At 60.3% G+C, this 114,181-nt stretch carries 104 protein-coding genes and 1 pseudogene (2 of these 105 only partly in view); 62 read left to right on the top strand and 43 right to left on the bottom strand.

Features of this window, described 5'->3' with window-relative positions; all coding sequences use genetic code 11:
* The 8 genes from lysS to JFU58_RS15800 form a co-directional block, all read left to right on the top strand.
* A protein-coding gene (gene lysS / locus JFU58_RS15765) for a lysine--tRNA ligase (protein ID WP_063032942.1) crosses the window boundary here: on the top strand, nt 1-931 show its 3' portion. It extends 572 nt beyond the left edge of the window; only the last 931 of its 1,503 coding nucleotides appear in the window; its start codon lies beyond the left edge, outside the window; it ends in the stop codon at nt 929-931.
* Nucleotides 932-1,082: 151 nt separating this feature from the next.
* A complete protein-coding gene (locus JFU58_RS15770) occupies nt 1,083-1,799 on the top strand; it encodes a TetR/AcrR family transcriptional regulator (RefSeq protein ID WP_023659125.1) in 717 nt (238 codons plus the stop codon).
* Between the two features lie 16 nt (nt 1,800-1,815).
* A complete protein-coding gene (locus JFU58_RS15775) occupies nt 1,816-2,364 on the top strand; it encodes a hypothetical protein (RefSeq protein WP_177071004.1) in 549 nt (182 codons plus the stop codon).
* A gap of 21 nt (nt 2,365-2,385) precedes the next feature.
* Nucleotides 2,386-3,663 (top strand): flavohemoglobin expression-modulating QEGLA motif protein, encoded by a 1,278-nt coding sequence (locus JFU58_RS15780; protein ID WP_017479451.1) that lies wholly within the window; start codon nt 2,386-2,388, stop codon nt 3,661-3,663.
* Nucleotides 3,664-3,956: 293 nt separating this feature from the next.
* Nucleotides 3,957-4,919 carry an IS110 family transposase gene (locus JFU58_RS15785; RefSeq protein WP_201141107.1) on the top strand — a complete coding sequence of 321 codons (963 nt, stop codon included), beginning with the start codon at nt 3,957-3,959 and terminating at the stop codon, nt 4,917-4,919.
* A 67-nt stretch (nt 4,920-4,986) separates the two neighbouring features.
* Nucleotides 4,987-5,892: an alpha/beta hydrolase gene (locus tag JFU58_RS15790; RefSeq protein ID WP_201141108.1), complete on the top strand. Its 906-nt coding sequence runs from the start codon at nt 4,987-4,989 to the stop codon at nt 5,890-5,892.
* Complete coding sequence (locus tag JFU58_RS15795) at nt 5,889-6,215, top strand: hypothetical protein (protein ID WP_003219233.1); 327 nt, start codon at nt 5,889-5,891, stop codon at nt 6,213-6,215. Before JFU58_RS15790 ends, JFU58_RS15795 begins: the two co-directional genes overlap by 4 nt.
* A 102-nt stretch (nt 6,216-6,317) precedes the next feature.
* A complete protein-coding gene (locus JFU58_RS15800; RefSeq protein WP_201141109.1) occupies nt 6,318-6,566 on the top strand; it encodes a hypothetical protein in 249 nt (82 codons plus the stop codon).
* Nucleotides 6,567-6,662: 96 nt separating this feature from the next.
* Here the strand turns inward: JFU58_RS15800 and JFU58_RS15805 are convergent, their stop codons facing one another.
* The 3 genes from JFU58_RS15805 to JFU58_RS15815 form a co-directional block, all read right to left on the bottom strand.
* Nucleotides 6,663-7,448 (bottom strand): OmpA family protein, encoded by a 786-nt coding sequence (locus tag JFU58_RS15805; RefSeq protein ID WP_063032938.1) that lies wholly within the window; start codon nt 7,446-7,448, stop codon nt 6,663-6,665.
* Nucleotides 7,449-7,503: 55 nt separating this feature from the next.
* A complete protein-coding gene (locus tag JFU58_RS15810) occupies nt 7,504-7,932 on the bottom strand; it encodes a DUF4398 domain-containing protein (protein ID WP_003219226.1) in 429 nt (142 codons plus the stop codon).
* Nucleotides 7,933-8,216: 284 nt separating this feature from the next.
* The gene (locus JFU58_RS15815) at nt 8,217-8,561 is read right to left on the bottom strand and encodes a hypothetical protein (protein ID WP_010176787.1); all 345 of its coding nucleotides are present in this window, start codon (nt 8,559-8,561) and stop codon (nt 8,217-8,219) included.
* Nucleotides 8,562-8,748: 187 nt separating this feature from the next.
* On the opposite strand from JFU58_RS15815, the gene ppc reads away from it, so the two are divergent.
* The 7 genes from ppc to JFU58_RS15850 all read left to right on the top strand — a co-directional run bounded on the left by ppc (nt 8,749) and on the right by JFU58_RS15850 (nt 15,910).
* Nucleotides 8,749-11,394: a phosphoenolpyruvate carboxylase gene (ppc, locus tag JFU58_RS15820; RefSeq protein WP_201141110.1), complete on the top strand. Its 2,646-nt coding sequence runs from the start codon at nt 8,749-8,751 to the stop codon at nt 11,392-11,394.
* 268 nt (nt 11,395-11,662) lie between these two features.
* Entirely contained in the window at nt 11,663-12,310 is a 648-nt protein-coding gene (gene adk / locus JFU58_RS15825; RefSeq protein ID WP_017479444.1) for an adenylate kinase, read from the top strand.
* A gap of 90 nt (nt 12,311-12,400) precedes the next feature.
* The gene (tsaB, locus tag JFU58_RS15830; RefSeq protein WP_063032936.1) at nt 12,401-13,087 is read left to right on the top strand and encodes a tRNA (adenosine(37)-N6)-threonylcarbamoyltransferase complex dimerization subunit type 1 TsaB; all 687 of its coding nucleotides are present in this window, start codon (nt 12,401-12,403) and stop codon (nt 13,085-13,087) included.
* A gap of 160 nt (nt 13,088-13,247) precedes the next feature.
* The gene (locus JFU58_RS15835) at nt 13,248-13,559 is read left to right on the top strand and encodes a hypothetical protein (RefSeq protein WP_201141111.1); all 312 of its coding nucleotides are present in this window, start codon (nt 13,248-13,250) and stop codon (nt 13,557-13,559) included.
* Complete coding sequence (locus JFU58_RS15840) at nt 13,559-14,419, top strand: DUF72 domain-containing protein (RefSeq protein ID WP_201141112.1); 861 nt, start codon at nt 13,559-13,561, stop codon at nt 14,417-14,419. The genes JFU58_RS15835 and JFU58_RS15840 overlap by 1 nt, the downstream gene beginning before the upstream one ends.
* A gap of 27 nt (nt 14,420-14,446) precedes the next feature.
* Complete coding sequence (locus JFU58_RS15845; RefSeq protein ID WP_093201192.1) at nt 14,447-15,274, top strand: isocitrate lyase/PEP mutase family protein; 828 nt, start codon at nt 14,447-14,449, stop codon at nt 15,272-15,274.
* Between the two features lie 6 nt (nt 15,275-15,280).
* Nucleotides 15,281-15,910 (top strand): extensin family protein, encoded by a 630-nt coding sequence (locus JFU58_RS15850; protein WP_201141113.1) that lies wholly within the window; start codon nt 15,281-15,283, stop codon nt 15,908-15,910.
* A gap of 3 nt (nt 15,911-15,913) precedes the next feature.
* On the opposite strand, the gene JFU58_RS15855 is transcribed toward JFU58_RS15850, so the two are convergent.
* A complete protein-coding gene (locus JFU58_RS15855; RefSeq protein ID WP_201141114.1) occupies nt 15,914-16,534 on the bottom strand; it encodes an energy transducer TonB in 621 nt (206 codons plus the stop codon).
* A 95-nt stretch (nt 16,535-16,629) separates the two neighbouring features.
* On the opposite strand from JFU58_RS15855, the gene JFU58_RS15860 reads away from it, so the two are divergent.
* The gene (locus JFU58_RS15860) at nt 16,630-17,412 is read left to right on the top strand and encodes a class I SAM-dependent methyltransferase (protein WP_201141115.1); all 783 of its coding nucleotides are present in this window, start codon (nt 16,630-16,632) and stop codon (nt 17,410-17,412) included.
* Nucleotides 17,413-18,131: 719 nt separating this feature from the next.
* Here JFU58_RS15860 and JFU58_RS15865 read toward each other — a convergent pair.
* Nucleotides 18,132-18,770 (bottom strand): TetR/AcrR family transcriptional regulator, encoded by a 639-nt coding sequence (locus tag JFU58_RS15865; protein WP_093201173.1) that lies wholly within the window; start codon nt 18,768-18,770, stop codon nt 18,132-18,134.
* 92 nt (nt 18,771-18,862) lie between these two features.
* On the opposite strand from JFU58_RS15865, the gene JFU58_RS15870 reads away from it, so the two are divergent.
* Both JFU58_RS15870 and JFU58_RS15875 read left to right on the top strand, forming a co-directional pair.
* A complete protein-coding gene (locus JFU58_RS15870) occupies nt 18,863-19,963 on the top strand; it encodes an efflux RND transporter periplasmic adaptor subunit (protein ID WP_063032931.1) in 1,101 nt (366 codons plus the stop codon).
* Between the two features lie 6 nt (nt 19,964-19,969).
* Nucleotides 19,970-23,035 (top strand): efflux RND transporter permease subunit, encoded by a 3,066-nt coding sequence (locus tag JFU58_RS15875; RefSeq protein WP_201141116.1) that lies wholly within the window; start codon nt 19,970-19,972, stop codon nt 23,033-23,035.
* Between the two features lie 411 nt (nt 23,036-23,446).
* Here JFU58_RS15875 and JFU58_RS15880 read toward each other — a convergent pair whose 3' ends face one another.
* From JFU58_RS15880 to plsB, 3 genes are read right to left on the bottom strand one after another with little or no spacing between them, the layout of a single operon-like run.
* Nucleotides 23,447-24,136, bottom strand: coding sequence for a DUF4197 domain-containing protein (locus tag JFU58_RS15880; protein ID WP_093201165.1), 690 nt, complete (start codon nt 24,134-24,136; stop codon nt 23,447-23,449).
* 28 nt (nt 24,137-24,164) lie between these two features.
* Nucleotides 24,165-24,566, bottom strand: coding sequence for a YbaY family lipoprotein (locus JFU58_RS15885; protein WP_017479432.1), 402 nt, complete (start codon nt 24,564-24,566; stop codon nt 24,165-24,167).
* A gap of 51 nt (nt 24,567-24,617) precedes the next feature.
* Nucleotides 24,618-27,122 carry a glycerol-3-phosphate 1-O-acyltransferase PlsB gene (gene plsB / locus JFU58_RS15890; RefSeq protein ID WP_201141117.1) on the bottom strand — a complete coding sequence of 835 codons (2,505 nt, stop codon included), beginning with the start codon at nt 27,120-27,122 and terminating at the stop codon, nt 24,618-24,620.
* A 193-nt stretch (nt 27,123-27,315) separates the two neighbouring features.
* Between plsB and JFU58_RS15895 the strand changes: the two genes are divergently transcribed.
* Entirely contained in the window at nt 27,316-27,525 is a 210-nt protein-coding gene (locus JFU58_RS15895; protein WP_017479430.1) for a cold-shock protein, read from the top strand.
* A gap of 172 nt (nt 27,526-27,697) precedes the next feature.
* Here the strand turns inward: JFU58_RS15895 and JFU58_RS15900 are convergent, their stop codons facing one another.
* The 4 genes from JFU58_RS15900 to JFU58_RS15915 all read right to left on the bottom strand — a co-directional run bounded on the left by JFU58_RS15900 (nt 27,698) and on the right by JFU58_RS15915 (nt 32,941).
* Nucleotides 27,698-28,075: a hypothetical protein gene (locus JFU58_RS15900; RefSeq protein ID WP_177026217.1), complete on the bottom strand. Its 378-nt coding sequence runs from the start codon at nt 28,073-28,075 to the stop codon at nt 27,698-27,700.
* A gap of 77 nt (nt 28,076-28,152) precedes the next feature.
* Entirely contained in the window at nt 28,153-28,962 is an 810-nt protein-coding gene (locus tag JFU58_RS15905; protein ID WP_063032925.1) for a putative RNA methyltransferase, read from the bottom strand.
* Nucleotides 28,962-30,113, bottom strand: a complete 1,152-nt coding sequence (dapE, locus tag JFU58_RS15910; RefSeq protein ID WP_063032923.1) for a succinyl-diaminopimelate desuccinylase — start codon at nt 30,111-30,113, stop codon at nt 28,962-28,964. The genes JFU58_RS15905 and dapE overlap by 1 nt, the downstream gene beginning before the upstream one ends.
* Before the next feature lie 236 nt (nt 30,114-30,349).
* Entirely contained in the window at nt 30,350-32,941 is a 2,592-nt protein-coding gene (locus JFU58_RS15915; RefSeq protein ID WP_093201156.1) for a glycosyltransferase, read from the bottom strand.
* Between the two features lie 219 nt (nt 32,942-33,160).
* On the opposite strand from JFU58_RS15915, the gene tcdA reads away from it, so the two are divergent.
* Complete coding sequence (gene tcdA, locus JFU58_RS15920) at nt 33,161-33,985, top strand: tRNA cyclic N6-threonylcarbamoyladenosine(37) synthase TcdA (RefSeq protein WP_167410168.1); 825 nt, start codon at nt 33,161-33,163, stop codon at nt 33,983-33,985.
* Between the two features lie 102 nt (nt 33,986-34,087).
* Here the strand turns inward: tcdA and JFU58_RS15925 are convergent, their stop codons facing one another.
* The 4 genes and pseudogenes from JFU58_RS15925 to JFU58_RS15940 all read right to left on the bottom strand — a co-directional run bounded on the left by JFU58_RS15925 (nt 34,088) and on the right by JFU58_RS15940 (nt 37,202).
* Nucleotides 34,088-34,501 (bottom strand): SufE family protein, encoded by a 414-nt coding sequence (locus JFU58_RS15925; RefSeq protein WP_201141119.1) that lies wholly within the window; start codon nt 34,499-34,501, stop codon nt 34,088-34,090.
* Nucleotides 34,498-35,702, bottom strand: a pseudogene (locus JFU58_RS15930) (aminotransferase class V-fold PLP-dependent enzyme). Before JFU58_RS15930 ends, JFU58_RS15925 begins: the two are co-directional and overlap by 4 nt.
* Before the next feature lie 69 nt (nt 35,703-35,771).
* Nucleotides 35,772-36,806, bottom strand: coding sequence for a 2,3,4,5-tetrahydropyridine-2,6-dicarboxylate N-succinyltransferase (gene dapD / locus JFU58_RS15935; protein WP_017479423.1), 1,035 nt, complete (start codon nt 36,804-36,806; stop codon nt 35,772-35,774).
* 33 nt (nt 36,807-36,839) lie between these two features.
* Nucleotides 36,840-37,202, bottom strand: a complete 363-nt coding sequence (locus tag JFU58_RS15940) for an ArsC family reductase (protein WP_003219341.1) — start codon at nt 37,200-37,202, stop codon at nt 36,840-36,842.
* Nucleotides 37,203-37,415: 213 nt separating this feature from the next.
* Here JFU58_RS15940 and JFU58_RS15945 point away from each other — a divergent pair, with 213 nt between their 5' ends.
* Entirely contained in the window at nt 37,416-39,059 is a 1,644-nt protein-coding gene (locus tag JFU58_RS15945; protein WP_063032914.1) for a Na+/H+ antiporter, read from the top strand.
* A gap of 158 nt (nt 39,060-39,217) precedes the next feature.
* On the opposite strand, the gene dapC is transcribed toward JFU58_RS15945, so the two are convergent.
* The 3 genes from dapC to map all read right to left on the bottom strand — a co-directional run bounded on the left by dapC (nt 39,218) and on the right by map (nt 44,010).
* On the bottom strand, nt 39,218-40,417 hold the full coding sequence (gene dapC / locus JFU58_RS15950) for a succinyldiaminopimelate transaminase (protein WP_063032912.1): 1,200 nt from the start codon (nt 40,415-40,417) through the stop codon (nt 39,218-39,220).
* 46 nt (nt 40,418-40,463) lie between these two features.
* Nucleotides 40,464-43,166, bottom strand: coding sequence for a [protein-PII] uridylyltransferase (locus tag JFU58_RS15955; RefSeq protein WP_093201131.1), 2,703 nt, complete (start codon nt 43,164-43,166; stop codon nt 40,464-40,466).
* 61 nt (nt 43,167-43,227) lie between these two features.
* Nucleotides 43,228-44,010: a type I methionyl aminopeptidase gene (map, locus tag JFU58_RS15960; RefSeq protein WP_003219332.1), complete on the bottom strand. Its 783-nt coding sequence runs from the start codon at nt 44,008-44,010 to the stop codon at nt 43,228-43,230.
* Between the two features lie 385 nt (nt 44,011-44,395).
* Here map and rpsB point away from each other — a divergent pair, with 385 nt between their 5' ends.
* From rpsB to ispD, 23 genes are all read left to right on the top strand, one after another.
* Nucleotides 44,396-45,133: a 30S ribosomal protein S2 gene (gene rpsB / locus JFU58_RS15965; protein WP_003219330.1), complete on the top strand. Its 738-nt coding sequence runs from the start codon at nt 44,396-44,398 to the stop codon at nt 45,131-45,133.
* Nucleotides 45,134-45,325: 192 nt separating this feature from the next.
* On the top strand, nt 45,326-46,189 hold the full coding sequence (gene tsf / locus JFU58_RS15970; protein WP_008432237.1) for a translation elongation factor Ts: 864 nt from the start codon (nt 45,326-45,328) through the stop codon (nt 46,187-46,189).
* A gap of 210 nt (nt 46,190-46,399) precedes the next feature.
* Nucleotides 46,400-47,143: a UMP kinase gene (gene pyrH / locus JFU58_RS15975; RefSeq protein WP_003219327.1), complete on the top strand. Its 744-nt coding sequence runs from the start codon at nt 46,400-46,402 to the stop codon at nt 47,141-47,143.
* Complete coding sequence (frr, locus tag JFU58_RS15980; protein ID WP_003219325.1) at nt 47,140-47,697, top strand: ribosome recycling factor; 558 nt, start codon at nt 47,140-47,142, stop codon at nt 47,695-47,697. Before pyrH ends, frr begins: the two co-directional genes overlap by 4 nt.
* Before the next feature lie 17 nt (nt 47,698-47,714).
* Nucleotides 47,715-48,470: a polyprenyl diphosphate synthase gene (gene uppS, locus JFU58_RS15985; RefSeq protein ID WP_003219323.1), complete on the top strand. Its 756-nt coding sequence runs from the start codon at nt 47,715-47,717 to the stop codon at nt 48,468-48,470.
* The gene (locus tag JFU58_RS15990) at nt 48,470-49,276 is read left to right on the top strand and encodes a phosphatidate cytidylyltransferase (protein WP_063032908.1); all 807 of its coding nucleotides are present in this window, start codon (nt 48,470-48,472) and stop codon (nt 49,274-49,276) included. Before uppS ends, JFU58_RS15990 begins: the two co-directional genes overlap by 1 nt.
* Nucleotides 49,273-50,463 carry a 1-deoxy-D-xylulose-5-phosphate reductoisomerase gene (gene ispC, locus JFU58_RS15995; protein ID WP_017479412.1) on the top strand — a complete coding sequence of 397 codons (1,191 nt, stop codon included), beginning with the start codon at nt 49,273-49,275 and terminating at the stop codon, nt 50,461-50,463. The genes JFU58_RS15990 and ispC overlap by 4 nt, the downstream gene beginning before the upstream one ends.
* Before the next feature lie 53 nt (nt 50,464-50,516).
* A complete protein-coding gene (gene rseP, locus JFU58_RS16000) occupies nt 50,517-51,869 on the top strand; it encodes a sigma E protease regulator RseP (protein WP_063032906.1) in 1,353 nt (450 codons plus the stop codon).
* 74 nt (nt 51,870-51,943) lie between these two features.
* Nucleotides 51,944-54,331, top strand: coding sequence for an outer membrane protein assembly factor BamA (gene bamA, locus JFU58_RS16005; protein WP_063032904.1), 2,388 nt, complete (start codon nt 51,944-51,946; stop codon nt 54,329-54,331).
* A gap of 45 nt (nt 54,332-54,376) precedes the next feature.
* The gene (locus JFU58_RS16010; RefSeq protein WP_003219314.1) at nt 54,377-54,880 is read left to right on the top strand and encodes an OmpH family outer membrane protein; all 504 of its coding nucleotides are present in this window, start codon (nt 54,377-54,379) and stop codon (nt 54,878-54,880) included.
* A gap of 3 nt (nt 54,881-54,883) precedes the next feature.
* Nucleotides 54,884-55,939: a UDP-3-O-(3-hydroxymyristoyl)glucosamine N-acyltransferase gene (lpxD, locus tag JFU58_RS16015; RefSeq protein WP_063032902.1), complete on the top strand. Its 1,056-nt coding sequence runs from the start codon at nt 54,884-54,886 to the stop codon at nt 55,937-55,939.
* A 109-nt stretch (nt 55,940-56,048) separates the two neighbouring features.
* Nucleotides 56,049-56,489, top strand: a complete 441-nt coding sequence (fabZ, locus tag JFU58_RS16020) for a 3-hydroxyacyl-ACP dehydratase FabZ (RefSeq protein WP_003219309.1) — start codon at nt 56,049-56,051, stop codon at nt 56,487-56,489.
* Complete coding sequence (gene lpxA, locus JFU58_RS16025; RefSeq protein ID WP_063032900.1) at nt 56,486-57,262, top strand: acyl-ACP--UDP-N-acetylglucosamine O-acyltransferase; 777 nt, start codon at nt 56,486-56,488, stop codon at nt 57,260-57,262. Before fabZ ends, lpxA begins: the two co-directional genes overlap by 4 nt.
* Nucleotides 57,263-57,264: 2 nt before the next feature.
* A complete protein-coding gene (lpxB, locus tag JFU58_RS16030) occupies nt 57,265-58,404 on the top strand; it encodes a lipid-A-disaccharide synthase (RefSeq protein ID WP_177026222.1) in 1,140 nt (379 codons plus the stop codon).
* Nucleotides 58,401-59,033 carry a ribonuclease HII gene (rnhB, locus tag JFU58_RS16035; RefSeq protein ID WP_088423009.1) on the top strand — a complete coding sequence of 211 codons (633 nt, stop codon included), beginning with the start codon at nt 58,401-58,403 and terminating at the stop codon, nt 59,031-59,033. The genes lpxB and rnhB overlap by 4 nt, the downstream gene beginning before the upstream one ends.
* Nucleotides 59,034-59,109: 76 nt before the next feature.
* Nucleotides 59,110-62,631 (top strand): DNA polymerase III subunit alpha, encoded by a 3,522-nt coding sequence (dnaE, locus tag JFU58_RS16040; protein WP_201141121.1) that lies wholly within the window; start codon nt 59,110-59,112, stop codon nt 62,629-62,631.
* Between the two features lie 139 nt (nt 62,632-62,770).
* Complete coding sequence (locus JFU58_RS16045) at nt 62,771-63,718, top strand: acetyl-CoA carboxylase carboxyltransferase subunit alpha (RefSeq protein ID WP_010176746.1); 948 nt, start codon at nt 62,771-62,773, stop codon at nt 63,716-63,718.
* A 173-nt stretch (nt 63,719-63,891) separates the two neighbouring features.
* Nucleotides 63,892-65,211, top strand: a complete 1,320-nt coding sequence (gene tilS / locus JFU58_RS16050) for a tRNA lysidine(34) synthetase TilS (protein ID WP_201141123.1) — start codon at nt 63,892-63,894, stop codon at nt 65,209-65,211.
* A gap of 273 nt (nt 65,212-65,484) precedes the next feature.
* The gene (locus tag JFU58_RS16055; protein ID WP_201141125.1) at nt 65,485-67,116 is read left to right on the top strand and encodes a CTP synthase; all 1,632 of its coding nucleotides are present in this window, start codon (nt 65,485-65,487) and stop codon (nt 67,114-67,116) included.
* Between the two features lie 5 nt (nt 67,117-67,121).
* Nucleotides 67,122-67,967 (top strand): 3-deoxy-8-phosphooctulonate synthase, encoded by an 846-nt coding sequence (gene kdsA, locus JFU58_RS16060; RefSeq protein WP_003219295.1) that lies wholly within the window; start codon nt 67,122-67,124, stop codon nt 67,965-67,967.
* A gap of 157 nt (nt 67,968-68,124) precedes the next feature.
* Nucleotides 68,125-69,414 (top strand): phosphopyruvate hydratase, encoded by a 1,290-nt coding sequence (gene eno / locus JFU58_RS16065; RefSeq protein WP_003219294.1) that lies wholly within the window; start codon nt 68,125-68,127, stop codon nt 69,412-69,414.
* A gap of 171 nt (nt 69,415-69,585) precedes the next feature.
* A complete protein-coding gene (ftsB, locus tag JFU58_RS16070) occupies nt 69,586-69,864 on the top strand; it encodes a cell division protein FtsB (RefSeq protein WP_003219292.1) in 279 nt (92 codons plus the stop codon).
* Nucleotides 69,861-70,571 carry a 2-C-methyl-D-erythritol 4-phosphate cytidylyltransferase gene (gene ispD, locus JFU58_RS16075; RefSeq protein WP_177069710.1) on the top strand — a complete coding sequence of 237 codons (711 nt, stop codon included), beginning with the start codon at nt 69,861-69,863 and terminating at the stop codon, nt 70,569-70,571. The genes ftsB and ispD overlap by 4 nt, the downstream gene beginning before the upstream one ends.
* A gap of 3 nt (nt 70,572-70,574) precedes the next feature.
* On the opposite strand, the gene JFU58_RS16080 is transcribed toward ispD, so the two are convergent.
* Nucleotides 70,575-73,613 (bottom strand): dermonecrotic toxin domain-containing protein, encoded by a 3,039-nt coding sequence (locus tag JFU58_RS16080; protein WP_201141127.1) that lies wholly within the window; start codon nt 73,611-73,613, stop codon nt 70,575-70,577.
* Nucleotides 73,614-73,682: 69 nt separating this feature from the next.
* Nucleotides 73,683-74,579: a LysR substrate-binding domain-containing protein gene (locus tag JFU58_RS16085; protein ID WP_063032886.1), complete on the bottom strand. Its 897-nt coding sequence runs from the start codon at nt 74,577-74,579 to the stop codon at nt 73,683-73,685.
* A 109-nt stretch (nt 74,580-74,688) separates the two neighbouring features.
* Between JFU58_RS16085 and JFU58_RS16090 the strand changes: the two genes are divergently transcribed.
* From JFU58_RS16090 to rpoS, 8 genes are all read left to right on the top strand, one after another.
* Nucleotides 74,689-75,801: an S-(hydroxymethyl)glutathione dehydrogenase/class III alcohol dehydrogenase gene (locus JFU58_RS16090; protein WP_010176741.1), complete on the top strand. Its 1,113-nt coding sequence runs from the start codon at nt 74,689-74,691 to the stop codon at nt 75,799-75,801.
* Nucleotides 75,802-75,809: 8 nt separating this feature from the next.
* Nucleotides 75,810-76,655, top strand: a complete 846-nt coding sequence (fghA, locus tag JFU58_RS16095; protein ID WP_201141129.1) for an S-formylglutathione hydrolase — start codon at nt 75,810-75,812, stop codon at nt 76,653-76,655.
* 54 nt (nt 76,656-76,709) lie between these two features.
* Nucleotides 76,710-77,183: a 2-C-methyl-D-erythritol 2,4-cyclodiphosphate synthase gene (ispF, locus tag JFU58_RS16100; protein ID WP_010176739.1), complete on the top strand. Its 474-nt coding sequence runs from the start codon at nt 76,710-76,712 to the stop codon at nt 77,181-77,183.
* A complete protein-coding gene (gene truD / locus JFU58_RS16105; RefSeq protein ID WP_201141130.1) occupies nt 77,180-78,238 on the top strand; it encodes a tRNA pseudouridine(13) synthase TruD in 1,059 nt (352 codons plus the stop codon). The genes ispF and truD overlap by 4 nt, the downstream gene beginning before the upstream one ends.
* Nucleotides 78,226-78,975, top strand: a complete 750-nt coding sequence (gene surE / locus JFU58_RS16110) for a 5'/3'-nucleotidase SurE (RefSeq protein ID WP_017479399.1) — start codon at nt 78,226-78,228, stop codon at nt 78,973-78,975. The genes truD and surE overlap by 13 nt, the downstream gene beginning before the upstream one ends.
* A 41-nt stretch (nt 78,976-79,016) precedes the next feature.
* A complete protein-coding gene (locus JFU58_RS16115) occupies nt 79,017-79,652 on the top strand; it encodes a protein-L-isoaspartate(D-aspartate) O-methyltransferase (protein WP_010176736.1) in 636 nt (211 codons plus the stop codon).
* Between the two features lie 210 nt (nt 79,653-79,862).
* Nucleotides 79,863-80,699 carry a peptidoglycan DD-metalloendopeptidase family protein gene (locus JFU58_RS16120; RefSeq protein WP_063032882.1) on the top strand — a complete coding sequence of 279 codons (837 nt, stop codon included), beginning with the start codon at nt 79,863-79,865 and terminating at the stop codon, nt 80,697-80,699.
* 106 nt (nt 80,700-80,805) lie between these two features.
* Nucleotides 80,806-81,810, top strand: coding sequence for an RNA polymerase sigma factor RpoS (gene rpoS, locus JFU58_RS16125; protein WP_063032880.1), 1,005 nt, complete (start codon nt 80,806-80,808; stop codon nt 81,808-81,810).
* Nucleotides 81,811-82,141: 331 nt separating this feature from the next.
* Here rpoS and JFU58_RS16130 read toward each other — a convergent pair whose 3' ends face one another.
* The gene (locus JFU58_RS16130) at nt 82,142-82,351 is read right to left on the bottom strand and encodes a cold-shock protein (RefSeq protein WP_002554837.1); all 210 of its coding nucleotides are present in this window, start codon (nt 82,349-82,351) and stop codon (nt 82,142-82,144) included.
* A 378-nt stretch (nt 82,352-82,729) separates the two neighbouring features.
* Between JFU58_RS16130 and dcd the strand changes: the two genes are divergently transcribed.
* Nucleotides 82,730-83,296 carry a dCTP deaminase gene (gene dcd / locus JFU58_RS16135; protein WP_003219273.1) on the top strand — a complete coding sequence of 189 codons (567 nt, stop codon included), beginning with the start codon at nt 82,730-82,732 and terminating at the stop codon, nt 83,294-83,296.
* A gap of 107 nt (nt 83,297-83,403) precedes the next feature.
* Nucleotides 83,404-83,607: a hypothetical protein gene (locus JFU58_RS16140; RefSeq protein WP_003219272.1), complete on the top strand. Its 204-nt coding sequence runs from the start codon at nt 83,404-83,406 to the stop codon at nt 83,605-83,607.
* 31 nt (nt 83,608-83,638) lie between these two features.
* Here JFU58_RS16140 and pdeM read toward each other — a convergent pair whose 3' ends face one another.
* Nucleotides 83,639-84,295, bottom strand: a complete 657-nt coding sequence (gene pdeM / locus JFU58_RS16145) for a ligase-associated DNA damage response endonuclease PdeM (protein WP_201141132.1) — start codon at nt 84,293-84,295, stop codon at nt 83,639-83,641.
* The gene (locus tag JFU58_RS16150) at nt 84,295-86,772 is read right to left on the bottom strand and encodes a ligase-associated DNA damage response DEXH box helicase (RefSeq protein WP_201141134.1); all 2,478 of its coding nucleotides are present in this window, start codon (nt 86,770-86,772) and stop codon (nt 84,295-84,297) included. Before JFU58_RS16150 ends, pdeM begins: the two co-directional genes overlap by 1 nt.
* 964 nt (nt 86,773-87,736) lie before the next feature.
* Here JFU58_RS16150 and JFU58_RS16155 point away from each other — a divergent pair.
* Nucleotides 87,737-89,044 (top strand): IS4 family transposase, encoded by a 1,308-nt coding sequence (locus JFU58_RS16155; RefSeq protein WP_201141244.1) that lies wholly within the window; start codon nt 87,737-87,739, stop codon nt 89,042-89,044.
* A gap of 115 nt (nt 89,045-89,159) precedes the next feature.
* Here JFU58_RS16155 and JFU58_RS16160 read toward each other — a convergent pair whose 3' ends face one another.
* From JFU58_RS16160 to JFU58_RS16200, 9 genes are all read right to left on the bottom strand, one after another.
* Nucleotides 89,160-89,924, bottom strand: a complete 765-nt coding sequence (locus JFU58_RS16160; RefSeq protein ID WP_063032874.1) for an ABC transporter ATP-binding protein — start codon at nt 89,922-89,924, stop codon at nt 89,160-89,162.
* Between the two features lie 13 nt (nt 89,925-89,937).
* Entirely contained in the window at nt 89,938-91,056 is a 1,119-nt protein-coding gene (locus JFU58_RS16165) for a succinylglutamate desuccinylase/aspartoacylase family protein (RefSeq protein WP_201141136.1), read from the bottom strand.
* Between the two features lie 9 nt (nt 91,057-91,065).
* Entirely contained in the window at nt 91,066-91,776 is a 711-nt protein-coding gene (locus JFU58_RS16170) for an ABC transporter permease (RefSeq protein WP_003209532.1), read from the bottom strand.
* A complete protein-coding gene (locus tag JFU58_RS16175; RefSeq protein WP_063032870.1) occupies nt 91,773-92,501 on the bottom strand; it encodes an ABC transporter permease in 729 nt (242 codons plus the stop codon). The genes JFU58_RS16170 and JFU58_RS16175 overlap by 4 nt, the downstream gene beginning before the upstream one ends.
* 57 nt (nt 92,502-92,558) lie before the next feature.
* Nucleotides 92,559-93,338 (bottom strand): transporter substrate-binding domain-containing protein, encoded by a 780-nt coding sequence (locus tag JFU58_RS16180; RefSeq protein ID WP_003213667.1) that lies wholly within the window; start codon nt 93,336-93,338, stop codon nt 92,559-92,561.
* Nucleotides 93,339-93,571: 233 nt separating this feature from the next.
* Complete coding sequence (locus tag JFU58_RS16185; RefSeq protein WP_201141138.1) at nt 93,572-95,206, bottom strand: ATP-dependent DNA ligase; 1,635 nt, start codon at nt 95,204-95,206, stop codon at nt 93,572-93,574.
* A complete protein-coding gene (locus JFU58_RS16190) occupies nt 95,203-96,207 on the bottom strand; it encodes a ligase-associated DNA damage response exonuclease (protein ID WP_177071827.1) in 1,005 nt (334 codons plus the stop codon). The genes JFU58_RS16185 and JFU58_RS16190 overlap by 4 nt, the downstream gene beginning before the upstream one ends.
* Before the next feature lie 195 nt (nt 96,208-96,402).
* Complete coding sequence (locus JFU58_RS16195) at nt 96,403-98,844, bottom strand: penicillin acylase family protein (protein ID WP_201141140.1); 2,442 nt, start codon at nt 98,842-98,844, stop codon at nt 96,403-96,405.
* Nucleotides 98,845-99,077: 233 nt separating this feature from the next.
* On the bottom strand, nt 99,078-99,722 hold the full coding sequence (locus tag JFU58_RS16200) for a glutathione binding-like protein (RefSeq protein ID WP_017479389.1): 645 nt from the start codon (nt 99,720-99,722) through the stop codon (nt 99,078-99,080).
* A gap of 96 nt (nt 99,723-99,818) precedes the next feature.
* Between JFU58_RS16200 and JFU58_RS16205 the strand changes: the two genes are divergently transcribed.
* Nucleotides 99,819-100,370: a cysteine hydrolase family protein gene (locus JFU58_RS16205; protein ID WP_063032862.1), complete on the top strand. Its 552-nt coding sequence runs from the start codon at nt 99,819-99,821 to the stop codon at nt 100,368-100,370.
* 5 nt (nt 100,371-100,375) lie between these two features.
* Here JFU58_RS16205 and JFU58_RS16210 read toward each other — a convergent pair whose 3' ends face one another.
* From JFU58_RS16210 to JFU58_RS16230, 5 genes are all read right to left on the bottom strand, one after another.
* Entirely contained in the window at nt 100,376-101,164 is a 789-nt protein-coding gene (locus tag JFU58_RS16210) for an ABC transporter ATP-binding protein (protein ID WP_063032860.1), read from the bottom strand.
* Nucleotides 101,161-102,219, bottom strand: coding sequence for a FecCD family ABC transporter permease (locus tag JFU58_RS16215; RefSeq protein WP_063032858.1), 1,059 nt, complete (start codon nt 102,217-102,219; stop codon nt 101,161-101,163). Before JFU58_RS16215 ends, JFU58_RS16210 begins: the two co-directional genes overlap by 4 nt.
* A gap of 161 nt (nt 102,220-102,380) precedes the next feature.
* Nucleotides 102,381-103,496 carry an ABC transporter substrate-binding protein gene (locus JFU58_RS16220; protein ID WP_201141142.1) on the bottom strand — a complete coding sequence of 372 codons (1,116 nt, stop codon included), beginning with the start codon at nt 103,494-103,496 and terminating at the stop codon, nt 102,381-102,383.
* Nucleotides 103,497-103,524: 28 nt separating this feature from the next.
* Nucleotides 103,525-104,205, bottom strand: coding sequence for a Fe2+-dependent dioxygenase (locus tag JFU58_RS16225; protein ID WP_177027541.1), 681 nt, complete (start codon nt 104,203-104,205; stop codon nt 103,525-103,527).
* Between the two features lie 3 nt (nt 104,206-104,208).
* Nucleotides 104,209-106,590 carry a TonB-dependent receptor gene (locus tag JFU58_RS16230; protein ID WP_201141144.1) on the bottom strand — a complete coding sequence of 794 codons (2,382 nt, stop codon included), beginning with the start codon at nt 106,588-106,590 and terminating at the stop codon, nt 104,209-104,211.
* 196 nt (nt 106,591-106,786) lie between these two features.
* Here JFU58_RS16230 and JFU58_RS16235 point away from each other — a divergent pair, with 196 nt between their 5' ends.
* Both JFU58_RS16235 and JFU58_RS16240 read left to right on the top strand, forming a co-directional pair.
* Nucleotides 106,787-107,497: a response regulator gene (locus JFU58_RS16235; protein ID WP_003213692.1), complete on the top strand. Its 711-nt coding sequence runs from the start codon at nt 106,787-106,789 to the stop codon at nt 107,495-107,497.
* Nucleotides 107,494-108,885, top strand: coding sequence for an ATP-binding protein (locus tag JFU58_RS16240; protein ID WP_201141146.1), 1,392 nt, complete (start codon nt 107,494-107,496; stop codon nt 108,883-108,885). Before JFU58_RS16235 ends, JFU58_RS16240 begins: the two co-directional genes overlap by 4 nt.
* Before the next feature lie 140 nt (nt 108,886-109,025).
* On the opposite strand, the gene JFU58_RS16245 is transcribed toward JFU58_RS16240, so the two are convergent.
* The 4 genes from JFU58_RS16245 to JFU58_RS16260 all read right to left on the bottom strand — a co-directional run bounded on the left by JFU58_RS16245 (nt 109,026) and on the right by JFU58_RS16260 (nt 110,757).
* Nucleotides 109,026-109,226, bottom strand: a complete 201-nt coding sequence (locus JFU58_RS16245) for an SEC-C metal-binding domain-containing protein (protein ID WP_003213695.1) — start codon at nt 109,224-109,226, stop codon at nt 109,026-109,028.
* Entirely contained in the window at nt 109,223-109,723 is a 501-nt protein-coding gene (locus tag JFU58_RS16250; protein WP_026078214.1) for an LEA type 2 family protein, read from the bottom strand. The genes JFU58_RS16245 and JFU58_RS16250 overlap by 4 nt, the downstream gene beginning before the upstream one ends.
* Before the next feature lie 61 nt (nt 109,724-109,784).
* Entirely contained in the window at nt 109,785-110,255 is a 471-nt protein-coding gene (locus JFU58_RS16255) for a YchJ family protein (RefSeq protein WP_017479381.1), read from the bottom strand.
* 4 nt (nt 110,256-110,259) lie between these two features.
* Nucleotides 110,260-110,757 carry a DUF6231 family protein gene (locus JFU58_RS16260; RefSeq protein WP_177027538.1) on the bottom strand — a complete coding sequence of 166 codons (498 nt, stop codon included), beginning with the start codon at nt 110,755-110,757 and terminating at the stop codon, nt 110,260-110,262.
* Between the two features lie 180 nt (nt 110,758-110,937).
* Between JFU58_RS16260 and JFU58_RS16265 the strand changes: the two genes are divergently transcribed.
* The 3 genes from JFU58_RS16265 to JFU58_RS16275 all read left to right on the top strand — a co-directional run bounded on the left by JFU58_RS16265 (nt 110,938) and on the right by JFU58_RS16275 (nt 112,806).
* Complete coding sequence (locus JFU58_RS16265) at nt 110,938-111,633, top strand: OmpA family protein (protein ID WP_008432103.1); 696 nt, start codon at nt 110,938-110,940, stop codon at nt 111,631-111,633.
* 128 nt (nt 111,634-111,761) lie between these two features.
* On the top strand, nt 111,762-112,055 hold the full coding sequence (locus JFU58_RS16270; protein ID WP_201141148.1) for a DUF1145 domain-containing protein: 294 nt from the start codon (nt 111,762-111,764) through the stop codon (nt 112,053-112,055).
* Nucleotides 112,048-112,806, top strand: a complete 759-nt coding sequence (locus JFU58_RS16275; RefSeq protein ID WP_063032842.1) for a hypothetical protein — start codon at nt 112,048-112,050, stop codon at nt 112,804-112,806. Before JFU58_RS16270 ends, JFU58_RS16275 begins: the two co-directional genes overlap by 8 nt.
* Nucleotides 112,807-112,908: 102 nt before the next feature.
* Here JFU58_RS16275 and JFU58_RS16280 read toward each other — a convergent pair whose 3' ends face one another.
* On the bottom strand, nt 112,909-113,373 hold the full coding sequence (locus JFU58_RS16280; RefSeq protein WP_063032839.1) for a CopD family protein: 465 nt from the start codon (nt 113,371-113,373) through the stop codon (nt 112,909-112,911).
* A gap of 99 nt (nt 113,374-113,472) precedes the next feature.
* Between JFU58_RS16280 and dinG the strand changes: the two genes are divergently transcribed.
* On the top strand, nt 113,473-114,181 hold the beginning of the coding sequence (dinG, locus tag JFU58_RS16285; RefSeq protein WP_008432096.1) for an ATP-dependent DNA helicase DinG. It continues 1,436 nt past the right edge of the window; the window shows 709 of its 2,145 coding nt (coding positions 1-709); its start codon is at nt 113,473-113,475; the stop codon falls past the right edge of the window.

Here is a 114,181-nt window from a genome sequence, read left to right on the forward strand (position 1 = left end):
CTTCCTGATGAAGCGTGACTTCCTGGAAGTGGAAACGCCGATGCTGCAAACCATCCCCGGTGGTGCCGCAGCCAAGCCTTTCGAAACCCACCACAATGCGCTGGACCTGGAAATGTTCCTGCGTATCGCGCCGGAGCTGTACCTCAAGCGCCTGGTGGTTGGCGGCTTCGAGAAGGTGTTCGAGATCAACCGCAACTTCCGTAACGAAGGCGTTTCGACCCGTCACAACCCTGAATTCACCATGTTGGAGTTCTACCAGGCTTACGCCGACTATGAAGACAACATGGACCTGACCGAAGAACTGTTCCGCGAACTGGCGCAGTTGGTCCTGGGTTCCACCGATGTGCCGTACGGCGACAAGGTGTTCCACTTCGGCGAGCCGTTCGTGCGCCTGTCGGTGTTCGATTCGATCCTCAAGTACAACCCTGAGTTGACCGCTGACGACCTGACCGACATCGACAAGGCCCGCGCCATCGCCAAGAAAGCCGGCGCCAAGGTGCTGGGCTTCGAAGGCCTGGGCAAATTGCAGGTGATGATTTTCGAAGAGCTGGTCGAGCACAAGCTGGAACAGCCGCACTTCATTACCCAGTACCCGTTCGAAGTGTCGCCGCTGGCCCGTCGCAATGATGACAACCCGAACGTCACCGACCGTTTCGAGCTGTTCATCGGCGGCCGTGAAATCGCCAACGCCTACTCCGAGCTGAACGATGCAGAAGACCAGGCCGAGCGCTTCATGGCCCAGGTGGCAGACAAGGACGCGGGCGACGACGAGGCGATGCACTACGACGCCGACTTCGTTCGCGCCCTGGAATACGGCATGCCGCCTACCGCCGGTGAAGGGATCGGCATCGACCGGTTGGTGATGTTGTTGACCAACTCGCCGTCGATCCGTGACGTGATCTTGTTCCCGCACATGCGGCCACAAGCGTAACCGTAGCGAAATCCGAAGCCGCCTTTTATAAGGCGGCTTTTTTATGTGGCGTATTTAAGCGTCAAGCTAACAGCGCCAGATGATCGTCCCCACGCTCTGCGGGGGAACGCAGCCCGTGACGCTCCGCGTCACCCTGAAAGGAAGATCCGTCGTGAACCGCGTAATGGCTCAAAAGGGTGCCGCCGGCATTGCCGCTGCCGTGGCTGAAAGTGTTCAGTACCAGGGCCGCAAGGCCAGTCGCCGGGGCAGTGAGCAACGTCGGCAGGACATTCTCGATGCGGCGATGCGCATCGTGGTACGTGAAGGCGTGCGCGCCGTGCGTCATCGTGCGGTGGCGGCAGAGGCGGGGGTGCCATTGTCGGCCACCACCTATTACTTCAAGGACATCGATGACCTGCTCACCGACACCTTCGCCCAATACGTGGAGCGCAGTGCGGCGTTCATGGGCAAGTTGTGGGTGCGTAACGAAGGGCTGCTGCGGGAGATGGTCGCCTATGGCGACGGCAGCCCGCAGTCTCGTTCGCAACTGGCCGATGACATCGCACGCCTTACCGCCGATTACGTACAGCGCCAATTGCTCAACCGTCGCGAGCACCTGATGGCCGAGCAGGCGTTTCGCCAGGAGGCGCTGCTGAACCCGCGCCTGGCCGAGCTGGTACGTTCTCACCAACAAATCCTGCTGCAGGGCACTTGCCAGTTTTTCCAGGTATTGGGTTCGCGGGAACCGCAACAAGATGCCAAAGTGTTGACGGCGATTATCGGTCGGATGGAATATCAGGGCCTGCTGGGCGGTGCAGAGCCTCTGACCAGCGAAGAAATGCTTGAGATCCTCAAGCGTTACATGCATTTGGTGTTGGCTTCGGTCTGACACTGGGGAGTGTCCAATGAAAGCCTGGCGTGTCGTTGTGATCGCCTTGTCGTTCCTGTTGCTCAGCGGTTGCCTGGTGACTTTCAAGGACCCGTTGCCGGCCAGCGAGGCGGCGCCTGATGGTCTGCTTGGCAGATGGGCCAGCAAAAATGCCTGGGGCGAGCCGCTCAACTTGCAAATCAGCCGTGTGGGCGAACATCGCTACAAAGCCGTGAGCTACCCTAAAGCCAAGCCGGGCCAGCGGGATGAATACCTGTTTACGGTTTCCCGCCATGGCAGCCGCTGGTATTTGTCGGCGCCGTTGCCGGCCAAGTTTGGCGGGCATTTCATCCTGGCAGGCTTCGAGCTCAACGATGAACACGAATTGGTGGTCTACAACCTCGACCTGGACCAGATCCACCAAGCTGTCGGCCAGAAAGTCCTTGGCGGCAGCACTGTCGAAACCGTCGAAGGCGACGGCGTATTGATCAACAGCCCCATGGCCCAGGTGTTTGCCTACCTGGATGACCCGGCCAATGCTGACGTGTTCGTCGAAGCCGTGCGCTACCAGCGCGCGAGCAAATAACGTTTAAAGAGGAAGTACCGGGTGGACGATTACCAGCAGACGATACGCACCTTGTCTGATCGCATTGTGCTGGCGCAAACACCGATTCGCGTCCTCGACGCCGTGAAGTGGGACGAGAATATTCGCCAGGGATTCCTCAAGGCCAAAGGCAAGGAAATGCCGGCGGTGGACCGCGATTACTACCTGAATCGACCGCTGTCGTTCGATTCCAGCGCGGTGAAGCTGGAGTTCCAGAACATCGAGCGTGACATCACCCGCCAACTGGGTCAGTTCAACCCGGTCGGGCAGATCATGCGGCGCATGTGCAAGGAATACCGCATGGTGGTGCGCATGCTCGAAGCCCGTGGCACCGAGGATTTCGGCCTGATCTCCCAGGAGCTGTACGGCGCGGCCTCCGATGCGTTCCATGCCGGTGACCCGACCCTGGCCGACCTGGGCCTGATGATGTCGGACTACCTGAACAATATTGATGGCCGTGGCGACCTCAAGGACGAAGCCAAGACCCTGACCGCCAAGGACGCCGTCAACCTGCTGCAAAGCCGCCTGAACAAGGTGTTCGGCGAGGCCGAGGAAACCATTCGGGTGTTCGAGTCCGACGGCATCGTGGCGGACGCAGCGGCAGGTGCCGACTACATCAAGATCCGCGCCGACGCGATGTTCAACGACCGCGACGTGCGTGCCCTGGAGGTCCATGAAGGTCTGGTGCATGTAGGCACCACCCTCAATGGCCAGAACCAGCCGATCTGCACCTTCCTGTCCAAGGGCCCGCCCTCGTCGACGGTGACCCAGGAAGGCCTGGCGATCCTGATGGAAATCATCACCTTCGCCTCCTACCCCAGCCGCCTGCGCAAGCTGACCAACCGCACCCGCGCCATCCATATGGTGGAGCAGGGTGCCGATTTCCTGCAGGTGTTCGAATTCTTCCGCGAGCAGGGCTTTGAGATGGCGGAAAGCTACGGCAACGCCAGCCGGGTTTTCCGTGGGTCGACGCCTACGGGTCTGCCGTTTACCAAGGATTTGTCCTACCTCAAGGGCTTTATCATGGTTTACAACTACATTCAGCTGGCCGTACGCAAAGGCAAGCTGGAGCAAGTGCCGCTGCTGTTCTGCGGCAAGACCACCCTGGAAGACATGCGCACCCTGCGCCAACTGGTGGACGAAGGCCTGGTGGTACCCCCCAAATACCTGCCGGATCAGTTCCGCGACATGAATGCGTTGGCGGCGTGGATGTGTTTCTCCAACTTCCTCAACCATTTGAGCCTGGACCGGATCGAGGCGGATTACTCCAATATCCTTTAAGGGATTTCCCTGAAGGAACCGGGTCAAAATGTGGGAGCTGGCTTGCCTGCGATGGCGATGGTGAATCCAACACCGTTATCGCAGGCAAGCCAGCTTGTATGGTTAGACTTGTAGGGGTGGTGGGACTAAAAGCCAGCATCTGACTCTAGCCAGTACAGACCGTGGGAGACTTCGCCCCACCCCTTCACCAAAGCGCCGATAAGGAATGCATCGGCCATGACCGACGATAGAAGCAAGCCAGCGCAACGGTGAAGCCCCAACAAGCCCATAAACCCTAACCCGGAGCGTTTTTCATGGCAATGACTGTCTTGCAATCAATCATCGGCGTGGATGTTGCTAAGGCTGAAGTCGTGGTCTGTCACATTGAAACAGACGAATTGAAGATTGTGCCCAACAACAAAACCGAGCTGAGGGCGTGGCTCAAATCTCTACCGGTGGACAGTGCCATCGCGATTGAGGCGACCAATATCTATCACCTGGATACGGTCAATTTGGCTCACGGGATGGGCCATAAAGTTTATGTGATTGATGGCTACCGCCTTAATCACTACCGCAAAAGCACGGGTGGGCGGGCGAAGACAGGCGCCAGCGATGCGCGTTTACTGGCCCGTTATTTGAAAAATGAACAGGCTGATTTACGGGCCTGGAACCCGCCGCCGAAGGTCTATACCAAGCTTCAAAGCTTGCTTCGCCGACGGGCAGCGTTGGTGAAAATGCGGGTTGGCCTTAACCAAAGCTGGGCAGGTGAGCCACTCCTTAAGGCCTCATCAAAAAGTGTCTCAGCCTGCCTTGCGAGGCATGAAGGGCTTATTGAAAAACGGATATTAGATGCCGTCACTGAGGCGGGCCTCTTACATCAGATCAAACGCTGCCAAGCCGTTGAGGGGATTGGGTTTCTCACTGCGGTAGCGCTCACGATGGCGTTTCAACGAGGCGAGTTTGAAAGTGCCGATGCCTATATCGCGTTCCTGGGAATGGACTTGAGGGTATCTGACTCGGGGCAAATGGGCGGACGTCGCTCACTGAGTAAAAAAGGAGACTCGGAGATCCGTCGATTGCTGCATAACGCGGCGTCAGCAGGTATCAAGTCAAACGCTTGGAAACCGCTCTATGAAGGCTATCTGGGCAGAGGCCTGAAAACGACTCAGGCCTTGGTTATCATCGCTCGCAAGCTGGCGCGTATCGCGTTCTCCCTCATGAAAAACCTAAGCGAATACCAGTCGAAAGCGGTTTTGGGGGCTTCCCCCCAACCATAGAATCTCCCACAGTTGATCTCCATTAGCCATGGGACGCTATTCCAACCCATTCACGAGGCTTCAACGGATGAGAATCCTCGGCATTCTTTGCCTGCTATTGACCCTGAACGGCTGCAGCTCCCTGCTGTTTTACCCGGAGCGCGGCTTGCCGTTCACCCCGGAAAAGGCCCACCTGCAATACCGGGACGTCACATTGAACACCGCCGATGGCCTCAAGCTGCACGCCTGGTGGCTGCCGGCCAAGGCCGGTGTGCCGCTCAAGGGCACGGTGCTGCACCTGCACGGCAACGGCGGCAACCTCGCCTGGCACCTCGGTGGCAGTTGGTGGCTGCCGGAGCAGGGCTATCAAGTGCTGTTGGTGGACTATCGCGGTTACGGCCTGTCCGAAGGTGAACCCTCGCTGCCGGCGGTTTACCAGGACATCGACGCCGCCTTCAAGTGGATCGACAACGCCCCCGAGACCCAGGGCCAACCACTGATCGTGCTGGGCCAAAGCCTGGGCGGTGCGCTGGTGGTGCACTATCTGGCAGAGCATCCCGAACGTCAGCCACAACTCAAGGCGCTGGTGCTGGACGGTGTGCCGGCCAGTTATCGTGACGTAGGACAATTCGCCCTCAGCACCTCCTGGCTAACATGGCCGTTTCAGGTACCGTTGTCGTGGCTGGTGCCGGATGCCGACAGTGCGATCAACGCCATGCCCCGCCTGACCGGGGTGCCGAAGTTGTTGTTCCACAGCCTCGATGATCCGATCGTGCCGCTGTCCAACGGCATCCGCCTGTATCAAGCTGCGCCGCCACCGAGGGTGCTGCAACTGACCCGGGGTGGTCACGTGCAGACCTTTGCCGACAAGACCTGGCAAACCGTGATGCTGCGCTACCTTGACGACCCACAGCACTTCAACGGGCTGCGGCGCCTGGGGGAAATCCCCAATTACCCGGTGGCCCCGACTTCCAACGCAGAGAACCCGCAATGAGCGAAGAACGCAACATGATCCCCCTGATCCTCACTGGCATCGGCACCATCATCGGCACCGTCGGCTGCCTGTGGTACTACGGCTATTTGCACTTCGCCAAGCCCGAGGACGCGTTGCTGCTCAGCGACTTCACCATGCTCAAGACCGTGCCGGGCGAGGACTACAAGATCTCCCTGACCCCGGCTGCCCAAGTGGCGCAGTGCGTCGATGGCGTGCTGGTGCTATTTGATACTGAACAGAAAGGCCTGACCGGCGTACTGGTCAACAGCAAGAAACAGGCGGTGCGCTGCATGGGCCAGGAAACGCCGCAACTGGAGCAGTAAGGCCGGTCGCCGGAGCGTCGCTGGAACTATTCTGGATTGATTACCACAGATTTCGGACCGATCAGCGTCGCTGATTCGGTTACCTAATGTGGAGTTATCTATATGCAAGTTAATGATTCATCTTCTGCGCAAAGCTTTGGCAATTTTGGCAGCAAGGGTATCGAAGATTCCGGATCTCCCAAGGCTGAAGCTGGCCAAAGCGCCGGTGTCTCCAAGGGGATAGGGGGGGACGATCTTTTGGAGGTACTCAAGAAGTTGCTGATGCAAGCTGAGCAACAAAGCAGTCAAGGCCAGGGTGGTGAAGGCCAAGGCCAACAGGCTGGCAACGCCGGACAGATTCAATTTGGTTGAGTGTGTGCAGGTGGTGAGAATATCGGTCTGATCCGCCTGTGCCCATAAGCAAAGAACCCCGCCAATTGGCGGGGTTCTTTATGGAGCATCAATCGATCAGTTGGCCATCGAAGAACGTGGCTTGACCGGCTGGTTGTCGTTGGAGATGGTCACTTCCACGCGACGGTTCATGGCGCGGCCCGAAACGCTGCTGTTATCGGCAACCGGGTATTCCTTGCCATAGCCTTGGGTCACGATGCGCGAGATATCCACACCCTGATTAGCCAGTGCGCGCTGTACAGAAGCGGCGCGGCGCTCGGACAGGCTCTGGTTGTACGAGTCGGAACCGGTGCTGTCGGTGTAGCCTTCGACAATCACTTTACGGTCCGGGTTGTCGCGCAGGAACTGCGCCAGCTTGGTGATGTTCACCAGGCCGCTGGACTTCAGGTCGGACTTGTTGGTGGCGAACAGCACGTCACCAAAGGTCACCAGCGTACCGCGATCAGTCTGCTTGGCGTTCAAGCTGTCTTGCAGTTGCTTGATCTGCGCGTCACGGGCTTGCAGCAGGGCACGGGCACGTTCGTCGCCGGCGTTTTTCAGCTTGGCTTCGGACTCACGCAGGACGATGGTGTCCTTGGCCACTTCAACACGCTGGTTGGTCAGGTAGGCCAGCTGGTCGACCTTCTTCTGGTCTTCCTTGTCGCGGTAGGCCTTGTCGGCCTTGTCCAGCCAGTCGCTGGCGTCTTTTGTTTCCAGCGCCGCTACTTTGGTGGCTTGCGGGTTGGCTTGCAGGGCCGAGAAGTTGGTTCGAGCGTTTTCCAGGTTCTGGTTCGGCGGGGTGGAGCAAGCCGCCAGAGCAACGCTCATCGCCAGCAGGGCAGGGATCATCAATTGTTTACGCATAGTCGTGTCGTCCTTTCAATTCGGTTTCGGGTGCAATGCAATCAGAAGCAGCGGCTTATTGTTGCGGCTGGATCACAGCCGGGCGCATGCCTTCCTGACGCAGCTCCTGAACAGCTTTCTGGGAATCCTTCACAGCCTGTTCGGCCTTGGCAGCCTGGGCTTTACGCTCTGCTACGCGAGCGTCCCACTCGGATTGCTCGGCCAGGCGACGGGCCTCGTCATAGTTCTTGTCGTGCATGGCGATTTCAGCTTGCTTCAGTTTGTCCTGGGCAGACTTCATCTCCACAGCTGCGAACTCGGTACCGCCGGCGCTGACAGCGCTGTTCACCGCAGATTGGGTGACAGCGTACTGCTCGGTCGGCGGGTTGCCGGCGCAGCCAGCCAGTACGAAGCTGGTGCCGATTGCCAGCGCGGCCAATTTAAGCCCGCGCAGGTGGTTAAACGAGGTTTTGGCAGTGCTGGTCTTCATCGTCTTCAACTCCATTAGGTAACTCCTGAAAAACATCAAATCCATCTCCGGCTTGCAGTGTCTGCGGGGCCCGGCGGTAAGCTCAGGACGCCTATTCAAACGGCTGTTCCAAGTGATGGCTTACTGGCTGTGACCGGAGGCTTTTTTGAATAGTTCAGCGAAGATGGCGATTTGCCTAAAAAAAAATTTGACTGATTGGTCAGCGTTTAAAAGTTGGAACTTTTGCACTGCGCAGTGGTATCCAGAGCCTCTTGGAGGCCCTGAATACAGGGGGAAGCGATTTTTGTAGCGGAGGTTGACTAGTGTTTCTGCTTGTCGGACTGAGCTGACAGATCGTGCAGATAACGCCGTGACAGCGTGAGAAACCGTGGGGTTGGGCCGACGTCTTCGTACAGCGGATCGCCTTCCTCATCGGTGGCAATCACCTGCTTGCCCTTGATGTAGGGAAAGCTCGCTTCCAGCTCTTCGAGCGCTGCGCCGATCAACTCGCCGAGCAGTTCTTCGGTATGGCGCTTGGGGTACATCTCGGATATCGCCGCCAGTCTGGCAGCGGCCTCCACGTCCAGATGGATGGCGTATTCGGTTTTGGTCAGGCGACCCTTGGCGTTTTCTTCCCAATGCTGGGCCAATTCTCGGATTTTCATGGCAACCTCAATGGAGCCCACGGTACGTGGGCGATGATGAGTGACCAGCCGGCCAGCGCGGATAACGCTGCGGCTTACTGTTGAGACTAGCTGCAACTCACAAGGTTTAAAGTTCCTTGTAAGACGTCGCCGTGGGCGGCACTCTTGAAGATCAAAGCGTCCCGGATTTTCTGCTGGAGATTGGCTGATGAGCGATATCGATGCACGTTTGCGTGAGGATGTTCACCTGCTGGGTGAGCTGTTGGGCAACACGATTCGAGAGCAGTACGGCGATGAATTCCTCGACAAGATCGAGCAGATCCGTAAAGGCGCCAAGGCCGACCGCCGTGGCGCGGCCTCGGAGCAGGTGGCCGGCGAAGAGCTGAGCGCCAGCCTCAATCAACTGAAAGAAGATGAACTGCTGCCGGTGGCGCGGGCCTTCAACCAGTTTCTCAACCTGGCCAACATCGCCGAGCAGTACCAGTTGATCCACCGCCGTGATGAATCAACGCCTGCACCCTTTGAGTCGCGGGTGCTGCCGGAACTGCTGGCGCGCCTGCAGAGCGAAGGGCACAGCAGCGAATCCCTGGCGCGCCAGTTGGGTCGGTTGGAAATCGAACTGGTGCTCACTGCTCACCCCACCGAAGTCGCCCGCCGCACCCTGATCCAGAAATACGACGCCATCGCCGCACAACTGGCCCTGCAGGATCACCGCGACCTCACCACCGCCGAGCGCGAGCAAATCCGCAATCGCCTGCAACGCCTGATCGCCGAAGCCTGGCACACCGAAGAAATCCGCCGCACCCGGCCCACGCCTGTAGACGAAGCCAAGTGGGGCTTTGCGGTGATCGAGCATTCGCTGTGGTACGCCATCCCGAATTATCTGCGCAAGGCCGATCACGCCTTGCATGCCGCGACTGGCCTGCGCCTGCCCCTGGAAGCCGCGCCGATTCGCTTCGCTTCCTGGATGGGCGGCGACCGCGACGGCAACCCCAACGTCACCGCCCCGGTCACCCGCGAAGTGTTGCTGCTCGCGCGCTGGATGGCCGCTGACCTGTACTTGCGCGATATCGATCACCTGGCCTCCGAGCTGTCGATGCAACAAGCCAGCCCGGCGTTGCAGGCCAAGGTGGGTGACAGCGTTGAACCTTATCGGGCGTTGCTCAAGCAATTGCGTGAGCGTCTGCGCGCCACACGCCAATGGGCCCACACCTCGTTGACGACCACCACGCCGGCGCCTGCCGACGTGCTGCAAAACAACCGCGAGCTGCTCGAGCCGCTGGAGCTGTGCTACGAGTCGTTGCACACCTGCGGCATGGGTGTGATTGCCGACGGCCCGCTGCTGGATTGCCTGCGTCGGGCTGTGACGTTTGGCTTGTTCCTAGTGCGCCTCGACGTACGTCAGGATTCCACCCGTCACTGCGCGGCCATGACCGAAATCACTGATTACTTGGGCCTCGGCCGTTACGAGGATTGGGACGAAGAGGCGCGCATCAGTTTCCTGATGAAGGAACTGGCCAACCGTCGCCCCCTGTTGCCGGGTTACTTCAAGCCGTCGGCAGACACCGCCGAAGTGCTGAACACCTGCAAGGAAATCGCCGCCGCACCTGCTGCGTCCCTGGGTTCCTACGTCATCTCCATGGCCGGCGCCGCGTCGGATGTATTGGCCGTGCAACTGCTGCTCAAGGAGTCCGGCGTACAGCGGCCGATGCGGGTGGTGCCGTTGTTCGAGACCCTGGCTGACCTGGACAACGCAGGCCCGGTGATCGAGAAACTGCTGCTGTTGCCGGGTTATCGCGCCCGTCTGCAAGGCCCGCAGGAAGTGATGATCGGCTACTCGGATTCGGCCAAGGACGCGGGCACTACCGCCGCCGCCTGGGCGCAATACCGGGCCCAGGAACAGTTGGTGGAAATCTGCCGCGAACAACAAGTCGAACTGCTGCTGTTCCACGGTCGCGGCGGCACCGTGGGCCGTGGCGGCGGCCCGGCTCACGCGGCGATCCTGTCGCAGCCGCCGGGCTCGGTAGCGGGGCGTTTCCGCACCACCGAACAAGGCGAGATGATCCGCTTCAAGTTCGGTCTGCCGGACATTGCCGAGCAAAACCTCAACCTGTACCTGGCAGCGGTGCTGGAGGCGACCTTGCTGCCACCGCCCCCACCGGAACCGGCGTGGCGCCACTTGATGGACGAATTGGCCGCCGACGGTGTCAGCGCTTACCGCGCCGTGGTGCGGGAAAATCCGCAATTTGTCGAGTATTTCCGCCAGTCCACGCCGGAGCAGGAGTTGGGCCGCTTGCCGTTGGGCAGTCGCCCGGCCAAGCGCCGGGCCGGCGGTATCGAAAGCCTGCGGGCGATCCCGTGGATCTTCGGCTGGACCCAGACACGCCTGATGCTGCCGGCCTGGCTCGGTTGGGAAGCGGCGTTGAGCAAGGCCCTGGAGCGGGGTGAAGGCGAGTTGCTGGGGCAGATGCGCGAGCAGTGGCCGTTCTTCCGTACGCGCATCGATATGCTGGAAATGGTGCTGGCCAAGGCCGACGCCGACATCGCCCGCCTGTATGACGAGCGTCTGGTGCAGCCCGATCTGCTGCCATTGGGTGCGCACTTACGCGACCTATTGTCGCAGGCGTGCAGCGTGGTGCTTGGCCTGACTGGCCAGTCTCAACTGCTGGCCCACAGCCCCGATACCCTGGAGTTCATCCGCCTGCGCAACACCTACCTGGACCCGTTGCACCTGCTGCAGGCCGAATTACTGGCCCGATCACGGCAACAGGAAGCGGCGCAGGACAGCCCTCTGGAACAGGCGCTGCTGGTGTCTGTGGCCGGTATTGCCGCTGGTTTGCGCAACACTGGCTGACATTTATGGCGTGTTCTCAATAGCTTGCAGATACATCGCGCCGGTCGCCGTCAAAAAGGCGACCGGCGTTTTGCTGTCAGGGTTGTACCTGCCTATAAAGCCAGCGCGGCGCGGGTTTCTCCTACTTTCGGCGGCTTGTGTGGTTTGGGCCTGCTGTGTATCTTGATCAGCCTTTGGCCGTTTGTGCGGCCTGGACCCAAAATTTCCGAGATTGGCCCCGTGCGGCGAATCCGAGCGTCATCTTTATAAAAAATTGAGGAGCACATCGATGCGCGTCATTCTGCTGGGAGCTCCCGGGGCCGGTAAAGGTACTCAGGCAAAGTTCATCACTGAAAAATTCGGCATTCCACAAATCTCCACCGGCGACATGCTGCGCGCGGCCGTCAAGGCCGGCACCGAGCTGGGCCTGATCGCCAAGAGCGTGATGGACAGCGGCGGCCTGGTCTCCGATGACTTGATCATCAACCTGGTCAAGGAACGTATCAGCCAGGACGACTGCAAGAACGGTTTCCTGTTCGACGGTTTCCCGCGCACCATTCCCCAGGCTGAAGCCCTGGTGAAGGCCGGCGTCGAACTGGACAACGTGGTGGAAATCGCCGTTGAAGACGAAGAGATCGTGCAGCGTATTGCCGGTCGTCGTGTTCACGAAGCCTCGGGCCGCGTCTACCACATCGTCTACAACCCGCCGAAAGTGGCGGGCAAGGATGATGTCACCGGCGAAGACCTGGTGCAGCGTAAAGACGATACCGAAGAAACCGTGCGCCATCGCCTGTCGGTCTACCATTCCCAGACCAAGCCACTGGTGGACTTCTACCAGAAACTCTCGGCCGCCCAGGGCAAGCCGAAGTACAGCCACATCGAAGGTGTGGGTTCGGTTGAAGCCATCACTGGCAAAGTACTGCAAGCGCTGAGCTGATCGTTCACCCGCTTGATTGACAACGGCCCGCTTGCGGGCCGTTGTTGTTTATACTGACGCACTTTTTTTTCAACGTGGATGCATACACCGATGAGCACCTTGCTGGCCCTGGACACCGCGACTGAAGCTTGCTCCGTTGCCCTGCTGCACGATGGCAAGGTCACAAGCCACTACGAGGTGATCCCGCGCCTGCACGCGCAGAAGCTGTTGCCGATGATCAAGCAATTGCTGCTGGACGCAGGCACCACCTTGTCGGCGGTGGACGCCATCGCATTCGGGCGTGGCCCGGGCGCGTTTACCGGCGTGCGCATCGCTATCGGTGTGGTCCAGGGCCTGGCGTTTGCGCTGGAGCGTCCGGTGTTGCCGGTGTCCAACCTGGCGGTGCTGGCGCAGCGGGCGTTTCGCGAACACGGCGCCAGCCAGGTCGCGGCGGCCATCGATGCGCGCATGGATGAAGTGTATTGGGGCTGCTACCGCGAAACCGCTGGCGAGATGCGCCTGGTGGGGGCTGAAGCCGTGCTGCCGCCTGAAACGGCAGCCTTGCCGGCTGATGCCAGCGGCGACTGGTTCGGGGCCGGCACCGGCTGGGGCTATGGCGAGCGCATTGGGGTGACGCTTGCCGGCCAGGATGCCGCAATGTTGCCCCATGCCGAAGACCTGCTGGCCTTGGCACGCTTTGCCTGGGAGCGGGGCGAGGCGATTCCCGCCGACCAGGCAGCGCCTGTGTACCTGCGGGATAAAGTGGCGCAGACCAAGGCTGAACGCGGCATTATTTGACGTCAAAAATGCGGGCAAATTCAGGCAAAAGTCGCCAATCGTCAGAATTTGCCCGCGTTTTTAAACCTTTTACCAATTATGTGTTCTAGTTATCACCAGAGCATTTGCGCGCCATGGAAAGCGCCACTAAAATGCCATCACCGATACCGAGTTCGCATGTATGCGCATAGACGGCTTTTCATCACAGTCCTACCCCCTCAAGCGTAAGCCTCGCAAGGCGAACGTGACGGTAGACGACTCCGTCGAAGACTCGCCCGACTTTGTTGAAATCCAGTCCGATACCTCCGCTGTTTCAACGTGCTCCCAAGCGTCCAGCGGTGCACGCACCAGCGGTGTTCCTGCCCGCCAGCAAGACATGGTCTTCCCGCGCTCCATGAGCAAAAACGTCGCCAATGCCCTGGCCAGCTACCTGACCACCGCCGGCTTTGTCGAATGGGATATGGAAGTGCTGGGCCTCGATATCCATATCTGATGCTGTTGCCTTACTACCTCGGTTGTCCGTCCTGGAGTGAAAACGCCTGGCGCGACTACCTGTATCCCGCTGACGCCCGTTCCAGCGATTACCTCGCCTTGTATTCCCACGTCTTCAACGCCGTTGAGGGCAACACCACGTTCTATGCCCGCCCCTCCGTCGCTACCGTGCAGCGCTGGGCTGAAATCATGCCCGAACATTTTCGCTTCACGGCCAAGTTTCCGGGTGACATCAGCCACAGCGGCAACCTGATTGAGCAGTTGCCGGCGGCGGAAAGTTTCCTTGGCTTGATGAGCCCGTTGGGGGAGCGCATTTCGCCGTTGTGGCTGCAACTGCCGGCCAGTTTTACCCCGCAGCGCCTGGGCGAACTGGCGGGTTTCATTGACGGCGTGGAGCGACCGTTGGCAGTGGAAGTGCGCCACTCGGAGTTCTTTGCCAAAGGCGACGCCGAGCGCAGTCTCAACCGCTTGCTGCGCGACCGCGGTGTCGAGCGCATCTGCCTGGACCCGCGTGCGCTGTTCAGTTGCACGTCTACCTCCGCGGCCGTGCTGCATGCCCAATCGAAAAAGCCCAAGGTGCCGCCTCGCCCGGCGGCGCTGACGCAGTTTCCGCAAGTGCGCTTTATTGGCCATCCGGAACTGGAAGCCAATGACCCGTTCCTGGTGCCCTGGGTTGAAAAGGTCGCCGGCTGGATCGAAGAGGGTCGCACGCCCTATGTTTTTCTCCACACCTCTGACAATCGCCTGGCGGCCCAACTGGCCCTGCGCTTTCACGAAAAGCTGATGGTGCGTTTGCCCGGCTTGCCGGCCTTGCCGCAGATTCATCGAGAACCCGAAGCGGAGCAACTGGGGTTACTCTAAGGCTCCTTTCCCCGACAGGAGTCAGTCATGGATGCCCAAACCCTTCGCGCCGAAACCTTCAAGGCCCTGCATGAGCGTGACCGTGCCTTCGTGATGCCCAATCCGTGGGATGCCGGCTCCGCAAAAATGCTCGCCAGCCTGGGTTTCGAAGCCCTGGCCACCACCAGTGCCGGCTTCGCCTTCAGCCTCGGCCGCCCGGATGCCGAAGGTGCGCTGTCGCTGGAAGACACCTTGGGCAACGCCGGGATGATCGTCCAGGCCACCTCGCTGCCCGTCGCCGCCGACCTGGAAAACGGCTTCAGCGATACGCCCCAAGGTTGTGCCGAGACCATCCTGCGCGCCGCAGCGACTGGCATTGTCGGTGGCTCCATCGAAGACGCCACCGGGATTGCCGTCGACCCGATCTATCCCTTTGACCTGTCCGTCGAGCGCGTCGAAGCCGCGGTCGCCGCTGCCCGCAGCTTGCCATTTCCTTTCACCCTGACCGCCCGCGCGGAAAACCTCCTGCATGGCCGGCTGGATTTGCCCGACACCATCCGCCGCCTCCAGGCTTACGCCGAAGCCGGTGCCGACGTGCTGTATGCACCGGCCCTGCGCAGTGCCGAGGAAGTGTTGGCCGTGGTGAAGGCGGTCGCGCCAAAGCCTGTGAATATCTTGATGTCAGGCGCCCTGAAACTCAGCGTGGCGCAGTTGAGCGAGATGGGCGTCAAACGCATCAGCGTCGGCTCGGCGATGGCCCTGGCGGCGTATGGAGAGTTCTTCAGGGCGGCCCAGGAGATTCATGAACTGGGTACGTTTAACTTTACCGAACGCTCGATGCCGTTCAGCCAGGCCAATCAACTGTTCAAGGCTTGAGGCATCGTGCGTTCCTTCAAGGTACTGCGGGTGTTGCTCGTGTTGGCGGGTGGTCTGCTGGTCGGCGTGTGGCGGGGCTGGGTGCCGCTGCCCGATGACTGGAACCCGTGGGCGCCGCTGGACGTGCGCGCAAGCCCGAACCTGCTGACCCGATTCAAACTGGGGCGCCTTCAGGATGATCCTGCGCTGTGTGACCAGGTGCTGAAAACCTCTGGGTTGCGGGTCACCCATCAGGCCGACAGCCCTGTCGATGCCGCTTGCCCGCTGGCCGTGGCATTCGCCCTGTTCGAGCGCCACAGCTTGCAGCCGGCGGCCCAGGCGGTATTTGGCCAGGCCGTGACGCGGGTCGATCATCTCGGCAGCTTTGCCTGTCGCAATATCTACAACCGTGCCGATGGGCGACTCAGCCAGCACGCATCGGCCAACGCCCTGGACATCGCCGGGTTTCGCCTGGCGGACGGGCGCACCATCAGCGTGCTCAAGGATTGGCCGGGTGACGGCGAAAGTGCGCGTTTCCTGCGGCAGGTACGCGACGGCGCCTGCAAGGATTTCAATGTGGTGTTGAGCCCGGATTACAACGCCGCCCACCGAAACCACTTTCATCTCGACATGGGGCGTTGGTGGGTGTGTCGCTGAGCGTCAGGCGGCCAGGCGCAGGTTGTGGATAATCAGCGGGCGAGCCCAGCGGCTGTCGAAGTCCAGGGCTTTTTGTTGCTCAACCAGCTCTTCTGCCGGGAACGGCGGCGGCGGTGGTGGCAGCAGGTCCAGTTCGAATGCGGCAATCGGCAGGTGCAATGGTCGTGGCTGAGGCGCCGGGCCAGGCTCGGGCAGCGGTTGGCCGGCGGTCAGCACAATAGGGCGCACCCAACCGCTTTCGAAGTTTTGCTGCTTTTGCTGGGCGACCAGTTCTTCCGCCGGATACGGTGGCGGGGCCGGTGGCAGCAACTCCAATTCGAATTCGGCGATGGGCAGGAACAGCGGCTCGGGTGGGGCGATCTCGGTGTCTTTCACGTCACATGCGCGCTGGGTGACGATCTGCGATAGCAGGTCACTGCCTTCACTGGGTTCAACCGATGGATCTACCGGGATTGCCACGGACTTGGCGAGCGCGCCGGGCGTGTCGCCGAGCTGTTCGGCCAACGCCTGGGCGAAGAAGTCCTGCCACACATGACTGACCCCGGCCAGCGCTTGGGTATTGCGCAGGCCGAAGTGGTTGTGGGTCGGCAGTACACCGGTAAATAGCGAAGGAATGTCTGACATTTCTCTCGATCGTCGCTCAGCTCTGGCAAAATGCCTGATCCTTTTTTTATCGGCCGCTTTTCGCCGATCCTTAATATTTTTGAGCGTAGTCACCGATGAGCGAACAACCAGCGGCCAGCCGCATTCGGGTCGAGGCCTTGGCCGAAGGTTTTCAGGCCCGCGCCCAGCACTGGGCCGAGCAGCTTGGGTTGCCTTTGCAGCTGGATGAGGCGGACTTTGCCTTGCAGGTGGGGGAGCAGGGCCTGCAGTTACAACAGCTGGGGCCTGATGCGCCTGGGCCGGTGCGGGTGGATTTTGTGGAGGGTGGTGCGGCGCACCGGCGTTTGTACGGTGGTGGCAGCGGGCAGATGATTGCCAAGGCGGTGGGCGTGGCTCAGGGCGTGCGGCCGCGGGTGTTGGATGCTACGGCGGGGTTGGGCAAGGATGCTTTCGTACTGGCCAGTTTGGGGTGCGAGATGAGCCTGATCGAGCGGCAGCCGTTGATTGGGGCATTGCTGGAAGATGGTCTGGCGCGCGGGGCCGAGGATTTTGAGGTGTCGCCGATTGTGGCGCGGATGAGGTTGCTCAAGGGCAACTCCATCGAGGTGATGCGCAATTGGGAGGGGGAGCCGCCTCAGGTGATTTATCTGGATCCGATGTTTCCTCATCGGGAGAAGACTGCGTTGGTGAAGAAGGAGATGCGGTTGTTTCGGCCCTTGGTGGGGGATGATCCGGATGCGCCGGCGTTGTTGGCGGCGGCGTTGGCTTTGGCCAGTCATCGTGTGGTGGTTAAGCGGCCGCGTAAGGCGCCTTGCATTGAGGGGGTGAAGCCGAGTCATGCGTTGGATGGGAAGTCCAGTCGGTATGATATTTATCCGAAGAAGGCGCTGAAGTCCTGAGGGTTGTTTTGGGCTGAGTACATATCCGTTGCTGCGGTAACGGCTACTTAGGGTTCCGCTCTTACAGCGGGTCACTTTTGGCAAACGCCCCAAAAGTAACCAAAAGGTCTTTGCCCCACCACTCGGTGCCTCGCCTAGGCTCGGCATGCCCGCACTCCGGCACGGCCATCGTGGTTAATGGGGCCCGCAGATCAAGATCAAAAGCAGATCAAAAGCACGCAGCCTCGCTGGCGCTCGACAGCTGCTACGGGCGGGGTGGCTCTGCTTTTCTGTGGAAGCTGGCTTGCCTGCGATGCAGACACCTCGGTGCATCAGGTACACCCAGTTGATGCTATCGCAGGCAAGCCAGCTCCCACATTTGACCGTGCCCGCTTTAGCTTTTGATTTTGCTCTTCAACACTCAAGCCGGCCGGTAGGCCGCTGTGCTCTTGCTTTTGATCTTGATTTTGATCTTAGGCGCCCCGTTAAACCACGCTGGCCGAACGCAGGCTTTGGAGCGTGGGTAACCCGGCAGGACGCCGGGTTAGCCGCGCTGGGCCAAGGATGGCCCATCGCGGCGGCCCACGGTCCAAAGCCGGAGTGAGGGCACACCGAGCCTAGGCGAGGTGCCGAGTGGTGGGGCAAGAGCGTTTTGCTTACTTTTGCGCTTTTCAAAAGTGAGCCGCTGTAAGAGCGGAACCAATAGTCGCCGTTACCTAAATAACAGATATGTACTCAGTTCAAAAAGCCCGATAAGCCCGCATAAACAACCCCACAACCTCCTGCACATGCTCCTCGGCTGCCTCAGCGCTCAGTTGCCCCCCGCATCCATACAGCAAACAAAAATTCGCCGTCCCCTTGAGCAAGCAAAAAAAATGCTCCGCCGCGGTGAACGGCTTAGCAATACGCAATGCGCCACTCTGGTCGATCTTACAGAGCAGCCGCTCCATCCCCTGCAACATACGCATCGGCCCGGCTTCGAAAAAGATCTGCGACAACTTCGGATCCTGACTCCCGGAAGTCATCATCAACCGATGCAGGTTCACCGACTCCTCGCTGTTGATCAGCACATGAAACCCGCGCGCGATATTAAGCAGCACCTTCTCCACCGGCATACCTTCGGGCAGCTCGAAATACATCACCGGTAACTGCTCTTCGCACTTGGCGACCACCGCCGCCGAGAACAGCGTCTCCTTGTCGGTGAAATGGCTGTACACCGTCAGCTTCGACACCCCGGCCTCCACCGCCACCGCATCCATGCTGGTACTGGCATACCCATTACTCAAAAACAGGATCTTCGCCGCATCGAGGATCGCCTGGCGTTTTGCCATGTCCTTGGGACGCCCGGGGCTATTGGTGTTTACAGGATTGTCGGACATTTTCACTTTATTACTGGACTGGTGAGTTTGGTATTAATAACATACTGGCCAGTATAATTATTCCTAGCACTATTAGCGAAAGGTCCTTCAGCATGCGCAGCTATTTCCTGCCACTCGCGTTGCCTGCCAGCTTGTTATTCCTGTTGGCTGCCTGTGGCCATGAAGAAGCCGCGCAAACCACCGTCCGCCCGGCCATGGTGGTTCAGCCAGAGCCTTCGGCGCAGGCTTCCGACAGCTATCCCGGTGAGGTGCGTGCCCGTTATGAACCCGACCTGGCCTTTCGCATTGGCGGCAAAGTCAGCCGACGACTGGTGGAAGAGGGCGAGCGCGTCAAGGCCAACCAACCTCTGGCAGAACTCGATCCCCAGGACGTACGCCTGCAACTCGAAGCTACCCGCGCCCAGGTCGCCGCCGCTGAGGCGAACCTGAGCCTGGTGCGCGCCGAGCGTGATCGCTACAAGACCCTGATGGACCGTCAGATGGTCAGCCGTTCCCAGTACGACAATTCCGAAAACCTCTACCGTTCCGGTGAAGCTCGCCTCAAGCAGATCAAGGCCGAATTCGACGTGGCCAATAACCAGGCCGGTTACGCCGTGCTGCGGGCGCCGCAAGATGGCGTGGTCGCCAAGCGTGCGGTGGAAGTCGGCCAGGTGGTGTCTGCCGGCCAGACCGTATTCACCCTCGCCACCGACGGCGAGCGGGAAGTGCTGATCAGCCTGCCGGAGCAAAGCTTCGGGCGCTTCAAGATTGGCCAGCCGGTGTCCGTGGAGTTATGGAGCCAGCCCGACCAGCGCTTCAACGGCCGCATCCGCGAACTGTCGCCCGCCGCCGATCCAAAGTCGCGAACCTTCGCTGCCCGTGTCGCGTTTACCGGCGGCAAGGTGCCTGCGGAACTGGGGCAGAGCGCTCGCGTATTCATACAGGCCGACGGCGTGATTCCTTTGGCGGTGCCACTGTCTGCCCTCAGCGCGGAGAACGGGGCGTCCTACGTCTGGGTGGTACAACCCGACAACACCCTCAAGCGCACACCGGTGCGCATCGGTGCCTTTGGCGAGAAGACCGTGCCGGTGCTGGAAGGCCTGAACCCTACCGACTGGGTGATCGCTGCCGGTGTGCATGTACTCCATGAGGGCCAGCAAGTGCGCCCGGTGGATCGCTCCAACCGAGTGGTAAGTCTGGCGGCCAAGGAGTAGTCCCCGATGGGTTTCAATCTTTCCGAATGGGCGTTGCGTAATCGCCAGATCGTACTGTTCCTGATGATCCTGCTGGCAGTGGTCGGCACCTTGTCCTACACCAAACTGGGACAAAGCGAAGACCCGCCGTTTACCTTCAAGGCCATGGTAATCAAGACCAATTGGCCGGGGGCGACCGCCCAGGAAGTGTCACGCCAGGTCACCGAGCGTATTGAAAAGAAACTGATGGAGACCGGCGACTACGAGCGCATCGTTTCCTTCTCGCGCCCCGGCGAATCCCAGGTCACCTTCATGGCCCGGGACTCGATGCATTCCGCGCAGATCCCGGACCTCTGGTACCAGGTGCGCAAGAAGATCAGCGATATTCGCCAGACCTTGCCGCCGGATATCCAGGGCCCGTTTTTCAACGATGAATTCGGCACCACTTTCGGCAATATCTACGCCCTGACCGGCGACGGCTTCGACTATGCCGTGCTCAAGGACTACGCGGACCGTATCCAGATTCAGTTGCAACGGGTGCCGGATGTCGGCAAGGTCGAACTGCTGGGTTTGCAGGACGAGAAGATCTGGATCGAGCTGTCCAACCTCAAGCTCGCCACCCTCGGCTTGCCGCTGGCTGCCGTTCAACAGGCGCTGCAAGAGCAGAACGCAGTGTCGACCGCCGGCTTCTTTGAAACCCCGAGCGAGCGTGTGCAGCTAAGGGTTTCCGGCAACTTCAAGACCGTTAAAGAGATTCGCGACTTCCCGATCCGCGTCGGTGATCGCACGTTCCGCATCGGCGACGTGGCCGAGATTTATCGCGGCTTCAACGATCCACCGGCACCGCGCATGCGTTACATGGGCGCCGATGCCATCGGCCTGGCCGTGGCCATGCGCGACGGTGGCGACATCCTGGTGCTGGGCAAGGCCCTGGAAAACGAATTCGCACGCCTGCAGAAGAACCTTCCTGCCGGCATGGAACTGCGCAAGGTGTCGGACCAGCCGGCAGCGGTAAAAACCAGTGTCGGCGAATTCGTCCAGGTACTGGCGGAGGCCCTGGCGATTGTACTGTTGGTGAGCTTCTTCTCCCTGGGGGTGCGCACCGGCATGGTGGTCGCCCTGGCGATTCCGCTGGTGTTGGCCATGACCTTCGCCACCATGTATTACCTTGGCATCGGCCTGCACAAAATCTCTCTCGGCGCATTGGTGCTAGCACTGGGCTTGCTGGTGGACGACGCGATCATCGCCGTGGAAATGATGGCGATCAAAATGGAACAGGGGTACGACCGGCTCAAGGCTGCGAGTTTCGCCTGGACCAGCACCGCCTTCCCGATGCTGACGGGCACGCTGATTACAGCGGCGGGTTTCCTGCCGATTGCCACGGCGCAATCGAGCACCGGTGAATACACCCGCTCGATCTTCCAGGTGGTGACCATCGCACTGCTGGCCTCGTGGGTCGCCGCGGTGGTGTTCGTGCCGTACCTGGGGGAAAAACTCCTGCCGGACCTGGCGAAGATTCATGCGGCCAAGCATGGCACCGACGGACCGGATCCCTACGGCACGCCGTTCTATCAGCGCGTAAGGCGCCTGGTGGAATGGTGCGTGCGTCGGCGCAAGACGGTGATCGTCTTGACCTTGCTGTTGTTTATCGGTTCGGTGGCGCTGTTTCGCTTTGTGCCTCAACAGTTCTTTCCGGCTTCCGGGCGACTGGAGCTGATGGTCGACCTGAAACTGGCGGAAGGCGCGTCCTTGAGCAACACGGCGGACCAGGTCAAACGCCTTGAAGCGTTGCTCAAGGAACATGCGGGTATTGAAAATTACGTGGCCTATGTCGGTACAGGTTCGCCACGTTTCTACCTGCCGCTGGACCAGCAACTGCCGGCCGCCAGCTTCGCCCAGTTTGTGGTATTGGCCAAAACCATCGAGGAGCGCGAAAGCCTGCGCACCTGGCTGATCGAGACCCTCAACGAACAATTCCCGGACCTGCGCTCGCGGGTCACGCGCCTTGAAAACGGCCCACCCGTTGGCTACCCCGTGCAGTTCCGGGTAACGGGCGAGCACATCGAAGAAGTCCGGGCCCTGGCGCGGAAAGTGGCGGCCAAGGTTCGCGAAAATACCCACGTGGTCAACGTGCACCTGGACTGGGAAGAACCGAGCAAGATCGTCTACCTCAACGTCGACCAGGACCGCGCCCGCGCCCTCGGCGTGAGCACTGCCAACCTGTCGAAATTCCTCCAGAGTTCCCTCACCGGTTCCAGCGTCAGCCAGTACCGCGAGGACAACGAGTTGATCGAAGTCCTGCTGCGCGGCACTGTTCACGAACGTACTGAACTGTCGCTGCTGCCAAGCCTGGCGGTGCCGACCGACAACGGCAAGAGCGTTGCGCTGTCGCAGATCGCGACCCTGGAATACGGCTTTGAAGAAGGCATCATCTGGCACCGCAACCGCCTGCCGACGGTGACCATCCGCGCGGATATCTACGGCAAGGAACAACCGGCGACCCTGGTCCAGCAGATCCTGCCGACGCTGGAAGGCGTGCGCGCTGAACTGCCGGATGGATATCTGTTGGAAGTCGGCGGCACGGTCGAGGATTCCGCCCGTGGGCAGAACTCGGTCAAGGCCGGTGTGCCGCTGTTTATCGTGGTGGTGTTGACCTTGCTGATGCTGCAACTGCGCAGCTTCTCGCGCACGGCGATGGTGTTTCTCACCGCTCCGTTGGGCTTGATCGGGGTGACACTGTTTCTGCTGGTGTTCCGCCAACCCTTCGGGTTCGTGGCGATGCTGGGGACAATCGCGCTGTCGGGGATGATCATGCGCAACTCGGTGATTCTGGTGGACCAGATCGAACAGGACATCAAGGCGGGCCTGGCACCCTGGCAGGCAATTATCGAGGCGACGGTACGACGCTTCCGGCCGATTGTGCTGACCGCGCTGGCGGCCGTACTGGCGATGATCCCGCTGTCCCGCAGTGTGTTCTTCGGGCCGATGGCCGTGGCGATCATGGGCGGTTTGATTGTGGCGACGGCGTTGACGCTGTTGTTTCTGCCGGCCTTGTACGCGGCCTGGTTCAGGATCAAGAAGGACGTGGTGTAAGGCGGGCAGCCTTCATATTCCAAGGCTGGGCAGGGAACGCTTTCGGACGTTCCTTCCACTTAGGGACTACCTGATTGCAGGTATTTTGAGCTGCCGGTTCTGGCGGTCGCTGGAGCTGGTAAGTGAAGACGTCTAAATGGATTGAAGGATTGCCCTATGTGTATTTGTTCCATCATACGAATGATTGCCCGCCCTCCTAAACCGCCACAGCCCGAGTGCTCGAAGCCAAAGCCGTGCGAGACAAGGCCGCCAGAGCCCGCATGCCCGCCGAAACCCTGTTCAACGAGTTCTGACTACCACGTAGGAAAAATCAACTTCGGGCTGGTTGCGATGGGGTCGTTATCCCTCGTTCGCAGCGCATAGCAACAGAGAAAGGGATCGCCCCCCGGGCAGAGGGGCGATTCTGTTGGCTTACAAGCTGCCAAACACCTTCTTTGCCAAGCTGGTAGCCGCGGCTGCCGGGTTCTTGCGAATGGTCTCTTCCTGCTGCGCAATCATCTTGAACAGCCCGTCCAGCGCCTGTTCGGTCACGTAGCTTTCGACGTTGGCACTCTTGGCATCAATCGCGCCAAAGGTCGCCGCCTTGCCCGCCAGGGCGTTGTACTGCTGGGCAACGCCAACCTTGTCGGTGGCCGCCTTGACGATCGGCAGGAACTTGGCCCGAATCTCGTCACGGCTGCTTTTGTTCAGGTACTGGGTGGCCGAGTCCTGGCCGCCGGTGAGGATGCCCTTGGCGTCGGTCACGCTCATGTTTTTCACCGCATTTACCAGGATCGGCTGAGCCTGGGTCACGGCAGACTCTGCCGCCTTGTTCATGCTGGCTTCCAGTTGGTTGACCTGGTCACCCATGCCGAACATTTTCAGTTTGTCGGCGACCTTGCCCAACTTGCCCGGCAGGCCGATCTTCACTTCGGGGTTGTTGCTGAAACCGCCGGGCACGCCCAGTTGTTTCACGGCAATCTGCGCGCCTTGGGTCAGTGCATCCTTGAGGCCGCCGGCGGCGTCGCCCTGGGACAGGCTGCCGAGGGACAAGGCCATGGCGTTGGCACCGAGCAGCAGGCCGGCGCACAGGGCCGTTAGGCGAAGGGAGTTACGGAGCATGGACGCTTCCTTATGTTCGAATTTTTAATCAGTGTGCAACCGCATCCACGCGTACGCGCAGCGGTTGTGGATCCTGGCCGTTCAACTGCACAGAGTGCCGTTCGGTGGTGATAAACAGTAGCTTGCCATCCAGTTCGATGCGAGCGCTGACCGAGTAACTGTGGCCGGGCTTGACCTGAGCCGGGTCATAGCTCAGGTGGAAGGGCAGCGGCACCTGGCCTTTCACCGGGCCTTTCTGCTCGGCCAGGGTCACGGCCGGGGCGTCCATCAAGGACACGTCTTGCAGGGTCACACTCAAGGTGGCGGCGGGCGGCAGGGCGATGCGTTGCAGGTAGAACACTTCGCCGTCGAGGCTGGCTTTGGGGGCGGGGCTCATGGTCTGGCAGGCTCCCAGCAGGGCGGTGAGGCCCAGGAGGATGATTTTTTTCATGGTACAGCTCCTTGTCAGCGGCGCCAGAAACACCCTGGCGCCTCGGTCACTCTAGTGTGTTTCTTCGGGGACGACGGGCTTGTCTGCCGCGTCTTCGCTGCGATGAAGGGCCACCTGGCGAATTGACAGGCGAATATCCGCCGGCAACACACGCTTGGCCGCGCCTTCGGCCAGCTCACCCAGCAGCGGGTGATAGCTCAGCTTGCCGGCCTCGTCGCGGCGCAGTACATCTTGCTCCAGCAATGTCTGGATGAAATGTCGGAAAAGGCTCTTGTCGAAGAACTCCGGGGCATTCAGGCCATGGAGGATCGACAGGCGCTGGGCCATGACGGTGCACAGGTCTTCCAGCTCTTCGGCGCTGATGCTGTTCTGGCCGCTGTTGAGCAGCAGCGAGATGGCCATGTAGAAGCGTTGCAGGGTCTGAGCGATGCTCTTGGACAGCAGCGTCAGCAGTACAAAATGCCGCGAACTCGGGGCCGGGCGCAGGTACACCTCATTCTCGAAGCGCAGCAGGCCTTGTTCGACGAAGGCCTCCAGCCACTGGTCGACCACCGCGTCCAGCTCGTCCAGGGTCCAGCGGATAAACAACTCCGATTGCAGGTACGGGTAGAGCGCGCGGGTGTAGCGCAGGATCTGTTCGCGGCTCATGCGCGAGCTGCTCTGGAAGAAACTCGCCAGCAGCGCCGGCAGGGCGAAGATGTGCAGCACGTTGTTGCGGTAGTAGGTCATCAGGACGGCATTTTGCTCGTCCAGATAAAGGATTTTGCCCAGGGCATCGCTCTGCTCCGACAGCAGTTTCATGTCCTTTACATGTTTGATCAGCGCCAGGCCGTCCCCTTCGGGCAAGGTGGTGTGGGGCGAGTAGGGCACCTTGCGCAGCAGCGCCAGGTACAGATCCAGCTGGCGTGCCATGGCCTGTTCGTCCAGGGCCAGGCGGGTGGTGGACAGCAGCGCCAATGCCACCAGGTTCACCGGGTTGATCGCCGCTGCTTCGTTCAGGTGTTGCGCCACCCGCTCGCCGAGGCGGTTGGTGGTTTCGTTGAGCCACGCCGGCTTGTAGTTCGGGCCCAGCTCCTGGGCGCGCCAGTCGGGCTGCTCGCTGTCGAGGAATTCCGCCAGCTTGATCGGTTCGCCGAAATTCACCGCGACCTGGCCAAAGCGCTGCTTGAGGGCGCCGACCACTTTGAAAATATCGAAAATCGACTCTTTCTTCTTGCTCGCACCGCGCAGTTCGCCGAGGTAAGTCCGGCCTTCCAGCACTCGCTCATAGCCGATGTACACCGGCACAAACACGATGGGCATGCGCGAGGAGCGCAGGAAGCTGCGCAGGGTGATCGCCAGCATCCCGGTCTTCGGTTGCAGCATGCGCCCGGTGCGCGAGCGTCCGCCTTCGACGAAGTACTCCACCGGGAAACCCTTGGTGAACAGGGTGTGCAGGTATTCGTTGAACACCGAGGTGTACAGCGGGTTGCCCTTGAAAGTACGGCGCATGAAAAACGCCCCGCCACGGCGCAACAGGCTGCCGATCACCGGCATGTTCAGGTTGATCCCTGCGGCGATGTGCGGCGGGGTCAAGCCATTCTTGAACAGGAGGTAGGAGAGCAGCAGGTAGTCGATATGGCTGCGATGGCACGGTACATAGATCACCTCGTAACCCTGTGCGACCTTTTGCACGCCCTCGATGTTGTTGACTTTGATGCCGTCGTAGATCTTGTTCCAGAACCAGCTCAGCACCACTTCCAGGAAGCGGATGGCGGTGTAGGTGTAGTCCGAGGCGATCTCGTTGCCGTAACGCAGGGCCTGGGCCTTGGCTTTTTCGGGGGTGATTTTCTCGCGTTCGGCCTCGTCGAGGATCGCTTGGCGCACCAGTGGCATGTTGACCAGGCCTTTCACCAGGTTGCGCCGGTGGGACAGGTCGGGGCCGATCACCGCGGTTTTCAGGTTGCGAAAGTGCACCCGCAGGATGCGTTGGGCCATACGCACGGTGCGTTCGTGGCCTTTATTGTGCTCGATCAATTCACGCAGGTTGATGGGCGCGGAGAATTGCACCCGGGTCTTGCGACCCAGGATCAGGATGCTCAGCAGCCGGCGCAGGCGGCCGGTGACGGCCCAGCTGTCGGCGAACAGCAGTTTCCACGGGCTGGACTCGCTGTCGGGCGACTGGCCCCAGAACACGCTGACTGGAATGATCTGTGCATTCTCTTCGGCGTGTTCGGTGAGTACGTCCACCAGGCGGGTCAGGGTTGGCGGTGCGCCACGCTTGTCCTGGCGGCCGAGCCAGTCGGGGTCGGGCGTCAGGTAGAAGAAGGCCGCCGGTTCCATCAACGGGCCGACCGATACCGGCAGCACCGGGCGCGGCAGGCCGGCCTTGGTACATTCGGTATCAACCACCGCCAATTCGGTGAGGGACGGGGATTGCAGGACGTAAAACACCGGACGACTGCGGTCGAGGTTGAGGGTAAGGGACGACTGGTTGATCGTCTCTGAGCGAACCCAGAGGTACAACAGCCGGCGCAAGGTGCCAAATACCAGACGGCGAAAGGGAGAGCGGGTCATACGGCTTCTGCTTTGAGTGGGAAAAACCGAGCAGATGCTCGGGCCGCTAGTGTGCCGTATTCACCGAAAATCGGCAAAAAAGCGGCGAAGTAATCTTGAGTTGAAGCTTTTTGAGCCTGTCTTATACTCGGCAGTTCAACTGCGACGACTCAACAATAAACGTACTTATAAAAAGCATGTGGGAGCAAAACAGATGGCAACGCGCGAAACCGGCAATGTGAAGTGGTTCAATGACGCCAAGGGTTACGGCTTTATACAGCGGGAAGATGGCAAGGATGTGTTTGTGCACTACCGCGCCATTCGCGGTGAAGGGCATCGCTCATTGTCTGAAGGCCAGCAGGTGGAGTACGCCGTGGTGACGGGCGAGAAGGGCTTGCAGGCTGAGGATGTGGTTGGGCTGTAAGCCGATAAGCACGACGCACCTTTAAATGTGGGAACCCGGTCAAATGTGGGAGCCGGGCTTGCCCGCGATGGCATCGCCGCGGTTTGGCTAAATGACCGAGGTGGGCCCATCGCAGGCAAGCCAGCTCCCACATTTGATTGGGTTTGCACATTGAGGCCTTGTTAGCCTGACCTTATGCTGTTTTCCAGGTGATCTGCTCTTCACCGTCTTCGCTGATACGAATCCAGGTATCCGCGCTTTCTTCACCTTCTTCCTCAACCCAGCTGCCCGGTGCGCAACGCACTTCGACGCTCAGCGCGGCAAAGGCCGCACGGGCGCAGGCGATGTCGTCTTCCCACGGGGTCTGGTCGCTTTCCAGGTACAGGCTGTTCCATTTGCCTACGGCTTTCGGCAGCCAGGTGACCGGCACGCTGCCGGCTGTGCACTTGTAGGTCTGGCCACGCTGGACCCAATCGGTGCACGGGCCCAGGGCGGCGCCCAGCCAGGCGGCGATGGCCTTGTGGTCGACGTCGGCGTCCTTGAGGTAAATCTCGATATCAGGTTGGCGCATGGATGTTCCTCATTGCGGGATTTTGAAAATCCATTCGCGGATTCAGCGCAGGCCCCGAGAGGCCCGCAAATAATGGGTTATTGAAGCACGAAATAGTCGTAGCGCATCGACACAGTGACCAGCAGCGGTTCGGCCGCCTCGATCACTTGGGCGCGGCGCTCGGCACTGGCGCGCCAGCCGTGGGGGGTCATCGCCAGCAGATTGGCGCGGTCCTTGGGATCTGCCAGGCTGAGCTTGAACTCCAGGGTTTCACTGTGTTGCAGGCTCATGCCGTCCGGTACCAGCGCCAGGTGCTTGTCGTCGGTGTACTCGCGCACTTCGTCGTACAAACGCTCACGCAGTTCCATCAGGTGGCCGCTGGTCGGGCCGACTTTCATCAAACCACCGCCCGGGCTGAGCAGGCGCTTGGCCTCCAGCCAGTCCAGCGGACTGAAGACACTGGCAAGGAACTGGCAACTGGCATCGGCCAACGGCACTCGGGCCATGCTGGCGATCAACCAGGTCACCGTGGGGTTGCGCTTACAGGCACGCTTGACCGCTTCCTTGGAAATATCCAGGGCGTAGCCGTCGGCGCGCAGCAGGGTGTCGGCGATTTGCGCGGTGTAGTAACCCTCGCCACAGCCGATATCCAGCCAGCGCTGGGGTTTGCGTTCTGCGGCCAGTTCGGCCAGGCGCCTGGCCACCGGGGCGTAGTGCCCGGCGTTGAGGAAGTCGCGGCGCGCTTCCACCATTGCCAGGTTGTCGCCCGGGTCCCGACTGTTCTTGTGCTGCACCGGCAACAGGTTCAGGTAGCCCTGGCGCGCGCGGTCGAAACGGTGCCCGACCGGGCAAGCCACGCCATTGTCCACTTCATGGAGCGGTGCGCTGCAAATAGGGCAAGCGAGCATCAGGCGAGCAACTTGATCAGGGTCTGGTAGTAGATTTCGGTCAGTACATCTAGATCGCTGGCGAGAATGCGCTCGTTGACCTGATGGATGGTCGCGTTGACCGGGCCCAGCTCTACAACCTGAGTGCCGAGGGTCGCAATGAAGCGCCCGTCGGAAGTGCCGCCGCTGGTGGACGCCTTGGTCTCGCGGCCGGTGACGGCCTTGATGCTGGCGGAGACGGCATCGAGCAACGCGCCCGGTTCGGTGAGGAACGGCAGGCCCGACAGCGCCCACTCCACATGCCAGTCCAGGCCATGCTTGTCGAGAATTGCCGCGACCCGCTGCTGCAGGCCTTCGACGGTGGACTCGGTGGAGAAGCGGAAGTTGAACACCGCCGTCAGGTCACCCGGGATCACGTTGGTGGCGCCGGTGCCGGAATTGAGGTTGGAAATCTGGAAGCTGGTGGGCGGGAAGAAGGTGTTGCCGTCGTCCCAATGCTCGGCGGCCAGTTCGGCCAGGGCCGGAGCGGCCAGGTGGATCGGGTTCTTCGCCAGGTGCGGGTAGGCCACATGGCCTTGCACGCCGCGCACGGTCAGGGTGGCGCCGAGGGAGCCGCGACGGCCGTTCTTGACCACGTCGCCCACCAGGGTGGTGCTCGACGGTTCGCCGACGATGCACCAGTCCAGGCGTTCCTTGCGGGCTGCCAGGCGTTCGATCACAGCCTTGGTGCCGTGGTGTGCCGGGCCTTCTTCGTCACTGGTGATCAGGAAAGCCACCGAACCCTTGTGGTCCGGGTAGTCAGTGACGAAACGCTCGGAGGCGACCAGCATCGCGGCCAGGCTGCCTTTCATGTCGGCCGCGCCACGGCCGCAGAGCATGCCGTTTTCGTCGATCAGCGCGTCGAACGGGTCGTTCTGCCAGGCCTTGACCGGACCGGTCGGCACCACGTCGGTGTGGCCGGCGAAGCACAATACCGGGCCTTCGTGTTTGCCGTGGGTGGCCCAGAAGTTATCCACATCCTCGATGCGCATCGGCTCAAGCGCAAAACCGGCGTCGCCCAGGCGCTGCATCATCAGCTTCTGGCAATCGGCGTCGATCGGCGTCACCGATGGGCGACGGATCAGGTCGATAGCGAGTTGGAGGGTCGGCGAAAGGTCGGCGTGGGCCGTCATGTAAAAACTCCAGAAGCATGTCAGGGCGCAAGGCTTATGTGGGAGGAGGCTTGTGTGGGAGCGGGCTTGCTCGCGAATACGGAGTGTCAGTCAACAACGTATGAACTGACCCGGCGCATTCGCGAGCAAGCCCGCTCCCACACAAAGCAATGGCCTGGGCCAAGTCTCACAAAATGGCCGTTATCTTATAGCAAAACGGCGGCCAGAGGCCGCCGTTTAGTGCATTGCGCAGGATTTTAAGCAGCGGCCACAGGCTCTTGCTTCGGTGCCGGTTTCGGCAGCGAAGACAGGAACGCCATGATCAGCGCCGCCACATACGGCAGCGACTGCACCAGCAACATCACCACCCAGAAGCGCATGTCATTGCTCGGCAGGCCCTGCACCAGGTAAATCCCCAGTGCCGCGCCCCACAACAGCAGCATGATGAACATCTCTTCCCGGGCTTCGGAAATCGCGACCCAGAAACCGTGGTTATCGGCGTTCTTCGGTGTACGAAAGAACGGAATGCTGGTGGTGAAGAAGCCGTACAGCACTGCCTTGGCAATGGTGTGGGACAACGCCAACCCGGCCAACGCCGCGCAGAATGCATCTTTCAGGTTCACACCCACCGCACGGCGGTAGAGGAAGATGATCTTGCCGACCTTGAACACGAACAGCGCCAATGGCGGAATCGCGAAAATCAGCAGCGGCGGGTCAACCCGCGTCGGCACGATAATCATCGCCGCCGACCACAACAGGGCGCCCACGGTGAAGAAGATGTTCATGCCGTCGGCCACCCACGGCAACCAGCCCGCGAGGAAGTGGTAGCGCTGGCCGCGGGTCAGCTCGGTGTCCTTGCCGCGCAACAGGCTCGCGGTGTGACGCTTGATGATCTGGATCGCCCCGTAGGCCCAGCGGAAACGCTGTTTCTTGAAGTCGATAAAGGTATCGGGCATCAGGCCCTTGCCGTAGCTGTCGTGGTAGTAGGCCGCCGACAAGCCTTTCTCGAATACCCGCAGGCCCAACTCGGCATCTTCACAGATGCACCAGTCGGCCCAGCCCAGCTCTTCAAGCACCGAGCGACGGGTCATGGTCATGGTGCCGTGCTGGATGATCGCGTCGCGGTCGTTGCGGGTGACCATGCCGATGTGGAAGAAGCCTTTGTATTCCGCGTAGCAGAGCTTCTTGAAGGTGCTTTCGTTCTGGTCGCGATAATCCTGTGGCGACTGCACCACAGCGATTTTCGGGTCGGCGAAGTGCGGCACCATGTGCTTGAGCCAGTTCGGCGACACGCAGTAATCGGAGTCGATTACCGCGATCACTTCGGCATCCTTGGCGGTATGCGGAATCAGGTAGTTCAGCGCGCCGCCCTTGAAACCGGCCAGGGGCGAGACGTGGAAGAACTTGAAGCGCGGGCCCAGGGTTTCGCAATAGTCGCGCACCGGCTCCCATACGGCCGGGTCTTTGGTGTTGTTGTCGATGATCAGGACTTCGTAGTCCGGATAGTCGAGGGCGGCCAGGGCGTCGAGGGTCTGTTTGACCATCTCCGGCGGCTCGTTGTAGCACGGCACGTGGATCGAGACTTTCGGGCGGTAGTCCGAATCTCCTACAACCGGCAGGAATTCACGCCGGCGTTTGTGAGTCCAGACCGCCTCTGCCAGTTCGTGGGCTTCGGTCAGCAACACGATAAACACGCCCAGGGCGCCGAGTGCCAGCAGGAAGCCTACCGTCAAACTGAACCAGGTGCTGTATTGCTGGCTGTAGTCGTAGCCGATCCACACCAATACTGAACCGCACAGGAAGGCGATAAAGGTCAGGAACGTACGACCACGCTGGCGCAGGGCCGAGCCGTCGATCATCAGCAGGGTCAGGGACAGCAGTGCAAGCACCACCGAGCCGATCGCCAGCACTCGCCATTGCGGAATCGCGACCACCGGGCCATCAAAATTGAATTTCTGCTGGCGTGCGGCGTTGAACACGCCCCAATAAGCGCCCACCGAACCTTCGTCGCTGGCTTTCCACGGCTGGTCAAACGCTTCGATCACGAAGTAGTTGTAGCCCTGGCGGTTCAGCGTGTTAACCAGCGTGCGCAGGTAAATTGCCTGGTCGGCCGGAGAGGCGTCAGCACCGCCACGCATCCGTCCGTTGCTTGGCCAGCCAACCTCCGACAGTAACAGCGGCTTTTTCGGGAAGGTCTTCTTCAGGTCCCGTGCGCGATCGAGGACGAACTGGCCGGCCTTGTCCACCGGGATATGTTCCCAGTACGGCAGGATGTGCGCGGCGATCAGGTCGACGTGCTTGGCCAGTTGCGGGTTGTGTTCCCAGATGTGCCATTGCTCGGAGGTGGTCACGGGCACCTTGACGGCGGCCCGTACCCGATCCAGCAGCACGATCAGCGCTTCCGGAGTGATTTCTTCGCGGAACAGCGCTTCGTTACCCACCACTACCCGCACTACGCTGCGGGAGTTGTTGGCGATTTCGATGGCACGCTGGATCTCGCGCTCGTTGCGCTCGAGGTCCGGGCTGATCCAGATCCCCAGGGTCACCCGCAGGCCGAACTCTTCCGCCAGCTTGGGGATATCCCCCAGGGTGCCGTCGACCGAGTAGGTACGGATGTTATCCGTCAGCTTGCTCATGATCGCAAGGTCCTGACGCATTTGATCGTCGGTCGGATACTGGTCTTTCTGTGGGTACTGGCCTTGCTGGAACGGCGAGTACGAAAAACCGGAGATCTGCTCGGGCCAGTTAGGGGCATTGACCGGGCGGTTGATCAGCGCCCAGAAGCCAGTGAACAGCGCGGCAATTGCCAGCACCACCACCAGGTTGAGTCCAAATTTACGCGATGACATGGCTATTTCGGGTTCCAAAGGGTGTGGAACGAAAAGAGGTGTCGGCCTACGCCGAACGGCGCGCATCCTACACTGGCCTTTCACCGACCGTACAGCAAGCCGAGAAAAACCGGACATTGGGCAGTGCAACTCGTCGTAAGTTCTCTTACTTGTAGCTTGTAGCTTAAAACTTGTCGCTGCGTAGCCCTATAATGCGCGCCGGTTTTTGGGGTAATGGTCATGAGTACAGAAGATCCACGGTTTGCCGGCGTCGCCCGCTTGTATGGCATTGAAGGCCTGGAACGCTTGAAGGCGGCCCATGTGGCCATCGTCGGCGTGGGCGGGGTGGGCTCGTGGGCGGCGGAAGCCATCGCCCGTTGTGGGGTGGGCGAGATTTCGCTGTTTGACCTGGATGATGTGTGCGTCAGCAACAGCAACCGCCAGTTGCATGCGCTGGACAGCACGGTGGGCAAGGCCAAGGTCGAGGTCATGGCCGAGCGCCTGAAGGGCATCAACCCGGACTGCACCGTGCATGCGGTGGCGGATTTCGTCACTCGCGAGACGATGGCCGAGTACATCACGCCCAATATCGATTGCGTGATCGACTGCATCGACAGTGTGAACGCCAAGGCCGCGCTGATCGCCTGGTGCAAGCGGCGCAAGATCCAGATCATCACCACTGGCGGCGCGGGCGGGCAGATTGATCCGACGCTGATTCAGGTGTGTGATTTGAACCGCACGTTCAATGACCCACTGGCGTCGAAAGTGCGCTCCACCCTGCGCCGCGACTACGGCTTCTCGCGCACCGTGACCCGCCATTACAGCGTGCCCTGCGTATTTTCCACCGAACAGCTGCGTTATCCAAAGCCGGACGGCAGCATCTGTTTGCAGAAGAGTTTTGTCGGGGATGGCGTGAAACTGGACTGCGCCGGTGGGTTTGGCGCGGTGATGATGGTCACCGCGACCTTCGGCATGGTGGCGGCGACCAAGGCGGTAGACAAGATTGTGGCAGGGGTGCGCCGGCCTGCTGACAGAGTTCAGGCAGCACCGATCTCTGCACCCTGAAAAGATCAAAATGTGGGAGCGGGCTTGCTCGCGAAAGCGGAGTGTCAGTCACCAGACAGGTCGACTGATACACCGCTTTCGCGAGCAAGCCCGCTCCCACATTCAGTTTTGTGTGAGGCTCAGCTGCCGCATGCGCTGCAGCACTGCATTCAACCCATTGCTGCGCGACGGCGATAACTGCCGCGACAGGCCCAGTTGTTCAAACCAGCCGGGCAAGTCGACCGCCTGCAACTCAGCGGCAGACAAACCGTTAACCCGTGCCAGCAACAGCGCCACCAGCCCGCGTATCAGTCGTGCATCGCTGCTGGCGGCAAACTGCCAGTGGCCATCCTGCAAACGCCCCACCAGCCACACCAGGCTTTCACAGCCCTGCACCAGGTTGACGTCGACCTTGTCTTCATCCGGCAAGGCGGGAAGACGCTCGCCCCATTGCATCAGCAGGCGGGCCCGTTGCTCCCAACTGCCGACCGCCTTGAACGCTTCCAGCGCGACAACTGCCTCCGGCGGCAAATTCATCGCAACATATCCAGGGCTTGATCCAGCGCTTCAAAAAGCGCTCCAGGTCATCGGAGTCGTTGTACAGCGCCAGCGACACCCGAATCGCCCCCGGCAACCCCATCTGCTTGAGCAATGGCATCGCACAATGATGGCCCGCGCGTACGGCAATCCCTTGTTCAGTCAGCAAGTGGGCAAGGTCGGCGTTGTGCACGCCTTCCACCACAAAACTGGCCAAGGCTACTTGCGGCGAACCCAGCAGGCGCACGCCGTTTCGGGCTTGCAGGCCGCGCAACAGGTAGTCGTGCAAGGCGACTTCGTGGGCCGTCACCTCGTGTTGATCCAGGGAACTCAGGTAATCCAGGGTTGCGCCCAGGCCGATCACGCTGGCGATCGGTGGGGTACCGGCTTCGAACCCGAGGGGCGCCGGGCGGAAGCTGGCGCTTTGGTAGTCAGCCTGCTGCACCATCTCGCCGCCAAACTGCCAATGGCGCAGGTGATGCAGGGCTTCGGTGCGACCGTAAAGCACGCCGACGCCATCCGGACCGTAGAGCTTGTGGCTGGAAAACACGTAGAAGTCGCAGGCCATGGCCTGCACGTCGTGGCGACCATGGACGATGCCCTGGGCGCCATCGACCACCGTCAGTGCGTCGTGGGCCTTGGCCAGCGCCAGCAATTGCGGCAACGGCTGCCAGGCACCGAGCACGTTGGACAGTTGGCTCACCGCCAGCAGGCGGGTGCGCGGGCCGATCAGTTGGGCGGCGGCTTGCAGGTCGATCAAACCGTCATTGCTAAGCGGCAGTACCACCAACGCCAGCTCGCGACGTTTGGCCAGTTGCTGCCACGGCAGCAGGTTGGCGTGGTGCTCCAGGGCGCTGATGACAATCTCGTCGCCCGGGTTGAATAGGTGCTCAAGGCCATATGCCAGGAGGTTCAGCGCCGATGTCGCGCCGTGGGTGAAGATGATTTGCCCCTCGTCACCGACGTTCAGCCACTGCGCCACCTTGTTGCGACTGTCCTCGAACGCCTGGGTTGCATGGGCGCCCGGCAAATGCTGGGCACGGTGCACATTGGCTGCGCCATTGGCGTAGTAATGGCTGATGGCGTCCAACAAGGCTTGAGGTTTTTGCGTGGTGGCGGCGTTGTCCAGATAGGTCTGGTCTTGCCGTTGCAGGGTGGCGATGGCCGGAAAATCGGCGCGCCAGGGAGAGGGCACAAGCATGGTGATCAAGACTCGTATAAACGGCCCGCATCCGGAAGAAGCGGGCCGTTAGTGGCATCGAGTCGCTGCTTAGTTGTGAGCGTGCAGCGCTGCGTTCAGTTCGATGGCCGATTTGTGGGTTTTGCACTCCACGGCACCGGTCTCGGAGTTGCGGCGGAACAGCAGGTCCGGTTGGCCGGCCAGCTCACGGGCCTTGACCACTTTGACCAGCTGGTTTGCTTCATCCAGCAGCGCAACCTTGGTGCCGGCGGTCACGTACAGGCCCGACTCAACGGTGTTGCGGTCGCCCAACGGGATACCGATACCGGCGTTGGCGCCGATCAGGCAGCCTTCGCCGACCTTGATCACGATGTTGCCGCCGCCCGACAGGGTGCCCATGGTGGAGCAACCGCCGCCCAGGTCCGAACCCTTGCCGACGAATACGCCAGCCGACACACGGCCTTCGATCATGCCCGGGCCTTCGGTGCCGGCGTTGAAGTTGACGAAACCTTCGTGCATCACGGTGGTGCCTTCGCCTACGTAGGCGCCCAGGCGGATGCGCGCGGCATCAGCGATACGCACGCCGCTCGGCACCACGTAGTCGGTCATTTTCGGGAACTTGTCCACCGAGAACACTTCCAGCAGCTCGCCACGCAGGCGCGCTTCCAGCTGACGCTCGGCCAGCTCGGCGATGTCGATTGCGCCCTGGCTGGTCCAGGCCACGTTCGGCAACTGCGGGAACACACCGGCCAGGTTCAGGCCGTGGGGCTTGACCAGGCGATGGGACAGCAAGTGCAGCTTGAGGTAGGCCTCAGGGGTGGAAGTCAGTGCGGCGTCTTCGGCCAGCAGGGTGGCGACCAGCGGCGTGTGGCTTTCAGCCAGGCGGCTCAACAGGGCGGCTTGGGCGGCGTCGACGCCTTTGAGCGCGTCAGCCAGTTGCAGGGCCTGGGTAACGGTGAAAGTGATCGCCTGGTTGCCTTCGGTGTAACCGAGGATCGGGGTGATGGCAGCGATGATTTCAGCCGATGGATTGAGCAGCGGTTGTGCGTAAAACACTTCCAGCCAAGCACCTTGGCGGTTCTGAGTGCCGACGCCGAAGCCCAGGCTGAACAGGGAATTGGACATGCTGTTACCTCTACAAAAATTGAGTGGGCTGGCCTACTTGAGGGCCGCCGAATAACTATCTGGCTTGAAGCCAATCAGGGTTTTGTCACCGAGATCAAGCACGGGGCGCTTGATCATCGAGGGTTGCGCGAGCATCAATTCAATGGCTTTCGCTTGGTCGAGATCGGCTTTGCGTTCGTCTTCGAGTTTGCGAAAGGTGGTGCCCGCACGGTTCAAAACCACCTGCCAACCGTGCTCATTGCACCATTGGGTCAAGTGTTCGCGGTCGATACCGGCCGTTTTGTAGTCATGAAACTCATACTGGATAGCGTGCTCGTCGAGCCAGGTGCGCGCCTTTTTCATGGTGTCGCAGGCTTTTATGCCGAAAAGGTGCAACGTTTTGCTTGAAGCGGTCAAGGAATTGCCCCCCTTTGGGCTGACGCAGATGAAAGGTCAAGGATTATGCCATGGCCAGCGGCTTTCGGCGCCGCTCGTCACACTTACGTTTTGCTCGCGTGCGACTTTTGTGCAAAGGCCATCGCGCAGCATAGGCGGCTAATATGGCACTTCAACGGCGAGTTGTTGCCTGATGTGTGTTGTTGCAAGTTGATTGTCTGGGAATCCCGCGTTATGCAAACCGCCTACACCGTACTTATCCTGCTGATGCTGGTCAGCGTTTCGCGCCTCGTCGGGCGCATCATTCCACTGCCGTTGCCACTGGTGCAGATCGCCGCCGGCGCCTTGTTGGCCTGGCCGACCCTAGGCCTGCATGTAGCCCTCGATCCCGAGTTGTTTCTCTTCCTGTTTCTGCCGCCGCTGCTGTTCTCCGATGGCTGGCGTATGCCCAAGCGTGAATTGTGGCGCCTGCGCGGGCCGATCCTGACGCTGGCGGTGGGCCTGGTGCTATTCACCGTGGTCGGTGCCGGTTACTTCATTCACTGGCTGTTGCCGAGTATCCCACTGCCGGTGGCCTTCGCCCTGGCGGCCGTGTTGTCGCCGACGGATGCGGTGGCGGTGTCAGCCATTTCCCAGAATCGTCTGCCAACACCGCTGATGCATATGCTTCAGGGCGAGGCGCTGATGAATGACGCCTCGGGCCTGGTGACCTTCAAGTTCGCCCTGGTGGCGGCGGTGACCGGGGTGTTTTCCCTGGCGAATGCCAGCCTGACATTTGTGCTGGTGGCCGTCGGTGGCCTGGCCATTGGCGTGGCCTTGAGCTGGCTGGTGGGCCGCTTGCGGTCCTGGATGATCGCCCGGGGCTGGGACGACCCGGCGACGCACGTGGTATTCATGTTGCTGCTGCCGTTTGCTGCCTACGTGCTGGCCGAACGCCTTGGCGCCTCGGGCATCTTGTCGGCGGTGGCCGCGGGGATGATGCAAAGCTGGCTCGACCTGCTGCCGCGCCAGACCAGCACCCGGTTGCTCAACCGCAGTGTCTGGTCGCTGCTGGAGTTTGCGTTTAACGGTTTGATCTTCCTGCTGCTGGGCCTGCAATTGCCGGACATTATCAAGGCGGTGGTGAGTCACGAGCCGACGCTGTGGCCGACCTTGTTGTATCGCTGCCTGGACGTGGTCGCGATTTTCCTGGTGCTGGTGGTGTTGCGGTTTATCTGGGTGCAGAGCATCTGGCGACTGTCGGGTTTATTGCGCCGGATTCGTGGGAAAAGTGAGCTGACACTGGTGCCCACCGCGCGGTCTTGCTGGCTGTTGACCGTCGGTGGGGTACGCGGTGCCGTGACCCTGGCCGGTGTGATGTCGGTACCGTTACTGCTTGCGCCGGGGCAGGACTTCCCCGAGCGCGACCTGCTGATCTTCATCGCCGCCGGTGTGATCCTGCTGTCGTTGGTCGCGGCCTGCATCGCTTTGCCGCTGCTGTTACGCGGCATCGAGAAGAGTCCGGATGAGAAACGCCACAATGAAGTGCGCGAGGCCTGGAAGAAGACCGCCGTGGCTGCTATCCATGCACTCGAAACCGAAGATCCCGCTGAAGCTGCACCTCTGGATGCCGCCCAGGCAGCCTTGGCCACCGAGCTCAAGGCGCGGTTGATGTCGGAGTATCGTCATCAATTGGAGGTGTTCAATGATTCGGCCGAAGCCCAGGCGCTGGCGTTTCAGATGGACCAACTGGAGCGCAAGTTGCGGCTCAAGGCCCTGCGGGCGCAGCGTCTGGAGCTGTATAGCCTGAGCCGTCACCACCAGATTGGTGATGACGTGCTACGGGAGGTGTTGGCGGATCTGGATATGAGCGAGGCGAATCTGGGTCATATCAAATAACACCGCGGTGCTTACTTGTGGCGAGGGAGCTTGCTCCCGCTGGGTAACGAAGTCGCCCCAACGCTGGCGACTTCATTCGTGCAGGAAAACGGCATCAGCCGGTTTACGACTGCTGCGCAGCCGAGCGGGAGCAAGCTCCCTCGCCACATTCAGCGCAGTTATTTATTGCGGGTAATAAAGTCGCGAATCCGCGTCGCCGCTTCCACGCACTCCGCCAACGGCGCGACCAGCGCCAGGCGCACACGCCCGGCGCCCGGGTTGACCCCGTCCACTTCCCGCGACAGGTACGAGCCTGGTACCACGGTCACGTGTTCTTCCACGAACAAGTCACGGCAGAACGCCGCGTCGTCGCCCTTCACGTTCGGCCACAGGTAGAAGCCACCGTCGGGATTTTGCACGTCCAGCACCGGCTTCAGGATCGCCAGTACGGCATCGAACTTCTCCCGGTACAGATCGCGGTTGGCCTGCACGTGGGCTTCGTCCTGCCAGGCGGCAATGCTCGCCAGTTGGGTTTGCACCGGCATCGCGCAACCGTGGTAGGTGCGGTACAGCAAAAAGCCCTTGAGGATTTCGGCGTCGCCGGCCACAAAGCCCGAACGCAGGCCCGGCAGATTGGAGCGTTTGGACAGGCTGTGGAACACCACGCAGCGCTTGAAATCCTGGCGACCCAGCTCGACGCAGGCGCTGAGCAGGCCTGGCGGCGGGGTTTGTTCGTCGAAGTACAACTCGCTGTAGCACTCGTCGGCGGCGATTACGAAGTCGTATTCGTCGGCCAGGGCGATCAGCTTTTTCAGGGTGTCGACGGGAATCAGTGCACCTGTCGGGTTGCCTGGCGAGCACAGGAACAGGATCTGACAGCGTTTCCAGATGTCCGGCGATACGGCGTCGAAATCCGGGTTGAAGCCGTTTTCATCCAGGCACGGCAGGTAGTGCGGCTTGGCTCCGGCGAGGAACGCCGCGCCTTCGTAGATCTGGTAGAACGGGTTTGGGCTGACCACCAGCGCGTCGTCGCCACGGTTGACCACGGTCTGGGTGAAGGCGAACAACGCTTCACGGGTGCCGTTCACCGGCAGGATATTGCGCGCCGGGTCCAGCCAGCCCTTGGGCACGCTGAAACGACGTTCGCACCAGGCGCCAATGGCTTCGCGCAGGGCGGGAATGCCCAGGGTGGTGGGGTACACCGCCATCTGGTCCAGGTTGTTGGCCAGCGCGTCGGCGACGAACTGCGGAGATTTATGCTTCGGCTCGCCGATGGAGAGGGCGATCGGACGCTTGTCCGGGTTCGGTGTGACGCTGCCCAGCAGGACGCGCAATTTCTCGAACGGGTAGGGCTGCAGTTGGTTCAGGGCATTGTTCATCGATAAATCTCGTTCAATTCATTGGAAGCTGAAAATGGGCGGTCGGTCAGATGCTCAAGCGTGACATCTCGACGCCGGTCTCCTGATTGACGCTCAACTGCTGGACGATGGCTTCCTGCAAGCGTCGGCACAGTTCAGGGTCGGAAAGCGGCTGGTTGTCGGCATCGGTAATGAAGAACACGTCTTCCACCCGTTCGCCCAGGGTCGCAATCTTGGCGTTCTGCAACGACAGGTCGAACTCCAGGAAGATCGTGCCGATCCGCGCCAACAGGCCAGGCCGGTCCGGCGCGCTGAGTTCCAGCACCGTCACCGGGCGTTGGGCGTCGTTGTGGATGGTCACCTCAGGGGCAAACGCAAAGTGCTTGAGCTGGCGCGGTACCCGGCGCTGGATGATGGTCGGGTAGTCGTCAGGGTTGCGCAGCGCGTCGGTGAGGCCTTTGCGGATCTTTTTCACCCGCTCAGGGTTGTCGCCGATGGACTCGCCTTCCGTGTCGAGCACGATGTAGGTGTCGAGGGTGAACTGGCTGCTGGAGGTGATGACCCGGGCGTCGTGAATGTTCAGGTTGAGCTGGTCCATCGCGGCCACGGTCACGGCGAAGAAATCGTGCTGGTCCGGGGCGTAGATGAAGATCTGCGTACCACCCTCGAACTCGCGCTGGGTGGTTTCCTTGATCAGCACCAGCGGCCCGCCATCGGCCGGCTGCTGCAGGATCGCGTCGCTGTGCCAGGCCACGTCGCCGGCAGTGTGGCGCAGGAAGTAGTCGTCTCCCAGTTGCGACCAGAGTTGCTCGACGTCGTCCGGGTCGTTGCCGCCACGCACCAGAATATCCAGGGCCGCGCTTTGGGTGCGGCGGATCTGCTCTTCGCGGTCCACCGGGTTCTCCAGGCCGCGACGCAGCGCGCGCTTGGTCTCGGTGTAGAGCTGGCGCAACAGGCTGGCGCGCCAGGAATTCCACAGCGTCGGGTTGGTGGCGTTGATGTCGGAGACGGTGAGCACGTACAGGTAGTCGAGACGGGTTTCGTCGCCGACGGCCTGGGCGAAATCATGGATCACCTGCGGGTCGGACAAGTCCTTGCGCTGGGCGGTGGTGGACATCACCAGGTGGTTTTGCACCAGCCACACAATCAGGCGGCTGTCCCACAGTGGCAACTGGTGACGCTGGCAGAACGCTTCGGCGTCCACCGCACCAATTTCCGAGTGGTCACCGTGGCGGCCCTTGCCGATGTCGTGGTACAGGCCGGCAAGGTAGATCAGCTCGGGCTTGGGCAGCCGCGCCATGAGCTTGCTGGCCAGCGGGAATTTCTCTGACACCTGGGTGTACTGCAACTTACGCAGGTGCTTGATCAGGTTCAGGGTGTGGGCGTCCACCGTATAGATGTGGAACAGGTCGTGCTGCATCTGCCCGACGATAAAGCCGAACTCCGGCAGGTAACGGCCCAGGATCCCGTAGCGGTTCATGCGCCGCAGGTTGCGGTGGATGCCGATCTTGCACTTGAACAGTTCGATAAACAGGCTGGTGTTGCGAATGTCGTTACGGAAGTCGTCGTCGATCAGGTGACGGTTTTCCCGCAGCAAACGAATGGTGTCGGCGCGTACGCCTTTGATTTCCGGCTGTTGGGCCATCAACACAAAGATTTCCAGCATCGCGAACGGCGTGCGTTTGAACACGTTGTCGTTGCGTGCCTCGATGTAGCCATCGTGGAGCTGGAAGCGCGAGTTGATCGGCTGCGGCGGTGCTTCGTCTTCCGGGGCCAGGATCACTTCTTCGAAGTGCTGGATGATCAGGTCGCTGAGCTGGGCAATGCTCATTACCACCCGGTAGTACTGCTGCATGAAGCTTTCGATGCTGGTCTTCGCGTCTTCGCCTTCAAACCCCAGCAGGGTCGCGATGGAGCGCTGGTGGTCGAACAGCAGGCGGTCTTCGGAGCGACCGGCCAGCATGTGCAACGCGTAGCGCACTTTCCACAGGAATTCCTGGGAGGAGGCCAGCAGGGCGTTTTCGCTCTCTACCAGGAAGCCTTCCCCGGCCAGGGCGCGCAGGTTCAGGGTGCCGTATTGACGGCGGGCGACCCACAAAATCGTCTGGATATCCCGCAGCCCGCCGGGGGAGCCTTTGACGTTGGGTTCCAGGTTGTATTCGGTGTCGTTGTACTTGTGGTGCCGGGCTTTCTGCTCGGCACGCTTGGCCAGGAAGAAGTCCTTGCTCGGCCACATGTGCGCGGTGCTGGTGACTTCCAGCATGCGCTGGCGCAGGCGCTCGGGGCCGGCGATGGTGCGGCTTTCCATCAGGTTGGTGATCACCGTCAGGTCGGCGCGGGCTTCCTGGGCGCATTCGTCCACCGAGCGCACGCTTTGGCCGACTTCCAGGCCGATGTCCCACAGCAACGTCAGAAAACGCTCGATGGAGTCGCGGAAAATTTCGTGATCGGCGCTGTCCAGCAAAATCAGCAGGTCGATATCGGAGTAGGGGTGCAGTTCACCACGGCCGTAGCCGCCGACCGCCACCAGGGCGATATCAGCGTCTTCGCTCCAGCTGAACTGTTCCCAGGCCTTTTGCAGGATGTTGTCGACGAACCAGGCGCGGTCCTCGATCAGCCGGCGGATGTCCCGGCCCGTGCGAAAGCGCTCGTCGAGCACCTCGCGGGCCTGACGAATGGCCTTCTTGAAGGCGGCGATGGGGCTGGCCTTCAGCGCCAGTTCCGCCTGGAACTGGCCGCGGTCGAAGAGTTCGGGATCCACCTGGGGCATCGATCGGTTTTCCTTTCTATCTATGGGTCACAGCGTTGCTATTAGAAAACCGGTGCAAACATTACGCCGAAACGCGGGGAATCGTGTCGTCGGCCCGCAGAGTGAAGATCTCGTAGCCGGTGTCGGTGACCAGCAGGGTGTGTTCCCACTGGGCCGAGAGCTTGCGGTCCTTGGTGATGGCGGTCCAGCCGTCGCCCAGTACTTTGGTGTCGGCCTTGCCCTGGTTGATCATCGGCTCGATGGTGAAGGTCATGCCTGCCTTCAGCTCCATGCCGGTGCCGGCGCGGCCGTAGTGCAGGATCTGTGGCTCTTCGTGGAATACCTTGCCGATGCCGTGGCCGCAGAATTCGCGCACCACCGAGAAGCCGTTCTTTTCAGCGTGCTTCTGGATGATTTCACCGATGTCGCCCAGGCGGCAGCCAGGCTTGACGATCTCGATGGCCTTGTACATGCATTCCTGGGTCACTTGCGACAGGCGCTCGGCCCAGACCGGCACGGTGCCGACGTGGAACATGCGGCTGGTGTCGCCGTGGTAGCCGTCCTTGATGACGGTGACGTCGATGTTCAGGGTATCGCCGTCTTTCAACGGCTTGTCGCCGGGAATCCCGTGGCACACCACGTGGTTGATCGAGGTGCAGATCGACTTGGGGAAGCCCTTGTAGTTCAGTGGTGCAGGGATGGCTTTTTGCACGTCAACGATATAGTCGTGGCAAATGCGGTCCAGCGCTTCGGTGGTGACGCCGGGCTTGACGTGTTCGGCAATCATTTCCAGCACGTCGGCAGCCAGTTTGCCGGCAACACGCATGCCAGCGATATCTTCGGCGGTTTTGAGGGTGACGGTCATACAGGCTCTCTCTAGCGCGACGCGCTGAAATCAATACGGTTTACGGGTGTGCGACAAAAGGTTGCAGAATTCGCACAAGCCCAAAAAACGCGATTCTAGCAGACGCAGGGGTGAAACCATGAGCGTCTGGCGATCGCTTCTGTCTATAAGGGTGGGGGCATTCTGGCTCTATTCAAAGGCTTAGGCAAAAGCGACTGACGGCAAATGTGATTGCGGGTTTCGTTTTTGCAAGCTCTGTGGTATAAAATGCGCCGCTTTCCGGGGATACCCCGCAAAGCTTAAATCCACACACGTGTCGACACGATGACCTGGGTGCCGGAGGCGAATGCCACTGGTTGGTCATTGGGATACGTGGAGGCCAAACCCGACTTATTAAGGAACTATCATGTCCCAAGTCAACATGCGCGATATGCTGAAGGCCGGTGTGCACTTCGGTCACCAGACCCGTTACTGGAACCCGAAAATGGGTAAGTACATTTTCGGCGCGCGTAACAAGATCCACATCATCAACCTTGAAAAAACCCTGCCAATGTTCAACGAAGCTCTGACTTTCGTAGAGCGCCTGGCCCAGGGCAAAAACAAGATTCTGTTCGTCGGCACCAAGCGTTCCGCTGGCAAGATCGTTGCTGAAGAAGCAGCACGTTGCGGTTCGCCGTACGTCGATCACCGCTGGTTGGGCGGCATGCTGACCAACTTCAAAACCATCCGTGCTTCCATCAAGCGTCTGCGTGACCTTGAAGTGCAAGCCGAAGACGGTACTTTCGCCAAGCTGACCAAGAAAGAGGCGCTGATGCGCACTCGCGACCTGGAAAAGCTCGATCGTTCCCTGGGTGGTATCAAGGACATGGGCGGTCTGCCTGACGCACTGTTCGTTATCGACGTTGATCACGAGCGCATCGCGATCACCGAAGCTAACAAGCTGGGTATCCCGGTTATCGGCGTAGTCGATACCAACAGCAGCCCGGAAGGCGTTGACTACATCATCCCAGGCAACGATGACGCAATCCGCGCTATCCAGCTGTACATGGGTTCGATGGCTGACGCTGTAATCCGTGGTCGCAACCACGTTGCTGGCGGCACCGAGCAGTTCGTTGAAGAAGCTCCGGTAGCAGCAGCTGAGTAACTGACGCCTTGGCGTTGACTCAGTAAGCAAAAAGGGGGCTTGGCCCCCTTTTTGCCACCTCGAAAACCATTTGTCGGCAGCGCAGCTACAACATCTGTAACGTGCAGCGGCCTACAAGGGTGGTTCGGGAAGAATTGATCGCCCGTTCAATCGGGTGGAATGGTTGAAAACCTATCCAAGAGGATTTTGAAAATGGCAGAGATTACTGCAGCGTTGGTTAAAGAACTGCGTGAGCGTACCGGCGAAGGCATGATGGATTGCAAAAAGGCCTTGACCAAGGCCGGCGGCGACATCGAAAAAGCCATTGATGACATGCGTGCTTCGGGCGCCATCAAGGCTGCCAAGAAAGCAGGCAACGTCGCTGCTGAAGGCGCTATCGCAATCAAGGAAGACGGCAAATCCGCCGTTATCCTGGAAGTTAACTCGCAGACCGACTTCCTGGCCCTGCAAGACGACTTCAAAAACTTTGTCGCTGCCAGCGTTGAAAAAGCGTTCGCTGACAAACTGACCGACGCCGCTCCGCTGATCGAAGCTCAAGAAGCTGATCGTCTGGTTCTGGTGGGTAAAGTAGGCGAGAACGTTAACATTCGTCGTCTGACCCGCGTTGAAGGTGATGTTGTGGGTGCTTACCTGCACGGCAACAAGATCGGTGTTGTGGTTGCCCTGAAAGGCGGCAACGTTGAACTGGCCAAAGACATCGCTATGCACGTAGCGGCCAGCAACCCTGAATTCCTGCTGCCATCGGAAGTTTCTGCTGAAGCCATCGAACGCGAGAAAGCCGTGTTCCTGCAGCTGAACGAAGAAAAAATCAAAGGCAAGCCTGAAAACATCGTTGAAAACATGGTTAAAGGCCGTATCAGCAAGTTCCTGGCTGAGGCTTCCCTGGTTGAGCAGGCGTTCGTCAAGAACCCTGAAATCAAGGTTGGCGAACTGGCCAAGAAAGCTGGTGCTGAAATCGTTTCCTTCACCTACTACAAAGTAGGCGACGGCATCGAGAAGCCGGTCGACAACTTCGCTGAAGAAGTTGCTGCCCAGCTGGCTGCCACCAAGAAGTAAGACGGTTTTTAACTGTCGCCCAAAAGAGGCTGCCCGCTTACGCGCGCAGCCTCTTTTCAAATGGGGTGATCAATTTTATTGGTTTCCCTTTGGAACTGGCTTACAAAGCCGTGTTCCGATGGCGCTGTGACAGCGTCAAGCTAGAGTGAACGCAGGCCGTAAACGGCTTGCCAAGAATTTTCAAAAAATACGCCGCAGGAGAGATTCGCAATGGCTCAGCAGGGCAGTGGTCATCAGGCTCGCTATAAACGCATTCTACTCAAGCTTAGCGGCGAGGCCCTGATGGGCTCGGAAGAGTTTGGGATCGATCCCAAGGTACTCGATCGCATGGCGCTGGAAGTCGGCCAGTTGGTCGGTATCGGTGTTCAGGTCGGTCTGGTGATCGGCGGCGGCAACCTGTTCCGCGGTGCGGCGCTGAGCGCTGCCGGCATGGATCGGGTGACAGGCGACCACATGGGCATGCTGGCCACTGTGATGAACGCCCTGGCGATGCGTGACGCCCTCGAGCGCGCCAATATCACCGCTATCGTGATGTCGGCTATTTCCATGGTTGGCGTAACGGATCACTATGATCGTCGCAAAGCCATGCGCCACCTGGATGCCAAGGAAGTAGTGATTTTTGCTGCCGGTACCGGCAACCCGTTCTTTACCACCGATTCGGCAGCCTGCCTGCGTGGTATCGAGATCAACGCGGACGTGGTGCTCAAGGCCACCAAGGTTGACGGTGTTTACACTGCAGACCCATTCAAAGACCCGCATGCCGAGAAGTTCGATCATCTGACTTATGATGAAGTGCTGGATCGCAAGCTGGGTGTGATGGACCTGACGGCTATTTGCTTGTGCCGCGACCACAAGATGCCGCTGCGCGTATTTAACATGAACAAGCCCGGCGCCCTGCTGAACATCGTACATGGCGGCGCGGAAGGGACTCTGATCGAGGAAATCGAACAATGATCAACGAAATCAAGAAAGACGCTCAAGAGCGCATGCAGAAATCCCTGGAGTCTCTGAACCATGCATTTGGTCAGATTCGTACCGGCAAGGCCCACCCAAGCATTCTGGGCAGCGTGATGGTGCCGTACTACGGCGCTGATACCTCCATCACTCAAGTGGCCAACATCACTGTAAAAGATTCGCGCACCCTGCAAGTCGTGGCCTTTGAGCGCAACATGCTTGGCGCCGTCGACAAGGCTATCCAGAGCGCCGGCCTGAACCTCAATCCGACCAACCTGGGCGAATTGCTGCTGATCTCCATGCCTGCCCTGACCGAAGAAACCCGCAAGGGCTTCACCAAGCAGGCGCGCAGTGCAGCGGAAGACGCACGTGTTGCCGTGCGCAACATTCGTCGTGATGCCTTGGGTGACCTGAAGAAGCTGGTCAAGGACAAGGAAATCAGCGAAGACGAAGAGCGTCGTGCCGTCGCCGATATCGATAAGCTGACTAAAGATGCCGAGGCCCAGATCACCAAGGCCACGGAAGATAAAGAAAAGGACCTGATGGCCGTATAAGGGGTCAGGACGCCTTCATGGAAAAGACCAAGCAGACTGTGCCCTCCGTGGTGCCGCGCCATGTCGCGATCATCATGGACGGGAATAATCGCTGGGCGAAGAAGCGCTTTATGCCAGGCGTTGCCGGGCATAAAGCGGGTGTCGATGCTGTGCGTGCCGTGATCGAGGTGTGTGCCGAGGCCAAGGTCGAGGTGTTGACCCTGTTCGCGTTCTCCAGTGAAAACTGGCAGCGCCCGGCCGAGGAAGTCAGTGCCTTGATGGACCTGTTCTTCAAGGCATTGCGTCGTGAGGCCAAGCGCCTGAACGAGAACAACATCAGCCTGCGCATCATCGGCGACCGTTCGCGGTTCCATCCGGAGCTGCAAGCGGCCATGCGCGAAGCTGAGGCGATCACTGCCGGCAGCAACCGTTTTGTGCTGCAGATCGCAGCCAACTACGGCGGCCAGTGGGATATTGCCCAGGCAGCGCAGCGCCTGGCGCGGGAAGTGCAGGCCGGCCATCTGCGCCCGGAAGACATCACGCCCGAGCTGTTACAAACCTGTCTGGTGACCGGCGACCTGCCATTACCCGACCTGTGTATTCGTACCGGGGGCGACCATCGCATCAGCAACTTCCTGTTGTGGCAGTTGGCCTATACCGAACTGTACTTCTCCGACCTGTTCTGGCCGGACTTCAAACACGATGCCATGCGCAATGCGCTGGCCGATTTCGCTTCCCGTCAGCGTCGCTTCGGTAAAACGAGCGAGCAGATCGAAGCTGGAGCCCGGGTTTAATGCTTAAACAACGAATCATCACGGCGCTGATCCTGCTGCCTATTGCCCTGTGCGGGTTTTTCCTGCTTGAAGGTGCAAACTTCGCACTGTTCATTGGCCTGGTGGTGGCACTCGGTGCCTGGGAATGGGCGCGCCTCGCTGGTTTCGCCGCGCAGTTGCCGCGTGTGGTGTACGCCGCTGTCGTGGTGGTGTTGATGTTCCTGATGTACATCCTGCCGGACTTGGCACCCTGGGTACTGGGTGCGGCGGTGTTGTGGTGGGCGTTGGCGACCTATCTGGTGCTGACGTATCCGGGCACCAGCGGCCACTGGTCCAGTGTCGCCTGCAAACTGGTGATCGGTCTTTTGATTTTGCTGCCTGCCTGGCAGGGGCTGGTCTACATCAAGCAGATGCAGTTGGGTAACTGGCTGATCATGGCGGTGATGGTATTGGTGTGGGGGGCTGATATCGGCGCCTACTTCTCTGGTCGTGCCTTCGGCAAGCGCAAGCTGGCGCCGGCTGTCAGCCCGGGTAAAAGCTGGGAGGGCGTGTATGGCGGCCTGGCGCTGACCCTGGTGATTACCCTGGTGGTCGGTGTGGTGCGTGGCTGGACCGTCAAGGAAATGCTCCTGTCCCTGGTGGGTGCGGCCGTGGTCGTGTTCATCTCGGTGGTCGGTGATCTGACTGAAAGCATGTTCAAGCGCCAGGCCGGGATCAAGGACAGCAGTAACCTGCTGCCGGGTCACGGTGGTGTTCTGGACCGTATCGACAGCCTGACCGCCGCGATCCCGATCTTTGCCGTACTGCTGTGGATGGCTGCCTCGTGAGCCGCCTGCAACAGGTGACCGTGCTGGGCGCCACCGGCTCGGTGGGGCTAAGCACCCTGGATGTGATTGCCCGTCATCCCGAGCGTTATCAAGTATTCGCATTGACCGGCTTCAGTCGCCTGAGCGAACTGCTGGCACTGTGTATACGGCACGCACCGCAATACGCAGTGGTGCCCGAAGCGGCAGTTGCACGTGGTTTGCAGGATGATCTGCGCGCTGCGGGCCTGGCGACTCAGGTGTTGGTGGGGGAGGAGGGGTTGTGCCAGGTTTCGGCTGACCCTGATGTCGACACCGTCGTCGCGGCGATTGTCGGCGCTGCCGGGTTGCGTCCGACCCTGGCCGCCGTTGATGCAGGCAAGAAGATTCTGCTGGCCAATAAAGAAGCGCTGGTGATGTCCGGTGCGCTCTTTATGCAGGCGGTGCGCAAGAGCGGCGCCGTGCTGCTGCCGCTGGACAGCGAACACAACGCGATTTTCCAATGCATGCCCGGTGATTTTGCCCGTGGGCTGAGCCAGGTCGGTGTACGCCGGATTCTGCTGACAGCTTCTGGCGGTCCTTTCCGGCAGACACCGTTGGCCGATCTGGAGCATGTTTCTCCCGACCAGGCATGCGCTCATCCGAACTGGTCCATGGGGCGCAAGATCTCGGTGGACTCGGCGAGCATGATGAACAAGGGCCTGGAGCTGATCGAGGCCTGCTGGCTGTTCGATGCCCGGCCGGATCAGGTCGAGGTGGTGATCCATCCGCAAAGTGTGATTCATTCCCTGGTGGATTACGTGGATGGCTCGGTATTGGCCCAGTTGGGCAATCCGGACATGCGCACGCCGATCGCCAATGCCCTGGCGTGGCCGGAGCGGATTGATTCGGGTGTTGCGCCGTTGGATCTGTTTGCCATCGCCCGTCTGGACTTCGAAGCGCCCGACGAGCAACGCTTCCCTTGCCTGCGTCTTGCGCGGCAAGCTGCCGAGGCAGGTAACAGCGCCCCGGCGATGCTGAATGCGGCCAATGAAGTGGCTGTGGCGGCGTTTCTGGACCGGCGCATCCGCTTTCCGCAGATCGCGAGTATGATCGAGGACGTTTTAAACCTTGAGCCCGTCGTCGCCGTGAATGATCTGGGTGCGGTGTTCGAAGCGGATGCAAAGGCCCGGGCCTTGGCTGAGCAGTGGTTGAACCGCAATGCGCGTTAGTCTTTAGGCGTGTTTGAGCCTTCAGGCACTGGATTGAAAGGCGGAGAAATTAGATGAGTGCGCTCTACATGATTGTCGGCACCCTGGTTGCTCTGGGTGTGCTGGTCACCTTCCACGAGTTCGGCCATTTCTGGGTCGCGCGTCGTTGCGGCGTCAAGGTGCTGCGCTTCTCCGTAGGCTTCGGCATGCCGTTGCTGCGCTGGCACGACCGTCGTGGCACCGAGTTTGTGATTGCGGCCATCCCGTTGGGCGGCTACGTCAAAATGCTCGATGAGCGCGAAGGTGAAGTGCCGGCTGATCAGTTGGACCAATCCTTTAATCGCAAGACCGTTCGTCAGCGCATTGCCATCGTTGCGGCAGGCCCTATCGCCAACTTCCTGTTGGCGATGGTGTTTTTCTGGGTCCTGGCCATGCTGGGGAGCCAGCAAGTGCGTCCGGTTATTGGTGCGGTCGAGGCGGACAGCATGGCGGCCAAGGCGGGCCTGATCGCCGGGCAGGAAATTGTTTCAGTTGATGGCGAGCCAACCACCGGTTGGGGGGCGGTCAATCTGCAGTTGGTGCGTCGCTTGGGTGAAAGCGGCATCGTGAAGCTGGTGGTGCGCGATCAGGACTCCACCGCCGAAACCCCGCGCGAGCTGGCCCTGGACCACTGGCTGAAGGGCTCCGATGAGCCTGATCCGATCAAGTCCCTGGGCATCCGTCCGTGGCGTCCGGCCTTGCCGCCGGTGCTGGCAGAGCTGGATCCGAAAGGGCCGGCCCAGGCCGCAGGTCTGAAAACCGGCGATCGCCTGTTGGCCCTCGATGGCCAGGCACTGAATGACTGGCAGCAGGTGGTCGACCTGGTACGTGTGCGTCCAGATACCAAAATTGTGCTGAAAGTTGAGCGCGATGGTGCTCAAATCGACGTCCCTGTGACCCTGGCGGTTCGCGGGGAGGCCAAGGCAGCCGGGGGTTACCTGGGTGCCGGTGTGAAAGGTGTCGAGTGGCCACCTTCGATGGTGCGAGAGGTCAGTTTCGGGCCGTTGGCGGCAATTGGCGAGGGTGCGAGACGCACCTGGACCATGAGTGTGCTGACCCTCGATTCCCTCAAGAAAATGTTGTTCGGCGAGCTCTCGGTAAAAAACTTGAGTGGACCGATAACCATTGCTAAAGTGGCGGGCGCTTCTGCCCAGTCGGGCGTTGTAGATTTCCTGAATTTCCTGGCTTATCTGAGTATTAGCCTTGGGGTTCTGAATTTGTTGCCCATTCCAGTATTGGATGGGGGGCATCTGTTGTTTTATCTGGTCGAGTGGGCGCGTGGTCGCCCCTTGTCGGATCGGGTGCAGGGTTGGGGGATACAGATCGGTATCAGTTTGGTGGTCGGGGTGATGTTGTTAGCTCTGGTCAACGATCTGGGACGACTGTAACGCTTCGCTGAATTGCGAATCTGCCGCATTTTGCGGCAGTTTGTTTATTGCCAGTTGGAATAAGAAAGGACTTCATGAAACGTCTGCTGCTAACTGCGGTTCTCACCGTATTGATGATCGCCGAAGTTCACGCCGAGTCCTTCACCATCTCCGATATTCGCGTCAACGGCCTCCAGCGGGTTTCCGCGGGTAGCGTCTTTGGTGCCTTGCCGTTGAACGTCGGGGAACAGGCTGATGACCGTCGCCTGGTGGAATCCACTCGTGCGCTGTTCAAAACCGGGTTCTTTCAAGATATCCAACTGGGTCGCGAAGGTAACGTCCTCGTCATCACCGTCGTCGAGCGGCCTTCTGTCGCCAGTATCGAGATCGAAGGCAACAAGGCGATCTCCACTGAAGACTTGATGAAAGGCCTCAAGCAATCGGGCCTTGCCGAAGGCGAGATCTTCCAGCGTGCCACCCTCGAAGGCGTGCGTAACGAGCTGCAACGCCAGTACGTTGCCCAGGGCCGTTACTCGGCAACCGTCGAGACCGAAGTGGTGCCGCAGCCGCGTAACCGCGTCGGCCTGAAGGTCAACATCAACGAAGGCACCGTGGCGGCGATCCAGCACATCAACGTGGTGGGTAACACCAAGTTCTCCGATGACGACCTGATCGACCTGTTCGAGCTCAAGACCACCAACTGGCTCTCGTTCTTCAAGAACGATGACAAGTACGCCCGCGAAAAACTGTCCGGTGACCTGGAGCGCCTGCGTTCCTACTACCTGGACCGTGGCTATATCAACATGGATATCGCTTCGACCCAGGTGTCCATCACCCCGGACAAGAAGCACGTCTATATCACTGTCAACGTCAACGAAGGTGAGAAGTACAAGGTTCGTGACGTCAAGCTCAGCGGTGACTTGAAAGTGCCTGAAGATCAGGTCAAGTCGCTGTTGCTGGTGCAGAAAGACCAGGTGTTCTCGCGCAAGCTGATGACCACCACGTCCGAACTGATCACCCGTCGCCTGGGTAACGAAGGCTATACCTTCGCCAACGTCAACGGCGTACCGACCCCGCACGACGAAGACCATACCGTAGACATCACCTTCGTCGTAGACCCGGGCAAGCGTGCCTACGTGAACCGCATCAACTTCCGTGGCAACACCAAGTCTGCTGACGAAGTCCTGCGTCGCGAAATGCGTCAGATGGAAGGTGGCTGGGCATCGACTTACCTGATCGACCAGTCCAAGGTTCGCCTTGAGCGCCTGGGCTTCTTTAAGGAAGTCAACGTTGAAACCCCGGCTGTACCGGGCGTGGATGACCAGGTTGACGTGAACTACGCCGTAGAAGAGCAAGCCTCCGGTTCGATTACCGCCAGCGTCGGTTTCGCCCAGAGTGCCGGTCTGATCCTCGGTGGTTCGATCACCCAGAACAACTTCCTCGGTACCGGTAACAAGGTTTCCATCGGCCTGACCCGAAGCGAATACCAGAGCCGCTATAACTTCGGTTATGTCGACCCCTACTGGACAGCTGACGGTGTGAGCCTGGGCTACAACGCCTTCTACCGCACAACCGACTACAAAGACCTCGACGTTGACGTTGCAAGCTATGCCATCGACAGCCTGGGTGTTGGCGCCAACATTGGTTACCCGATCAGTGAGACCTCGCGTCTGACCTTCGGCCTGACCGCGCAACAGGACAAGATCAAGACAGGTGTGTACACCGTGGATGAGATCTTCAACTTCGTGCGTAAAGAAGGCGACCAGTTCCTGAACTTCAAGGCTTCGGCCGGCTGGTCGGAATCGACTCTGAACAAAGGTGTGTTGGCAACCCGTGGCCATTCCCAGAGCTTGACTCTGGAAGCAACCACGCCGGGCAGCGACCTGTCGTTCTTCAAGCTTGATTACCGTGGCCAGTTGTTCCAGCCATTGAGCGAAAACTACACCATGCGCCTGCACACCGAACTGGGTTATGGCGACGGTTACGGTTCGACCAGCGGCTTGCCGTTCTATGAGAACTACTATGCGGGTGGTTTCAACTCGGTACGTGGCTTCAAGGACAGCACCCTGGGGCCTCGTGGTACACCGAGCCGTGGTGTGGGTGTAACGGGTAACCAAGGTACAGTGGCTGACTCGGACAACGACCCGCTGCCATTCGGTGGTAACGTATTGATCCAGGGTGGTGCGGAAATCCTGTTCCCGCTGCCATTCGTGAAAGATCAACGTTCCCTGCGTACTTCGGTCTTCTGGGATGTGGGTAACGTGTTCGACTCCAAGTGCGAACAGGTCACCAACCCGAATGGCTCGAAGTCCAACACCCAGTGTAACGATGTGAGCTTCAGCAACCTGGCAAGCTCTGTCGGTGTCGGTGTGACTTGGGTTACTGCTCTTGGCCCGTTGAGCTTTGCTCTGGCCATGCCGGTCAAGAAACCGGATAACGCTGAAACCCAGATTTTCCAATTCTCCCTCGGCCAGACGTTCTAAGCGTCTGACCCAAGATAATGACAACGGATTCTGTAGGAGTGCATCGTGCGTAAGTTGACTCAATTGGTTCTCCTGGCGACTGTCCTGGTAGCGACCCCGGCCTTTGCCGAAATGAAAATTGCCGTTCTGAACTATCAGATGGCCCTGCTGGAATCCGATGCGGCCAAGAAATATGCCGTAGATGCCGAGAAGAAATTCGGTCCTCAGCTGACCAAGCTGAAGACGCTGGAAAGCAGCGCCAAGGGCATCCAGGATCGTCTGGTAGCCGGTGGCGACAAGATGCAGCAAGGCGAGCGCGAGCGTCTGGAGCTTGAATTCAAGCAAAAGGCCCGTGACTACCAGTTCCAGTCCAAGGAACTGAACGAAGCCAAGGCTGTTGCTGACCGCGAAATGCTCAAGCAGCTCAAGCCGAAACTCGACAGCGCTGTGGAAGAAGTCATCAAGAAAGGTGCCTTTGACCTGGTATTCGAACGCGGTGCAGTCATCGACGTTAAACCTCAGTACGACATCACCCGTCAGGTGATCGAGCGCATGAATCAGCTGAAGTAAGCCATGACTGCGACTATCAAGCTCGGCCAATTGGCCGAGTTCCTGGGTGCCACCTTGAGTGGCTCTCCGGAGAAGGAAATCACTGGGCTAGCCACCTTGCAGGAGGCTGGCCCAGCTCAGTTGAGCTTCCTGGCAAATCCTCAATACCGTAAATACCTGGGCGACAGCCGCGCCGCGGCCGTGTTGCTGAAGGCTGCTGATGCCGAAGGGTTTGCCGGGGATGCGCTGGTTGTTGCCGACCCGTACCTGGCGTATGCCCGGGCATCGCACCTGTTCGATCCAAAACCCAAGGCAGCCGCCGGTATCCATCCTTCGGCGGTGATCGCGGATGACGCGCAGGTTGACCCTGCCGCGAGCATCGGTGCTTTTGTGGTGATCGAAAGCGGCGCCCGTATCGGACCGGGCGTAACGGTGGGTGCTCAGTGCTTTATCGGCGCCCGCAGCGAGATTGGTGCCGGTGGCTGGCTGGCCCCGCGTGTGACCCTGTACCACGACGTGCGTATTGGTGAGCGTGTGGTGATTCAGTCAGGTGCCGTGATCGGCGGCGAGGGGTTCGGCTTCGCTAACTCGAAGGGTGTCTGGCACAAGATTGCCCAAGTGGGCGGTGTGTTGATCGGCGATGACGTTGAAATTGGCGTCAACACCGCTGTTGACCGCGGGGCATTGGCCGATACCGTCATTGGTAACGGCGTGAAACTGGATAACCAGATTCAGATCGCCCACAACGTGCAGATTGGCGATCACACCGCCATGGCCGCCTGCGTGGGGATCTCCGGCAGCACCAAGATCGGCAAGCATTGCATGCTCGCCGGCGGTGTTGGCCTGGTGGGCCATATCGAAGTGTGCGACAACGTATTCATCACCGGCATGACCATGGTGACCCATTCGATTACCGAACCTGGGTCCTATTCATCCGGTACGGCCATGCAGCCTGCGGCCGAATGGCGCAAGAGCGCGGCGCGTCTGAGGCAACTCGACGATATCGCTCGACGCCTGAAACATCTGGAAAAGCGTGTTGGGGACGTGACCCCTGGCGGTAATGCTTCATCAGATGGCTGATACCATTTCCATATCAAGTGTGCACAGCCGCTAGACTGCCTCCTTGATTTGCTAGAGGGGCGTGCCTTAGTCCGCACGCTCCCAATCTTTATTACAGGCTTCCCCCGAAATGATGGACATCAACGAGATTCGCGAATACCTGCCTCACCGTTACCCGTTCCTGCTGGTGGACCGTGTGACGGACCTCAATGTTGAGGAAAAGCGCATTCGTGCCTACAAGAATGTCAGCATCAACGAACCGTTCTTCAACGGTCACTTCCCTGCGCATCCCATCATGCCAGGCGTATTGATCATCGAAGCGATGGCCCAGGCTGCCGGTATCCTTGGTTTCAAAATGCTCGACCTGAAGCCTGCCGATGGCACGCTCTACTATTTCGTGGGCTCCGACAAACTGCGCTTCCGCAACCCGGTTACCCCGGGTGACCAGTTGATCCTGGAAGCCAAGTTCATCAGCTGCAAGCGCCAGATCTGGAAGTTTGAATGCCAGGCTTCGGTCGACGGCAAGCCGGTGTGCTCGGCTGAAATCATCTGTGCGGAACGCAAACTATGAGTTTGATTGACCCTCGCGCAATCATCGATCCGACGGCCGTACTGGCCGCCGACGTTGAGGTCGGCCCTTGGTCGATCGTCGGCGCAGGTGTGGAAATCGGCGAGGGAACAGTCATCGGGCCGCATGTGATCCTCAAAGGCCCGACGCGCATTGGCAAACACAACCGCATCTATCAGTTCTCATCGATAGGCGAAGACACCCCGGACATGAAGTACAAGGGTGAAGAAACGCGTCTGGTAATCGGTGATCACAATATCATCCGTGAAGGCGTGACCATTCACCGCGGTACCGTTCAGGACCGCGCCGAGACCACCCTGGGTGATCACAACCTGGTGATGGCCTACGCGCACATCGGCCATGACAGCGTCATCGGCAACCACTGCATCCTGGTCAACAACACCGCGTTGGCTGGCCACGTGCATGTTGATGATTGGGCGATCCTGTCCGGCTTCACCCTGGTGCATCAGTACTGCCATATCGGCGCCCACAGCTTTTCCGGCATGGGCACCGCCATTGGCAAGGATGTTCCGGCATTCGTCACGGTATTCGGCAACCCGGCCGAAGCCCGCAGCATGAACTTCGAAGGCATGCGCCGTCGGGGCTTCAGCGAAGACGCCATTCACGCCCTGCGCCGCGCCTACAAGGTGGTTTACCGCCAGGGGTTGACGGTCGATCAGGCGTTGATCGAACTGACGGAACCCGCAACATTGTTTCCGGAAGTCGCGATATTCCGTGACTCGATCCAGTCGTCGACTCGCGGCATCACCCGCTGATCATGGCCAAGCTGCGTATAGCGTTGGTGGCCGGAGAAGCTTCCGGCGATATTCTCGGTGCAGGCCTGATGCGGGCTCTCAAGCTCCAGCATCCGGCGGTTGAATTCATCGGTGTCGGCGGTCCGCTGATGCAGGCTGAAGGCCTCACGTCCTACTTTCCCATGGAGCGCTTGTCGGTCATGGGGCTGGTGGAAGTGCTGGGCCGGTTGCGTGAGCTGCTGGCTCGCCGCAAAAAGCTGATCCAGACCCTGATCGAAGAAAAGCCCGACGTCTTTATCGGAATCGACGCTCCGGACTTCACCCTCAATATCGAACTCAAGTTGCGTCAGGCCGGGATCAAGACCGTGCATTACGTCAGCCCGTCCGTGTGGGCGTGGCGGCAAAAGCGCGTGCTGAAGATTCGCGAAGGCTGCGACCTGATGCTGACCCTGCTGCCGTTCGAGGCCCGGTTCTACGAAGAGAAGGGCGTGCCGGTGCGGTTTGTTGGCCACACCCTGGCCGATACCATCCCGCTCCAGGCGGATCGTGCTGCGGCGCGTGCCGAACTGAGCTTGCCTGACGGGCCGTTGGTCGCCTTGATGCCGGGTAGCCGTGGTGGCGAAGTCGGTCGTCTCGGCGCGCTGTTTTTTGATGCTGCCGAACGTCTGCAAGCGCTGAAGCCGGGCGTGCGCTTCGTATTGCCGTGCGCCAGCCCTCAGCGTCGCGCGCAAATTGAAGAGCTGCTGGTAGGTCGCAACTTGCCGTTGACCCTGCTCGACGGCGGCTCGCACCTGGCCCTGGCGGCGTGCGATGCGGTGCTGATCGCGTCCGGCACTGCGACCCTGGAAGCCTTGCTCTACAAACGGCCGATGGTCGTGGCCTATCGCCTGGCGCCGCTGACCTACTGGATTCTCAAGCGTATGGTCAAAAGCCCCTACATCTCCCTGCCCAATTTGCTGGCCCAGCGTCTGTTGGTGCCCGAGTTGTTGCAGGACGAAGCGACGCCTGAGGCGTTGGCGCAAACCATGCTCCCGCTGATCGACGGCGGCGAAGAACAAACCCGTGGTTTCGACGAAATCCACCGCACCTTGCGCCGTGACGCATCGAACCAGGCGGCGGACGCTGTGCTGACCTTGATCGGCCATAAACAGGAAACCCTATGAAGACGCAAATGGGCCTGGATTTCAGCCTGGTCGCCGATGCCCTTGATCTGGTTGCCGGTGTTGACGAAGTCGGTCGCGGCCCGCTGTGCGGCGCAGTCGTCACCGCCGCAGTGATTCTCGACCCGAACCGCCCGATCCTCGGCCTGAACGATTCGAAGAAACTCACCGAAGCCCGTCGTGAAAAGCTCTACGACGAGATCTGTGAGAAAGCCCTCAGCTGGCACATCGCCCGGGCCGAGGTCGAAGAAATCGACGAACTGAACATCCTGCACGCCACCATGCTGGCCATGCAGCGCGCCATTGAAGGCCTGCACATCACGCCCAAAATGGCGATGATTGACGGCAACCGCTGCCCGAAGCTGACGATGCCCGCAGAAGCGGTGGTCAAGGGCGACAGCAAGGTGCCAGCGATTGCCGCTGCATCAATCCTGGCCAAGGTCAGCCGAGATCGCGAAATGGCAGCTTTTGAATTGATCTACCCGGGCTACGGCATCGGCGGGCACAAAGGTTATCCAACGCCCGTTCATCTGGAAGCTTTGGCGCGGCTGGGCCCGACCCCGATCCACCGCCGCTCGTTCGCCCCGGTTCGCCAGGCTTACGAAGCGCGGGAGAGTCTCAGCGAGGTTTAGTCGCGAGGCTGATGTTTTGCTCAAGGCCCGGTACAATCCGGGCCTTGTTGTCTCCACGTTTTTAGACAGGATCACTATGCCGGCTTCATTCGTTCACCTGCGCCTGCACACTGAATACTCCCTGGTCGACGGCCTGGTACGGATCAAACCCCTGGTCAAAACCCTGGTGGGCATGAACATGCCTGCCGTGGCGGTGACTGACCAGAACAACATGTGCTCCCTGGTCAAGTTCTACAAGGCCGCCATGGGCGCCGGCATCAAGCCGATCTGCGGCGCCGACCTGTGGCTGTCGAACAAAGACCCGGATAACCCATTGAGCCGCATCAGCCTGTTGGCGATGAACGGCGTGGGTTATCGCAACCTCACCGAACTGATTTCCCGTGGCTTCATCGATGGCCAGCGCAACGGCTCGATCATCATCGAGCGGGAATGGGTGGCCGAGGCCAGCGAAGGGCTGATCATGCTCTCGGCGGCCAAAGAGGGTGAGATCGGCATCGCGCTGTTGGGCGGCAATCCCCACGAGGCAGAAGTACTCGCCCGTGAGTGGATGGAGGTGTTCCCCAACCGTTTCTACCTGGAAATCCAGCGCACCAACCGCCCCAACGATGAAGAACAGTTGCACGCCGCCGTGGCCTTGGCTGAAAAGCTTGGTGCGCCGCTGGTGGCGACCAACGATGTGCGCTTTATCAAGAAGGAAGACTTCGAGGCCCACGAAACCCGCGTATGCATTGGCGAAGGCCGGGCGCTGGACGATCCGCGCCGCTCGAAAAACTACAGCGAAGAGCAGTACCTCAAAAGCGCCGATGAAATGGCCGAGCTGTTCAGTGACCTGCCCGAGGCCCTGGAAAACTCCGTCGAAATTGCCAAGCGCTGCAATATTGAAGTGAAGCTGGGCAAGCACTTCCTGCCCAACTTCCCGATCCCCGATGGCATGACCATCGACGAGTATTTCCGCAAGGTGTCCTTCGACGGCCTGGAGGAACGCCTGAGCGTCCTGCTGCCCAAGGACACCACTGAAGATTACGACGCCAAGCGCCAGGTCTACGTCGACCGGCTGAATTTCGAGCTGGATATCATTATCCAGATGGGGTTCCCCGGTTACTTCCTGATCGTAATGGACTTTATCCAGTGGGCCAAAAGCAACGGCGTGCCAGTGGGCCCAGGCCGTGGATCGGGTGCCGGGTCGCTGGTGGCCTATGTGCAGAAGATCACTGACCTCGATCCGCTGGAATATGACCTGCTGTTCGAACGTTTCCTTAACCCGGAACGGGTATCGATGCCCGACTTCGACGTCGACTTCTGCATGGATGGTCGCGACCGGGTTATTGAATACGTGGCCGAGAAATACGGCCGCAACGCCGTAAGCCAGATCATCACCTTCGGTTCCATGGCGGCTAAAGCGGTAATCCGCGACGTGGCCCGGGTGCAGGGCAAGTCCTACGGCCTGGCTGACCGACTGTCGAAGATGATTCCATTCGAAGTCGGCATGACCCTGGAAAAAGCCTACGAGCAGGAAGAAATCCTGCGGGACTTCATCAAGGTCGATGAAGAAGCGGCCGAAATCTGGGACATGGCGCGCAAGCTCGAAGGCGTGGTGCGTAACGTCGGTAAACACGCCGGTGGTGTGGTTATCGCGCCTACCAAGCTGACTGACTTTTCGCCGATCTATTGCGACGAAGAAGGCGACGGCCTGGTAACCCAGTTCGACAAGGATGACGTGGAGGCGGCCGGCCTGGTGAAGTTCGACTTCCTCGGCCTGCGGACCCTGACGATCATCGACTGGGCGCTGAAGACCATCAATCGGGACCGCGCCAAGGTCAACGAGCCACCGCTGGATATCGCGTTTATCCCGCTGGACGACAAACCGACTTACAGCCTGCTGCAAAAGGCTGAAACCACGGCCGTGTTCCAGCTTGAATCCCGCGGCATGAAAGAGCTGATCAAAAAGCTCAAGCCCGACTGCCTGGAAGACTTGATCGCACTGGTGGCCCTGTTCCGTCCGGGCCCGCTGCAATCAGGCATGGTGGATGACTTCATCAACCGTAAGCACGGACGTGCCGAGCTGGCTTACCCGCACTCCGACTACCAGTACGAAGGCCTCAAGCCAGTACTGGCACCGACCTACGGCATCATCCTGTATCAAGAACAGGTGATGCAGATTGCTCAGGTCATGGCCGGCTATACCCTCGGCGGCGCGGATATGCTGCGTCGAGCCATGGGTAAGAAAAAGCCCGAGGAGATGGCCAAGCAGCGCGGTGGCTTCATTGAGGGCTGCGCCACCAACAACATCGACGCCGACCTGGCCGGTAACATCTTCGACCTGGTAGAGAAATTCGCCGGTTACGGCTTCAACAAATCCCACTCCGCCGCCTACGGCCTGGTGTCGTACCAGACGGCCTGGCTGAAGGCTCACTACCCGGCGCCGTTCATGGCCGCGGTACTGTCTGCGGATATGCACAACACCGACAAGGTCGTGACCTTGATCGAAGAAGTGCGGACCATGAAGCTGCGCCTCGACGCGCCGGACGTGAACACCTCCGAGTTCAAGTTCACGGTCAACGACGAAGGCCGCATCATTTATGGTCTCGGCGCGATCAAGGGCGTGGGCGAAGGCCCGGTGGAGGCGATTACCGAAGCGCGCCAGGACGGGCCGTTCAAGGACCTGTTCGACTTCTGCGCCCGGGTCGACCTCAAGCGCATCAACAAACGTACCCTGGATGGCTTGATCCGAAGCGGTGCCCTGGATCGTCTGGGTCCGTACTTCCATGATGAGCCGAAGGCTTACCAGGCCAACATCGACCGCAATCGCGCGGTATTGCTGACCGCCATGGAAGAAGCGATCAAGGCCGCCGAACAGACCGCGCGCACCCACGACAGCGGCCACGCCGACCTGTTTGGCGGGCTGTTCGTCGAAGAAGACGCCGACGTCTACGCCAACCATCGCAAGGCCAAGGACCTGACCCTCAAGGAGCGCCTCAAGGGAGAGAAGGACACCCTGGGCCTGTACCTCACTGGTCACCCGATTGACGAGTACGAAGGTGAAATCCGGCGTTTCGCCCGCCAGCGCATCATCGACCTGAAGCCGGCGCGGGACACCCAGACCGTCGCGGGCATGATCATCGCGCTGCGGGTGATGAAGAATAAAAAGGGCGACAAGATGGGTTTCATTACCCTCGACGACCGCTCGGGCCGCATCGAAGCGTCGCTGTTTGCCGATGCATTCCACTCCGCCCAGTCGCTGTTGCAGACCGACGCGATGGTGGTGGTGGAAGGGGAGGTCAGCAACGACGACTTCTCCGGCGGCCTGCGCCTGCGGATCAAGCGCGTGATGAGCATGGAAGATGCTCGCACCAACCTCGCCGAAAGCCTGCGCTTGAAGGTCAAGACCGATGCGCTCAAAGGCGATCAGCTACGCTGGTTGGGTGACTTGCTTAAACGCCACCGTGGCGCCTGCCCGGTGACCATGGAGTACACCCGCGACGATGCCAAGGCGATGTTGCAGTTTGGTGAGACGTGGCGAATTGATCCCGCTGATGGCTTGATTCAAGCATTGCGTGACCAGTTCGGGCGTGACAACGTCTTCCTCCAATACCGTTGACGGTCAGGCCGTACAAAGAACGCCTGATCTCGACCGAACATTTAATCTCGACCTAACCGCGCCTCTCCCTTAAGGTAGGGCGCGAATAGACAACCGGCTGGCCAGGCACCCCTTGGCCGTCGACCCAAGACGGACGCTTATGAACCCGAATTTTCTTGATTTCGAACAGCCGATCGCTGACCTGCAAGCCAAGATCGAAGAGCTGCGCCTGGTCGGCAATGACAATTCGCTGAATATCGGCGATGAAATCGCTCGCCTGCAAGACAAGAGCAGCACGCTTACCGAAGACATCTTCGGCAAGCTGACCAGCTGGCAGATCGCGCGTCTGGCCCGCCACCCGCGCCGTCCGTACACCCTGGACTACATCGAGCACATCTTCACCGAGTTCGATGAACTGCACGGCGACCGTCACTTCTCCGACGACGCCGCCATTGTGGGCGGTATCGCTCGCCTGGACGACCAGCCAGTGATGGTGATCGGTCACCAGAAAGGCCGTGAAGTGCGTGAGAAAGTCCGTCGCAACTTCGGCATGCCGCGTCCCGAAGGCTACCGCAAGGCTTGCCGCCTGATGGAAATGGCCGAGCGCTTCAAGATGCCGATCCTGACCTTCATCGACACCCCGGGCGCCTACCCGGGTATCGACGCTGAAGAGCGCAACCAAAGCGAAGCGATTGCCTGGAACCTGCGGGTGATGGCTCGCCTGAAGACTCCGATCATCGCTACCGTGATCGGCGAAGGCGGTTCCGGCGGTGCGCTGGCCATTGGCGTCTGCGACCAACTGAACATGCTGCAATATTCGACCTACGCGGTGATCTCGCCGGAAGGTTGCGCCTCGATCCTGTGGAAAACCGCCGAGAAAGCGCCGGATGCCGCTGAAGCCATGGGCATCACCGCAGATCGCCTGAAAGGCCTGGGTATCGTGGACAAAGTGATCGCCGAGCCATTGGGCGGCGCCCACCGTGACCCGGCTGCCGCTGCCGCGACCATTCGTGCTGAACTCAGCTCGCAACTGGCGATGCTCAAGAAGTTCGACAACGAGGCGCTGCTGGCCCGTCGTTACGAGCGACTGATGAGCTACGGTCTCTAAGCCGACGCGTTACCAAATGCGGGAGCGGGCTTGTGTGGGAGCTGGCTTGCCTGCGATAGCATCAACTCGGTGCGCTAGATAAACCGAGTTGGCTGCATCGCGGGCAAGCCCGGCTCCCACATTTGCTTTGTGTATGCTGGGTTATCGCATCCGGATTGATGGCGTACTTTGCTATGAAGCCCACCTTGACCGCCAAACTTCTGCAAATCCTCGCCCCCTGGCGCAGCGCTCCGGCCTGGTATATCGCCTTCTCCGGCGGCCTCGACTCCACCGTCCTGCTGCACCTTCTGGCCACTCTGGCCAAAACCGACACATTCCCGCCACTCAGTGCTATCCATGTCCATCATGGGCTGCAAGCTGCGGCTGACGCGTGGCCGGCGCATTGCCGGGCTGTGTGCGACGCCCTGGGCGTTCCCCTGCAAGTGATCCGCGTGCAGGTGCAACCTGGCGCGAGCCTGGAGCGCGCGGCCCGTGACGCGCGGTATCAGGCGTTTGCCGAGGTCATCGGGGCAGGGGAGTTGCTAATCACGGGCCAGCACCGCGAAGACCAAGCCGAAACCTTGCTGTTTCGCTTGTTGCGTGGGGGCGGCGTGCGTGGGCTGGCGGCGATGCCTGTGCAGCGTCCATTGGCGGGTGGCTACCTGGTGCGGCCCTTGCTGGATGTATCCCGCGCCGATCTGGAAGCCTACGCCCGCGAGCATCAATTGACCTGGATCGAAGACCCGTCCAACGCCGATCCGCGTTTCTCCCGCAATTACCTGCGCCACCATGTTTTCCCGCGCCTGATCGAACGTTGGCCCCAAGCCGTCAGCACCATGGCCCGCAGCGCCGAACATTTGAGCGAAGCCCAGGGCTTGCTCGACGAACTGGCACAAATGGACCTGCTGACCGCCAGCCAGCCCCCGGCGTTTCTCTGGCTTGTATTGCCCTCGCTGACCCTTGAACCACTTGCCGCGCTCTCCGAGGCCCGCCAGCGCAACGCACTCATGCACTGGCTGACACCGCTGACACGCTTGCCCGACAGCGAGCACTGGGCCGGCTGGGCGACCCTGCGCGACGCCAAGGAAGACGCACAGCCGCTGTGGCGTCTGGCCGACGGTCAATTGCACCGTTGCGGTGGGCGTATCTGGTGGTTACCCGCCAGTTGGTCGGATTTTTCCGACGCATCGGTGAGCTGGTCACAGCCGCAAAACCCACTACAGTTACCCGGTAACGGCCAACTTCACTTCAGCGGCAGCGCACCCGAAGGTCCCTTGAGCGTCCGTTATCGTCAAGGCGGCGAAATCATGGAATTGCCAGGCCGGGGCCGGCGTGACCTGAAGCGGTTGCTTAACGAAAGTACCGTCCCAGGCTTCATCCGTGGCAGATTGCCGCTGCTGTATCAGGGCCAACAATTGCTGGCTGTGGCCAACCTGCCGGGGCTTGCGGCAAGTGGCGGTACCGACTGGCAATTACATTGGATGCCACCAACCTGCGATCAAGGTTTGAGCTGATAGAGCCTTTCCGGTAGACTACGCTCCCTTCTTGATACAACTTCTGTGGATTCGCCTGAATCGCAGCAGTTGCCGATTACCAAGCAGTCTTTGCTGGGCGATTCCAAAAAATGTGTAGCGATCAACGTACCGGTGTTTCATTGCTGGTCTGTCACAACGCGGCGGTTTTTTTGAAAGGTGCACTGTGATTAATGCAGGTGATCGGGGGCTTCGGCCTTCCTTCGCTTTCCCCGGCGGCTCGGACCGCTTTAACGCAGACTTCTAGGGTTTTTCATGACGCGCTACATATTCGTCACGGGCGGTGTTGTTTCTTCATTGGGGAAAGGCATTGCCTCCGCTTCATTGGCGGCCATCCTGGAGGCGCGGGGACTTAAGGTCACCATGCTCAAGCTGGACCCGTACATCAACGTTGACCCGGGCACCATGAGCCCGTTCCAGCACGGTGAAGTGTTCGTCACTCACGACGGCGCCGAGACCGACCTGGACCTGGGCCACTACGAGCGGTTCATCCGCACGACCATGACCCAGAACAACAACTTCACCACCGGCCGTGTCTACGAGCACGTGCTGCGCAAGGAGCGCCGTGGTGACTACCTGGGTGCAACCATCCAGGTGATCCCGCACATCACCGACGAAATTAAGCGCCGCATCATCAAGGGTGCAGGCGATGCCGACGTGGCGATGGTCGAGATCGGTGGCACCGTAGGTGACATCGAGTCCCAACCGTTCCTCGAAGCCATCCGCCAGTTGCGTTTCGAAGTCGGCGCCAAGCGCGCGATGCTGATGCACCTGACACTGGTGCCGTACATCGCCACCGCCGGCGAAACCAAAACCAAGCCTACCCAGCACTCGGTCAAGGAACTGCGTTCCATCGGCCTACAGCCGGACGTGCTGGTGTGCCGCTCCGACCACGCGATCGACATCGCGTCCCGTCGCAAGATCGCCCAGTTCACCAACGTTGAAGAACGTGCGGTGATCGCCCTGGAAGACGCCGACACCATCTACAAGATCCCGGGCATCCTGCATTCCCAGGGCCTGGATGATTTTGTCGTCGAGCGTTTCGGCCTGCAATGTGGCGGCGCCGATCTGTCCGAGTGGGAAGCCGTGGTCGACGCCAAGCTCAACCCAGAGCATGAAGTCACCATCGCCATGGTCGGCAAGTACATGGAACTGCTGGACGCCTACAAGTCGCTGATCGAAGCGATGAGCCACGCGGGCATCAGCAACCGTACCAAGGTCAACCTGCGCTACATCGACTCCGAAGACATCGAGAACCAAGGTACTGCGTTGCTGGAAGGCGTTGACGCCATCCTGGTTCCGGGCGGCTTCGGTCTGCGTGGCGTGGAAGGCAAGATCACTGCCGTCCAGTACGCTCGTGAGAACAAGGTGCCGTACCTGGGTATCTGCCTGGGCATGCAAGTGGCGGTCATCGAGTTCGCCCGTAACGTCATGGGCTGGAAAGACGCCAACTCCACCGAGTTCGATCGCACCAGCGGCCACCCGGTCGTGGGCCTGATCACCGAGTGGGAAGATTCCACCGGCGCTGTCGAAACCCGTACCGAAGCTTCCGACCTGGGCGGCACCATGCGCCTTGGCGCGCAGGATTGCCTGCTGGAGCCGGGTTCGCTGGTTCACGATTGCTACGGTAAGGACGTGATCGTCGAGCGTCACCGTCACCGCTACGAAGTGAACAACAACCTGCTGCCGAAAATCATGGAAGCCGGCCTGAAAATCTCCGGTCGTTCCGGTGATGGCGCACTGGTTGAAGTGGTTGAAGCACCGGATCATCCATGGTTCGTGGCTTGCCAGTTCCACCCGGAGTTCACATCGACCCCGCGCGACGGTCACCCGTTGTTCAGCGGCTTCGTTAAAGCAGCACTGACGCAACATCAGAAGAAGGCGTAAACCTGATGGCCCAGAAGATCATTCGCGTAGGCGACATCGAGATTGCCAACGACAAGCCCATGGTGCTGTTCGGCGGCATGAACGTGCTGGAAAGCCGCGACATGGCGATGCAGGTCTGTGAAGAGTACGTGAAGGTGACCGAGAAACTCGGTATCCCTTACGTGTTCAAGGCCAGCTTCGACAAGGCCAACCGTTCGTCCGTGACCTCCTACCGCGGCCCGGGCCTTGAAGAAGGCATGCGGATCTTCCAGGACATCAAGCAAGCCTTCGGCGTGCCGATCATCACCGACGTCCACGAGCCTGAGCAGGCTGCCGTGGTCGCCGAGGTGTGCGACATCATCCAGTTGCCGGCCTTCCTGTCGCGCCAGACCGACCTCGTGGTCGCGATGGCCAAGACCGGCGCTGTGATCAATATCAAGAAAGCCCAGTTCCTCGCGCCCCAGGAAATGAAACACATCCTGAACAAGTGCGTGGAAGCGGGTAACGACCAGTTGATCCTCTGCGAGCGTGGTTCGAGCTTCGGCTACAACAACCTCGTGGTGGACATGCTCGGTTTCGGCATCATGAAACAGTTCGAATACCCGGTGTTCTTCGACGTGACCCACGCGCTGCAAATGCCCGGTGGTCGTGCCGATTCCGCTGGCGGGCGCCGTGCCCAGGTACTGGACCTGGCCAAGGCCGGTATCAGCCAGTCCCTGGCAGGTTTGTTCCTGGAAGCCCACCCGGACCCGGACAACGCCAAGTGCGACGGCCCATGCGCCCTGCGCCTGGACAAGCTGGAGCCATTCCTGGCCCAGTTGAAGCAGTTGGACGACCTGGTCAAGAGTTTTCCGACGGTAGAGACCGCGTAACTGCCATTTCTCCGGTAAAGTATCCCACGCTAAACGCTCAGGCCCCCGGGCCTGAGCCTTGTCGCCTGCAAGCCTGCCCCGTTGTTCCACCCTTGCGGTCGGTCAAAAGATTTCCTTCAGCTGCGTCGTTTTCGTCAACTTTGGAGTGTTTACAACAATGGCAAAAATCGTCGACATCAAAGGTCGTGAAGTTCTCGACTCCCGTGGCAACCCTACCGTCGAAGCCGACGTGCTTCTCGATAACGGCATCATCGGCAGCGCCTGCGCGCCGTCCGGTGCTTCCACAGGTTCCCGCGAAGCACTGGAACTGCGTGATGGCGACAAGAGCCGTTACCTGGGCAAGGGCGTACTCAAGGCAGTCGCCAACATCAATGGCCCGATCCGCGACCTGCTGCTGGGCAAGGATCCGTTGGACCAGAAAGCCCTCGATCACGCGATGATCAAGCTCGACGGTACCGAAAACAAAGGCAGCCTCGGCGCTAACGCCATCCTCGCCGTGTCCCTGGCTGCCGCCAAGGCTGCTGCGCAGGACCAGGACTTGCCGCTGTACGCCCACATTGCCAACCTGAACGGTACCCCGGGTGTTTACTCGATGCCGGTTCCGATGATGAACATCATCAACGGTGGCGAGCACGCGGATAACAACGTCGACATCCAGGAGTTCATGGTGCAGCCGGTTGGCGCCAAGACCTTCTCCGAAGGCCTGCGCATGGGCACCGAGATTTTCCACCACCTCAAGGCTGTATTGAAGGCCCGTGGCCTGAGCACTGCCGTGGGTGACGAAGGCGGCTTCGCACCGAACCTGGCGTCCAACGAAGATGCACTGAAAGTGATCTCCGAAGCTGTGGCCAACGCTGGCTACAAGCTGGGCACTGACGTGACCCTGGCCCTGGACTGCGCGGCCAGCGAATTCTACGAAGACGGCAAGTACAACCTGTCCGGTGAAGGCCACGTATTCACCTCGGAAGGTTTTGCTGATTACCTCAAGGGCCTGACCGAGCGCTACCCGATCATCTCGATCGAAGACGGCCTGGACGAGTCCGACTGGGCTGGCTGGAAAGTGCTGACCGACAAGATCGGCGAGAAGATCCAACTGGTTGGCGACGACCTGTTCGTGACCAACACCAAGATCCTGAAAGAAGGCATCGACAAGAAGATCGCCAACTCGATCCTGATCAAGTTCAACCAGATCGGCACCCTGACCGAAACCCTGGAAGCCATCCAGATGGCCAAGGCTGCGGGCTACACCGCCGTGATCTCCCACCGCTCCGGCGAAACCGAAGATTCGACCATTGCCGACCTGGCCGTGGGTACTTCGGCTGGGCAGATCAAGACTGGTTCCCTGTGCCGTTCCGACCGCGTTTCCAAGTACAACCAATTGCTGCGTATCGAAGAGCAACTGGGCGGTAAAGCCAAGTACAACGGTCGCAGCGAGTTTCGCGGCTGATTGTTAAATGGTAAAAGGTCAGCGAATTACGTCGGAAAAATCACGACAGCGTGAATTTCGGCGCTAATCTCTTGGCTATCAAGCACAAGCCTGGTTATTCCAGGCTTCGTGCTATCAGTTGCTTCAAAAGTTTTGCATGGCTGTCTTTTTTCACTGGATACCCGATATTCGATGCGCAGTCCCAATTGGTTGTTCCTCGTCTTGCTCTTGCTGCTGGCTGGCCTGCAGTACCGCCTATGGGTGGGGAATGGCAGCTTGGCGCAGGTCACCGAACTGACCCAGCAAATTGCCGCACAGCACGCCGAAAACGAGGTGTTGCTGGAGCGCAATCGCGTGCTCGATGCCGAAGTGCTTGAACTGAAAAAAGGCATGGAGACCGTTGAAGAACGGGCTCGCCATGAGTTGGGCATGGTCAAGGAGGGCGAGACCCTCTACCAGTTGGCCCAATGAGCCTTTCGTCACCGGCCTTCTGGGCCGTGATTCCTGCCGCGGGCGTGGGTGCCCGTATGGCCGCGGACCGTCCCAAGCAATACTTGCAACTGGGCGGGCGCACTATTCTCGAACACAGCCTTGGCTGTTTCCTCGATCATCCGGGTCTCAAGGGGCTGGTGGTCAGTCTTGCTGTCGACGACCCTTATTGGCCGAACCTGGCTTGCGCCACCGATCCCCGCATTACGCGGGTGGACGGCGGCGAAGAGCGCTCGGGCTCGGTGCTCAATGCGTTGCTTTACCTGCACAGCCAGGGCGCCAGCGATGACGATTGGGTGCTGGTGCATGACGCCGCCCGGCCGAACCTCAGCCGCGATGACCTGGACAAGTTGCTCTTCGAACTGGCCGACGACAGCGTGGGGGGGCTGCTGGCCGTGCCGGCGCGGGACACCCTCAAGCGCGCCGACAAGCACGGGCGCGTGTTGGAAACAGTCGATCGCACGCCGATCTGGCAGGCTTACACCCCGCAGATGTTCCGCCTTGGCGCGCTGCACCGGGCCTTGGCCGACAGCCTGGTCTCGGACGTGGTCATCACCGACGAAGCCTCGGCCATGGAATGGGCCGGGCATGCCCCCCGCCTGATCGAAGGCCGGTCCGACAACCTCAAGGTCACCCGCCCGGAAGACCTTGAATGGTTGCGTCAGCGTCGGACTTTCCAGTCTTCCTGACGGTCATCCCATCATCTGTTCAACCCCGGCTGGGGTCTTGAACTCATCCACCAGCGCCTGAATGCTGTCGAACGGTTTACCGTCCACGGCCCAACCGGGTGCGCTGATGGCATACCGGCCGCCCTGCTGATCGATCCTGAAATGGCGTACGTCGCCTCGGCGTGAACGGTAGTGAAGGTGTGCCGGTGTCGTAACGGTGGCCGGGATCAGCATGAACTGGCCGGGTTTGGTCAGCAGCGTCTGTGGCGTTTTGGCCTGGGGCTGGGAGGGGCCAGGTGTCGGTTGCGCCGGACGTTGCAAGCTGGCGCGGTCCACCCGCAGGACCAGGTTGGCCTTGACCGTTCCCTCGCCCTTGCCGATGCCCAGGCTGGCGGTGCGTCCCGTGTCCACTTCGACGCCGAGGTGCCCGCCAGCCTCTGCATCCTCGATCCGCAGGCCGATGCTGCCGGTGAGTTCGGCGATTCCAGGAATGCCTTTGTAGGTATTTGTATGGCTGTCACCCACCAGTGCAATCCATTTGCCAGGGCGCGGCTTGGTGGTCTGTATCCATTGAATTACCTCGGTGGCGTAGTAGTTCAGCATGCGCTGGCGCAAGTTGTCGGCGGTGTCCGGCAGGTCGCGGAGCATATAGCTGACGGTGCAGTCGATCGGCTGGATTTTGATCCCGGCGTCACGGGCTTGGGTGACGATGTTGACGAACGAGTAGTGCCGGTCGCGCAAAGGCGGGTAGATGTTGTTGAGGAAGCCCTTGAGTTCCTCGGGCATCACCGCGCTTCGGGTACGGTAGAACGCCTTGAGCAAGGGCATGTGTACATCCGTCAGCAGATGCTCGAAATAGATGCGTTTGACACCCTGGCTGGCCAACAGCGGCATGTTGTTGATCAGGAACGCCTTGCTCGACAGCGCGCCGTGGCTTTCGCCGATCACCAGGCCGTCGCTGGCGTGCAGCAGTTTTTGAATGATGTTCGGCTGCGACTCATTAAGGCTGAGCCTTGGAAGCAAGGGCCGCATCGGTGAAAACGGCAGGTTGGCAAAGAACACCGTGGCATCTTCAGACAGCTTGGTTCGTTTCTCGAAAAACAACTTGCGAGTGTCTTTCATTGGCTGGGCGCCGCTACCCACGGGTTCAAGGTTTTCCGAAAACGAACTGGTATCGGTGAGCATCTCCGAAACGGTCTCACGCGCAACGGGGGGCATCTCGTAGGCACTGTAGAACGTCGCGTGTTCCGGGCCGCCGAACAGCGTGTAGACCCTTTGCCAGGCATTGCGAAATGCGCCTCCGCCGGCCAGCCCGGTCGTGCGCCATTTCAGGTCCGCGCTCTGGATGGCATACAGGCCGGTGGATTGCAGGGTGTTTGGCGCGTTGGGGGCCATTACGAACAGTTCGAAGAAGCCTGATTCATTGGGTGTCTTGTAGGTCAGGTACAGGTCGCCGTGAATCCGGATGGTCTGCAGGCCGCCGGGAGTTATCCGTGGGCTCAGGGTGCGGGTCTCGGTGCTGGCCGCAACGGAAGTTTCGTTGATGGCGGTGACGCTGATCCGGCCCTCATCCTGGCGTACTGCCGGGCCCAGTGTGGGGCGCAGGCGTTCGAGGCCCTTGAGCCCCTTGGCCACGCCATGGGCGACTACCGGCAGCGCGTTAAGGGCGCCAAATACAATGCGCTCCTTCGCGTGAGGTTTGCCGCGCAGCAGGTCGTCGGCACCCACCACCATTTCAGTCGCGCCGGAGGTCAGGAAGCAAAATTCCGCCAGTAGCGCGTTGCCCATGGCCAGTGCCACGGGAATCGCCAGGATGCAGGCTTTATCCAGGGCGTCCAGGGTGTCGATCTTGAGCGTATCCAAGGGCGAAATAAAGCTTCGCGCCGCTATTTTTGCGAGGCGTAACCTGATCTGCCGGGCGATGAACTCAAACGGGTTACTGCCCAGTGCCGGATACGTCGGGTTATTGATGTACTGCTCGGGATCCCAGTAGTTATCGGCCCGCAGGCTGTTGAACAAACCCGGGGAGGTTGCCGGCTTCGGAAACACCGCCATCCCCACCAGTGCCTCCTCCACGCCGCTGTAGATCAGGCCGGAGTCGATGGCGTCCTCATCGAAGTGTTGGGTCAGCGTCTTGCGTTGAGTGGCGTCCCTTGCCGTTTCCACCAGCCACTTGCGCATGTCTGCCGGGTTGTTGAACCCATGGAAAGGCGAGGAGTTGCCCGGGATGTAGAGCAGGGTCACCTGGCTTTGGTTGTCGGTGATGGTCAGGATGTCGGTGGATTCGCTGTTGTGGATGCGCAATAGCCGTAGGGACAGGTTTGGATCAAGACGATAGGGCGCCTGGAAGTCCTCCAGGGTGAGGTTGTCGTGGTTCTTGTCGATGCCGATTGCCGCGGCCCGTGCCGCCAGGTGCCTCTCTGCCACGGTCAGGGTGAACTCATGGAACTGTTCCAGATAGGCTTTGGTGAACGCGATGCGCATCAGGGTGTTGTAGTTTTTCCGGTGGTTGTTCCAGAACTTGCCGATCGCCTCGTCGTAGGCTTGTTCGAAATGGCTTGAGTTAACGATGTGCCTGAAGGTTTTTGGTGAAATCTCCAGCTGCGTGCTCGGGTCGTAAACCTGGGGCTGGCTTTGCAGATACAGCGCCTCATAACGCCTTGGCGGGATCCAGCCCGAGACGATGAACTCTTCGTTGAACATTGCCGGAATCCGGTTATCCATCAAGCGCGGCAGCTCGCTGACAATATTGAAATAAGGCGCAGTGGTGGAAAACCCGGTGGTATTGAGCATGCCGCCCGGGGGCTGGGGCGCATTGCAGACCATGGCCTCGGTCAGCGACATCGACTGGATCACCACGGCGGTGAAGGCCGCGTTGGGGTTGTCGGTGTTGTATTCGAGGGTGGTGAGGAGGGTGGTGTCCGGGTCGAACTCGACCTGGCTGAGGGGCTGTACGCGCTCACGGATCAACTGGGCGGCGATTTGCGAAGGTACGGGGAAATCCGCCAGGACCTTGCGAACGAAATGACTGATGCGCTGGAGTTGCGGGCCGTTGGTTATCATGGGGTGCCTGGTTACGCAGTAAAAAAAGGCTATTAACCGGCACTCAGGCGCTGCATGGGCGGTAGTTGTCTATCGCAGGTAGACGGAGTGGTTGCCCAGGCCCTCCTTGAGAAAGTCCACCAGTTTTCGCACCTTGGGCGAAAGGTGGCGTTGTTGCGGGTACAGCGCCCAAACCGCGGTGTTGGGCGGTTGATGGGCTTCGAGTAACGACACCAGTGCGCCGCTGTGCAAATGCTCCAGCACGTAATAGTCCGGCAGCTGGCAAAGGCCGACACCTTGCAGGGCCGCATCCAGCACCGCTTGCCCGCTGTTGCAGCGCCAGTTTCCTTGTACCCGCTGGGAAAATTCGCGCCCGTCCTGGGCCAGTTGCCAAATATCCGAGCTGCCGATCAGGCAGTTATGCCGACTTAATTCCGACAGGCTATGTGGCCGGCCGTACCTGGCCAGGTAGGACGGTGATGCGCACAGGTACATACGCCGCGGCGCGAGGCGGCTGGCAACCATGCGCGAATCCGCCAGGCGCCCGAGGCGAATCGCAAGGTCCAGGCCTTCGTGCACCAGGTCCAGCTGGCGGTTGGTCAATTCCACGTCCACGCGCAATTGCGGATAAAGCGCCATGAACCGCGTCACCAGCGGCACGATAAAACGCTCGCCGTAAGCCACTGCGCACGTCATGCGCAACATTCCCTTGGGCTCGCTGGCCAAGTCGCCCACGGCGCGCAAGGCTTCTTCGCGACCGTCCTGCAATCGCTGGCAATGTTGCAGGAAGGTCTGGCCGGCTTCGGTCAGCGTCACCTTGCGCGTGCTGCGATACAGCAAGCGTGTTTGCAGGCGCTCCTCCAGTCGCGCCACCTGGCGGCTGATATGGGACGACGACACGCCCAGGCGCTCGGCGGCCGCAGTGAATTGGCTGCATTCGGCCACGGCGACGAACTCGTCAATGCCTTCCCAGCGGTTTTCCAACATGCTGATTATCCCTGTGCGGCAATAATGTTTTGCTTTTGTCTGGATTATTAATCAGATGAGCATGTTTTACACTGCTGGCCTTACGTTTTTAACCCGATGGAGAAACCGGATGATCAAGTCCCGCGCGGCCGTAGCCTTCGAAGCCAAGAAACCCCTCGAGATCGTTGAAGTGGATGTGGCCATGCCCAAGGCGGGCGAGGTGCTGCTGCGAGTGGTTGCTTCCGGCGTGTGCCATACCGACGCCTACACCCTGTCGGGCGCGGACCCGGAAGGTATCTTCCCATCGATCCTTGGCCACGAAGGCGGCGCTGTGGTGGAAGCCATCGGCGAAGGCGTGACCTCGGTGGCGGTAGGCGATCACGTGATCCCGCTGTACACCCCGGAATGCGGCAAGTGCAAATTCTGCCTGTCGGGCAAGACCAACCTCTGCCAGGCGATTCGCGCCACCCAGGGCAAGGGCCTGATGCCAGATGGCACCTCGCGCTTTTCCTACAAGGGCCAGCCGATTTTCCACTACATGGGGACTTCGACCTTCTCCGAATACACCGTGCTGCCGGAAATCTCCGTAGCCAAGATTCCCAAAGAAGCGCCGCTGGAAAAAGTCTGCCTGCTGGGCTGTGGCGTCACCACCGGTATCGGTGCGGTGATCAACACCGCCAAGGTCAAACCGGGCGACACCGTGGCCATCTTCGGCTTGGGCGGCATCGGCCTGTCTGCAGTGATCGGTGCAGTGAAAGCCAAGGCCGGTCGCATCATTGCCATCGACATCAACCCGGCCAAGTTTGAAATCGCCAAGCAACTGGGCGCTACCGACTGCATCAATCCGAAAGACTACGATCGCCCAATCCAGGACGTGATTGTCGATTTGACCGATGGCGGCGTCGACTTTTCCTTCGAGTGCATCGGCAATGTCCAACTGATGCGTGCGGCCCTTGAGTGCTGCCACAAAGGCTGGGGCGAGTCGGTGATCATCGGCGTGGCCGGTGCGGGTCAGGAAATTGCTACCCGTCCGTTCCAACTGGTGACCGGTCGCGTCTGGCGCGGTTCGGCGTTTGGTGGCGTGCGGGGTCGCAGCGAATTGCCAAGCTACGTGGAGATGGCCCAGACCGGCGAAATCCCGCTGGATACCTTCATCACCCACACCATGGGCCTGGAAGATATCAACAAGGCGTTTGACCTGATGCATGAAGGCAAGAGCATCCGCACCGTCATTCACTTCTGAGGTCGGCCATGAGTCTGGAAAACCTGTCGTGCCAGAAAAGCTTCGGTGGCTGGCATAAACGCTACAAGCACCATTCCGACGTGCTGGGTTGCGACATGACCTTCGCCGTGTACCTGCCGCCGCAAGCGGAGCAGGGCGGAAAATTGCCGGTGCTGTACTGGCTGTCGGGGCTGACCTGCACCGATGAGAACTTCATGCAGAAGGCCGGCGCCCAGCGCATGGCGGCCGAGCTGGGGTTGATCATTGTTGCGCCGGACACCAGCCCCCGCGGCCCCGGTGTGCCGGGTGATCCGGACAATGCCTGGGACTTTGGCCTCGGCGCCGGCTTCTACCTGAACGCCACCCAGGAACCCTGGGCCCAGCACTATCGGATGCATGATTACGTGGTGCAGGAATTGCCGGCATTGATCGAGGCGCATTTCCCGGCGTCGGCCAAACGCGGGATCAGCGGCCACTCCATGGGCGGCCACGGCGCACTGGTGTGTGCCTTGCGCAACCCGGGGCGTTATCAGTCGGTGTCGGCGTTCTCGCCGATCAACAATCCGATGGATTGCCCGTGGGGCCAGAAGGCGTTCTCCCGCTATCTCGGGGAAGAGCGATCGAAGTGGCGCGAATGGGACGCCTGCGTGTTGATCAGCGAAGCCTCGGAAAAGCTGCCGCTGCTGGTGGACCAGGGCGATCGTGACGATTTCCTGGCCGTTCAGCTCAAGCCTGAAGCCTTGCAACAAGCGGCCAGGGCGGCGAACCATCCATTGGAGCTGCGCCTGCAACCGGGCTATGACCACAGCTACTTCTTTATCGCCAGCTTCATCGAAGACCATTTACGCCATCACGCGCGCGCTTTGCTCGGTTAATGTGAGGCAAAAGTAGGTAGAATCACGCCCTGAATTAAATCGGGGCGTTTTTTTATGCGTATTGGCCACGGCTATGATGTGCACCGTTTCGCCGAAGGCGATTTCATCACCCTGGGCGGCGTGCGGATCGCGCACCACCACGGGTTGCTGGCTCATTCCGACGGCGACGTGGTGCTGCATGCCTTGAGCGATGCCTTGCTCGGCGCCGCCGCGTTGGGTGACATCGGCAAGCACTTTCCGGACACCGACCCGACCTTCAAGGGCGCGGACAGCCGTGTGCTGTTGCGTCACGTGGTCGGCTTGATCCATGCCAAGGGCTGGAAGGTCGGCAACGTCGACAACACCATCGTCGCCCAGGCGCCCAAGATGGCCCCGCATATCGAATCGATGCGCGCGCTGATTGCCGCGGATCTTCAAGTTGAGTTGGATCAAGTGAACGTAAAAGCCACCACCACCGAAAAGCTCGGGTTTACCGGTCGCGAAGAGGGCATTGCCGTGCACTCCGTTGCCTTGTTGCTGCGCGCATGAATGATCTGCAACTGCTGGGCCCGCGTGCCTATGGCGAGGCCCTGGGCAGCGCTGTTCTGAAGGCCATCGCTGAAGATTTCCAAGTGGATGAAGTGCTGGATATCCCGCTGACCGGCGAGGGTGAACACCTGTGGTTATGGGTGGAAAAGCGCGGCCTGAATACCGAAGAAGCGGCACGGCGGATTGCCAAGGCGGCGGGCGTGCCGTTGCGCACCGTCAGCTACGCCGGGCTCAAGGATCGCCAGGCGCTGACCCGACAGTGGTTCAGTGTGCAATTGCCGGGCAAGGCGGACCCGGACCTGAGCGCTGCTGAAAACGAGACCTTGAAGATCCTCAAGACCGGCCGTCACAAGCGCAAGCTGCAGCGCGGCGCACATTCGGCCAACGGCTTTACCTTGCGCCTGACCCAGTTTGCCGGTGATGCCGCGGCTATCGACGCGCGCCTGCAACTGATCGCCAAGCAAGGCATTCCCAACTATTTCGGCGCCCAGCGGTTCGGTCATAACGGCGGCAACGTCGTCGATGCCCGCGACTGGGCCGCGCGCAAGGCCTTGCCGGAGCAGCGCAATGTGCGTTCGCGCTTGCTCTCGACGGCCCGCAGCTTCCTGTTCAATAAAGTGCTGGCGGCGCGGGTAGCCGACGGTTCCTGGCAGCGCGCCCAGGTCGGTGACTTGCTGGCGTTTACCGACAGCCGCAGCTTTTTCCCGGCGGGGGAGGCTGAATGCAGCGACCCGCGCCTGGCGATTCTCGACTTGCATCCCACAGGTCCACAGTGGGGCGAAGGTGATTCGCCGGCGTCGGGGGCAACCTTCGCTCTGGAACAGGCGATCGCCGACGGTGAAGCTGACCTGCGGGATTGGCTGGTGAATGCCGGCATGAGCCAGGAACGTCGCATTCTTCGACTGCCCATTGGCGGGTTGACGTGGCATTATCCCGAACCTGACATTCTGCAATTGGAATTCGTCCTGCCGGCCGGATGCTTCGCCACTGTCTTGGTGCGCGAGCTTGTAGATCTGGTGCCGGTGGGGCAGACGGACAGCCCATGCGTATTCTGATATCTAACGACGACGGGGTCACCGCACCCGGCCTTGCCGCGCTTCATGCTGCGCTGGCGGATTACGCCGAGTGCGTGGTGGTAGCCCCGGACCAGGACAAAAGCGGCGCCAGCAGCTCGCTGACGCTCGACCGTCCGTTGCACATACAGACGTTGCCCAACGGCTTTATCAGCGTGAATGGCACGCCGACCGATTGCGTGCACCTGGCAATCAACAGCCTGCTGGACCGCGAGCCGGACTTGGTGGTTTCCGGGATTAACCTGGGCGCCAACCTCGGTGACGACGTGCTGTATTCCGGCACGGTGGCGGCGGCCCTTGAGGGGCGTTTCCTGGGCCGGACCTCGTTCGCGTTTTCGCTGGCGTCGCGTCAGTTGGACAACCTGGAGACGGCGGCCTACTTCGCCCGCAAGCTGGTGGAGGCCCATCACACTCTGGATTTGCCGCCGCGTACGGTGCTGAACGTCAATTTTCCGAACCTGCCTCTTGAGCATATTCGCGGCTTCAAGCTGACCCGCCTGGGCCATCGCTCCCGCGCCGCGGCACCGCTGAAGGTGGTAGACCCGCGCGGCAAGGAAGGTTACTGGATCGCCGCTGCCGGCGATGCCGAAGACGGCGGTGAAGGCACGGACTTTCATGCGGTGATGCAAGGTTATATTTCGATTACTCCGTTGCAACTTGATCGCACCTTCAGTGATGCCTTCAGTAGCCTCGATGGCTGGCTGGAGGGAGTGCTCTGATGGCGCGCGAACAAGACGACCTGCTGCGACGGGGCATTGGGATGACTTCCCAGCGCACCCGCGAGCGATTGATCCAGCGCCTGTATGAAGAAGGGCTGTCCAACGCCCAGGTGCTGGAAGTCATCCGGCGTACCCCGCGGCATTTGTTTGTCGATGAAGCCCTGGCGCATCGTGCCTATGAAGACACCGCGCTGCCCATCGGCCACAACCAGACCATCTCCCAGCCTTATATGGTGGCGCGGATGAGTGAGCTGTTGCTGGCGGCGGGCCCGCTGGACAAGGTGCTGGAAATCGGCACCGGCTCCGGCTACCAGACGGCCGTGTTGTCGCAGCTGGTTGAGCGGGTGTTTTCGGTCGAGCGCATCAAGGTGCTGCAAGACCGGGCCAAGGAACGCCTGGTGGAGCTGAACCTGCGCAATGTGGTGTTTCGTTGGGGGGATGGTTGGGAAGGCTGGCCGGCGCTGGCGCCATATAACGGCATTATCGTCACCGCCGTGGCCACCGACGTGCCCCAGGCCTTGCTCGATCAACTGGCTCCCGGCGGGCGCCTGGTGATCCCGGTGGGCTCCGGCGAAGTGCAACAATTAATGTTGATCATTCGCGAGGAAGAAGGCTTTTCCCGGCATGTGCTCGGGGCGGTGCGTTTTGTCCCGTTGCTTAACGGTCCGCTGGCCTGATCAATTATTCCTGCGTACTGAATTCTATTGCCGGGTATGTGTCTTACAGCGGGGTCTATTGAGTCAACGTGATCCGCCGTGGGAATTAAACATGATGAAAATTTCTTTAGAATCGTGTTTCCAGTAAAAACCCAATGGCCAGTTATACTTGCGTCATATTTCAAGCCTGATACAGGCGTTCATAGTCAGCCACCACAAAGGGAGCGGCGGGTGAGTCTCACGGTCATTGCACAGCGTATGAGTCAAACAAGCTTTCAGCGACTGGTGATTGGCCTTGTCTTGAGTTCCTTGCTGGCGGCTTGCTCAAGCACGCCATCCGGTGGTGCCCGGGTGGTCGACCGCAATAATGCGGTGCCGCAAAAGCCTACGGTTACCACCGGGCAATATGTCGTGCGCAAGGGCGATACGATGTTCTCGATTGCCTTCCGTTATGGTTGGGATTACAAAGCGCTGGCCGCCCGTAACAACATTCCTGTGCCATATACGATACATCCAGGTCAGACCATTCGTTTCGATGGCCGTACCGGTTCAACACCGACCGCCGTCGTCACAAACACAGCTTCTTCGCCGTCGTCTTCGAGCAAAACCACCATCATCACCCGGCCTGCAGGCACCGCCGCGCCTAGCGTTGCGAGCAAGCCGGCACCTGCGCCGCTGCCGCCAGCAGGGCCTGCTCCTACGGGTTGGGGATGGCCCTCAAATGGCATTCTTATTGGAAAATTCTCTTCAAACGGTAGTTTGAATAAAGGCATTGATATCGCCGGAGATTTGGGACAGCCTGTTTTAGCTGCGTCTGATGGGACAGTGGTGTACGCCGGGAGTGGTTTACGGGGCTACGGCGAGCTGGTCATCATCAAACACAGCGATACCTACGTCAGTGCCTACGGTCATAACCGCAGGCTGTTGGTTCGGGAGGGGCAGCAGGTCAAAGTCGGACAGACAATTGCCGAAATGGGGTCAACTGGTACAGACCGGGTGAAACTGCACTTTGAGATTCGCCGCCAAGGGAAACCTGTTGATCCGCTGCAATTCCTTCCCCGTCGTTGATATGTTGCACAGCCTGTTCCCTCACGTAGAAGGAACAGGCTCCAGCGTTGCCAAGGATAAAGGCGTCGCTTGAGCTTGAGGTCGAACTCACCAAAGGACTATAACAATGGCTCTCAGTAAAGAAGCGCCGGAGTTTGACATCGACGATGAGGTTCTCCTTATGGAGACCGGCATTGCTACGGAATCGATGTCGAATGAGGGACCTGCTGTACCTTCAGTTCGCACCAAATCCAAGAACTCCACCGCGTTAAAGCAACACAAGTACATTGATTACACCCGGGCGCTCGACGCGACTCAGTTGTACCTCAATGAAATCGGCTTTTCCCCTCTGCTCACTCCCGAAGAAGAAGTCTTTTTTGCGCGCTTGTCGCAAAAGGGCGATCCGGCTGGGCGCAAGCGCATGATTGAAAGCAACCTGCGGCTGGTGGTGAAAATCGCCCGACGCTACGTCAATCGTGGGCTGTCCCTGTTGGACTTGATCGAGGAAGGCAATCTCGGCTTGATCCGGGCGGTGGAGAAGTTTGACCCTGAGCGGGGTTTTCGCTTTTCAACCTACGCCACCTGGTGGATTCGTCAGACCATCGAACGGGCGATCATGAATCAAACCCGTACGATCCGGTTGCCGATCCATGTGGTCAAAGAGCTCAACGTCTACCTTCGGGCGGCGCGCGAGCTGACACAAAAACTCGATCATGAACCTTCGCCTGAAGAAATCGCCAACCTGCTGGAAAAACCGGTGGGAGAGGTCAAGCGCATGCTCGGTCTCAATGAGCGGGTGTCTTCAGTCGATGTCTCGCTGGGTCCGGATTCGGATAAAACCCTGCTGGACACCCTGACCGATGATCGTCCTACGGACCCTTGTGAGTTGCTGCAGGACGACGATCTGTCGCAAAGCATCGACCAGTGGCTTTCGGAGCTGACGGACAAACAGCGTGAGGTGGTGATTCGCCGCTTCGGGCTGCGCGGCCACGAAAGCAGCACGCTGGAAGATGTTGGCCTGGAGATTGGCTTGACCCGTGAGCGGGTGCGGCAGATCCAGGTCGAGGGTCTCAAGCGCTTGCGCGAGATCCTGGAGAAGAATGGCTTGTCGAGTGAGTCGTTGTTCCAGTAAACGACGCAGGACGAAATGTGGGAGCGGGCTTGTGTGGGAGCTGGCTTGCCTGCGATAGCATCACCTCGGTGCAACTGATAGATCGAGGTGATGCTATCGCGGGCAAGCCCGGCTCCCACATAGGTGGGCTCCCACATTTTTTTGTGCATGGAATTACATCGTGTGATTGCTCGTTCCCACGCTCTGCGTGGGAATGCAGCCCAGGACGCTCCGCGTCCCAAGGCGTGACGCAGAGCGTCACAAGAGGCATTCCCACGCAGAGCGTGGGAACGAGCGGGCACAAAAAAGCCCCGCTTTTAAGGGCGGGGCTTTTCGACTAAATCAGTACAAGTTAGATAACTTGAACTTCTTCAGCTTGCATGCCTTTCTGACCGCGGGTAGCGATGAAAGAAACCTGTTGGCCTTCTTTCAGGCTTTTGAAGCCGTCGGATTGGATAGCTTTGAAGTGAACGAACAGGTCGTCACCGGATTGTGGAGTGATGAAGCCGAAGCCTTTTTCATCGTTGAACCACTTAACGGTACCAGTTTGGCGATTAGACATGGTGTATCTCCTTGGACAAAGTTAACTGCGACTCAGGAAAAGCCCTGGCCGAGACTGAGTGCAAAGAGCAGGAAAAATTCTTGGAGATGGTTGGATCGAAATTCAACATATCGTGTAGAGATTCTCAGTGACACAAGCAGCACAGTGGCGCCACCTTAACCCTTTTTCAGGAACGTGCCAATGGTATTTCCGAAGGTTTCTCTATTTTCGTGACTGGCGGCAGCCTGATACCGCACCAATACCCCGCAATTGAAGGTGCGTCCCGCCCAGCAGGGGCTGCGCGGCGCCAAGAAAAACAGCCGCCCCTTTGAACCACGGGGCCAGCCCCGGTAAGATGCCCAACAGAATTTTTTCACCTCGCTATTCAGGACACCCGCCATGAGCATCAAATCGGACAAGTGGATTCGCCGCATGGCGCAAGAGCACGGCATGATCGAGCCCTTCGTGGAGCGCCAGATGCGCGGCGAAGGCGCTGAGCGGCTGATTTCGTTCGGGGTTTCCAGCTACGGCTACGATGTACGCTGCGCCGATGAGTTCAAGGTGTTCACCAACATCAACTCGGCAACCGTCGATCCGAAAAACTTCGACGAAAAAAGCTTCGTCGACGTCAAGAGCGACGTCTGCATCATCCCGCCTAACTCCTTCGCCCTGGCGCGCACCGTCGAATTCTTCCGTATCCCGCGCAACGTCCTGACCATCTGCCTGGGCAAGAGCACCTACGCGCGCTGCGGCATCATCGTCAACGTGACGCCGCTGGAGCCGGAATGGGAAGGGCACGTCACCCTGGAGTTCTCCAACACCACCACGTTGCCGGCAAAAATCTACGCTAACGAAGGTGTCGCACAGATGTTGTTCTTCGAATCCGACGAAGAGTGCGAAGTGTCCTATAAGGACCGTGGCGGCAAGTATCAGGGCCAGCGCGGCGTTACTCTCCCACGCACCTGATCGAATCGTCTTACAGGCTAAGGGAATTTGTCAGCGGGCATGCACTCTATTGAGTGTACTGCCCCGACGCGTGCACAACGCGCCGGGCCACGCTTGAGGAGTCCCCTATGAAGCTCGATCCGCGAATCAGCGCCGAACTCGCCCGGCTTGAACCCAATCAGATTGGTGTGATGGCCTGGTCCTTGATGGCCGATCCCGCCGCAGGCGGCATTCCCGGCCAGCCCGGCCCGGATGATCCCTGGCCCAACCAGCCTGAAGAGCCTGGCGAACCTACGCTCCCCGACGAACCGCCTCCCGCCCCTGTGGCTTGATTTCCTGCACGTGTCGCCAATGGTCAGATGCTCAACGCACTGGCCATACTTCATGGTCTCCGATCACGAAGATCCGGCTGCCTTCTTCCTGCGTCACTGAATAACCCCCGGTAAATGCGCCAAACGCCGGCAACAGGCTGACCTGGTTGCCGAGCAGGAAGCACGGCAGGCGCAAGCTTTGCCGGCCCTTGCCCCGCAGGCGATACACCGGATGCACGTGCCCAGCCAGCACATGGTGGCTGGCGTGGGCGTCGGGCTCGTGCTGCAACGCAAACGGGCCCATCAGCAGGGGTTCGGTCACCACCTCAATGTTCAGATCTACCGGTGGGTCGCCAGCGCGCTTGTCATGGTTGCCGCGAATCAGTGTGAGTCCCACGTCTGCATGACGCTCACGCCAGGCTCTCAGCGCATTCAGGGTGCCGCTGGCGTGAGAGCCGGGCCCGTGGAGAAAGTCGCCGAGAAAGACTACCTGCGCACCGGGGAAAGCCGCCAACAGCCGGTCCAGGCGCTGCAGGTTGTCCGTCGTCGTGCCCTGCGGCACTGGCTGGCCCAGGCTGCGATAGGCTGACGCCTTGCCAAAATGCGCGTCGGCGATCAGCAGGCACTTTCTCGCGGGCCAATACACAGCCTTGTCCGCCAGCAACCACAGCGCTTCTCCCGCCAAGTGTATCGGGTAATGAGCGGGCATCAGGGCTTCCCGTTATCGGCGACTTTTTCCAGATCCTTGACCATCCGCGCAATCCGCTCCGAGAGTTTTTCCGAACTCAGGCTTTCCCGAAAACGTTCCACCAGTAAAGGGAACGCCAGCGGCGTAGGCCGTTTTATCCGATGCAAATCCAATTTCAACCCAGACAAGTGGCGCAACGTCTCTTCCAGCCGACGAATATCCAGCTCTTCCCGCAGGACTTCTTCTCCGGCTTGGGTCAGCAACAGATTCTGCGGGTCATATTGCTTGAACACTTCAAAGAACAAGCCGCTGGATGCCTGAACCTGACGCGTACTTTTCGGCGCACCGGGATAGCCGGCAAACACCAGCCCGGCGATCCGCGCAATCTCGCGAAAGCGCCGCAGGGCCAGCTCACCGGCATTCAGGCTCGCTACCACGTCATCCAGCAGATCATCCGCACTCAGCAACTCCCCGCTCAGTAACTCAGGCCAGTCCACCTCGGTCGCGCTCAGCAGTTCCAGCCCGTAGTCATTGACCGCAATCGAGAACGTCACCGCCTGCTGCCGACTGACCCGCCAGGCCAGCAGGCTCGCCAGCCCCAGGTGCACCTGGCGCCCGGCGAACGGATACAGGAACAGATGCCAGCCTTCCCGGGACTTGAGGGCCTCGGCCAGCAAATGCTCGCGGGTGGGCAGCCCGGACCAGCGCAACTGGGTGTCCAGCAACGGTTGCACCGCCTGCATCTCCGGGCCGAGGAATTGCCCATGGGCAGCCGCATCAAAGCGCTCGACCACCGCCTGGGCCAGCTCGTTGGAAAGCGGCATTCGCCCGCCGTTCCAGCGCGGCACGGCAGCCTTTTTCGCGGTACTGCGTCGCACATAGGCGGTCATGTTTTCTACTCGCACCAACTCCAGCAAGCGCCCGGCGAACAGGAAACCATCTCCCGGCTTCAGCCGTGCAATAAAGCCTTCCTCGACACTGCCCAGGGTCTTGCCACCGCCGCCTTTGCTCCAGAATTTCAGCTGGATGCTGGCGTCGCTGACGATGGTGCCCACGCTCATGCGATGGCGTCGCGCCAGTCGTGCGTCGGGAACGCGCCAGATGCCGTGTTCGTCCGGCTCGACCCGCCGGTAATCCGGGTAGGCCGTCAGCGACAGCCCACCATGACGCACGAAGCCCAGGGCCCAGGCCCAATCTGCTTCGCTCAAGTCACGATAGGCCCATGCGGTACGCACCTCCGCCAGCAGCTCATCCGGCACAAAACCGCCGCCCAGCGCCATGCTCACCAGATGTTGCACCAGCACATCCAAAGGCTTGTGGGGCGACTGCCGGGCTTCGATACGCCGTTCAGCGATAGCATCCTGCGCGGCGGCGGCTTCCACCAGCTCCAGGCTGTGGGTCGGCACCAGCGTCACCCGCGACGGCCTGCCCGGCGCATGGCCGGAACGCCCGGCGCGCTGCATCAGGCGCGCCACGCCCTTGGCCGAGCCAATCTGCAGTACCCGTTCCACCGGCAGGAAATCCACCCCCAGGTCCAGGCTCGACGTACACACCACGGCCTTCAGTTGCCCCTCCTTCAGGGCTCGCTCCACCCAGTCCCGGGTTTCCCTGGACAGCGAACCGTGGTGCAGGGCAATCACTCCGGCCCAGTCGGGGCGAGCGTCGAGCAAGGCCTGGTACCAGATTTCCGATTGCGCTCGCGTGTTGGTAAACACCAGGCAACTGCTGCTGGCATCGACCTCGGCCACCACCTGCGGGAGCATTTTCAGGCCGATATGGCCGGCCCATGGAAAGCGCTCGATAACCGGTGGCAACAGGGTGTCCACTTGCAACTGTTTGGTGGTTTGGCCTTGGACGTTGATCCCGCCGCCTTGTGGGATCAACACCTCCAGTGCGTGGGCCTGATTACCCAGGGTCGCGGAAATGCCCCACACAATCAGCTCTGGACGCCATTGTCGCAGGCGGGCGAGGGCCAGTTGCAGTTGCACGCCGCGTTTGTTGCCGATCAGTTCGTGCCATTCGTCCACTACCACCATGCGCAGGTGTGACAGGCTGGTCTGGCTGTCGGCGCGAGCCAGCATCAGCGTGAGACTTTCCGGGGTGGTGATCAGGGTGGTGGGCAGGCGGCGGCTCTGGCGGGCGCGTTCGCTGCTGCTGGTGTCGCCGGTGCGCAGGCCGACGGTCCAGGGGATGTTCAGGGATTCCAATGGTGCTTCAAGGGCGCGGGCGGTGTCTGCGGCGAGGGCGCGCATTGGGGTGATCCACAGGACTGTCAGCGGTTCGGCGGGGGCTTTGCGTTTGCGGGGGGTGGTTTCGGTGATGGCGAAGCGGTTGAGGGCGGCGAACCACAGGGCGTAGGTTTTGCCGGCGCCGGTGCTGGCGTGGAGCAGTCCTGATTGGCCTTCCTTCACGGCCTTCCATACCTGTTTCTGGAAGGCGAATGGGTTCCAGTTTTTGGCGGTGAACCAATCTTTGGCGAAATTGCGGGATTTGGCCATGCTTGGGGCTCTGGGGGTGTAATTCAGAGACCTGTGGGGTGGGGGAAAGGTTTAACTGCGATTGCTGGGTTTTCGGGTGTATATCCGTTATTTAGGTAACGGCCACTTATGGTTCCGCTCTTACAGCGGGTCACTTTTGGCAAACGCCCCAAAAGTAACCAAAAGGTCTTTGCCCCACCACTCGGTGCCTCGCTTAGGCTCGGCATGCCCGCACTCCGGCCCGATTCCGCGGGCGGCCGCGACGGGCCATCCATGGCCCGGCGCGGCTAAATCGGCATCCCTGCCGATTTACCCGCTCCACCGTGCCTGCTTGCGGCCATCGTGGTTGACGGGGCTTGCAGATCAAAATCAAAAGCAGATCAAAAGCAGAGCACAGCGGCCTACAGGCCGGCTTGAGTGTTAAAAGCGAAGGCAAAGACCAGAGCGAAAGCAAAGCTGCTTTTCTGTGGGAGCTGGCTTGCCTGCGATGCAGACAACTCGGTACATCAGGTACACCCAGTTGATGCCATCGCAGGCAAGCCAGCTCCCACATTTGACCGTGCCCGCTTTAGCTTTTGATTTGGCTTTTGCTCTTCGACACTCAAGCCGGCCGGTAGGCCGCTGTGCTCTTGATCTGCTTTTGATCTTGATCTTAGGCGCCCCGTTAAACCACGCTGGCCGAACGCAGGCTTTGGAGCGTGGGTAACCTGGCAGGACGCCAGGTTAGCCGTCCTGGGCCAGGGATGGCCCATGACGGCGGCCCACGGTCCAAAGCCGGAGTGAGGGCACACCGAGCCTAGGCGAGGTGCCGAGTGGTGGGGCAAGAGCGTTTTGGTTACTTTTGCGCTCTTCAAAAGTGAGCCGCTGTAAGAGCCATCCCTTTCAAGGTCTTGGTTTAAAATCCCCTAACCAATCCAGTCAGGACGACGAAACTATGTGGGAAAAGGTTTTAGAACGGTTTGAAAAACAGGCTCCGGCCAGCGTCATGACCAAGTTGATATTAGAGCAGGCAGTAGATGCCGCTTGGGTTGACAAGGTGTTCGATGATCACCGCCAACGGCAGTACTCACGTGAGCTTTTGTTTTCAACCGTTGTTGAGCTGATGTCCCTTGTTTCATTGGGCTTGAGGCCGTCGTTGCACGCGGCGGCGCGCAAGATGGAGGGCCTTTCGGTCAGTGTTTCGGCACTCTATGACAAGATCAAGCGAACCGAACCCGAGCTGCTTCGCGCCCTCATTTCGGGCAGTGCCGAGCGTTTGATACCAACCGTCGAAACGCTCGGCCATTCATCGATCCTGCCCGGCTGGCAGTTGCGTATTGTGGATGGCAACCACTTGCCGGCCACTGAAAAACGTCTAGGCGCTCTGCGCAATGAGCGCGGCGCAGCGCGCCCAGGATTTTCAGTAGTTGCCTACGATCCGGATCTGGATTTAGTCGTTGATCTTCAGCCGTGGGAAGATGCCTACGCCAGTGAGCGAGTCAGTGTTTTACCGCTGCTGGCCCGCGCATGCGCGGGCCAGTTGTGGATGGCTGACCGGCTCTATTGCACGCTGCCCATCCTGCAAGCCTGCGAGGACACGGGGGCTTCGTTCATCGTTCGCCAACCCAGCAAGCATCCACGCCTGGTCCAGGAAAGTGAGTGGCAAGACTCAGGGACGGTCGATAGCGGAACCGTTCGCGAACAAATCATCGAAGTGAAGGGTGGCCGCCGCTGGCGACGTGTTGAGTTGAGCCTGCAAACGGCGAATGACTCAGGTGATTTGGTGATGTGGTTCTGGAGCAATTTGCCCGACACCATCGGTGCCCGGCAGATAGCCGATTTATACCGTCATCGCTGGAGTATCGAAGGAATGTTTCAGCGCCTTGAGTCGGTACTGGACAGTGAAATTACAGGCCTTGGCAGCCCGAAAGCCGCGCTATTGGGCTTTGCCTCGGCGGTCCTGGCTTACAACGTTTTGTCGGTTCTCAAGCGTAGCGTTGAGCAGGCGCACCGCGAAACGCAGCCAGAGGGTTGGCAGGTTTCGATTTTCCATTTGGAGGTGCATGTTCGCAGTGATTATCAAGGCTTGCAGATCGCATTGCCTGCGGAAAATTTCCCTCTTGAAAAGACTCCGCAAGGGCTGGCAGAGCGATTGCTGGCCCTGGCAAGGATGATCAAACCTAAGTCCGTAGCAAAAAGCCCTCGTGGCCCCAAAGTAGCCAAGCCCAAGGAGTGGCTGGAAGGTAAGGCAGCACGGGCGCATGTCTCAACAGCTAGGGTGCTTAAGGCGGCCAAGTCGGATAAACGTACTTAAACATGGCCTTAAACGGACTTTTAAACGCAGACCTTGAAAGGGATGGCTGTAAGAGCGGAACCATAAGTGGCCGTTACCTAAATAACGGATATACACCCCACCCCACCCCGACCGGCTACTTCAAATTCCCACTCAAAAACTGCTGCAACCGTTCGCTCTTCGGATTACCCAGCACATCCTCCGGCGCACCCTGTTCCTCCACCAATCCCTTGTGCAAAAACAGCACCTGGCTCGACACCTTGCGGGCAAAGCTCATCTCATGGGTCACCATGATCATCGTCCGGCCTTCCTCAGCCAACCCCTGGATCACCTTCAACACCTCACCCACCAACTCCGGATCCAGCGCCGAAGTCGGCTCGTCAAACAGCATCACCTCCGGCTCCATCGCCAACGCCCGGGCAATCGCCACCCGCTGTTGCTGGCCCCCCGACAAAAACGCCGGATACTGATCCGCCACCCGCGCCGGCAACCCAACCTTGTCCAGATACCGGCGAGCCCGGTCCTCGGCGTCTTTCTTGCTGCAACCCAGCACCCGGCGCGGCGCCATGGTGATGTTCTCCAGCACACTCATATGGCTCCACAGGTTGAAATGCTGAAACACCATCGCCAACCGCGTACGCAGGCGCTGCAACTCCGCATCATCCGCCACGCGCATCCCATGGCGGTCGCTGACCATCCGAATCTGCTGCCCATCCAGGGTCATGGCGCCGTCATTCGGCTGTTCAAGAAAGTTGATGCAGCGCAAAAAGGTGCTTTTTCCCGAGCCACTGGCGCCGATCAAACTGATCACATCACCGGTCTTGGCCTTGAGCGAAACACCTTTGAGCACCTCATTGTCGCCATAGCTTTTATGCAGGCCTTCAACGGTCAATTTGTACATGGGGCGTGCATCCTCAAGGCGAAAGTAGATAGCCGCTGCGATAGGCTTCAGTGCCGGCGACATGGGCAAGGACCATCCCGGCAGTGGCCATGCGTCGCAGCGAACGGGCGTAAAGCAGGCCGGCATTGCGGCAATGCACCGGCGTTACGCGGTCAGAAATGGGGTCGATGATTTCGGCGATCAGTTGCCCTGCTTCCAGGTATTCGCCGGGCAGCACACTGAATACCAGCAAGCCACCCACCGGTGTGGCCACCGGTTCGACGCCCGCCAGCGGTGTGGCGGGGTAGGGCAAGTCCGGCAACGGTGCAGGGTCGCCGCTGATCGCGCCGAAGTGAATCAGGTAATCGATGATCGCCTGGCAGTCGAGGCTGGCCAGGCCGTGGTTGACGTCGCCCTGGCCGCGCAGTTCGACGGTCACGGAAAAGCTGCCCATCGGGATCGGGAAGCGCTCGCCAAACCGTTGCTGCAATTGCCACCAGACCAGGGTGAAGCATTCATCGAACGACTGCCCACCGGAATCGGTAGCCAACAGGCTGGCCTCCGAACCGATATAGCGCGCCAACGGCTCTACCCGGGGCCACGCTTCGGGGGTGGTGTACAGGTGCGCCACGGCTTCGAAGTCGCAGTGCAGGTCCAGCACCATGTCGGCATCGCACGCCAGGCGTTGCAGCACCAAGCGCTGGGATTCCAGCTGCGTGGCGGGTGTCTGCGCCGCAAGCGCCATGGTGAGTGCGTCGCGAATCAGTTCGACGTTGTGCTGTGGATCATCCCCCAGCAGCTCTTCGACTTGATTGCCGACGTCGTCACTCAGGTCGACAAACAGACGGTTGAAGTTCTGCCCGCTTTCCAGCTCGTAGCGGCCCAGGGGGATGTCCATCAACACCTGTTCCAGGCCGGTGGGGTTGGCGATGGGCACCAGTACGATCTCGCTGCGCAGGCGGCCGGCGGCGGCCAGCTCCGCCAGGCGCGCCTTCAAGTGCCAGGCCACCAGCATGCCCGGCAATTCGTCGGCGTGCAGCGACGACTGGATGTAGACCTTGCCTTCGGCCTGTTCCGGCCCGAAGTGGAAACTGTGGATCTGCCGCGCCGTGCCCGGCACCGGCGCCAATAGTGGATGAATCTGATGACGCATGAAGGCTCCTTAGTGGCTGGGGCCGAGAAAGGCCAGCCAGCGACGCTCCGCCAGACGAAACAGACCGACCAGGGCAAAGGTCACGGTCAGGTAGATCAGCGCAGCGATACCGAATGATTGAAAGGTCATGTAGGTGGCCGAGTTGGCGTCCCGGGCGACTTTCAGGATATCCGGGATCGTCGCGGTGAAGGCCACCGTCGTCGAGTGCAGCATCAGGATCACTTCATTACTGTAGTACGGCAGCGAACGGCGCAGGGCCGACGGCATGATCACGTAGGCATACAGCTTCCAGCCGCTGAGGCCGTAGGCTTTCGCCGCTTCGACTTCGCCGTGGGCCATGCTGCGGATTGCCCCGGCAAAAATCTCCGTGGTGTAGGCGCAGGTGTTGAGGGCGAAGGCGAGGATGGTGCAGTTCATCGCATCGCGAAAGAACGCATCCAGTACCGGCTGCGCACGAACCGCCGCGATGCTGTAGATCCCGGTGTAGCAAATCAGCAGCTGGATATACAGCGGCGTGCCGCGAAACAGGTAGGTGTAGAACTGCACGGGCCAGCGTACCCAGCGATTGCGCGACACCCGCGCAATGGACAGCGGGATCGATACCAGGAAGCCGATGAAGATCGAGGCGCTGAGCAGCCACATGGTCATGGCCAGGCCGGTGATGTGCTGGCCGTCGCTATAAAGGAAGGGGCGCCAGTATTGTTGAATAAGTTCGATCATCGCACTGCCTCCCGGGAGCCTGCGGAGTAGCGCCGTTCAAGGCGGCGCAGGACGAAGTTGGACGCGCTGGTGATCAACAGGTAGATAAACGCGGCGATCACCAGGAAATAGAACAGCTGATAGGTGCTCTTGCCGGCATCCTGTGCGGCCTTGACCAGGTCGGCCAAACCGATGATAGACACCAGGGCCGTGGCCTTGAGCATCACGCACCAGTTGTTGTTAATGCCCGGCAGGGCGAAGCGCATCATCTGCGGGAAGGTCACGAAGCGAAACCGCTGGCCACGCGTGAGTCCGTAGGCCGTGGCGGCTTCCAGCTGGCCACGGGGCACGGCGAGGATCGCACCGCGGAAGGTCTCGGTGAAATACGCACCGTAGATAAAGCCCAGGGTGATCACCCCGGCGCTGAATGGGTCGATCTCGATGTAGTCCCATTCCATAAAGTCGGTAAAGCCGGTCAGCCAGATTTGCAGGCTGTAAAAAATCAGCAGCATCAGCACCAGGTCGGGCACGCCGCGAATCAAGGTGGTGTAGATCTGTGCGGGAATCCGCAGGAACGGCAGGCTGGAGAGTTTGGCAGTGGCGCCGAGCAAGCCCAGCAACACGCTGACGGCCAGGGAAAACACTGACAACTTGACGGTCATCCAGGTGCCTTGCAGCAACAGCGGGCCGAAACCCTTCAAGCTAAAGGCACTGAGCCCCAGGGTTTGCAAAAGATCTTCGAACATAATTCAGGACCTATGGCGATAAAAAAGCGCCCCTCCAGAGGAAGGGCGCCCCAGGCATTATTTGCCGCTGTACAGGTTCAGATCGCCAAAGTGTTTCTTCTGGATGGTGGCGTAGGTGCCATCATCGTGTAACGCTTTGATACCTTTATCCAACAAGGCCTTGAGGTCTTTGTTACCTTTTTTGATACCGACCGCAGTTTTGGACGGCAGCAGTGGATCGTCGATGGCCTTGCTGACTTCGTAGTCAGCACCGGCTGGCGACTTCAAAAAGCCCAGTTCGGCTTGCAGCATGTCTTGTACGGAAGCGTCCAGGCGGCCGGAAGTCAGGTCGGCGTACACCTGGTCCTGGTTGGCGTAGGCCTTGGTGGTCACACCGGCCTTGTCCAGTACGGCCTTGGCGTAGGCTTCCTGGATGGTGCCTTGCTCGTAGCCAACACTTTTGCCCTTGAGCGACTCAGGCGTGGAGTAGTTCGCGCCCTTTTTGAACACCAGGGAAGTCGGGCCGGAGAACAGCTCGTTGGAGAAGTCGATCGCCTTTTCACGGGCTTCGGTCACGGTCATCGAGGAAATCACGCCATCAAACTTGTTGGCGTTGAGGCCTGGAATCATGCCGTCGAAATCACTTTCGACCCACTTGCACTTGACCTTCAGCTCGGCACAGATGGCATTGCCCAGGTCGATATCGAAGCCCACCAGGCTGCCATCAGCGGCTTTTGACTCAAACGGCGCGTAGGACGGATCGACACCAAAACGCAATTCCTTGTATTCCTTGGCCAGCGCGGAACCGGCGGCCATGCACAGAGCCAGTGCAGAAAGGGTCAGCAATGCTTTTTTCATTATGTAATCCCTGGAAACCAAGATAAGCGCTTGTGGCGCGGTTAGGACTGTTACTGAACGGTGTCAGACCGGACTCAAGTAGCAATTTCTGCACCATACTTCCGAATGGTCGTTTTAAAAGGTGAGATTAAGGAGTTGTGCCAGTAGGAAGTGCCCGAAAATGGGCATTGATAAATCTATGCATTATTTTGGGGCGTGTGAAGTTTTCAAATGTGGTGTTCGTGAGGGACGTGTCAGGCCAGTAAATCCTGCAGGGTCGCCAGGTTGTCGGCTTCCTCGACGGATTTATCCTGGCGCCAGCGCAACATCCTCGGAAAACGCACGGCAATTCCACTTTTGTGCCGTTTGGACAGGGCAATCCCTTCAAAACCCAGTTCAAACACCATGCTCGGCGTGACGCTGCTGACCGGGCCGAATTTCTCCACGGTGGTCTTGCGCACGATGGCGTCGACCTTGCGCATTTCTTCATCGGTCAGCCCCGAATACGCCTTGGCGAATGGCACCAGCGTGCGTTGGCTGCCGGGTGGGCCGTCCCATACGGCGAAGGTGTAGTCGCTGTACAGGCTGGCGCGCCGGCCATGGCCGCGCTGGGCATAGATCAGCACGGCATCGACACTGAACGGGTCGACTTTCCACTTCCACCACACGCCCATGTCCTTGGTGCGGCCCACGCCGTAGAGGCCATCCCGGGCCTTGAGCATCATGCCTTCCACGCCCAGGCTGCGGGAGGCTTCACGTTGTTCCGCCAAGGCCTGCCAGGTGTTGCCGGTCAGCAAAGGCGACGCCCGCAACGTGGGCTGGTCGCAGTCGCTGATCACCTGTTCCAGTTGTGCCCGACGCTCGGCCTGGGTGTGGTTGCGCCAGTCCTCGCCCCGGTGTTCCAGCAGGTCATACGCCAGTACCGCGACGGGGGCGTCTTCGAGGATTTTCTTGCTCAGGGTTTTGCGGCCGATGCGCTGTTGCAGCAGGGCGAAGGGTTGCACCGAGCCCTTCCACACCACGATTTCGCCGTCGATCACCGTGCCATCCGGCAGGCTGTTTTCCAGGTCATGAAGTTCCGGAAAACGGTCGGTGACCAGTTCTTCGCCCCGGGACCAGATCCACAGTCGGCCTTCGCGCTTGACCAACTGTGCGCGGATGCCGTCCCACTTCCATTCCACTTGCCAGTCAGCGGGAGAGCCGAGCAGGGCCTCGAATTGCTCCACCGGTTGCGCCAGGCCATGGGCGAGAAAAAACGGATAAGGCTGCCCGCCGCGTTGCGCATGCTCGTCGGACGATTCGGCAGCGATCAGTTTCAAATAGCCTTCGGCGGTCGGACGGTTGGACAGGTCGGTGTAACCCACCAGGCGCTGGGCCACGCGTTTGCTGTCGAGACCGGCCATGGCCGCAAGGGCGCGGGTGACGAGCAACTTCGACACGCCCACCCGGAAACTGCCGGTGATCAGCTTGATGCACAGCATCAGGCTCGGTTGATCCAGTTGGGCCCACAACGCGGGCAGGCGCTCGGCCAATTCTTCTGGCGGCAGGCCACGCAGGGGCAGGAGTTTTTCTTCCAGCCACACCGCCAAGCCGTCGTCGGAGGTGTGGGGCGATTCCGGTAACAGCAGGGAAATGGTTTCTGCCAGGTCGCCTACCGACTGATAACTCTCTTCGAACAGCCACGGCTCAATGCCGGCGGCTTCGGTGGCCATGTCCCGGAGCAACCGGGTGGGCACCAGTTGCCGGGGCCGCCCGCCGGATAAAAAGTACACCGCCCATGCAGCATCTTCCGCGGGCGCTTGTAGGAAGTAAGCCTGCAAGGCCGCGAGTTTGGCATTGCTGGAAGTGGTTGCGTCGAGATTGGCGTACAGCTCCGCGAAGGCCTTCATGACGTGACTTCCTCTTCGTCATCGCCGTATTCGGTGGTGAACCCTTGCGCGTCGAGGCCCTTTTCCCGCAGGTGCCGGACCAAGACGCCCACAGAACCGTGGGTGACCATCACTCGTTCAGCGCCGGTTTGCTCGATGGCCCACAACAGCCCGGGCCAATCGGCGTGGTCCGAGAGCACAAAGCCGCGATCCACCCCGCGCCGCCGCCGAGTGCCGCGCAGGCGCATCCAGCCGCTGGCGAAGGCGTCGCTGTAGTCGCCGAAGCGGCGTATCCAGGTGCTGCCGCCGGCCGAGGGCGGGGCGATGATCAAGGCCTGGCGCAACAAAGGGTCGGTCTTTTTGAAGTCGCCGGCGTAGAGGGTTTCGGGGATATAGATGCCCGCTTCGCGGTACACCCGGTTCAGGGGTTCGACCGCGCCGTGGCTGAGGATCGGGCCGATGCTGGCGTCAATGCCGTGGAGAATCCGCTGAGCCTTGCCGAAGGAATAACAGAACAGCACGCTGGCCTTGCCGGCCGCGATATTCGCCTGCCACCAGTCGTTGATTCCGGCAAAAATCTGCGCCTGGGGCTGCCAGCGGTAGATCGGCAGGCCGAAGGTCGATTCGGTGATAAAGGTATGGCAGCGCACCGGTTCAAACGGCGCGCAGGTGCCGTCGGGCTCGACTTTGTAGTCGCCGGAGGCGACCCAGACTTCACCCTGGTATTCCAGGCGCACCTGGGCCGAACCGAGGACATGGCCGGCGGGATGGAAACTCAAGTTGACGCCGTGGTGGCGCAGGGTTTCGCCGTAGGCCAGGGTTTGCAGGTTGATGTCCTGGCCCAGGCGCGAGCGCAGGATGCCTTCGCCGGGAGCGGCGGCCAGATAGTGTTGATTGCCGTTGCGGGCGTGGTCGCCGTGGGCATGGGTAATGACGGAGCGTTCCACCGGGCGCCAGGGGTCGATGTAGAAATCCCCGGCGGGGCAGTAGAGGCCTTCGGGCCGGGCGATAACAAGGTCCATGGGCGTGCCGTGGAAGTGGGCTTGTTAATTATGAGGCGGGGGCGGGTGGAGAAGTTCTATCGGAAATGGATGCGATCAACTGTGGGAGCTGGCTTGCCTGCGATGCTGGCGACTCGGTCTGGCAGTCAGACCGGGTTGATGCCATCGCAGGCAAGCCAGCTCCCACATTGATTTGGTTGAGTCAGGGAAACCGGGTTATTTCCCCGGCACCAGCGTCAACCGCGTCTTCCCATACACCCCGTCAAAGTTCTGCGGCTGCATCGGGAAGCTCAGGTATTGCGCTTTCAACCACGGGTCGATGCCATTGGCATAGTTCGGGCTCGCGGGGTTGCCGGATTGGCCGATGCCGCTTTGGCCCATCATGGGTTCCACCTGGCCGAAGTCGACAATCATCCGCAGTGCCGGCACCTGGGTCGTGTCGAAACTCTGGCCCCAGCTATACGGTGCGCTGTTCAGCGTGTTGTGATCGCCGCCCGCTGCCAGTGGGCCGCGAATGTTCTGGCCGCTGGTGTTCTTCCAGGTGTAGCTGTGCAATTTGCCCCACTGCCAGGCCTTGTGATCGGCGCCCAGTGCGCTATCGCCGGCGGTGATCGCGGCGGCCAGGCTGCGGGCGAGGATCGCCGGCTTGTCGGTTTTCTGCCCGGTGCGGGCGTCATTCCAGAACGGGCTGTCTTCGCGCCCCAGCAGGTGGTCGGCCACCGCTGAGTACGACAGGTTGGCGTTGCCGATAAAGGCTTTCCAGGTGGCGCTGTTTTCCGGACCGAGTTCGTCGAGAAAAATCTGCTTGGCGCTTTCCTGCAGGAACAACTCATAAATCGCCGCGTCGGCAGAGGTGGAGACGAGACGGCCATCGAACGCCATCAGGCGACCCAGGGCTTCCCGCGCCTTGGCCTGGTCTGCCGCTGGCAATGCGTCGATCGCCTGTTTCAGCGGCTGGACCATGCCCGGCGCCTGGAACATGCTCTTGAGCTTGGCGGCGAACGTGGTGGTCTGGTCGTACTGCATGGCGATCATGCTGCGGCTGTCGTGCTTGCCGTTGCCGGCCAGTTGCGCGATACGTTCGGCACGTTCCGGCGCCGCCCACGAGTTGGACAATTGCATGCCGTAGCCACGGGGAATGGTGCGCTGGTTGGCGGTGCCGATCCAGCCTTGGGTCGGGTCCTGATCGTAAGGGTGCAGCATCGCGTCGGCGTAGCCATCCCAGTCGAAACGCCCGTCCCAGCCCGGCGATGGCACCAGGCCTTCGCCTTCTCGGCGGTTCGGGAAGCGCCCGGTCACTTGCCAGCCGATACTGCTGGCATCGGCGAACACCATGTTCAAGGCAATTGCGCGAATTTCCCGGGTGGCGTCAGACGCTTTACCGGCGGTTTGCGCACGGGACAGGTCGAAGAACGCGTCCAGGCTCTTGTCGTCCTTGAAATCGGCGGTCTGCAAGGCCAGGCCGTAGCCGCTGTTCAGCGATTGGGCACTGTTGAGCAGTGGCCCGTGGCGGGTTTCGTACACCGCTTCGCGAATCGGCCGCTGGCCCTTGGCGAAGTAGGTTTCGTTGCGCACGATAGCGGGCAGCCATTTGCCGTTGTTCTCGTAGTACAGCGCGTTGCCCTGGCGCTTGACCTTCTCCAGGAATACGTCCTGGGTGTCGCCCGAGACCTGGCTCATGCTCCACGCCACCTTACCGTTGAAGCCGGAAAGCAGGGTTGGCAGGCCAGCAATCGAAACACCGGCGGCCTGGTATTTCGGCGAACGGATCTGCACGTAGTTCCACAGCGACGGGGCCTGCATCGAGGTCGACAGGTCATTGGCCAAAAGGCTTTTGTTGCTGCGGCTGTGCTGCGGGCCGATCGCCCAGTTGCTGGAGCTGGAAGTGCCCAGGGTGTTCAAGGTGCCGAGGTGCTCGCTGAGGCTGGTCAACGCGGCGAGGCCCGGGATCTGGCTCAGGTTGATGCCCTTGAGCTTGTCGGATTCGGCCACCGGCAACGGTTCATCCGGGTAGCTTGGGGTCAGCCAGGCGAGTTTGTCGGCGCCGACTTTCTGCGCCAGCACCAATGAGGACAACTCTTCCTGCAGGTTGGTCGACTCGCTGAAATTCAGCAGGCAGAACAGCAACGCCGAATCTTCCGGCTTCCAGTATTCAGGCTTGTAGCCGGTCTGGGCCAGGTCTGGCGGCAGCTTGTCGCGGTAGCGGAACAGGTAGGCGTTGACCCCGCGTGCATACACCTCAAAGAAGCGCTTGAGGCGTGGCGACGAGGCGTTGTACAGCTCGCCGGCGCTCTTACGCAGATTGACCGCCCGCATGAATCGGTCGACATCCAGCACTTCCGGCCCGGACATTTCCGCCAGGCGGCCCTGGGCCAGCAGGCGCAGGGTGACCATCTGGGTGATGCGGTCGCTGGCGTGCACGTAGCCCAGGGTGAACAGCGCATCGTGGAAGGTGCTGCTTTCAATCAGCGGGATGCCCTGGCTGTTGCGACGTACGGAAACGTTCTGCGCCAGGCCCTTGATGGGCTGCACGCCGGAAACCGGAGGCAGGGTGTCTTGGGTGCTTTGTAACTGGCAACCGGCCAGGCCCAAGGCACTGGCAATGGCCGCGGCAACGCCGAACCGGGGAAGAAAATGTGAGAGGGCTGGCGAGGCCATGGCAAAGCTCCTGCGGGGGTAGCGTCAGTAAAGGCGCTACGTTAGTGAGCGCGGCGAAACGACGCAAGCGGGAGGCGATGCTTATTTTCAGGATTTGCGTAAGGTTTCTAGTCGGGCACAAATCAGTGTGGGAGCGAGCTTGCTCGCGAAAGCGGTGTGTCAGCTAAAAAGTTGTGACTGATCCACCGCATTCGCGAGCAAGCCCGCTCCCACATTTTTGATTCGGCTTACCTTCAGGATTTCGGCGGATTGACCTTCTGCACCAGCTCATAAGCACGCACCGTCGCCGGGCGTTGCTTGATGTGGTTGAACCAGCGTTCTACATGTGGGAAGTCTTCCAGCTTCTGGCTCTGCCACTTGTGGGAAACGATCCACGGGTAGATCGCCATGTCGGCAATGCTGTACTCATCGCCGGCCACGAACGTGCGGTCGGCCAGGCGCCGGTCCAGCACGCCATACAGACGGGCGGTCTCATCCACATAGCGTTTGATCGCGTAGGGAATCTTCTCCGGGGCGAACTGGCTGAAGTGGTGATTCTGCCCGGCCATCGGTCCCAGTCCGCCCATTTGCCAGAACAGCCACTGCAATGCTTCCTGACGACCGCGCAGATCCTGGGGAATGAACTTGCCGGTTTTTTCCGCGAGGTACAGCAGGATCGCGCCGGATTCGAACAGGGAAATCGGCGCGCCGCCGTCGGTCGGGTTCTGATCGACGATGGCCGGGATGCGGTTATTGGGGGCAATTTTCAGGAAGTCAGGCTTGAACTGCTCGCCCTGACCAATGTTGATCGGGTGCACCTCGTAAGGCAGACCGGCTTCTTCCAGGAACAACGACACTTTGTGACCGTTGGGGGTGGTCCAGTAATACAGGTCGATCATGAAGCTCTCCAAGGGTGGTGATGCTTGAGCGAATGCCTGTAGGTATAGGTGATGTTAGGGTGACGAAAATTCAATGAAACATTTGGGTCTATCGATATGGAAATTCGTGCGGGCGCAGCGTTGGTTTTGATTGATCAGCAAAAAGGCATTCATCATCCCAGGCTGGGGCGGCGCAATAATCCGCACGCCGAGGCGCGCATGCTGGCGTTGCTGGGGCATTGGCGGCGCGAAGGTTGGCCGGTGATTCATGTGCAGCATTTGTCCCACTCGCCGGAGTCGGTGTTCTGGCCTGAGCAGTCGGGGGTGGAGTTTCAGGACGCCTTTATTCCGCAGACGGGTGAGCAGCTGGTTCAGAAGCGGGTGCCGGATGCGTTTTGTGGGACAAGTCTGGAGGCGAGTTTGCGTGAGGCGGGGATTCGGCAAGTGGTGCTGGTGGGCGTGGCCACCCATAACTCGGTGGAGGCCACGGCCCGCAGCGCCGGCAACCTGGGCTTTGAGACCTGGGTTATCGAAGATGCCTGCTACACCTTCGACAAGCCGGACTTTTTTGGGCAGATGCACTCGGCGGAGGCGGTACATGCCATGTCGTTGGGCAACCTCCACGGCGAATACGCCACCGTCATCTCTTCAGAAACCCTCCTCCCGTAGGGGGGTCAGGTTACGGCGCCGTCCACCAACACCTGCAACGTCTGTTGCGAACACCGTTCGATACGGACCTGCACGCCATAGACTTCGGCAAACAGCGCCGCATCCAGCACTTCGTCCGCTGGGCCACAGGCATGTAACCGGCCTTGTCGCAGCACCGCGATATGGTCGGCATAACGCGCGGCGAGGTTGATGTCGTGCAGCACCACCACGGCGATCAGGTTGTGTTCCCGTACCAGGCCGCGCACGCAGTCCATGACTTTTAACTGGTAGTTCAAATCCAGCGCACTGGTGGGCTCATCCAGCAGCATCACCTGTGGCCGGCGCGCAATCAGTTGCGCCAGGCTGACCAGTTGCCGCTGACCGCCGGATAACGTGCTCAATAGCTGATCCGCCAGGTGAGCGATGCCAATCCTTTGCAACGCATCAAAGGCCTGGCGCATGCATGCGTCGCTTGAAAGCGGAATGCCATCGACATTCGCCACCCGCAACGCGGCGATCACGCTTTCCATCACGCTCAGGCTCAACCCCGGCGGAAGGTTTTGCGGCATATAGGTCACGCGTCGGGCACGTTCACCGACGGACATTTTCGTCAGGTCCAGGTCACCCAATCTGACAACGCCCTGCATCTTTTCCAGCCCGGCCACCGCCCGCAGCAACGTTGACTTGCCCGCACCGTTTGGCCCGATCAACGCGGTCAGGCTGCCGTGGGCCAAGGTTGGCAAGCTCAGGTCATGCACAATCTGGCGTCGTCCATAACTGACGTGGGCGTTCTGAATCGACAATCCCGTGCTCATAACTGCCTCCCGCGCTTGAACACCAGCAACACGAAAATCGGCACACCCACCAGTGCGGTGACGATGCCCACCGGCACGATCACGCCGGGCATGATCAGCTTGCTGGCGATGGACGACAGTGACAGCAGCAAAGCACCGACAAGCGCGCTGGCCGGCAGCAGGAAGCGCTGATCTTCACCCACCAGAATCCGCGCGATATGCGGACCTACCAGCCCGATAAATCCGATGGTTCCTACAAACGCCACAGCGGTGGCCGACAGCAGGCTGATGCGCAGCAACGAGAAAAACCGCAGGCGTTTCACGTCCACACCAAAGCTCTGCGCGCGGTCTTCGCCCATGCGCAGCAAGGTGAGGCGCGGGGCGGCAGCGAAGGAGAAGGGCATGACCACCGCGACCACCAACGCGAGGATGCCGAGCTTGTCCCAGTTGGCCCGGGTCACGCTGCCCAGGGTCCAGAACACCAGTTGTTGCAGCACGTCCTCGGTGGCGACCAGTTGCAACAGGGCGACCACCGCGTTGCAACTGAACACCAGGGCAATCCCGAAAAGCACCAGGCTTTCCACCCCGGCACCCCGTAGGCGTGACATGGCTTGCAGCAAAAAGACCGAGGCGGCGGCAAACACAAATGCCGAAATGGAAATCGCCGTATTGGCCGACACCCACAGCGTTGTCACCGGAAACACAATCACCAGGGACGCGCCCAACGCCGCCGCCGAGGAAACCCCCAGGGTGAACGGACTGGCCAACGGGTTGTTCAAGATCGCCTGCATCTCGGCGCCCGCCAGCGACAGCGCACAACCGACCAACACCGCCATCAAGGCGTAGGGCAGGCGCACGTTCCAGATAATCACCTGGTCGGTGGCGCTCAGGTGGGCCGGGTGCAGCAAGCCATCCAGCAGGGCGCCAAGGCCCATGCCCGACGGGCCGCTGGCCAGGTCCACGAGGATCGCGCACATCAGCGCGCCACCCAGCAGGGCGAGCAGCCAGCAGCGACGGGCCAGCAGGTGGCGGTAGCCTTCGCTGGCGGTGGCGAGGTCGAGGGTTTGAGTGGTCATTGGATTCGCAGCCTTGAAAACGACGAAAATCCCTGTCGGTACTCGGTCAGTGTGGGAGCAGGCTTGCCTGCGATGGCGATGGTGAATCCAACACCGCTATCGCAGGCAAGCCAGCTCCCACAGGAACCGTGTCCAGGCAGGGAATGGGTTGTGAGCCTTAGTTACTTGGCCCTGCCATCAATCCAGTAGGCACCCTGCAATGGCATGCCGAGGAACTGCTGGTTCATCGCTTCCATGGTCGCCTTCGGATCCAGCTTCGCGAACAACTCCGGATGCACCCACTTGGCCAGCGCTTCAATCGCCAGCAGGTTGTACGGCGAGTTGTAGAAGTCATGCCACAAGCCGTGGGAATTACCCTCACGAATTGCCCGAAGGTTCACAAACTCCGGCCGGGCCAGCACGGCGTCAAACGCGCCACGCGCATCTTCTTCGCTCACGCCAGCACCCAGAATCAACCCAGGCTTGTGATTGCCGGTGGCCACATACACATCCGGGTCAGCCTTCAGCGCGTACTCGACACTGATGTCCCCCAGCGCCCCCGGCACTACGTCGGCGGCGATGTTGCGGCCGCCCACCAGCTTGATCACTTCGCCCATGCCGCTCTTGCCGGTGGTGTGGCCGGGTGCCTGCCAGGCGCCGGCCAGCAGTTCCAGGAACACGCTCGGGCGCGGACCGGTCGGCAAGGTGGCGACGGCGTCGGTGATCACCTTGATGTGCTGGTCATAAAAGTCGAGGAACGCCTTGGCCTGGGTTTCCCGGCCAAGGGCCTGGCCCAGGGCGGTCATGCTGGCGTGGGTGCCTTGCACCGGGTTGATACGGAAGTCGACGAACAACACCGCGATGCCCGCCTTGGCCAACACGTCCGCCACCGGGCTGTGTTCGGTCGGACCGTGGCCGGAAATGCTGAATACCGCGAGGTCCGGTTTCAGCGAGAGGATTTCCTCGGCGCTGACGCTTTGCTCCGACGCCTGACCAATCAGCGGAATGTCTTTTACCGTCGGAAATTTCGCCACGTAGGCGTTATAGGTGTGGGCGTCCAGCAGCTTCAAATCATTCTGCCAGCCGACAATCCGTTGGAACGGCGCGTCTTTGTCCAGCAAGGCAAAGGCCGAAATCAAGCGGCCTTCGCCGAGCACCACGCGCTGCACGTGGTCCGGCACGTCGACCTTGCGGCCCAGCACGTCGGTGACTTCATGGGCGGCGGCGGTTTCGGCGTGGCCAAGGACCAGCACGGCAAACAGCGCGCCCAGCTTGAGGAAGTTGCGGGGTTTCAGCATGGCGAGAACTCCAGGTGAAGGCGGCGCATCAGACATCGCTCCAGCGCCGCAAAAGGTTGTGATAGGCGCCGCTCAGTTGCAGCAGCGCGTGGTCGTCGGCGTGTTGCGCGGTGAGGCGTTGAATCGCCACGTCCATGTCCAGCAGCAGTTGGCGCTGGCTGTCTTCGCGCACCAGGCTTTCGATCCAGAAGAAACTGGCGATGCGCTCGCCGCGGGTGACCGGGTTGATCTTGTGCAAACTGCTGCCGGGATAAATCAGCAAATGCCCGGCGGGCAGCTTCACCGCGTGTTCACCGAAGGTGTCGCGGATCACCAGTTCGCCGCCGTCGTAGCTGGCCGGGTCAACCAGGAACAAGGTGGCGGAAATATCGGTGCGCACCCGTTCGCGCACGCCCTTGAGGCCGCGAATCGCATTGTCGATATGCCAGTCGAAGGCTTCGCCGCCGCTGTAGCGGTTGAAAAGTGGCGGATAGATTTTCTTCGGCAGGGCGGCGGACATGAACAGCGCGTTGTCCGACAGCCGCGACAGAATCTGCTCACCCAGGCGAATCGCTACCGGGTCGTCTTCCGACAGCTGCCGGTTGTTTTTCGCCATGGCCGAGCGCTGCCCGGCGGTGACCTTGCCGTCGACCCACGGTTGATCGAGCAGGGTGGCGATGGCCACCTCGACTTCTTCGGCATTCAGCAGGGCCGGGATTTCGATCAGCACGGCTTAAAACTCATAGTCGACACTGGCGGTAAGCGTGCGCCCGGCGCCCGGGACGCCGTAGAGCTGGAAGCCGTCCAGGGACGCGCCGATCTGGCTGTAGTAGAACTTGTTAAACACGTTGTTGAGGTTGAGGTTGACCGTGGTCTGCTTGCTCACCTTGTATTGCGCAGCCACGTTGTTGAGCCAGTAGCCGGGGGCCTTTTCGTGGTCGCGGGTGTAGATCGCGTACACGCCGGACGGGCCGGTGGCGTAGCTGCTGTTGTTGTTCAGGCCGCCGACGTATTTGTTGTCGCTGTAGCGGCGGCGTCCTACGTATTGCGCGCCGTAGCTCAGGCTCAGGTCGTCGGTGACGGCGTAGGTGGTCCACAGGTTGGCGGTCAGGTCGGGAACGTTCTTGGCTTCCTCGCCTTTGTTGGCACCTTTGGTTTGGGTGCTTTTCAGCGCGGAGAACCCGCTGTACACCGTCCAGCGCGGGGTGATATTGCCTTGCAGGCCCAGCTCCACACCGTCTACGCGCTTGGCGGGGAGGGCGCGTACCGGGGCGCTTTCGCCGTCCTGGTATTCCCAGGAGTTGTCCAGTTCGGTGCGGAAGATCGCGGCGGTGACGTTCAGCAGGTCGTGGGCAATGTCCCACTTGGTGCCGATTTCGTAGGTCTTCGACTTGGCCGGGGTGTAGTTGCTGGTGCTCGCAGCGCCGTAGATCTGGTTGTTGGTCGACGCGCCCAGGGCTGACGGTTGTGCCGCTTCGCTGTAGGACACGTAAATGCTGCCGTTAGGCAACGGCTTGTACACCGCGCCGACCCGGCCGCTCACGGCACCGTCGGTGCTGTCGATGGACGCTTGGCCACGCTGGGTGGTTTTGGCCTGCCAGTTGTCGTAGCGCAGGGAGCCGAGCACTTGCCACTGTTCATTCAGGGTGATGGTGTCACCCAGGTAGATGCCGGCGTTGTCGATCACTGAGCGTGGCTGGCCTTCACCCTTGGTCACTTCAGTGCTGGCAAAGCTGTGGTTCGGGTCGTTCATGTCGAAGAACAGATCGCCGGCCGGCACTTCGGCGTTGCGTTTCAGGCCGCCGTAGGTCTCGTGATAGAACTCGAGCCCGCTGACCACCGCGTGTTCCAGCCCGCCGGTATTGAGCTTGAAGGCGAAGTCGGTCTGGTTGTCGAGAATGGTGTAGCGCGTCGACTGGCCGAAGTCGCTCCCTCGCAAAATACCGTAGGCGGTGTTACCGCTGTTGGCGTATCCCGGGTAGGCATTTACCGTGCTGCCGGGCACTTGGCTGATTGGTCCTACACCGGTATAGCCCAAGGTCGCACAGCGCGTGCCGGTGCAGGTTTTCTGGCCATTGGCGTTGGCAGCGAAGAAGCGCGCGGGCGAGAGCACCGCGAAGTTGTCGGTGCGCTCCCACTTGGTCTGGTTCTTCAGGGTCGCTTCGTTCCAGTCGAAATCATGCTCGAAGCGGGTGGTCAGCGAGGTGGTTTTGGTCTGCTGGGTGTACAGGTGCGAATCGCCGTACCAGTTCGAACGCTTCACGCCGGGCATGCGGTCGCCGTCGGTGCCGCGCTGGATCGGCACACCGCCGTCCGGCGTGTTGTCGTCCTTCTGGTAGAAGGTGTCGATAAACAGGCGCGTGTCGGTGCCCAGGCCGAAGCCGAGGGAGGTGGCGATGCCCCAGCGGTCGTAGTCCACGTCGTCACGCTCGGCCACCTGGTTGTAGTGTTTCATCAGGTTGATGCGCAGGGCGGTGGTGTCATTCAGTTGTTTGTTGAAATCGCCGGTGAGGCGGCGGTAGCTGTCGGTGCCGATGCCGGCCGAGAGTTTGTTGGCATCCCCCAGGTGTGCCTCTTTACTCACCAGGTTGACGCTGCCGCCTACCGCGGAAACGCCGGATTCGATCGAGCCGGTGCCCTTGAACACTTCTGCCTGTTGCAGGTTGAAGGTGTCGGTGCGGGTCGATTGGCCGGCATCGCGCACACCGTCGACGGTCAGGCTCTGCTCCGAGGAAAACCCGCGAATCGAAAACAGGTCGCCCCAACCCAGGTTGCCTTCGCCGGACATGAAGGTGATGCCCGGCACGTTGCGCAACACTTCCTGCAAGGTCTGCGCGTTTTGCTCCTTGAGCACTTGCTGCGGGACGATGGTTACGCTTTGCGGGGCGTCCAGCAGCGGCTGGCTGATTTTTGCCGAGGTCACCCGGTCGACTTTAAAGGCGGAAGTGGCTTCACCGTCGATCTTGATTTCCGGCAGGCTCAGCACCGAATCATTCGACGCCGCCACCGGCGCATCGGCCCAGGCAGTGGGAGAAACGCTGCCGGCGGCAAGCAGGCCGAACATCGGCGCAAGGGTAGATTGCAGCGACAGGGCGCGAGGGGTAGGCAATGGCATTCGGAGTGACCTAGGCTAAATTACAATTAATCTCATTTAGATTCGGTAGTCTAAAGACCGATACCGGCCGCCACGCCGTGGCTTTGTAATGGGGATGCGCGATTACCGCTTCCCACAACATTCCATTACATTTGCGCGTACTCCTGGCTGAAGTTTCGGCTATCTCCTGCCTTTTGAGTTTCGGACGAATTGCCCCATGGCCAAGCAAGACCACCTGCTGATCGTTGATGACGACCCGCAAATCCGCCAATTGCTGTGCGACTACCTGAGTGACGCCGGCTTCCAGGTGTCCACCGCCGGTGACGGCAAGGAAATGCGCCGCCGCCTGGCGCTGAATGTCATCGACCTGATCGTCCTGGACCTGATGTTGCCCGGCGAAGACGGCCTGAGTTTGTGCCGCGAATTGCGCGTCAGTTCCAACACGCCGGTGATCATGCTCACCGCCAAGGGCACGCTGATCGACCGGATCGTCGGCCTGGAAATCGGCGCCGACGATTACCTGCCCAAGCCGTTCGACCCGCGGGAGCTGCTGGTGCGGATCAAGGTGGTGCTGCGTCGGGTGCAGAGTTTTCCGGACCGGGCGCGGCTCGATGAAGCACCGAGCATCAGCTTTGCCGGCTGGCAGCTGGACACCCGGGCCCGGCAATTGCTTTCGCCGGAAGGCGTGGTGGTGAGCCTCGGCAACTCCGATTACCGGGTGTTGCGCCTGTTGTTGCAGCATCCCAACCGGCCGCTGAGCCGCGACTTTTTGCTCAACCACGTGTTCGACAAAGACAGCACGCCGTTCGACCGCTCGATTGATGTGTGCGTCAGCCGACTGCGCTCGCAGTTGCCGGCCGGGTTGATCAAGACCGTGCGCAACGAGGGCTATATGCTCACCGCCGACGACGTGGCGCTGCAATCGTGAAACTGCTGCCGCGTTCGCTGTTTGGCCGGCTGGTGCTGATCCTGGTCAGTGGCATGCTCGCGGCCCAGGCCCTGACCAGCAGCATCTGGTACGACATGCGCCACGGCCAGGTCCTGGAAATCCCCAGCCGGCTGATCGCCACGCGGCTGGCGGACGTGGTGCGGCTGGTGCACAGCGATCCGGCGCAGGCGGATGGGCTGATCAAGCTGCTCGATACACCGGGCTTTCGCCTGACCCTGAGTGATCAGGCCAGTGAGGTGACAAGCCGCATCAGCGACAGCGACCAGGCCACCGAGCGCTTGCTGAATAAAGTGCTGTCGGAGAGAACCGGCTACACCCAGAGCCTGCATCTACTGAGTCTCAAGTTGCTGGATGCCGAGGGCCAGCGTGCCGGGTTGTCGACCCTGCTCAGCTCCAAGCCTGTGGTGGGGCAATTCCTGATTGACCTGCGTTTGCCGGACGGGCGCTGGCTGCAGGTGCAGGCCACCGAGGAACAGGGCTGGACCAGTACTTCGCCGATGGACTTGCTGTTCGATTACGTGATGCGTATTTATCTGTTGCGGGTGTTGGTGCTGGTGATTATTGCCTTGGTGGCGGTGCGCCTGGCCATTCGCCCGCTCAATGCCCTGGCCAAGGCTGCCGAGGCGTTGGGCCGGGACATCCAACAGCCACCGTTGGCCCTCGATGGGCCCACCGAAGTACGCCGTGCCGCTCAGGCGTTCAACGCCATGCAACAGCGGCTGATCGCCAATATCGCCGAACGTACGCGCTTCCTTGCGGCGATTTCCCACGACTTGCGTTCACCTATCACACGCTTGCGGTTGCGTACGGAAATGCTCGACGACAACCGCACCAAGGAGCGTTTTCGCAGCGACCTCGAAGAAATGGAGCACATGGTTTCCAGCACCCTGGATTTTGTCAGCAGCGGCGAAATCAACGAGAAGCGCCAGAACATCGACATCAACGCCTTGCTGCAAAGCTTGCAGGCCGATCTGCAGGATGTGGGTGAGACGGTCACGATAGACGGGCGGGCCAAACAGCCGCTGCCTGGATATGCCCGAAGCCTTAAGCGTTGCGTGCAAAACCTTCTGGAGAACGCAGTGCGTTATGGCCGTGAAGTCGTGGTCCGGGTTGAAGACAAGGCAGATAGCTTGAAGATTGTCATCAGCGATCGTGGGCCGGGGATTCCCCAGGAGCAACTGGAACAGGTGATGGAGCCGTTTTACCGGGTGGAAGGCTCACGCAATGTGGAAACCGGCGGGTACGGGCTTGGGTTAAGCATCGCGCATACGATTGCCAGTGCCCATGACGGGCGGTTGAGCTTGAGCAATCGGGAAGGAGGGGGATTGGAGGTGGTGTTGCAGTTTCAACGTAAATCCTGGCCTTGAAATGCAGGCTAAATGTGGGAGCGGGCTTGCTCGCGAAAGCGGTGTATCAGTAACAGAGAGGTTGACTGACACTGCGCTTTCGCGAGCAAGCCCGCTCCCACAGTTGGATGTGCAGTGTTTCGAGAATCGGGTTTCTTAACTCAAGCCCCGTGGCACTTCTTGAATTTCTTCTCGCTGCCGCACGGGCAAGGGTCGTTACGACCCACGTCCTTCAACGTATTGCGCACCGGCTCCTGGTGAGCGTGGCCGCAGTTCGGGCCGTGGACATGGCCGTGGTCGTGATCATGGTGATCGTGATCGTGGTTGCAGTCAGGACCATGGACATGGGGTTGCTGAGTCATCGATGTCGCTCCGGAATAGAATCGCCGGGGATTATCTCGCCATTGCGCATCACCTGCACGTCGTTCCCGATAAATAAACCGGTTTTCAACTCGCCTTCAAGGCGATAGGGCACGGGCTCGCGCGGATTTTTCAGCATGTCGACCACATCGCGGATTTGTGGCCACAGGTTGGTGCGCACCGATACCCGGAAGAAAGCGTGGCTGTGGGGCGGTACGGTCAGCCATTCGTTGGACTCACCTTCGGTCAGCAGCAGGGGACCCAGGCTGACCTTGTACACCAGGCCGCGTACGGTCAGATCGTTGTCGTCGCGGTTATCCACACGGAAATACAGCTTGAACTTCTGCTCCAGCAATTTGACCCGCACTGGGTCGACCTTGACCAGCCGCACCTCGGGGGCGGGCGCGTCGTCGGCGAACCACGATGCACAGCCAGAGAGCCCTAGCGTCAATGCCAGTAGAAGGCTGTATGTCCTGAATACCCGCGCCTTAGAAACCATGCCATTACCCCCTTTGAAGAGTCAGCATAGCAAGCGCGAGCCTGCCGGGTATCAATGAATGTCAGAGGTAGCCCGAACAGCACTTCTTGAATTTCTGCCCGCTGCCACACACGCAGGCGTCATTGCGCCCAGCCTTCACGTCCACTGTCGGGTCGATAAAGTACCAGTGCTCATTGTTCTGTACGAAAGATGAGCGCTCCCGGTGGCTGTGTTCGCCAGTGCTGTCGTGCCAGCGTGCGGTAAAGGTCACGAAGGCGTGTTCCGGCTGGCCGCCGAACACCTCGGAGCTTTCCACTGAAAGGCCCAGCCAGGTGCTTTGGGCGCTCCAGGCGCCGATGGCATCTGTGTCCAACCCGGCTTGTTGCGCGGGCAGGGTGGTCGCCACCAGGTAGTCCACCAGGCCCAGCACGTAGGCGCTGTAGCGCGAACGCATCAACGCTTCGGCGCAGGGTGCCGGGTGGCCGGCGTGATAATGGCCGCAGCAGGCATCCAGCAGGTTGCCACTGCCGCAGGGGCAAATGGATGTACTCATCGGGTTACCACCAATACTTTCCAAAGTTTTGCGGGTTGGCCCAGAAGCGGGCGTTCAGCCAATCCGGCACCTGTTTATAGTCAAGCAGATCATAGGTAAACAGCGTCAAAACCTGATCGTCGCGCTGGAAGCGTTCGCTGGCTTGCAGGGCCAGGGAGAAGAAATCGGTGTCTTTCCAGTGGCAGGCGGCGAGGTCCACCAACACTGCAATGCGGCTGGCATTGAGGTTGCGAATGCCCCCCAGCAAGGTCAGGCCCGCAGGTTTTGACAGGTGTTCCAGGCAGTCGACCACCAGCGCCAGGTCAAAACGCTGGGCCGCGAGGTCGGCGGGCAAGGGGCCGGGCTCGGCGAAGGACACCACGGTATCCGGGTGCGCTTCCTTAAAGGCATCAAGCGCCGGGAACTGGCTGGCGCCCAATAACAGCAGGCGTTTGGGCGCGTGAAGATCAAGCAGCGCGGCGAGCGCTTGCTGGGGTGTACGGGAAGAAATACCGGCAGTCATCGAAGATCCTCACATCAGGACCGTAGAGACTAGCCTGCCTGAGCGTGCGGGCCTAGAGCGGGCGGCGAGAATAAACCGCTCGACCCAATGAATACTGGGGTGTGACACGCTGGCGCAGATGAAAAGAGCCGTCTTTACTCCACCCGTCGGCCCCCGCCGATCCCCTCAGGAGAAAGTCAGATGAGCATCATGCGGACAGCTCTACCCTTGGTTCTGCTAACCGGAGTATTGACAGGTTGCGCAGGCTTGCAAAAAACCGACTGGCCCACCTGTGCCGCCGTCGGCGGCGTGACCGGCGCGGCCATTGGTGCAACCCAAAGCTCTTCCTATGCAGGCTACGGCGCGTTGCTGATCGGCGGCATGGCAGGCGCCTATTGCTGGGTGCATGGCGATGGTGATGAAGACGGCGACGGCGTACCGGACAGCCGCGACAAGTGCCCTGGCACGCCAAAAGGCGTGCAGGTCGACGCCAATGGCTGCCCTCCGGTGCCGGTAGCGGTGGTTCAAGAGGAAGTGGTGGTGGTCAAGGAAGAAACCATCGTGATTCGTGACGTGCACTTCGAGTTCGACTCCGCGAAGCTCACGGCTGCCGACAAAACCAAGCTCGACGTCATTGCTACCCGCCTGAAAAAAGAGGCCCCGAGTGCGCAACTACGCGTCAGCGGGCATACCGACAGTGTCGGTAAAGATGCCTACAACCAGAAACTCTCTGAACGACGCGCTCATTCGGTGACCGACTACTTGGTCAGTTCCGGCATCCCGCGCAGCAGTTTCGTCTCCGTGACCGGCGCCGGTGAAAGCCATCCGGTGGCGGATAACAAAACCGCTGACGGTCGTGCGCTAAACCGCCGTGTGGAAATCCAGATCAACCGCTGACCCCACCTCAAGGCCCCTGTGGAATCCACAGGGGCCCCTTCATCAATTTTTTAATCCTTCACTGGCACAACGCCTGTAGAAGTCGTTACTGTGCGCCCAAAGAATAATGTGCAAGGGGAGCGTGCGGGATGAAGGTGTTTTGGGGGCTGGGGAAGTGTTTGACGTTGCTGTTTTGGGCCGTGGTGGTGGTCAATCTGTTCACTCCACTGATCAATCCTTTCCACCTGTTGGTCAATCTGGCCGGCAGCCTATTGTTGTTGACCCATATTCTGGAGCTGCTGTTGTTCAACGGCAGTGTGAAAGCCCGTGCCCATCCCTGGCGTGACCGCTTGCAGATCCTGCTGGTGGGTATGTTCCATGTGCAGAGCTTTTCGACGCCGGCACCGACTAATGATGTAAACAAGGAGGCCAATCATGCGTAAGGTTTTTCTGTTGGCCCTGTTGGTCAGCCCCATTGCCCTGGCCCAGAGTGTCAGCGTCGAGACCAACTCGTTGATGCGCCTGCCCAACAGCAGTGGCGTGTTGCAACTGGAGCGACTGGACGTGGCGGATTACGGCACCTTGCTGATCCCCGCCAATATCACCCAGGTGACGGTGGATGAACTGCACCTGGGCCGCGACGCGCGCATCGCCATTGTGCCCGGCAGCACCCCCCTGCAACTGCAGGTGCGCCAGGCGCAGCTGGAACATGGCAGCCAGATCACCTCACGGGGTGCTCCCGGTACCCATGAACGTCCGGCCAAGGCGGGGCGTGACTTGGTCTTGCGGATTAACTCGCTGACGGCCGATGAATTGTCGGTGGATGCCCGCGGTGGTGCGGGTGCCCAGGGTTATGCCGGGCTGGACGGTGCCAACGGCGAAGACCCGGGTTGCACCTGGGGCTCGGCCGGGCGCGGTTCCAATGGCGATAACGGCGGCGACGGACTGCCGGGCGCGGCGGGCGCGCAGGTCCGTGTGGAGTTGCCGCAGGACTTCCCTGGCGAGAAGATCAAAGTCTGGGTGGACGGCGGTGCCGGCGGTTTGGCAGGCACGGCGGGCAAGCCAGGTAAAGGCGGGCAGTCCAAGGGGTGCCTGGTGTACCGCGCGGATGGCGGCGAGAAAGGCCGTGCCGGGTTGGAAGGGCAGCCGGGGCCAGCGGGGCCTGCGGGTGCTGTGACTGTTCAAAGGCTCTGAGGCGACTGGCCTGACGCTTTCGCGAGCAAGCCCGCTCCCACATTTGAAATGCATTCCAAATGTGGGAGCGGGCTTGCTCGCGAAAGCGGTCTACTAGGCTCCTCAGAACATTGGCCGTGCCGAAGCGATCGCCACCAGCACCAACCCCACCATCAAATTAATCCCCACCAATTTACGAATCTGCCCCAACGCCGCCGCCCCGGCCGGCCAATCCTCAGCCGCCACCGCCGTGCGCAGCTCCGGCAACTTCAGCGCCTGAATCCGGATAAACAGCGCCGTCATCACCACATACAACCCCATCATGACCTGCACATAACGCGGCGCGGTCTCAAACCCGTTGAAGCGCAGTTGCAGCAGGCCGACACCGCTGATCGGCAAGACCAGCACCGCGACCCACACCCATACGAAAAAACGTTGAAACACATTTACCCAGAGTTTCAGCCGGGCAGGCCCGTCCAGCGCAGCCATGGCGGCGGGGCGCAGGATCATCCAGGCGAAAAACATACCGCCGACCCAGATCAGGGCGGCCAGTACATGCAGGGTGTAAGCGAAGCTAAAGACGGTCATTGGGGTACTCCGTTCTGCGCGGGATTAATTAGCGGGGTATGATAGCGGCCGATCCGAACCACTGAAAATTTATCCAGCGTTTTTTGCGCCCGACTATCCATGATCAGCACTGAACTCAAAACCACGATCCAGGGCGCCTACTCGCGTTTTCTCGAAGCCAAGAGCTTGAAACCGCGGTACGGCCAGCGCCTGATGATCGCCGAAGTTGCCAAGGTCCTCGGGGATATCGACACCGACGACGAAGGTCGGCGCAGTGGCGACCCCGCCGTGGTGGCCGTCGAGGCCGGCACCGGTACCGGTAAAACCGTGGCCTACAGCCTGGCGGCGATCCCCACCGCCAAGGCCGCCGGCAAGCGCCTGGTGATTGCCACCGCTACCGTCGCCCTGCAGGAGCAGATTGTCTACAAAGACCTGCCCGACCTGATGCGTAACAGCGGCCTGAACTTTACGTTCGCCCTGGCCAAGGGCCGTGGGCGCTATATGTGCCTGTCCAAGCTCGACGTGCTGTTGCAGGAAGGCCACGCGCAAACCGCTACTGCCTCTCTGTTCGAAGAGGAAGGCTTCAAGATCGAAGTCGATGAGGTCAGTCAGAAGCTGTTTACCAGCATGATCGAGAAACTCGCCGGCAATAAATGGGACGGCGACCGCGACAGCTGGCCCAATGCCCTGGAAGACGCCGACTGGGCCCGCCTGACCACCGATCACAGCCAGTGCACCAACCGTCATTGCCCCAACTTCGGCCAGTGCGCCTTCTACAAGGCCAGGGAAGGCATGGGCAAGGTCGACGTTATTGTCACCAACCATGACA

The organism is Pseudomonas sp. TH34 (genome assembly GCF_016650865.1).
In the GTDB taxonomy this organism is placed as follows: Bacteria; Pseudomonadota; Gammaproteobacteria; order Pseudomonadales; family Pseudomonadaceae; genus Aquipseudomonas; species Aquipseudomonas yamanorum.

Excerpts from the sequence above, each read along its gene's own strand:
- JFU58_RS15775 (WP_177071004.1), top strand. The coding sequence starts at position 1,816 with ATGAAAGCCTGGCGTGTCGTTGTGATCGCCTTGTCGTTCCTGTTGCTC.
- JFU58_RS15785 (WP_201141107.1), top strand. The coding sequence starts at position 3,957 with ATGGCAATGACTGTCTTGCAATCAATCATCGGCGTGGATGTTGCTAAG.
- JFU58_RS15790 (WP_201141108.1), top strand. The coding sequence starts at position 4,987 with ATGAGAATCCTCGGCATTCTTTGCCTGCTATTGACCCTGAACGGCTGC.
- JFU58_RS15795 (WP_003219233.1), top strand. The coding sequence starts at position 5,889 with ATGAGCGAAGAACGCAACATGATCCCCCTGATCCTCACTGGCATCGGC.
- JFU58_RS15800 (WP_201141109.1), top strand. The coding sequence starts at position 6,318 with ATGCAAGTTAATGATTCATCTTCTGCGCAAAGCTTTGGCAATTTTGGC.
- JFU58_RS15805 (WP_063032938.1), bottom strand. The coding sequence starts at position 7,448 with ATGCGTAAACAATTGATGATCCCTGCCCTGCTGGCGATGAGCGTTGCT.
- JFU58_RS15810 (WP_003219226.1), bottom strand. The coding sequence starts at position 7,932 with ATGGAGTTGAAGACGATGAAGACCAGCACTGCCAAAACCTCGTTTAAC.
- JFU58_RS15815 (WP_010176787.1), bottom strand. The coding sequence starts at position 8,561 with ATGAAAATCCGAGAATTGGCCCAGCATTGGGAAGAAAACGCCAAGGGT.
- ppc (WP_201141110.1), top strand. The coding sequence starts at position 8,749 with ATGAGCGATATCGATGCACGTTTGCGTGAGGATGTTCACCTGCTGGGT.
- adk (WP_017479444.1), top strand. The coding sequence starts at position 11,663 with ATGCGCGTCATTCTGCTGGGAGCTCCCGGGGCCGGTAAAGGTACTCAG.
- tsaB (WP_063032936.1), top strand. The coding sequence starts at position 12,401 with ATGAGCACCTTGCTGGCCCTGGACACCGCGACTGAAGCTTGCTCCGTT.
- JFU58_RS15835 (WP_201141111.1), top strand. The coding sequence starts at position 13,248 with ATGCGCATAGACGGCTTTTCATCACAGTCCTACCCCCTCAAGCGTAAG.
- JFU58_RS15840 (WP_201141112.1), top strand. The coding sequence starts at position 13,559 with ATGCTGTTGCCTTACTACCTCGGTTGTCCGTCCTGGAGTGAAAACGCC.
- JFU58_RS15845 (WP_093201192.1), top strand. The coding sequence starts at position 14,447 with ATGGATGCCCAAACCCTTCGCGCCGAAACCTTCAAGGCCCTGCATGAG.
- JFU58_RS15855 (WP_201141114.1), bottom strand. The coding sequence starts at position 16,534 with ATGTCAGACATTCCTTCGCTATTTACCGGTGTACTGCCGACCCACAAC.
- JFU58_RS15860 (WP_201141115.1), top strand. The coding sequence starts at position 16,630 with ATGAGCGAACAACCAGCGGCCAGCCGCATTCGGGTCGAGGCCTTGGCC.
- JFU58_RS15865 (WP_093201173.1), bottom strand. The coding sequence starts at position 18,770 with ATGTCCGACAATCCTGTAAACACCAATAGCCCCGGGCGTCCCAAGGAC.
- JFU58_RS15870 (WP_063032931.1), top strand. The coding sequence starts at position 18,863 with ATGCGCAGCTATTTCCTGCCACTCGCGTTGCCTGCCAGCTTGTTATTC.
- JFU58_RS15875 (WP_201141116.1), top strand. The coding sequence starts at position 19,970 with ATGGGTTTCAATCTTTCCGAATGGGCGTTGCGTAATCGCCAGATCGTA.
- JFU58_RS15880 (WP_093201165.1), bottom strand. The coding sequence starts at position 24,136 with ATGCTCCGTAACTCCCTTCGCCTAACGGCCCTGTGCGCCGGCCTGCTG.
- JFU58_RS15885 (WP_017479432.1), bottom strand. The coding sequence starts at position 24,566 with ATGAAAAAAATCATCCTCCTGGGCCTCACCGCCCTGCTGGGAGCCTGC.
- plsB (WP_201141117.1), bottom strand. The coding sequence starts at position 27,122 with ATGACCCGCTCTCCCTTTCGCCGTCTGGTATTTGGCACCTTGCGCCGG.
- JFU58_RS15895 (WP_017479430.1), top strand. The coding sequence starts at position 27,316 with ATGGCAACGCGCGAAACCGGCAATGTGAAGTGGTTCAATGACGCCAAG.
- JFU58_RS15900 (WP_177026217.1), bottom strand. The coding sequence starts at position 28,075 with ATGCGCCAACCTGATATCGAGATTTACCTCAAGGACGCCGACGTCGAC.
- JFU58_RS15905 (WP_063032925.1), bottom strand. The coding sequence starts at position 28,962 with ATGCTCGCTTGCCCTATTTGCAGCGCACCGCTCCATGAAGTGGACAAT.
- dapE (WP_063032923.1), bottom strand. The coding sequence starts at position 30,113 with ATGACGGCCCACGCCGACCTTTCGCCGACCCTCCAACTCGCTATCGAC.
- JFU58_RS15915 (WP_093201156.1), bottom strand. The coding sequence starts at position 32,941 with ATGTCATCGCGTAAATTTGGACTCAACCTGGTGGTGGTGCTGGCAATT.
- tcdA (WP_167410168.1), top strand. The coding sequence starts at position 33,161 with ATGAGTACAGAAGATCCACGGTTTGCCGGCGTCGCCCGCTTGTATGGC.
- JFU58_RS15925 (WP_201141119.1), bottom strand. The coding sequence starts at position 34,501 with ATGAATTTGCCGCCGGAGGCAGTTGTCGCGCTGGAAGCGTTCAAGGCG.
- dapD (WP_017479423.1), bottom strand. The coding sequence starts at position 36,806 with ATGTCCAATTCCCTGTTCAGCCTGGGCTTCGGCGTCGGCACTCAGAAC.
- JFU58_RS15945 (WP_063032914.1), top strand. The coding sequence starts at position 37,416 with ATGCAAACCGCCTACACCGTACTTATCCTGCTGATGCTGGTCAGCGTT.
- dapC (WP_063032912.1), bottom strand. The coding sequence starts at position 40,417 with ATGAACAATGCCCTGAACCAACTGCAGCCCTACCCGTTCGAGAAATTG.
- JFU58_RS15955 (WP_093201131.1), bottom strand. The coding sequence starts at position 43,166 with ATGCCCCAGGTGGATCCCGAACTCTTCGACCGCGGCCAGTTCCAGGCG.
- map (WP_003219332.1), bottom strand. The coding sequence starts at position 44,010 with ATGACCGTCACCCTCAAAACCGCCGAAGATATCGCTGGCATGCGTGTT.
- rpsB (WP_003219330.1), top strand. The coding sequence starts at position 44,396 with ATGTCCCAAGTCAACATGCGCGATATGCTGAAGGCCGGTGTGCACTTC.
- tsf (WP_008432237.1), top strand. The coding sequence starts at position 45,326 with ATGGCAGAGATTACTGCAGCGTTGGTTAAAGAACTGCGTGAGCGTACC.
- pyrH (WP_003219327.1), top strand. The coding sequence starts at position 46,400 with ATGGCTCAGCAGGGCAGTGGTCATCAGGCTCGCTATAAACGCATTCTA.
- frr (WP_003219325.1), top strand. The coding sequence starts at position 47,140 with ATGATCAACGAAATCAAGAAAGACGCTCAAGAGCGCATGCAGAAATCC.
- uppS (WP_003219323.1), top strand. The coding sequence starts at position 47,715 with ATGGAAAAGACCAAGCAGACTGTGCCCTCCGTGGTGCCGCGCCATGTC.
- JFU58_RS15990 (WP_063032908.1), top strand. The coding sequence starts at position 48,470 with ATGCTTAAACAACGAATCATCACGGCGCTGATCCTGCTGCCTATTGCC.
- rseP (WP_063032906.1), top strand. The coding sequence starts at position 50,517 with ATGAGTGCGCTCTACATGATTGTCGGCACCCTGGTTGCTCTGGGTGTG.
- bamA (WP_063032904.1), top strand. The coding sequence starts at position 51,944 with ATGAAACGTCTGCTGCTAACTGCGGTTCTCACCGTATTGATGATCGCC.
- lpxD (WP_063032902.1), top strand. The coding sequence starts at position 54,884 with ATGACTGCGACTATCAAGCTCGGCCAATTGGCCGAGTTCCTGGGTGCC.
- fabZ (WP_003219309.1), top strand. The coding sequence starts at position 56,049 with ATGATGGACATCAACGAGATTCGCGAATACCTGCCTCACCGTTACCCG.
- lpxA (WP_063032900.1), top strand. The coding sequence starts at position 56,486 with ATGAGTTTGATTGACCCTCGCGCAATCATCGATCCGACGGCCGTACTG.
- lpxB (WP_177026222.1), top strand. The coding sequence starts at position 57,265 with ATGGCCAAGCTGCGTATAGCGTTGGTGGCCGGAGAAGCTTCCGGCGAT.
- rnhB (WP_088423009.1), top strand. The coding sequence starts at position 58,401 with ATGAAGACGCAAATGGGCCTGGATTTCAGCCTGGTCGCCGATGCCCTT.
- dnaE (WP_201141121.1), top strand. The coding sequence starts at position 59,110 with ATGCCGGCTTCATTCGTTCACCTGCGCCTGCACACTGAATACTCCCTG.
- JFU58_RS16045 (WP_010176746.1), top strand. The coding sequence starts at position 62,771 with ATGAACCCGAATTTTCTTGATTTCGAACAGCCGATCGCTGACCTGCAA.
- tilS (WP_201141123.1), top strand. The coding sequence starts at position 63,892 with ATGAAGCCCACCTTGACCGCCAAACTTCTGCAAATCCTCGCCCCCTGG.
- JFU58_RS16055 (WP_201141125.1), top strand. The coding sequence starts at position 65,485 with ATGACGCGCTACATATTCGTCACGGGCGGTGTTGTTTCTTCATTGGGG.
- kdsA (WP_003219295.1), top strand. The coding sequence starts at position 67,122 with ATGGCCCAGAAGATCATTCGCGTAGGCGACATCGAGATTGCCAACGAC.
- eno (WP_003219294.1), top strand. The coding sequence starts at position 68,125 with ATGGCAAAAATCGTCGACATCAAAGGTCGTGAAGTTCTCGACTCCCGT.
- ftsB (WP_003219292.1), top strand. The coding sequence starts at position 69,586 with ATGCGCAGTCCCAATTGGTTGTTCCTCGTCTTGCTCTTGCTGCTGGCT.
- ispD (WP_177069710.1), top strand. The coding sequence starts at position 69,861 with ATGAGCCTTTCGTCACCGGCCTTCTGGGCCGTGATTCCTGCCGCGGGC.
- JFU58_RS16080 (WP_201141127.1), bottom strand. The coding sequence starts at position 73,613 with ATGATAACCAACGGCCCGCAACTCCAGCGCATCAGTCATTTCGTTCGC.
- JFU58_RS16085 (WP_063032886.1), bottom strand. The coding sequence starts at position 74,579 with ATGTTGGAAAACCGCTGGGAAGGCATTGACGAGTTCGTCGCCGTGGCC.
- JFU58_RS16090 (WP_010176741.1), top strand. The coding sequence starts at position 74,689 with ATGATCAAGTCCCGCGCGGCCGTAGCCTTCGAAGCCAAGAAACCCCTC.
- fghA (WP_201141129.1), top strand. The coding sequence starts at position 75,810 with ATGAGTCTGGAAAACCTGTCGTGCCAGAAAAGCTTCGGTGGCTGGCAT.
- ispF (WP_010176739.1), top strand. The coding sequence starts at position 76,710 with ATGCGTATTGGCCACGGCTATGATGTGCACCGTTTCGCCGAAGGCGAT.
- truD (WP_201141130.1), top strand. The coding sequence starts at position 77,180 with ATGAATGATCTGCAACTGCTGGGCCCGCGTGCCTATGGCGAGGCCCTG.
- surE (WP_017479399.1), top strand. The coding sequence starts at position 78,226 with ATGCGTATTCTGATATCTAACGACGACGGGGTCACCGCACCCGGCCTT.
- JFU58_RS16115 (WP_010176736.1), top strand. The coding sequence starts at position 79,017 with ATGACTTCCCAGCGCACCCGCGAGCGATTGATCCAGCGCCTGTATGAA.
- rpoS (WP_063032880.1), top strand. The coding sequence starts at position 80,806 with ATGGCTCTCAGTAAAGAAGCGCCGGAGTTTGACATCGACGATGAGGTT.
- JFU58_RS16130 (WP_002554837.1), bottom strand. The coding sequence starts at position 82,351 with ATGTCTAATCGCCAAACTGGTACCGTTAAGTGGTTCAACGATGAAAAA.
- dcd (WP_003219273.1), top strand. The coding sequence starts at position 82,730 with ATGAGCATCAAATCGGACAAGTGGATTCGCCGCATGGCGCAAGAGCAC.
- JFU58_RS16140 (WP_003219272.1), top strand. The coding sequence starts at position 83,404 with ATGAAGCTCGATCCGCGAATCAGCGCCGAACTCGCCCGGCTTGAACCC.
- pdeM (WP_201141132.1), bottom strand. The coding sequence starts at position 84,295 with ATGCCCGCTCATTACCCGATACACTTGGCGGGAGAAGCGCTGTGGTTG.
- JFU58_RS16150 (WP_201141134.1), bottom strand. The coding sequence starts at position 86,772 with ATGGCCAAATCCCGCAATTTCGCCAAAGATTGGTTCACCGCCAAAAAC.
- JFU58_RS16155 (WP_201141244.1), top strand. The coding sequence starts at position 87,737 with ATGACCAAGTTGATATTAGAGCAGGCAGTAGATGCCGCTTGGGTTGAC.
- JFU58_RS16160 (WP_063032874.1), bottom strand. The coding sequence starts at position 89,924 with ATGTACAAATTGACCGTTGAAGGCCTGCATAAAAGCTATGGCGACAAT.
- JFU58_RS16165 (WP_201141136.1), bottom strand. The coding sequence starts at position 91,056 with ATGCGTCATCAGATTCATCCACTATTGGCGCCGGTGCCGGGCACGGCG.
- JFU58_RS16170 (WP_003209532.1), bottom strand. The coding sequence starts at position 91,776 with ATGATCGAACTTATTCAACAATACTGGCGCCCCTTCCTTTATAGCGAC.
- JFU58_RS16175 (WP_063032870.1), bottom strand. The coding sequence starts at position 92,501 with ATGTTCGAAGATCTTTTGCAAACCCTGGGGCTCAGTGCCTTTAGCTTG.
- JFU58_RS16180 (WP_003213667.1), bottom strand. The coding sequence starts at position 93,338 with ATGAAAAAAGCATTGCTGACCCTTTCTGCACTGGCTCTGTGCATGGCC.
- JFU58_RS16185 (WP_201141138.1), bottom strand. The coding sequence starts at position 95,206 with ATGAAGGCCTTCGCGGAGCTGTACGCCAATCTCGACGCAACCACTTCC.
- JFU58_RS16190 (WP_177071827.1), bottom strand. The coding sequence starts at position 96,207 with ATGGACCTTGTTATCGCCCGGCCCGAAGGCCTCTACTGCCCCGCCGGG.
- JFU58_RS16195 (WP_201141140.1), bottom strand. The coding sequence starts at position 98,844 with ATGGCCTCGCCAGCCCTCTCACATTTTCTTCCCCGGTTCGGCGTTGCC.
- JFU58_RS16200 (WP_017479389.1), bottom strand. The coding sequence starts at position 99,722 with ATGATCGACCTGTATTACTGGACCACCCCCAACGGTCACAAAGTGTCG.
- JFU58_RS16205 (WP_063032862.1), top strand. The coding sequence starts at position 99,819 with ATGGAAATTCGTGCGGGCGCAGCGTTGGTTTTGATTGATCAGCAAAAA.
- JFU58_RS16210 (WP_063032860.1), bottom strand. The coding sequence starts at position 101,164 with ATGAGCACGGGATTGTCGATTCAGAACGCCCACGTCAGTTATGGACGA.
- JFU58_RS16215 (WP_063032858.1), bottom strand. The coding sequence starts at position 102,219 with ATGACCACTCAAACCCTCGACCTCGCCACCGCCAGCGAAGGCTACCGC.
- JFU58_RS16220 (WP_201141142.1), bottom strand. The coding sequence starts at position 103,496 with ATGCTGAAACCCCGCAACTTCCTCAAGCTGGGCGCGCTGTTTGCCGTG.
- JFU58_RS16230 (WP_201141144.1), bottom strand. The coding sequence starts at position 106,590 with ATGCCATTGCCTACCCCTCGCGCCCTGTCGCTGCAATCTACCCTTGCG.
- JFU58_RS16235 (WP_003213692.1), top strand. The coding sequence starts at position 106,787 with ATGGCCAAGCAAGACCACCTGCTGATCGTTGATGACGACCCGCAAATC.
- JFU58_RS16245 (WP_003213695.1), bottom strand. The coding sequence starts at position 109,226 with ATGACTCAGCAACCCCATGTCCATGGTCCTGACTGCAACCACGATCAC.
- JFU58_RS16250 (WP_026078214.1), bottom strand. The coding sequence starts at position 109,723 with ATGGTTTCTAAGGCGCGGGTATTCAGGACATACAGCCTTCTACTGGCA.
- JFU58_RS16255 (WP_017479381.1), bottom strand. The coding sequence starts at position 110,255 with ATGAGTACATCCATTTGCCCCTGCGGCAGTGGCAACCTGCTGGATGCC.
- JFU58_RS16260 (WP_177027538.1), bottom strand. The coding sequence starts at position 110,757 with ATGACTGCCGGTATTTCTTCCCGTACACCCCAGCAAGCGCTCGCCGCG.
- JFU58_RS16265 (WP_008432103.1), top strand. The coding sequence starts at position 110,938 with ATGAGCATCATGCGGACAGCTCTACCCTTGGTTCTGCTAACCGGAGTA.
- JFU58_RS16270 (WP_201141148.1), top strand. The coding sequence starts at position 111,762 with ATGAAGGTGTTTTGGGGGCTGGGGAAGTGTTTGACGTTGCTGTTTTGG.
- JFU58_RS16275 (WP_063032842.1), top strand. The coding sequence starts at position 112,048 with ATGCGTAAGGTTTTTCTGTTGGCCCTGTTGGTCAGCCCCATTGCCCTG.
- JFU58_RS16280 (WP_063032839.1), bottom strand. The coding sequence starts at position 113,373 with ATGACCGTCTTTAGCTTCGCTTACACCCTGCATGTACTGGCCGCCCTG.